The sequence below is a fragment of the Sphingobium sp. YBL2 genome, assembly GCF_000943805.1.
GTDB lineage: Bacteria > Pseudomonadota > Alphaproteobacteria > Sphingomonadales > Sphingomonadaceae > Sphingobium > Sphingobium fuliginis.
The window spans coordinates 1,622,178-1,736,909 of the sequence record NZ_CP010954.1 but is presented as its reverse complement, the minus strand read 5'-3'; the positions used below and the strand labels follow the sequence as shown (position 1 = coordinate 1,736,909).

The following is a 114,732-nucleotide window of genomic DNA, read 5'->3' as shown; positions in this document are numbered from 1 at the left end:
CGGGTCTGCAAGCGTCCCAGCAATTCCTCGAACAGCCAGAGCGGAATGCAATGGCGTTCCGTCGGATAGATGAAGCGGAAATTCAGCAGGTGGATGAGCAGCACTTCCCAGTGCAGTTCCATCGCGTCCAGCAGGCGTTGCCAGTCGATATGTTCATGCTGCCGCAGGATGATGTGCGCGACGTCCGCGCCGTCATAGCGGTAGCGGTCCTGGATGAAGACCTTCGAGAGGATGAATTCGGTCGGCGGCGTGATCCGAACCGTCGTGCCATAGACCTCCGCATGGGAGACATCGCGGAACCATTCCTCCGTCACGGGCAGGCTGGCGGAGGAGATGTTGTAGATGACGTCGAAGAAATTGCTGCCGCGCCAGACCTTGCCGATCCAGCGTTCATCCTCGAATTCGACGCGATGCCCCAGTGCCTTGAAATAGGCGAGGATGCGGGGCGCATCGCCGGGCTTGCAGAAGACGTCCAGATCCTTGGTCGGCCGCATGATGCCGGTATGGCATCCCAGCGCATAGGTGCCCGACAGCATGAACGGGATGCCGGATTCCACCAGATGCGCAAGGCTTTCGGCGTAGAATTCGGCAGCCTCCGGCGGGGGATCGAAGGTGACGGGGTACTGGCTCATCACCCTGGGGAACGGACAAGCGGGCGCTTCCGTTCCCCTGCCGGGCAGAAGCCTATCGCATCGTCGGGATGACGAAGCTCTGGTCGATCACCGCGCCGCCGTCGGGCCAGCGCTGTGTGATCTTCTTGGTGCGGGTGTAGAAGCGCACGCCGTCCATGCCGTACTGGTCGAGATCGCCGAAGCCCGAACGCTTCCAGCCGCCGAAGCTGTGATAGGCGACCGGCACCGGGATCGGCACGTTGATGCCGACCATGCCGACTTCGACATCGGCGGCGAACTTGCGGGCATAGTCGCCGTTGCGGGTGAAGATGGCGACGCCATTGCCATATTGATGCTTCGACGGATAGCTGAGCGCCTCCTCGAAGGTCTGGGCGCGCAGGATCTGGAGCACCGGGCCGAAAATCTCGTCCTGATAACTTTTCATCTGCGGCGTCACCCGGTCGATCAGCGTCGGGGCGAGGTAGAAGCCCTCCTCATAGCCCTGGAGCGAGAAGCCGCGCCCGTCGACCACGATCTCCGCGCCCTCATCGGCGGCCATCTGGATATAGCTTTCGACGCGAGCTTTATGCACGCCGGTCACCAGCGGGCCATATTGCGCGTCGGGATCGGTGGGGATGCCGGGGCGCAGCGTTTCGATGGCGTCGATCAGCTTGGCGCGGAAGGTTTCCGCCGTGGCCTCGCCCACCGGCACGACCACCGGCAGCGCCATGCAGCGTTCGCCCGCCGAACCATAGGCCGCGCCGACGATGTCGGCCACTGCCTGATCCATGTCGGCGTCGGGCAGGATGATGCCGTGATTCTTGGCCCCGCCCATCGCCTGGACGCGCTTGCCGTTCTGCGCGCCGCGGGCATAGACGTAATTGGCGATGTCGGACGATCCGACGAAGCTGACCGCCTTGATGGCCGGGTGGTCGAGAATGGCGTCGACCATCTCCTTGTCGCCATGGACGACGTTCAGGATGCCGGCGGGCATGCCTGCCTCTATGGCGAGTTCAGCGAGGCGCACCGGGACGGAGGGGTCGCGTTCCGAGGGCTTGAGGATGAAGGCGTTGCCGCAGGCGATGGCCATGGCGCTCATCCAGAGGGGGATCATCGCGGGGAAGTTGAAGGGGGTGATGCCAGCGGCGATGCCCAGCGGCTGGCGCATGGAATAGACGTCGATGCCCGGACCCGCGCCCTGGGTGTATTCGCCCTTCAGCAGATGGGGGATGCCGCAGGCGAATTCGACGACTTCCAGGCCGCGCTGGATGTCGCCCCTGGCATCAGCGACGACCTTGCCATGTTCGGAGGAGAGCAGGACGGCCAGTTCGTCCATATTCTGTTCGATCAGTTCCTTGAAGCGGAACATGACGCGGGCGCGGCGCTGCGGGTTGGTGGCGGCCCATTCGGGCTGGGCGGCGAGGGCGGAATCCACCGCCTTCTGGAGATGGGCGGCGGTGGCGAGTTCGACCTGCGCCTGGACCGCGCCGGTGGCGGGGTTCAGCACGTCGGACAGGCGGGCGCCGGCGAGCGGGGCGGATTGTCCATGAATGAAATGAGTAATTGAACGCATTTTTCCGGTTTCCTCTCCTGCCGGTGGATGGCTTTGGTATAGACGGGTCAGCTTTGCAGATATACGGGTATGTGGACACATTGGTTGTGCGGATTTGCCAATGCTGAATTCCGACGAACTGCGCCTGTTCCTGGCCGTGATGCGGGAGGGCAACATGCTGGCCGCCGCGCGCCGGGTCGGGGTGGATCATAGCACGGTCGCCCGGCGCCTGACCAATATGGAGGCGACGCTGGGCGCGCGGCTGTTCGACCGCAGCCCGCGCGGGGTGACGCCCACGCCCGCCGCCTTCGCGCTGGTTTCCCATGCCGAGCGGATCGAGAGCGAGCTGCTCGCCGCGATGAGCAGCGTCGCGGGGCGCGACCGGGAGGTGGAGGGGACGGTGCGGCTCGCCACGCCGGAGGCCTTTGCCAGCCATCTGATCGCGCCGCGCGTGGCCGAGTTGCGGGAGCGCCATCCGCGCCTGACGCTGGAGCTTGCGTCCGAAAGCAAGGCGGCCAGCCTGTCGCGGCGGGAGGCGGAGATCGCCGTGATGCTGAAACCGCCACCCAAGGGACGGTTCGTGACCCGCAAGCTGGCCGATTACCGCCTGGGCCTCTATGCGTCGAAAGCCTATCTGGCGCGGGAGGGGGTGCCGACGGGGCGGGGCGACCTGAGCCGTCATGTCTTCGTTTCCTATATCGAGGAACTGGCCGGGTTCGCGGAGATGATCGCGCTGGACCAGCTGTTGCCCGGCGCGGCCATCGTCTTCCGCGCCAGTTCCAGCGCCGCGCAGCATGCGGCGGTGGCGGCGGGGATGGGGCTGGGCGTGCTGCATGTCTTCGCGGCGGCGGAGGACGAGCGGCTGGTGCAGTTGTTTCCGGAGTCGATGCCGGAGTCGATGCCGGAGTCGATGGAGGTGTGGCGCAGCTATTGGCTGGTGATGCATGCCGATCTGCAGAGGCTGCCCAGGGTGCGGGCGGCGGCGGATTTTCTGGAGGAGGTGACGCGGGGGATGCGGGAGCGCTTATAGGGGCGCGGGCCGATCCCCCACCGCCGCCTTCCGCGGGAGATCGGGCGTTCAGGCCGCCATCTTCACGGGGATGGCGGGATCGGCCAGCTTTGTCCGGTCGACCGCGACGCCCTTCAGGATCAGGGTGCGGGCGCCCATGAAATCCCTGGGGCTGTTGATGGCGTCGACCGCGATCACCCGGCCCCCGCGCAGATAGAGGGCGGTGAACGGACCGTTTTCCGGATCGCCGCGCACGACCATGTCGTCGGCATCCCGGTTGAGGCCGGCGGATTGCAGCCTGATGTCATACTGGTCGGACCAGAAGGTCGGCAGCGCGCGATATTCGGCCGGCGCCCCCAATATGGTGTCGGCGGCGGTGGCGGCGGAATCCATCGCATGCTGCACGGATTCGAGCCGCCAGAGCCCGCCCGCATGGGGATTGGGGTGCCGCGCGCAGTCGCCTATCGCCAATATGCCTTCCGCCGAGGTCCGGCAATATCCGTCCACCAGCACGCCGCCGTCGCAGGCGATGCCCGCCTGTTCCGCGAGCGCCGTTTCCGCATCGATGCCGATGCCGACGATGGCGATGTCGACGGGGATTTCCCCGCCCGAGGCCAGGCGGATGGCAGAGACGCGATCCGCGCCGGAAAAGCCCGCAATCCGTTCGCCCAGGCGCAGGTCGACGCCCCGGCGGCGATGCTGCCGTTCGAAGAAATCGGAGAGCAGGGGGGAGGTGACGCGCTGGAGGACGCGGGGCTGCGCCTCCACGACGACGACTTCATGCCCCATTTCGCGCGCCGCCGCCGCGACCTCCAGCCCGACATAGCCCGCGCCGACGAGGCCGACCCGGCCGCCGCCGCGAAGCCCCGCCCGAATGGCGTCCACATCCGCGACGGTGCGCAGATGATGGATGCCCGGCAGGCCGGAACCGGGGCAGCGCAGGGTGCGCGCCCTGCCGCCCGTCGCCAGCACGCACCATCCGAAGCGGATCGTCCGGCCATTGTCCAGTTCGGCGCGCCGCCCGGCGGGATCGAGCGAACGGACCCTGCATCCCAGTTCGAACCGGACCCGCTGTTCGTCCCAATAACCGCTGTCCCGCAGCAGCAGCCGGTCGATCTGCATGGCGCCGACCAGATAGGCCTTGGAGAGGGGAGGGCGGTCATAGGGCAGGCAGTCCTCTTCGCCCGCCACGGCGATGCTGCCGGCAAAGCCCTTCTGCCGCAGCGCAATGGCCAGATGCGCGCCCGCATGGCCGCCGCCGACGATGAGGACGTCCGTTTGCTCGTTCAATGCGATTCTCCTCCCCTGTGCGCGGTCGCCGGGCGACGATCCGGCGCGTTTCCGGGCCGTCGCGGGCGCGCCGCCGCCGCGCCGCGCGAACGGATTGCCGGGCGGCGAGGGGCAACGGCCTGTTTCCCATCGACATTGCGGATCGTTCGGGCCGGCGACAGCCCATGCCGATGCTTCGAAGCTGGGCCAAAATCGTCGCGGCAACTATCCCCTGAGCGCAGGCCTTGCCCTGATCGCGCGGTCTTTTCGGGCGGCAGGCTTGACCCGGCCCTGTAATAAGAGTGTCATCGCGAAAGGGACGAGGCTGTAACGACATCCAGCCATGACGGCCTGCAAAGGGCGGTCGTCCGCGCTTCCGGCACGCTGCGTTCCGGATCGCGGGACCGCCATGTCCGGCGCGTCATTTTCCGGATGTCGATGCAGCCGAGGGAGGGCCGTGTCGATGATCCGTCGCCGGGGTGGGCAGCGTCCACCGGAGCGAGGCAGGCGTTTCAAGCCGGGTCGGGGACCGGGCCAGGGAGGACGAGCATGTTGACGCAAATGGCTGCGCCGAGCCGCTTCTGGAATGGCGAGGCGCTTCCGCTGGTTCAGTGGAACAGGTTCAGCAGCACCGACGCGGGCGATGTCGAGGCGCATATGAGCCGGATGTTCTGCCCCCACAGGCTGGACGTGCAGGGCGGGCGGCCGCCGATCGATTTCCGCCACAATCAGGCGCAGCTCAAGGCGCTGACCTTCAACGCGCAGGATTATGGCAATCCCTTCGGGCGGATTTCCATCGACGTGCCGCAGATGGGGCAGATCTATCTGGTGCAATTCTCGCTGACGGGCACGTCCTTCATCACCCATGACAGGGACAGTTTCAGCCTGGCGCCCGGCGAGATGTGCGTGCTGGCCCCGGATTCGCATTTCCGCCAGACGTTCGAGGCGGGCTACAAGCATTTCACCATCAAGATACCCAAGGCCGATCTGGAGCAGGTGCTGGCGAGCGAACTGGGGTTCCGGCCGGACGATCTGGTCTTTTCGACCCGGCCGGTGCCGCTGGTGGGGGCGGCGCAGGCCTTTGCCCATCTGGTCCGTACTATCTGCGACGACATCGATTACGGGCTGACGGGCTATACCCATCCCCGCGCGAGCGGCGCGGTGGAGGATACGCTGAAGCGCCTGCTGCTGGCGGCGGTGCCGCACAATCATTCCGAACTGTTCGACAGCGCGCCATCCGGGCCCGCGCCCTATTATGTGCGGCGCGTCGAGGATTTCGTGCGGGGCCATGCGTGCGAGGCGATCTCCCTGATCGACATGATCGAGATTTCCGGGGTCAGCGCGCGGTCGCTGCATGCGGGGTTCCGGCGGTTTCGCGGGGTGACGCCGATGGTCTACCTCAAAAATGTGCGGCTGGACCTGGCGCGCAAGATGCTGCTGGGCGGCGTGGAGGAGGGGCATAGCGTGACCGATGTCGCGCTGGCCTGCGGGTTCAGCCATCTGAGCAAATTCGCGCGTGACTATGCGGAGCGGTTCGGGGAGCGGCCCTCGGCTACGTTGCGGCAGTTGAAGGGGTGAGGGGCGGGCGCGTGTCGGTTCTGTTCCGGTGGGATTGAGGTACGGCCTGCTCCTGCGAAGGCACTCGAACGAGACGAGTGGCTCGTGAGAGTCCAGTTCCAGCGGCGGGACTGGGTTCCTTCCTTCGCAGGAGCAGGGTGGAGGTTTGACTCAAGCGCTGCACCGACCATCAGGGCGCGATATGCACCGCGCCGTCGATGATCTCCACCGCGTAGGTCTTGAGCGCGATGGAGCAGGGGGCCGCGCAGGCCGCGCCGGTCCTGATGTCGAAGCTGCCGAGGTGGAAGGGGCAGACGATCCTGCCATCCTCTATCTCGCCTTCCGCCAGCGAGGCTTCGCCATGGGTGCAGAGGTCGTCGGTGGCGAACACCTCCCCGTCCAGCAGATAGACGGCGATGCCGTGGCCGCCGTCCAGTTCGACGCGATGCACTTCGTCTTCGCTGAGATCGTCGATTGCGCAGAGGCGGATCATGGGGCGAACGCCTTCTTGATCGCCCAGGGGGGCGTCGCCACGCCCTGCACGCGCAGGTCCAGCTTCACGGACGTGAATTTCCATTCTTCTTCCTCATATATCGTCAGGCTGTCGTACCAGCCGCCCAGCCAGCGGTCCTCCGGGCCGGAGTCCCCGGCCATGGTGGACAGTTCCCAAAGATACCAGCGGCAGCGCGCCGAGCGGGCGTCTTCCATAAATTCGACATGGGGGGCGACCATATAGTGGATCGACCACAGCACCTGTTCGGCGGCGATGCGGGCGAGGCCCCGGGCAATGGCGGCGGCGCCGTGGAAGGTGGCGAAGCCCTCCGCCGACCAGACCGCGTCCGCGTGGAACAGCGGTCGCATGATCGCCGGATCGTTCCTTCGGTCCGCGCCGTGGGCGTAGCGCGCCACGAGACCTTCCATCTCCTGGCGCGCTTCGATGCGGAACAGCCGTTCCTCCATGGGCAGGGAGGCCATATTCAGGCGGCCATCGGGCGCAGCCCGCGCCATGTCTCCTGCCCGCCATGGACGGCGACGAAGCGCGCCTCCTCGAACGCATAGGGGACGCCGGGGGAGCCGGAATATAGTTCGATATGCGGGGCGACCTCGGCCAGCGAGAGGGCGAGATTGTAGAGGGCGTGGTGGCTTTCCGGCAGCGCGCCCAGCGGGAAGCGGTCGACCTCCGCCAGCGCGTCCGGCAGGCGGGGCAGCATGCGGTCGTAGAAAGCGCGCAGTTCCGCCGCGCTCGATGCCTGCCGCTTGCGCTGGCGCTGGTCGGCGGTGGGCAGGTTCCAGTCGAGGCAAAGGGAGAGGTCTTCGAAGCCGGTGGGCAAAGTGGGTTGCGTCATGGTCTTTTCCCCCTCACGCATTGACATATCGGTCGACCACGGCGGCGCTGTGGCGGATGAGGATTTCGTCGTCCTGGAGATTCTGGACGAGCTTGGCGCGGGACTGCATCGCCCTTTGCGTGTCCTCCATGGTGGCGGTGTCCTCCAGCCAGGCGTTGCGCTGAAGCGTCATCGCATGTTCGATGGCCCAGCGTTCGGCGTTGGTCTTTGGCGGGCGGACATAATAGCGGCCCTCCCAGAGCGTGCGGTTATGGGCGATGGGCCAGAATTGGTGGGTGAACCAGATGCCCTCCGACACATGGATCAGCGTGTTGGGGAAGAGGACGCTGAGTTCGAAGGCGAAATCGTCGCGCTTGTCCGGGTTGATCGCGGGGGGCAGCATGGTTTCGGCGCGCTGGGTGACGAGCGAGGCGCCGGCGATGCTATTGGCGATGCCCGCGACCGGGGTGGGTTTTGCGCCCAGCGTCAGGCAGACGGCGCAGCTGCGGTGCGGGCCCATCAGCTTCACATTTTGCAGCCCGGTGGAGAAGGTGTTGGGGAAGGAGCCGGCATGGATGGTGTCGACATGATAGGCCTCCGCAAAGGCGTCGTGCGCGACCTTCCAATTGCATTCCAGTTCGGTGTGGTAGGTGAACTGGTAGCTGAGTTCGGCAAAGGGGAAGCCCGCGAAATGCGCGGCATAGTCGCCCAGAAAATCGGTCAGGCTGTTGTCCGGATTTTCGGCCAGGTTGACGAAGATGAAGCCTTCCCAGACATCGGTGTGGATCGGGGTGAGGCCGTTCCGCTGCCTGTCGAAACATGGGTAGAAGCGTTCTTCGCTCGGCACATGTTTCAGCGCGCCGTCCGCGCCATAGACCCAGCCGTGGAAACGGCAGGTGACGATGGCCGCCTTGCTGCGGCCGAAGGTTTCCGGGCCGGTTTCGGTGACGACGGTGTTGCCGCGATGCGCGCAGACATTGTGATGGGCGCGCACGACATCGTCCTTGCCGCGCATCAGGATGACCGACGTGTCGGCGGCGGCGAGGCGCTTGACCTTGTAATCGCCCCTGTCGGGGATTTCGTCGACGCGGCCGACGCAGAGCCAGACCTTCCTGAATATCTTCTCCCGTTCCCGTTCATACCAGTCCGGGTCGATATAGGGTTCGATGGAGATGGGCCCCGATCCCAGTTCGGGATGTTCGTGTAACCAGCGATGCGCGTCGTTCATCATCCTGTCCTTGCCGTTGCATCGGTTGTCGTTGCGGCTTCCGAATGCGTGAAATCGGCATGGATGATGTCGGCGCGCGCCATGCCCCGCTAGCCCGATCCGGTGCGCCTTAGCCTGGGGGCGCATCAAAGGCGCGGGGGGACGGAAGCGGTGCGGAAGGGCTTTTTCGCGGTTCCTCACTCCGTCGCGCTCAGATGATGAACTTCGCGGGATCAGGCTAGCGCGGCTGGCCGATCTGGGTTCGATTATGGCGGTACCAGAAAAACAAAATGCCAATCGAGACGGGGAGTCAAATATGGAAGATGAAAGCTGCAAACCCATATCGTCCGGCCGCGCGGCCCGGCGTCTGCAATCGGGTTCGGTGCGCGCGCTGGTCGCCGGGCTGGCGCTGGCGTCCGGAGCGCCCGTTCTGGCGCAGCAGGCGCCGGAAGACCCGGCTGCGAGCCAGAATAGCGGTATCGCGGAAATCACCGTCACCGCTCGTCGCCGCGCGGAGTCGCTCCAGGACACGCCGATCTCCATCTCGGCGGTGACTTCGGAAGGTCTGGCGCAGCGGGGGATCGATAACGTCACGCAGATCGGAGACTTCACCCCGAACGTGAAGTTCAACAGTTCGGTGCCGGTATCGGCCAGCAACGCCACGGCGGCGATTTTCATTCGCGGCATCGGGCAGAATGACTATCAGCTTTCCGCCGATCCGGGCGTGGGACTGTATCTGGACGGCGTCTATATTTCGCGGGGGGTCGGCAATGTGCTCGACGTCCTCAATGTCGAGCGGATCGAAGTGCTGCGCGGGCCGCAGGGGACTTTGTTCGGCCGCAACACCATTGGCGGCGCGGTGAGCGTCGTCACGAAGAAGCCCGCCGACGATCTGGGGGCCAGCCTGGAGCTGACGACCGGCAGCTACAACCGGGTGCAGATCAAGGGTTCCATCGACGTGCCGCTGGCCGAGGGGGTCTATACCAGCCTTTCGGGCTTTTATCATATGCGCGACGGCTATGTGAAAGGCACGGTGCCGCTGGCGCCGGATCTGGGCGACACCAATACGATGGCGGGGCGTTTCGCGCTGCGGCTGGAGCCGACGAGCAAGCTTTCCATCAACATCGCCGTCGACGGCACGCGGTCGCGGGAGGAAACCGCGCCCAACGTCATGCTGGCGGTCGATGAGAACGCGCCGGCGGCACAGGTGTGGAACGGCCTTTATTCGGGCGCGGCGGGCATCTGCACCGACCTGCCCAACCCGGCCCGGCTGTCCGACACGCGCTGTTACAACAGCCAGTGGGCGCAGGCGCCCTATCGCCATGGCGGGACGTTCCGGGCGGTGTCGAGCGTCTTCGACAATTTCGGGAAGCGGCGTTACCAGTCGGCGTCGGACCTCAATATCTGGGGCGTTTCCGGTACGGTGGAATGGCGGCTGGGCGATAATGTGACGGCCAAGTCCATCACCGCCTACCGCAAGGTGACGGGTTTCTGGACCCGCGATTCCGATCATAGCCCGGCCAGCATCGTCCAGACCAAGAGCGACTGGAAGCAGGATCAGTTTTCGGAAGAACTGCAACTGATCGGCGATGCGCTCGACAGCCGTTTGAACTGGGTTGTCGGCGGCTATTATTCGAAGGAAAGCGGCAATCACCAGGATCTGGTCAACATTGTCGACGCCGTCTTCATGAGCGGTGCGATCCTCGATGGACGGAGCCTTGCCGCCTTCGGTCAGGCGACGTTCGAGATCGTCCATAATCTCAGCCTGACCGGCGGCATACGCTGGACCGAGGACAAGAAGACATTCGACAATGGCAATCAATATGTCGTGGCGGCGGGATTCCTGACGGGGCAGCCCTTCAATCCCGACGGGTCGGGGTTGCAGGACGGCGATCCGCTGATGGGCCCGCCGGGACGGACGACGATCAAGGACCGCGCCTGGACGCCGATGGCCAGCCTTTCCTATCGCTGGTCGCCCGAATTCCTGACCTACGCATCCTATTCGCAGGGGTTCAAGGGCGGCGGCTTCACCCAGCGCGTCTTCCCGCCCTTCGCCAATATTCCGTCCTTCCGGCCGGAGACCAGCACCACCTATGAAGTCGGCTTCAAGTCCGACCTCTTCGACCGGCGGCTGCGGGTGAATGGCGCGGCCTTCGTCAACGATTATGACGATCTGCAGATCACGGTGAACGACCCGCGTCTGGGTTTCGCGCCGATCATCCAGAATGCGGCGAAGGCGCGCATCAAGGGGCTGGAGCTGGAAGTGCAGGCCCGGCCGACCGAGGCGCTGAAGCTGGAGGCGGGGCTCGGCTATCTGGACGCGAAATATCGGCAGGTGGACATTCGAGCGCTCAACAGCGGCGTGACCAGGGATTCCCATTTGCAGAATGCGCCCAAATGGACGCTGAGCGCGGGGGCTTCCTACGACATTCGGGTCGACGGCGTGGGCCGGTTCACGCCGCGGGTCGATTGGTCCTACCGGTCGACGGTCTATAATGACGCGGTGAACAGCCCGCTGCTGATCCAGAAGGGCTATCATCTGGTGAACGCCTCCATCGGCTATAGCGACGAACCGGAAAGCTGGCTGATCACGCTGGGCGTCAAGAATCTGACCAAGGAAGTCTATCTGGGTTCGGGCTTCGTGGATTCCTTCGGCGGGATCACGGAGGGGGCGTTCGGGAGGCCCCGCGAATGGTTCCTGAGCGCGCGCCGGACCTTCTGACAATCATGCGGGTGCCGGTTTTTCCGGCGCCCGCCCTGGCGGGCGAGGACGGCATGGCGGAAATATGGGAACGCAGGGTCGAGCGGCTGGAGGCGTTGCGCGACATCGATGCGCTGATCGTCGACCTTTCGCGGGCCTTCGATGCAGGGCCTTCGGCGGAGATGCTGCGGCCGCTTTTCACCGAGGATGCGGTCTTCCGGGTCGACCGATATGGGGTGTTGTCGGGCGGGGACGCCATCGCTGAGGGTGTGGCGGGCAATGCGGAGCAGGGGTTCAGATGGACCCTGCATTATCTGGTTTCGCCCAAGGTGACGCTCGATCCCGCTTATGAGCGGGCGGACGTGGAATTCATGCTGTGGGAGGTTGCGACCTCAGCCAGCGGGCGGGCCTATTGGATCGGCGGGCGCTATGTCGCGGACGTGCGGAAGATGGCGGGCGGCTGGCGGTTCGGTGCGCTGGAACTGCGGGCCGATCTGATCTCCCACTATCCCGATGGGTGGCGGGACAAGCCAGAGGCTTTGGGAGATGCGTGATGTTGGAGCATGTCCTGTCAGGAAAGAGGAGGGCTTCGACAGGCTCAGCCCGAACGGGGGCGGGTCGGCACGCTGTTGCCCAGGGTCCTGTGGCGAAGAAGCGACAGAGTTTACGGGAAATATCGGAGAGTAGGATGACCACGACATGCACGGCGGAAGACTTGCGCCATATCAACCGAAGCGTCGATGATATTCGCGAAGAACTGGGCGTCGATCCGGTATCGGTGCGGGCGATCAGCGATCCGGCCATTTACGAGCTGGAGCGGGAGAAGATCTTCCGCAAGACCTGGCTGAAGGTCGCGACAAGTTGGGAGCTGCCCCATGTCGGGGACTATAAGGTCAAGGAACTGCCGGTGGCGGACGCATCCGTGCTGATCGTGCGGGGCAAGGATGGGCGGATCAGGGCCTTCCACAATGTCTGCACCCATCGCGGGAACAAGGTCGTTCCGAGCAGCGGTTTCGAGACTTTCGGGCGGTCGCGCGCCAATGTCGTCACCTGCCGCTTCCATGGCTGGGTGTTTTCGACCGACGGGCCGCTGCGTTCCGTGCCGATGAAGGAGAAGTTCGGCAAGCTGGATACCGCCTGTCTTGGCCTGCGCGAAATCCATTGCGACAGTTGGGAAGGTTTCGTCTTCATCCATTTCGATGCGGAACCGGCGCAGACGCTGACCGACTATCTGGGTGACTTCGGCCGGTTGTTCGGCGGCTATCCCTATGCGGAATCGACCACCGCCTTCCGCTATTCGACCGTGCTGAACTGCAACTGGAAGGTCGCCCATTATGCCTTCAGCGAAGGCTATCATGTGCCGACCATCCATGCCGGATCGCTGCCGGGCTTCAAGGGGGTGGAACATGGCGATTTCAAGCTGATGGGGCCGCATGCCTCCTCCACCATCTATGGGGCGGGGATGGACACCGCGCCCTCGACGCTGGCCTTCGCATCGATGCTGAGCACGACCGAGCGCCACCGCCCGCGGCCCGACCAGTTGCCGCCCGCGATCAACCCGGAGCGGCGGGCGGATTTCCAGTTCGAGCTGCCCAACCTCTTTCCCAATTTCATCATCCATCTGGCGTCGGGCTGCGGCTATCCGGGCATGTCCTTCTTCACGCATCAATTCTGGCCGCTCGACCATGGGCGGACGCTGTGGGAGGGGATCAACTATTTCCGGCCCGCCCAGAATGCGGCGGAACAGGTGGCGCAGCAGCATGTGAACGCGCTGCACCGGAACGCCTGGCTGGAGGATACCGCCACCATGGAGGACACTTTCGCCGGCATCATGTCCGGATCGATCGACGCGATGCAGTTGATGGATCAGGAATTTCTGATCCGCCACGCGGCGCGCACGCTCGACACCTATCTCGCGGCCTGAGGATTTTAGCATGACCGACCCGATACTCCCCGCGCCCTTTGCCGATCTGGCGCCGCTGGCCGCCCATTGGGCGCGGCCCAGCGAGAATGAGCGCAGCGAGATACGCTGGAGCGCCAGCGCCGCCGATTTCAGGGCGCTGTATGAGGCGATGATGCCGCGTCTGGACGCAATATTGCGGCTGTTGTCGGAGCATCCCGCCAGCGGCATGCCGGAGGATGTCCATAATCTCTTCCTGCTCGCCTGCGCCTTTGCCGAGGCGTCGCCGCATCATGAGCTTTATGGGGGCAGCAGCGCCGTTCCCTTCAGCTTCGATGCGCGGCGCTTCGTGCGCATGGATGGCGATGCCGCGCTCTGAGCGGTCCCATAGCAACAAAGGGTAGTTCCAATGTCTGACGTGCGTTCGCATATCGAGGTTCATGACTATAGCGGCGGGATCGTCGGGCCGGGCATCGCGCCGGCCGGGACCGTTCGCGACGGCGGCACCATTCGCACCGGCACGCCGCCGGGCTGCTGGGGGCCGATGATCACGCCGAAATTCCAGGGCGGGCATGAAGTCACCCGCCCCGTGCTGGTCGAAGGGGCGGAGGTCGGGGACGCCATCGCCATCACGCTGAAGACCGTGCGGGTGACGTCGCTCGCCACCTCTTCGGGCGTGATGGAATTTGTCGAGGGGCGCTATGTGGGCGATCCCTTCGTCGCGAAGCTGTGCCCGAGCTGCGGCACGACCGCGCCGTCCAGCCATATCGAAGGCATTGGGGACGAGGCGGTGCGCTGCGACAATTGCGGGGCGGAGGTGAATGCGTTCCGCTTTTCCAACGGCTATGTCATCGTGCTGGACCGGGAAAACAATGTGTCGCTGACCGTGAGCAAGGATGTCGCGGAACGGATCGCCGGGGATGCGCGGAATATTGCGGCCATTCCGGACGGGGCGGACCAGCATTCGATCCTGGCGCTGGCGCGGGCGGATATTGCGGGCCTGGCGAGCCGCATGCGGCCTTTTCTGGGCAATATCGGCACGATGCCGTCCCGCGACCTGCCGGATTCGCATAATGCGGGGGATTTCGGGTCGTTCCTGATCGATGCGCCCCATGGCTACAGCTTCACGCAGGAGGAGTTGGACCGGCACAAGACCGATGGGCATATGGACACCAATTCGGTGCGGGAGGGCGCGATCCTCATCTGCCCGGTCAAGGTGCCCGGCGGCGGCGTCTATATGGGCGACATGCATGCGCAGCAGGGCAATGGCGAGATTGCCGGCCATGCCACCGACGTGTCGGGCGTGGTCGAGCTGGAAGTGAAGGTGATCAAGGGGCTGAAGCTGGACGGCCCGATCCTGTTGCAGCATCGCGACGATCTGCCCTTCCTGGCGCAGCCGATGAGCCGGGAGGAGCGCGCGGCGGTCGGGCGGCTGGCCGAGCGCCATGGGCAGAAGGTGATAGAGGACAATGCGCCGATCACCTTCATCGGTTCGGGGCCGACGCTGAACGACGCGACCAGGAACGGGCTGACCCGCGCCGCCGAGGTGACGGGATTGCCCTATGACGAGATCCTCAACCGGGCGACCATCGCGGGATCGATCGAGATCAGCCGGTTGCCCGGCGTGGTGCGCGTCACCTTCCTCTGCCCCACGCCGATCCTGGAGCGCATGGGCGTGGCGGAGCTGGTCCGCCAGCAATATGGCGCGCAGGCGTGATCGCCATGAGCGGGGCGAAAATGCCGGGATCGGTCGTCATCGGCCGCGATGTCGTGGACCGCATGCTGCATCTGGAGACCGGCCGGACCGACGAGGCGCTGAACGCGCGGTTCGGCATCAGCTATAATAGCTGGCGCAAGATCATCGCGGGGCGGCCGGTCCGGTCGTCCATGGCCGCCCGGCTGGTGCGGCGCGTCGAGAGCATCGAGCCGGGTGTCTGATACCTTGCCGGTATGAAATCGAACCGAAACGGCATTTTCCCTTGCCGCTCGGCCTTTCTATCTGTTCCGGACTGCAACGGAGAATTCATGGCGTCCTCCATCACCATCGATAGCGTCGAGGCCTTCATACTCGACGTGCCGACCATCCGGCCGCATGTGCTGTCGGTCGCGACGATGCGGTCGCAGGCGATGGTCATCGTCCGGCTGGTCTGTTCCGACGGGGTGGAAGGGATAGGCGAGGGAACGACCATCGGCGGCCTCAGCTATGGCGCGGAAAGTCCGGAGGGCATCAAGCTGGCCGTCGACACCTATTTCGCGCCGGTCCTGACCGGGGCGGACGCGACGCGCCCGGCCGCGATCATGGCCCGGCTGCGCAGGGAGATCGCCGCCAATCATTTCGCCAGGAATGCGGTGGAGACGGCGCTGCTCGACGCGCAGGGCAAGCGGCTGGGCGTGCCGGTCAGCGAATTGCTGGGCGGGCGGGTGCGCGACCGCTTGCCGGTGCTCTGGACGCTGGCGAGCGGCGATACGGCGCGCGACATAGAGGAGGCGGAGGCGATGCTGGCGTCGCGCCGCCACGACGCCTTCAAGCTCAAGATCGGGAAGCGCCCGCTGGAGGCCGATGTCGCGCATGCGGCGGCGATCAAGAAGGCGCTGGGCGACCGGGCCAGCGTGCGGGTCGACGTGAACCAGGCGTGGAGCGAGGTGACGGCCAAGCGCGGGCTGGCGATGCTGGCCGATGCGGGCGTCGACCTGGTGGAGCAGCCGATCAGGGCGAGCAGCCTTTCGGGCATGGCGCGGCTGACCGCGATGGGCCGCCTGGCGGTGATGGCGGACGAGGCGCTGTACGGGCCGGAGACGGGCTTTGCCTATGCCGCCGCCGGGGCCGCCGACGTGTTCGCGATCAAGATCGCACAGGCCGGGGGGCTGACGGCCGCCAGGGGGCTGGCGGCCATTGCCGAAGCGGCGGGGGTGGCGCTCTATGGCGGCACCATGCTGGAGGGGGGCGTGGGGACGGTCGCGTCGGCGCAGTTGTTCGCGACCTTCGCCGATCTCGCCTTCGGGACGGAGTTGTTCGGGCCGCTGCTGCTGACCGAGGAGGTGCTGGCGCAGCCGCTGGACTATTCGGACTTCAGCCTTGCCGTGCCGGACGGGCCGGGCCTTGGCATCGCGCTGAACCCCGACGCGGTCGTCGCCTTCCGCCGCGACGCGCCCGCGCGCACCACCGTCCTTCTTTCCGGACAGGCGAAGGGATAGGCCGATGCTGTTTCACGTCACCATGGATGTCCATGTTCCGCACGGTTGCGACCCGGCGCGCTTCGAGCAGTTGAAGGCGGCGGAAAAGGCGCGTTTCCAGCAGTTGCAGCGCGACGGGACATGGCGGCACATCTGGCGGGTGGTGGGCCGGTACAGCAATGTCAGCATCTTCGATGTGGAGGACAATGCGCAGCTCCACGACCTGCTGACCAGCCTGCCGCTCTATCCCTTCATGGAGGTGAAGGTGACGGCGCTGTGCCGCCATCCTTCCTCGCTCCACGACGATGATCGCTGATATTCAAACTTCCGGAGAGGTGAACATGACCGAAGATTTCGTGAACGGCGCAGCGGTCCAGGCCCTGCTCGACCGGGCCAGCGGCCTCGATGCCGAAGGCGGCGACAGGCGGCTGAAGGCCATCGTCCGCGAGCTGGCCGAAGCGGTGATGAGGACCATCGTCCGCCATGATGTGAGCGAAAGCGAATTCTGGGCCGCGATCCAGTATTTCCAGGAAGGCGCCGCCGAATTCGGCCTGATCGTGCCGGGCGTGGGGCTGGAGCATTTCATGGACCTGCTGATGGACGCCCGGGATGCCGAGGCGGGCAGGACCGGGGGGACGCCGCGCACCATCGAAGGGCCGCTCTATGTCGCGGGCGCGCCGCTGGTGGAGGGGGACGTCAACCTGAGCGACGATCCCGACGATACCGGCACGCTGTACATGAGCGGCGTGATCAGGGGGCCCGGGGGGGAGCCTGTCGAGGGTGCGATCCTGCACGTCTGGCACGCCAATTCGCAGGGCTGGTATTCGCATTTCGACCCGACCGGCGAGCAGACGCCCTTCAACAACCGCCGCCGCATCCGGATCGGCGGCGACGGGCGCTACAGCTTCCATTCGAAGATGCCCAACGGCTATAGCGTGCCGCCCGGCGGGGCCACCGACCGGCTGATGCGGGCGCTGGGCCGCCATGGCAACCGCCCGGCCCATGTGCATTTCTTCGTCGAGGCGCCCGGCTATCGCACGCTGACGACGCAGATCAACTTCGGGGACGATCCGTTCGCGGCGGACGATTTCGCCTTCGCCACGCGGGAAGGCCTGCTGCCCGTGCCGAACCGGCAGGGCGATGCCGCCACCATCGTCTTCGATTTCGAGCTGCAGAAGGCCGGCGCTTCCACCGAGGAGGGTTTTTCGTTACGGGCCCGCGCAGCGGTTTGAGCAAGAGGCTTTTCCATGCAGAAGATTGTCGATAGTCCGAGGCGCGCGCTGGAAGGCCTGTTGTTCGACGGCATGACGATCATGTCGGGCGGATTCGGGCTTTCGGGCAATCCCGAAAGCCTGATCCCCGAGATCCGGGCATCGGGCGTGAAGGACCTCACCATCATCTCCAACAATGCGGGGGCCGACGGGTTCGGGCTGTGGATGCTGCTGGAGAGCCGCCAGGTGCGCAAGATGATCTCCTCCTATGTGGGGGAGAACAAGCTGTTCGAGAGCCAGTATCTTTCGGGAGAACTGGAGCTGGAGCTGAACCCCCAAGGCACGCTGGCCGAGCGCATCCGGGCGGGCGGCGCGGGCATCCCGGCCTTCTACACCAAGACGGGCGTGGGCACGATGGTGGCGGAGGGCAAGCCGGTCGAGACCTTCGAGGGGGAGGAATATGTGCGGGAGAGCTGGCTGCGCGCCGACCTTTCCATCATCAAGGCGTGGCGCGCGGACCCCGCGGGCAACCTGATGTTCCGCAAGACGGCGCGCAACTTCAACCCGAACATGGCGACGGCCGGCAGGGTCACGGTGGCGGAGGTGGAGGAGATCGTGCCCGAGGGCAGTTTCGACCCCGACTGCATCCATACGCCCGGCATCTATGTCGACCGCATCGTGCTGAGCACCATCAACGAGAAGCGGATCGAGAAGCTGACGACGCGTCCGCGTGAGACCGGGGGCGCGCGCGAGACCGTGGGAGGGGCGGCCTGATGCCCTGGACCCGCGACGAGATGGCGGCCCGCGCCGCGAAGGAACTGCGCGACGGTTATTATGTGAACCTGGGCATCGGCATTCCGACGCTGGTGGCGAACCATGTGCCCCGGGGGGTGAACGTCACGCTGCAGAGCGAGAACGGCATGCTGGGCATCGGCCCCTTTCCCCATGAGGGGGAGGCGGACCCGGACCTGATCAACGCCGGCAAGCAGACGATCACCGCGCTGCCGACCAGCAGCTTCTTCTCCTCCGCGGACAGTTTCGCGATGATCCGGGGCGGGCATATCGACATGGCCGTACTGGGCGCGATGGAGGTGGCGGCGAACGGCGACCTCGCCAACTGGACCATCCCCGGCAAGATGGTGAAGGGCATGGGCGGCGCGATGGACCTGGTCGCGGGCGTCAAGCGCGTGGTCGTGGTGATGGACCACAGGTCGAAGGACGGCAGCCCGAAGATATTGGAGCGCTGCACCCTGCCGCTGACCGGCAGGGGGGTGGTCGACCTGATCGTCACCGATCTGGGCGTGATCGCGGTGGACCGCAGGGCAGGCGGGCTGAGGCTGGTCGAAACGGCGCCGGGCGTCACCGTGCAGGAGATCGCGGCGGGCACCGGCGCGCCGATCGACATCGCCGGCGCGGCCGCCGCCGCATGAGCGAGGCCTTCCTCTGCGATGCGGCGCGCACCCCCATCGGCCGCTATGGCGGAAGCCTGGCGGGCGTCCGCGCCGACGATCTCGCCGCCATCCCGTTGCGCGCGCTGATCGGGCGGAGCGGCGTCGATCCCGCCGCCGTCGACGACGTGATCCTGGGCTGCGCCAACCAGGCGGGGGAGGACAACCGCAATGTCGCGCGCATGGCCGCGCTGCTCGCGGGGTTGCCCGACAGCGTCGGCGGATCGACCGTCAACCGGCTCTGCGCGTCCGGACTGGACGCCGTGGGCTCCGCCGCGCGGGCCATCAGCGCGGGCGACGCCGAACTGATGATCGCGGGCGGGGTGGAGAGCATGAGCCGCGCCCCCTTCGTCATGCCCAAGCCCGAGAGCGCCTATTCGCGCAGCAATGCGATCCATGACACCACCATCGGCTGGCGCTTCGTCAATCCCCGGATGAAGGCGCTCTACGGCGTCGATTCCATGCCTGAGACGGGCGAGAATGTGGCGGCCGACTTCGGCATATCGCGCGCCGATCAGGACGCCTTCGCCCTGCGCAGCCAGCAGGCGGCCGCCGCTGCGCAGGCATCGGGCTATTTCGCCGAGGAGATCGTGCCGGTCGTCGTCGCGGACCGCAAGGGTCGCGAAACCGTAGTCGACGCGGACGAACATCCCCGCCCGGACACGACGATGGGGATGCTGGCGGCGCTGAAGCCGGTGGTGCGGCCGGACGGCACGGTGACGGCGGGCAATGCATCGGGAGTCAATGACGGCGCGGCGGCGATGATCGTCGCCAGCGAGGCGGCGGCGAAGACCCATGGACTGACGCCCCGCGCCCGCATCCTGGGCATGGCGAGCGCCGGCGTGCCGCCGCGCGTCATGGGCATCGGGCCGGTGCCGGCCACGCAGAAGCTGATGGCGCGGCTGGGCCTGTCCATCGACCGGTTCGACGCCGTCGAACTGAACGAGGCATTCGCCAGCCAGAGCCTGGCGGTGTTGCGCGGGCTGGGCCTTGCCGACGACGACCCGCGCGTCAACGCCCATGGCGGGGCGATCGCCCTGGGCCATCCGCTGGGCATGTCGGGCGCGCGCATCGCGATGACGCTGGTGCATCGTCTGGAACGGACGGGCGGCAGGCTTGGCCTAGCGACGCTGTGCATCGGCGTCGGCCAGGGGCTGGCGCTGGCGGTGGAGCGGGTCTGATGGAGAAGCGGTTCGTCACGACCGGCGACGGATGCCGCATCGCATGGCGGATGGACGGACCGGAGGATGCGCCCGTCCTGCTGCTGTCCAATTCGCTGGGCACCGGGCTGGAGATGTGGACGCCGCAGATGGCGGCGTGGACGCGGGCCTTCCGCGTGCTGCGCTACGACCAGCGCGGCCATGGCGCGTCGGATGCGCCGGCGGGCGGCTATTCCATCGACCGGCTGGGGCGGGACGCGATCGAGCTGCTCGATGCTTTGCGGATCGACGCGGTGGATTTTTGCGGCCTGTCGCTGGGCGGGATGGTCGGGCAATGGCTGGGCATAAGGGAGCAGCGCAGGCTGCGGCGGCTGGTGCTGGCCAACACGTCGAGCTTCATGGGGCCGCCCGCCGCCTGGGACGCGCGGATCGCGCTGGTGCGCGAGCGGGGCATGGCGCCGTTGGCGGAGGCTTCGGTCGAGCGCTGGTTCACCGCGGCCTTCGCCGCGCGCGGCGGGGACGCCATCGCGCCCGTCGCCGCGATGCTGCAGGCGACCGATCCGCAGGGCTATGCCGGCTGCTGCGCGGCGATCCGCGACATGGACATGCGGCGGACGGTGGCGCTGATCGAGGCGCCGACGCTCGTGATCGGGGGCACGAAGGACCCGGCCACCCCGCCGCCGCACAGCGAGGCGCTGGGCCGGTCGATAGCGGGGGCGCGGCTGACGATGCTGGAGGCGGCGCATCTCGCCAATGTCGAGCAGCCCCAGGCCTTTGCAGAGGCGGTGACGGCGTTTCTTGGCTGAGCCGAAGTCCGTCCTGCCTGGACGGCGTCCTGCTTCACCGAGGGGTCGGTCCTAACGACGGGTCAGGCGGCGGCGGTTCTTGCCCACGGCCTTGCGATAATGGGCGGTGGAAGCGTGCATGACCGAAAGCGGCGTCGTGCCGAGCGCGCCGGTCATCGCCTTCCACTGCAGCAGGGCGGCGGCTTCGATCTTCTCCGCCACCATCTTCTGCGCCTCCAGCGCCGCCGCCGGATTGCCGGCCAGCAGCCGGGGCAGGCGAAGGCCGATCACCATCGCCGCCTCCAGGCCGAGGCTCCAATAGCCCAGCGCCACGCTCATCGGGTCCACCTGCCGCATGTCGATTGTCTCCATTGCCTTCCGGCGATGACGCCCGAGTCCTTAAAGTCGATCCCCGCGATAGCGCAATGGTGCGCGCTGTCACCCTTCTTCCGCCGGGCGGCGGCCGGTTCCTGATCCATGTAAGGCGGTTTTCGAGGAACCCGCCTCCGATCCCATGGGTTTTCCGGGCAAGCTTCGATGCGCGGGCATTGCGGCATCACAGGACGGGAGAGTGAAGAAATCGTGGCGACATCGTTCGAAGACAGGGTGGCGCGGGGCGCATGGGGCGCCGCCGAGGGCCGCGGTCCGGAATATCTGGCTCTCGCCTTTCGGGAGTTCTTCAGGAATCCGATGGCGGTCGGCTCCGCCTTTCCCGCTTCGCGCTATCTGGTCGAGCGCATGCTGTCCCCCATCGACTGGGGCCGGATGGATTGCGTGGTCGAATATGGGCCGGGCACGGGCATTTTCACCCGCGCGCTGCTGGACCGGCTGCCGGGCCATGCGCGGTTGCTGGCCATCGACACCAGCGCGGGCTTCATCGATCATCTGCGCGAGGCGACGCCCGACAGGCGGCTGATCGCCGTTACCGGTTCCGCCGATGCCGTGCGCGCCATCATGGCCGATCATGGGCTGGACGAGGCGGATTGCATCCTGTCGGGCCTGCCCTTCTCCACTCTGGCGCCGGACCGGGCGGAGCGGCTGATGGAGGCGAGCGCGCGGGCGCTGGCGCCGGATGGACGGTTCCTTGCCTATCAGATGCGGAAGGCCGTGCACCCCCTGCTGGAGCGGCGGTTCGAGACGGTCGGGACGGGTTTCGAATGGCGCAATGTGCCGCCATGCCATCTTTACTGGGCGGCGCGTCCGTTCAGGGGATAACGGGCGGGACACCCGCCTGCGGGAGAGGGGGAATTCCGGCCCCCTCCCGCCATTTCGTCCTTTTGCGGCGGGGACTTCAGTTGCCGGTGGGGGCCAGACCGGCGATCAGGTCCAGCACCTGGCGCGCATGGTCCTTCCGGCAGATGAGCAGGTCCGGCAGATAGACGTCCTCCCGGTTGTAGATGAGCGGCGATCCGTCGAGGCGGCTGCAATGGAGGCCATGGGCGAGGGCGACGGCGACCGGGGCGCAGCTGTCCCATTCATATTGGCCGCCCGAATGGAGATAGATGTCGGCCTGTCCCAGGATCACCGCCATCGCCTTTGCGCCCGCGCTGCCCATGGGGACGAGTTCGGCGTCCAGCCTTTCCGCGACGGCGACCGCTTCGGCGGCGGGGCGGGTGCGGCTGATCACCATGCGCAGCTTTTCCGGTGCGGGCGGAATGGGGCGGGGCTGGTCGGTGCGCAGCACGATGCCGCCGTCGAGGCCGGGCAGCGCCACCGCGCCCACCGTCGCCGCGCCGTCCACCGACAGGCCGACATGCACCGCCCAGTCGGCGCGTTCCTCCCCATATTCGCGCGTGCCGTCGACCGGATCGACGATCCAGACGCGCGACTTGCCGAGGCGGGAGCCGTCGCACTTCATCTCCTCCGACAGCAGGCCGTCCTCCGGGCGCTGTTCGCGCAGGGCATGGACCAGGAACTGGTTGGCGGTCTGGTCGCCCGCCTTGCCCAGCGCCCCGGCGCTGAACAGGCCGCTGTCGCGCACCGTGAGCAGCAGGCGCCCCGCAATGTCGGCCAGATGGGCGGCGAGATCGGCGTCGGTCATGCTCATGGGATCAGCCTCGCGATGATGGCTTCGGCCGCTTCTTCGGCGGTCATGGCGGTGGTGTCGATCCGGATTTCCGGATTTTCGGGCGCTTCATAGGGGCTGTCGATGCCAGTGAAATTCTTGAGCTCGCCGGACCGCGCCTTGCGGTAGAGGCCCTTGACGTCGCGCGCCTCCGCATCGGCGAGGGGGGTGTCGATATGCACTTCGATGAACTCGCCCGGCTTCATCATCTGGCGCACCATCTCGCGTTCAGCGCGGAAGGGCGAGATGAAGGCGGTGATGACGATCAGGCCGGCGTCGGTCATGAGCTTCGCCACCTCGCCCACGCGGCGGATATTCTCCACCCGGTCGGCGTCGGTGAAGCCCAGATCCTTGTTCAGCCCATGGCGGACATTGTCGCCGTCGAGCAGGAAGGTGTGGCGGTTCATCCGCGCCAGCTTCTTTTCGACAAGGTTGGCGATGGTCGACTTGCCCGCCCCCGAAAGCCCGGTGAACCACAGCACGGCGGGCTTCTGGTTTTTGAGGCCCGCGTGGAATTCGCGGGTGACGTCGGTCGCCTGCCAATGGACGTTCTGCGCGCGGCGAAGCGAGAAGTGCAGCATGCCTGCCGCCACGGTGGCGTTGGTGATCTTGTCGATCAGGATGAAGCCGCCCAAGGTCCGGTTCGTCTCATAGGGTTCGAACACGATCTGGCGGTCGGTGGACAGGTTGGCGACGCCGATGGCGTTCAGCTCCAGCGTCTTGGCCGCCAGATGCTCCATCGTGTTGACGTTGACCTGATATTTGGGCTGCTGGATCGTGGCGGTGACGGTCTGCGTGCCGATCTTCAGCCAATAGGGGCGGCCGGGCAGCATTTCCTCATCCGCCATCCAGACGATGGTCGCCTCGAACTGGTCGGCGGCCTGGGGCGGGTTGTCGGACGCCGCGATCACGTCGCCGCGCGAGCAGTCGACCTCATCTGTGAAGCAGAGCGTGACGGACTGGCCGGCGACGGCTTCGTCAAGGTCGCTATCCAGCGTCACGATGCGGCTGACGGTGCTGGTCTTGCCCGACGGCAGGACGCGGATGGCGTCGCCCTTGCGTATCGTGCCGGTGGCGATCTGGCCGGAAAAGCCGCGGAAGTCGAGATTGGGGCGGTTGACCCACTGCACCGCCATGCGGAACGGCTTGAGCTGGTCGGAGACCTGATCGACCTCGACCGTTTCCAGATGCTCGATCAGCGCGGGCCCCTTGTACCAGGGGGTGTTTGCCGACGGGCCGGTGATATTGTCGCCCTTGAAGCCGGAAATGGGCATGGCCGTGAAGGCCTTGATGCCGATGCTATGGGCGAAATCGGTATAATCCTTGACGATGCCGTCATAGACCGCCTGGTCATAGTCGACCAGGTCCATCTTGTTGATGGCGAGGACGATGTTCCTGATGCCAATGAGGTGCGCCAGATAGCTGTGGCGGCGGGTCTGCGTCAGCACGCCCTTGCGCGCGTCGATCAGGATGACGGCAAGGTCGGCGGTGGACGCGCCGGTCACCATGTTGCGGGTGTACTGCTCATGGCCGGGCGTGTCGGCGACGATGAACTTGCGCTTTTCGGTGGCGAAGAAGCGATAGGCGACGTCGATGGTGATGCCCTGTTCCCGCTCTGCGGCGAGGCCGTCGACGAGGAGAGCGAAGTCGATCTCCTGCCCCTGGGTGCCGACGCGCTTGCTGTCCGCTTCGAGGGCGGCGAGCTGATCCTCGAAGATCATCTTGCTGTCGTAGAGCAGGCGGCCGATCAGCGTCGACTTGCCGTCGTCCACCGACCCGCAGGTGATGAAGCGCAGCATCGTCTTGTGCTGGTGCACCTCCAGATACTGGTCGATGTCCTCCGCGATGAGGGCGTCGGTCTTGTAGATGGGGTCGTCGAGCGTGTCGGTCATGTCATCTGTCCCGTCATGCCAGCGGAGGCTGGCATCTGGTTGATCTGGGTCGAAGGGTCGGTCTGCGAGAGGGTCTGCCATGGGGCCTGAGATCCCAGCGTTCGCTGGGATGACGGCTTGGGGTGGCGGCTCGTCAAAAATACCCCTCCTGCTTCTTCTTCTCCATGCCCGCGCCGCCTGCGTCCTTGTCGATGGCGCGGCCCTGCCGTTCCGATGTGGTGGTGAGCAGCGTTTCCTGGATGACCTCCGGCAAGGTCTTCGCCTCGCTCTCGACCGCGCCGGTCAGCGGGTAGCAGCCCAGCGTGCGGAAGCGGATCGAGCGCATCACCGGCTCCTCGCCCGGTTTCAGCGGGAAGCGTTCGTCATCGACCATCAGCAGCATGCCGTCGCGCTCCACCGTCGGGCGTTCCTCCGCGAAATAGAGCGGCACGATGGGGACGTCGTTCAGGTGGATATATTGCCAGATGTCCAGCTCGGTCCAGTTGCTGATCGGGAAGACGCGGATGCTCTCGCCCTTGTTCTTGCGGGCGTTGTAGAGGTTCCACAGTTCCGGCCGCTGGTTCTTGGGGTCCCAGCCGTGCGAGGCGGTGCGGAAGGAGAAGATGCGTTCCTTCGCCCGGCTCTTTTCCTCGTCGCGGCGGGCGCCGCCGAAGGCCGCGTCGAAGCCGTAGAGGTTGAGCGCCTGCTTCAGCCCCTCCGTCTTCCACATGTCGGTGTGCAGCGGGCCGTGGTCGAACGGGTTGATGCCGCGTTCCTGCGCTTCGGGATTTTGATAGACGAGCAGTTCCATGCCCGATTCCCGCGCCATGCGGTCGCGCAGCTCGTACATCGCCCTGAATTTCCAGGTGGTGTCGACGTGCAGCAGCGGGAAGGGCGGCGGCGAGGGGTAGAAGGCCTTGCGCGCCAGATGCAGCATCACGGCCGAGTCCTTGCCCACGCTGTACAGCATCACCGGCTTTTCGGCCTCCGCCACCACTTCGCGCAGGATATGGATGCTTTCCGCCTCCAGACGCTCCAAATGCGTCAGCCTTTTCGAATCGATCATGTTCACCGCCTTGTTTCGTGACAGCCTGATGGCAGAAGTGGCGAAGCTCTGGACCTCCCATATGGGAGGATATACATATTAGCCATGCGACTGGACGACGGCGGATTATTGGCGGCTCTCCATGAGGGTATGTTCGAGCAACCCCTTTGGCACGGGTTCCTCGACAGGCTGCGCGCGCGGTCGGGGGCCGCCTATGCCAGCCTGGCCTTCCGCCCGGTGGATGAGGAGCGGATCGTCGAACTCTATGCCGGGCCGCCGACGCCGCTGCATCTCGACCGGCTGTTCAACCAGAAATATGGGCGCGATCCATTGCCCTACCGGCGGATGCGGGAGGCGCGGGTCTATACGCTGGACGAACTGCTCGACCCCGGCGACAGGGTGCAGCAAGGCTATCGCGCCGAATTTCTGGAGCCGCTGGGCATCACCAACATGCGTTCGGTCCGCGTCACCGAGCCGAGCGGCATGGACGCCTGGCTGAGCTGCGCGGGGGGGCGGGAAGTGGGGTCGGGCGTCGGCGCGCTGCTGACCGCGCTGGTGCCGCATCTGCGCATCGCGCTGCGCAGCTTCGTCGCCTTCGAGCGGGAGAAGTTCCGTTCCTCGGTCAATTCGGAGGCGTTCGGGCGGCTCAATTTCGGCTGGCTGACGCTGGACGCCCAGTGCCGCATCGTCGACATGACGCCGCATCTGGAGCAGCTTTTCCAGCGGTCGCGGCTGTTGCGCCGGGGGCGTTATGACCGGCTGACGCCGGCTTCCCCGGCGGTCGACCGGGAACTGACCGCCTTGGTCAAGAGCTTCGCGGCGGATCGGGATGCGCGGCCGAGGGCGATCAACCTGAGCCGCGATCCGTTGATGGACATGCTGGTGCGGCCGATCCAGGACCGGTCGCTGTCCGCCCAGTCGGCGCCCGTCGCCATCGCCTATATCAGCGGGGACCGCTGGTCGCAGGCGGACCGGTGCGACCAGCTGGTCGACCTGTTCGGCCTGTCGCCCAGCGAGGCGCGGCTGGCCTGGGCCATCGCGCAGGGCATGTCGATCAGCGAGGCGGCCGCCGATCTGGGGCTGACGGTGGAGACGGCGCGGAATTATTCGAAGAAGATCTACGCCAAGACGGGGGCGCGGGGGCAGGCGGAACTGGTGCGCTATATTCTGACGAGCGTGCTGGCCCTGGCCTGAATTTGTTCGGCTTTGGCTGGCGGTTGCCATTGAGCGGTCCGTGCTCCTGCCTTCGCGGGAGCATGGAATCCGCTTTATTGGCGGGTTTCGCGAATCTTCTTCCGGTCGCAGGGGATAAAATGACAGGGGGCGTTCTTGTCGTCCGGATTGGCGGGCTTGCGCTGCCAGGGGGGCGTCCAGCCCGGCGGCGCGGAGCCGCAATACCAGGGGTTCGGCATGGCGGCGGCGGGCGCATGGACTGTCGTCAGCGGGATGACGGCCAGCAGGGCCAGCGCGCTAGACCGCATGGCTGAAGCGCTTTTCCGCCGGTTCCAGCCAGGCGTCGAAGCAGGCGGCGATGCTGCGCGCATAGGGCAGCGCGTCCCGTGTCAGCGCCACCCGGCCCTCGCTGACGCGGACAAGGCCCAGTTCCTCGAAGCGGCTGAAATCGGGCATGGGATGGGCGGTGCCGACATGCGCCTCGCCCTGGCAGAGCAGGGCCTCGATGATGCGGCCGCGGCGGCGGTCCTCCGGCGTGCGGAGCGTGCCGCGCGTGGCGGATAATCGGCCCGCATCGGCCAGCGCGCGCCAGGGACCGGCCTGTTTCTCATTCTGGACGATGAGGTCGGGGAATTGGCTGATCGCGCTGGCGCCCAGACCCAGCAATATCTCCGCCGGGTCGTCGGTGAAGCCCTGGAAATTGCGGCGCAGTCGGCCTTCGCGGGCGGCGCGGGCCATGCCGTCTTCGGGCAGGGCGAAATGGTCGAAGCCGATGGCGGCATAACCAGCGCCGGTCAGCGTCCCATGGCCCTGCGCCGCCATGGCGAAGCGGGCGGCGAGATCGGGCAGGTCGCTGGCGTCGATGCGGCGCTGGCGGGGCAGCAGCCGGGGCATATGGGCATAGCCGAACAGGGCGATGCGGGCGGGCCGCAGGGCGATGGCGGCCTCCAGCGTGGCGGCGAGGTCATCCGGCGTCTGGCCGGGCAGGCCGTACATCAGGTCGAAACCCGTCGCGATGCCGGCGGCGCGAAGCCGGTCGACGGCGCGCTCCACCATGTCGAGCGGCTGGATGCGGCCGATCCGCGCCTGGACATGCGGGGTGAAGGTCTGGACGCCGAGGTTCGCCCGGTCGACGCCCATGGCGGCCATGGTCGCGATCCATGGCCCATCGAGGCGGCGGGGATCGAGTTCGACCGACAGTTCGGCATGATGCGCATCGAAGCAGAGCAGCAGTTGCTGGAGCAGCCGGACGAAATCGACCAGCGGCAGGCTGTTGGGGCTGCCGCCGCCGAAGGCGATGCGCTGCACCCGGCCCTTGCCGTTCAGCCGGGCGGCGACGGTCGCAATCTCCCGCTCCAGCGATTCGACATAGGCGGTGAGGCGCTGGACGCGGTTCGCCGCGCCCGTGTTGCAGCCGCAATACCAGCATATGTCGTGGCAATAGGGGATGTGGACGTAGAGGGAGAGCGGGTCGTTCCTTTCCACCCCGTCCAGCCGGGCGGCAAGCTCCGCCGCGCCGACATCGCCGTTGAACTGCGCGGCGGTGGGATAGCTGGTGTAGCGCGGCACGGGCCGGGCGAGCAGGTCGGGATGGTAGGTCCACATCATTTCCACTCAGGAACGCGCCGAATATCTGCCAAAAGCCACGGATTTCCGCAGCATTCGGCTTGTTGCCGCGCTCTGTTCGCCAGCGCAGGGGATTTCGCGGCACGATGCGCGATGAACATGGCGATAGCTCCGTCGAAGAGATGTCTGACGCTTCAGCTGGTGTCGGTCACAAGCGTTGAAAGCCATGTAGCCGAATGATCGCCAGCGCGTCTTGATGTGCCTCAAAATCAACGGCGATACTCTGGGAAGCCTTCGTTTATGGATGGTGCGCGGCGGTCGGCATCACGCAGGGCAGGGACGTAGGTCCTACCTGACTATCGATCGGCGAATTCCACGGCAAAGGTGGACGGTGAAGTTGCGGCGCATGATCTGGAAAAAAAAGGGCGGAACGGCCATCGCCGTCCCGCCCGATCCGCCGGGGGCATTGGAGGGGTAGGGCGGCGTGCAGTCCGCCCCGCCCCCGGAAGGGTGGCGTCAATATTTCACGCGGACGCTCGCACCGTAGAACTTGTCATCGATGCGGATGTCGTGCGGGAAGGCCGGCGAGTCGAAATAGCTGTAATATTTGCCGCCGTTCACATTCACGCCGTCCACCGTCACGGTGATGTTCGGCGTCACGTCATAGCCGACCGAGAAGTCGAGGCGGCCATTGGATTTGACCTTGTTGAACTGGCTGTCGTAATCCGGGCTGGTAAGGGTGCCGGCGCCGAACAGCGACTCGTTGTAACCCGAGCGCCATGTATAGACGACGCGCGCGGTGATGCCGTACTTCTCGTAGAGCGCACCGGCGGTGTAGCTATATTTGGAGACGCCGAGCAGTTCCTTGCCTTCCAGCGGATCGCCGGGGGTCGTCACCTCGCTGTCAGCGAGGGTGAAGGTGCCCATCACGCCCAGGCCATCGAAACCTTCCGGCAGGAAGTCGAAGAAGGCCTGGCCCGCGACTTCGATGCCCTTGAGCTTGGAGGACCCGAGGTTGCGCGGTTGGGTGATCAGGTAGGTCTGGCCGTTGATGACCTGCACCGAGTTGGAGGGCGCGACGCGATCCTTCAGCTTGCGGTAATAGCCGGCGACCGAGACATAGCTTGACCGGCCGAAATAATATTCGGCGGTGACGTCGAAATTGTCGGACATCTGCGCCTTGAGGTCCGGGTTGCCGCCCGAACCGGCCAGCCTGACGTTCGGGTTGCCACCGGGAGCCGCCAGCGACAGGCCGGGGTTGAGGTCGCCAAAGGTCGGCCGCGCGACGGTCTTGGCGTAGCTCGCGCGGAACTGCAGGTTCGGCGTGGCGCGGAAGCGGATGCTGGCGTTCGGAAGGGCGTAGAAGTCACGGGTGCCCCGGCTGATCGGATTGAACAGGTCGGTATTGTTCGGACCCGCGCCGATCACGCGCGAGGTGCCGTCCAGCGTGCGCTTGGTGTCGACCAGGCGAACGCCGACCAGGCCGTCGATCAACGAGGACCCGCCGAGGTCGATCTGATACTTGCCCTGAATGTAGGCCGCCCAGGTCTTCTCGGCCGCTTCATAGTTGCGCGTGGGGTCCCAGGCGGGATCGCCGGCGGGGGCGCCATAGAGTGCGCGCAGGTCATCCGTGTTGCTGAGCAGATAGTCCGGGTTCGGCGTGTACCAGTGGGCCCCGTTGTTGATGTACGGGATCGAGTCCGGCGAAAGCACCATGAAGTCCGACGGCAGGCCCACCGAGGAGACCAGCGTGGCGCGGTTCGCCCCAGGGAAGTTCGGACCGCCCGCAACCGCGCGGAACGTTCCGGTGCGGTCGGAATAGCGCAGGCCGACCTGGAACTGGCGCAGGAAATTGCTTTCGATGTCGAAGGCCGAGTCGAGCTTGAACGCATATTGGCGGCTGTTCGACTTGCTCAGATCCTGGAACAGCGAGTTCGCGAAGACGAAGCCGTCGGGATTGCCGAGCGGATCGCCCTGCATGACGGTGGTGCCGTGGCCGCCGTCATTGACGATGATGTCCACCGACGCGCCATGCTTGGCGGTGTCGACGATGATCGTGCGGTTCGCGTTCTTCGACTGGATGTAGCTGCCGTCGAAGACCAGATGCACCGTGTCGCTGTCCCATTTGAGACCGCCGCCGAACACATATTGGTCGGTGCGCTGCTTCTTCGCCTGGGTGCTGGTGAGCACGTCCACGCCGTTGAACGTGGCCGACTTGCCAATGCAAAGATTTTCGATCCGGTTATTGGGATTGTCTGCATCGGTCGTCGGAAAGCCTCCGGCATCGACCAGCCCGGAAAAGCAATCATTGCCTGCGACCGCATTGGTGATCGAACTGCCCGCAAACAGGTCCGAGAAGATGAAGTTCGTCGCGAAGGTCGAGCGATAGCCGGTGTAGAGGCCATCGAGATAGAATTGCAGTTCCGGCGTGATCTGCCACTGGAAGGCGGCGTTGACCTGCGGGCGGGTGTTGTGGCCGGTATCGGTCAGGCCGCCGACGCAGGTGGGCAGGACGATGTTCGCGGCGCCCGCCGGGCCATGGTTGCTCGACCGCGGATCGCAGTTGAAGGAGATCGGGCGGCTGAAATTGTTGCGCCCATAGGAAACGTCGACCAGCAGGCCCATTTCGCCGTCGCCCGCATCCCAGCGGTTCGAGACGAGAAGACCGCCGGTATAGCTGGTCTCGCCGGAAATGTCGCCGCGATAGACGCGGCCGTTGGCGGCGACCGTGAAGCCCTTGCTGAAATTGAAGGGCTTCTGCAGCTTCATGTCGATGACGCCCGCGACGCCGCCTTCGATCAGATTGGCGGAGTTCGACTTGTAGACGTCGATGCCGCCGATCGCTTCGGCGGGCAGGTCCTGGAACGAGAAGCCACGGCCGACGCCGGTGAAGATCTCCCGCCCGTCCAGCGTGGTCAATATGTCCCCGATGCCGCGAATGATCGGATTCTGGATTTCGTTGTTGAAGCCGTTCTGCACCTGCACGCCCGCGATGCGCTGAAGCGCGGAGGCGACCGAGGTGTCGGGCAGCTTGCCGATGTCCTCCGCCACGATCGAGTCGACGACGAGGTCGGAATTCCTCTTCACATTGCGCGCGGCTTCAAGGCTGGCGCGTTGGCCGGTGACGATGATGTCGGCGCTATCGTCGGCCGGCGCGGCCGCGTCCTGCGCATGGGCCGGTATGCCGGCGAAGATCGCCAGTGCGGAAGACGTCCAGATAAGTGAGCGGGCGATACGGTTCATGGTCCTCCCCTTCGAACAGCAGCTCGGCCCTGTGTTGGGCCTTGGTGGGGCTCATAACCCTCGCGGTCTGATCGGACAAGACATATTTGTAGGATAAATAGGTTGCCTGTATGAAAAGCCGATGGTAGCGGCATCCTTAACATTCCCGAGAGATGCTGCTTTGCGTGGCGAGCGGCCGAATCGGGTAAAATGGATGGGAGGCGAACATTTCTTCTGCTGATGAGGGCAAGATCGAACCGGCCCTGAAGCTGCGCTCCCGCGCATGGTTCGATGATCCCAGCCATCCTGACATGACGGCGCTCTATCTGGAGCGCTATCTGAACTACGGCCTCTCGATCGAGGAGATGCAGTCGGGCCGACCGATCATCGGCATCGCCCAGTCGGGCAGCGATCTGGTGCCGTGCAACCGCCATCATCTGGTCCTTGCGGAACGGATCAAGGCGGGCATCCGGGACGCGGGCGGCATTCCCATCGAATTTCCCAGCCATCCGCTGCAGGAAACCGGCAAGCGGCCGACGGCGGGCCTTGACCGCAACCTGGCCTATATCAGCCTGGTCGAGCTGCTCTACGGCTATCCGCTGGACGGCGTGGTGCTGACCATCGGCTGCGACAAGACCACGCCCTCCGCGCTGATGGCGGCGGCGACGGTGAACATTCCCGCGATCGCGCTGTCGGTCGGTCCGATGCTCAACGGCTGGCATGAGGGGAAGCGCACCGGCGCAGGCACCATCATCTGGAAAGCGCGCGAGATGCTGGCGAAGGGGGAGCTGGACTATCAGGGCTTCCTGAAGCTGGTCGCTTCGGGTTCGCCATCGACCGGCTATTGCAACACCATGGGCACGGCGACGACGATGAACTCGCTGGCCGAAGCGCTGGGCATGTCGCTGCCCGGATCGGCGGCGATCCCCGCGCCCTATCGCGACCGGCAGGAATGCGCCTGGGAGACTGGGCGCGCCATTGTCGAGATGGTGAAGGCCGACCGCAAGCCCTCCGACATCCTCACCCGCCCGGCTTTCCTGAATGCGATCCGGGTGAATTCGGCCATTGGCGGGTCGACCAACGCGCCGATCCACCTCAACGCCATCGCCCGCCATGTCGGCGTCGAACTGACGCTGGAGGATTGGGAGGAGCAGGGGGCGGACGTGCCGCTGCTGGTCAATCTCCAGCCTGCCGGCGAATATCTGGGCGAGGATTATTACCGGGCGGGCGGCGTGCCCGCCGTGATGGGCGAATTGTTCAAGGCGGGCCTGATCGACGGCGAGGCGCTCACCGCCAATGGCCTCACCGTCGCGGAGAATCTGGCGGGCGCGAAAATCCATGACGAGGATGTGATCCGGCCGTTCGGGCGCCCGCTGAAGCAGGCGGCCGGGCTCACCGTACTCAGCGGCAATCTGTTCGAGGGCGCCGTGATGAAGCTGTCGGTGATCTCCGAGGAGTTCCGCAGCCGCTATCTCTCCGATCCCGAGCATCCCGACAGGTTCGAGGGTCGGGTGGTCGTGTTCGACGGGCCGGAGGATTATCACCGGCGCATCGACGATCCGGACCTTGGCATTGACGAAAATTGCATTCTCGTCATTCGCGGCGCAGGACCGGTCGGCTATCCGGGCGGTGCCGAAGTGGTGAACATGCGCCCGCCCACAGCGCTGATCCGCGCCGGAATCCACGCCTTGCCCTGCATCGGCGACGGGCGGCAGTCCGGCACGTCGGGCAGCCCCTCCATCCTCAACGCCTCGCCGGAGGCGGCGGTCGGCGGGGGCCTCGCGCTGCTGCGCACGGGGGACCGGGTGCGCATCGACCTCAAGAACCGCAGCGCGGACATGCTGGTCGATGATGCGGAGATCGCCCGCCGGCGGGAGGAGCTTGCGGAGATCGAACGCGCCGTCACGCCCGAATCGCAGACGCCCTGGCAGGAAATCCAGCGCAGCCTGGTGGGCCAGTTCGCGACCGGCGCGATCCTGGAAGGTTCCGAAAAATATCAGCGCATCGCCCAGACGCGCGGATTGCCGAGAGACAGCCACTGATGGATCACGTGCGCGTCATCGCCCGCGACCGCGTGGATATTCTGGGCGAGGGGCTGTTCTGGTCGGTCCGCGACGGCGCGCTGCTGTGGACCGATATATTGGGCAAGCGGATCAACCGCCTGACGCCCGCCACCGGGCAGGTCGAGAGCTGGGAAGCGCCGGACGTCGTCGGCTGGATCATCGGGCGGGCCAGCGGCGGCTTCGTGGCCGGGATCGGCCGTTCGGTCGCCAGCGTGTCGCTCGATCCCTTTTCCTGCGAGACGCTGGCGACGATCCCCGGCGCGCCGGAGGCCAACCGCGTCAACGACGCCGCCGCCGATGCGCAGGGCCGCCTCTGGCTGGGCACCATGCCTTTTTCCTGCGACGTGCCGACAGGGGCGTTCCATCGTTTCGCGAAGGGTTCGTTCACTCCCGCTGACGCCGCGCCCTATACGATTCCCAACGGTCCTGCGATCGATCCCGAGGGGCGCTTCCTGCTGCACACCGACAGCGCGATGGGCGTGATCTTCCGCTATCCGCTGGAGGATGGCCTGCTTGGCAGGCGCGAACCGTTCATCAGCTTCGAGGCGGGCTGGGGCGCGCCGGACGGGATGACCTTCGATGCCGAGGGGTATCTCTGGGTCGCGTGCTGGGGCGCTTCCTGTGTCACCCGTTTCGCGCCGGACGGCACGCCGGTCCGCCGCATCGCGCTGCCCGCGAGCCAGATCAGCAATTGCGTGTTCGGCGGCCCGGACCTCGACCGGATCTATGTCACGAGCGCCGCCGATGGCGTCGAGGAAGCGCAGGGCGGCGGGCTGTTCGAGATCGATCCGGGTTGCCGCGGGCTGGCCCCATTCCTGTATCAAGACTGAAGTTTCGAGAGGAGAGACGATGCTGAGGACCATGACCGCCGTCGCCCTGCTGGGCGCGGTGTCGACTTCCGCTTTGGCGGCCGAGGCCCGGCGCGAGACCTTCGGCCGGATGCCGGACGGCACGGCGGTGGAGGCGGTGACGCTCACCAACGCCAAGGGCATGTCGGTGCGCGTGATGACGCTGGGCGCGTCGATCCAGTCGGTGATGATGCCGGGCCGCGACGGCAAGGCCGTGGACATCGCGGTCGGCTATGACAGCCTGGAAGGCTATGCGAAGGACGGCCAGTTCTTCGGCGCGACGGTGGGCCGGGTCGCCAACCGCATCGCCAAGGGCCGATTCAGCTTCGACGGCAAGGCCTATGCAGTGCCCGTCAACAACGGCCCCAATTCGTTGCATGGCGGGACGAAGGGCTTCGACAAAGTCGTCTGGACCATCCGCGAGGTGAAGCAGGGCCGGAAATCCGGCGGATCGGCCAGTGTCACCATGCGTTATGTCAGCCCCGACGGCGATCAGGGCTATCCCGGCACGCTGACCACCGACGCGACCTACACGCTGGATGAGCAGAATGGCCTGACGATCAGCTATACCGCGACCACGGACAAGCCGACCGTGGTGAATATCTCCAATCATGCCTATTGGAACCTCGCAGGGCCGGGCCGCACGGCGATGGACCATGTGCTGACCATTCCGGCGGATCGCTTCACGCCCACCGACGCTACCTCCATTCCGCTCGGCCAGCACCGCAGCGTCGCGGGCACCGTGTTCGATTTCCGCCAGCCCACCCCGGTCGGCGCGCGCGTGCGCGAAGGCGGCGACGAGCAGATCCGCTACGGGCGCGGTTATGACCATAATTGGGTGATCGGAAACGCCGTCACCAAAGACCAGCATCTGATGGCCCGCGTCACCGAACCGGCGTCCGGCCGCGGCTTCGAACTCTGGTCGAACCAGCCGGGCCTGCAATTTTATTCGGGCAATTTCATGGACGGCACGATCGTCGGCAAGGGCGGGCAGATCTACCGCGAGGGCGACTCGCTGGTGTTCGAGCCGCAGCTTTTCCCGGATAGCCCGAACCAGCCGCAATTCCCGTCGGTCCGCCTCGATCCGGGCAAGACCTACCGGAATGTCATGACCTACAAATTCTTCGTCGCACAATAAGAGGGGACTGTTCGTGAAAGCTCTCACCACCTGCCTGCTGGCCTCCGTCGCCGCGCTGACCGCCATGCCCGCCGATGCGCGCCCGCAATGGACGCCTGTGGAGGCCAAGGCGTGGTATGCCAAGCAGCCCTGGCTGGTCGGTTCCAACTATGCGCCCGCCAACGCCATCAACCAGCTTGAGATGTGGCAGGCGGAGACATGGGACCCGGCGCGCATCGATCACGAACTGAGCCTTGCGGAGGGCATCGGCATGAACACGATGCGCGTGTTCCTGCACGATCAGCTCTGGCAGCAGGATGCCGAGGGTTTCAGGAAGCGCATCGACCAGTTTCTGACGATCGCGGCGAAGCACAGGATCAAGCCGCTGTTCGTGCTGTTCGACAGTTGCTGGGACCCCAATCCGGTGCTGGGGCCGCAGCGCCCGCCCATCCCCGGCGTCCATAATTCCGGCTGGGTCCAGAGCCCCGGCCTGCCCGCGCTGCGCGACCCCGCGCAGGAACCGCGCCTGAAGGCCTATGTGCAGGGCGTCGTCGGCGCCTTCGCCAAGGACGACCGCGTGCTCGGCTGGGATCTGTGGAACGAGCCCGACAATGGCGCCGACCAGTATAAGGGCCAGGAAGGCAAGCAGCCCCTGGTCCTGGCCCTGCTCACCAAAGTCTATGGCTGGGTGCGCGACGTGGACCCGACGCAGCCGCTCACCTCGGGCGTGTGGCAGCATGACGACTGGAAGACCGAAAGCGCGCTGACGCCGATGGAGAAGCTGCAACTCAGCCAGTCGGACGTTATCTCCTTCCACGACTATAACTGGCCGGAGAAATTCCAGGACCGCGTGAACCAGCTCAAGGTCTATGGCCGCCCGATCCTGTGCACCGAATATATGGCGCGGGGCAACGGTTCGACCTTCGACGGATCGCTGCCGATCGGCAAGCGCGAGAATGTGGCGATGATGAACTGGGGTTTCGTCGACGGCAGGACGCAGACCCGCCTGCCCTGGGATAGCTGGAAAAAACCCTATACCCAGGATGAGCCGACCATCTGGTTCCATGAGGTCTTCCGCAACGACGGCACGCCCTATCGCCAGGCCGAAACCGACCTGATACGTTCGCTGGCCAAGGCGCCCAAGGGCGTGGTGCCCGCGAAGAAATAAGCCGGTCAGCCGGTTCGAGGAGAGAGCTGCATGCGCACCGTCCCGCTATTGGCCGCTCTCTGCGGCCTTGCGCTGTCCGTTCCCGCCCATGCCGCGTCGGTGTGGGCAGGAGCATGGGGCTATGCTCCGGCCGACAGCGACGCCCGCGAGCCCGAACAGCCGCCCGGCACCTATCGGTACCGGGTAAGGCTGACGCAGGCCGGCGACGCCTTGCAGCTCAGTTTCAGCAATGCGGAAGGGGACAGGCCGCTGGCGATCGCGACGGTCGGCATTGCCGATCCTTCGGCCGCCACCGGCACGGAGATCGGCGCCAATCCGCTCCGTCCGCTCACTTTCTCAGGCCAGTCGGGGATCGCGCTGCCTGAGGGACATACGGTCGTCAGCGATCCGCTGGCCGCGCCGTTCCGTGTCGGGCAGGACGTGATCGTCAGCGTCACCTTCACGACGCCGACGCGGCCGGCGCGCACCAATCTGGGGCTGGAGATGGCGTTCGCGCCCGCCGGGGCCGAGCCGCTATTCACGCCGATCAAGGTGCGATCCTATCTCTCGCTCGCGTCGGTGCGGGCAAAGCGGGCGCCCTGCACCGTGGTCGCCTTCGGGGATTCGATCACCGACGGCTTCCTTGGCCTTTCGCCGCAGACCCGCGGCTGGCCGGGCCGTCTGGCCGAGCGTCTGGCGGCGCTGCCCTCTGCCCGGCGCTGCGGCGTCGTCAACATGGGCATCAGCGGCAACCGCGTGCTGCGCCGGGGCCGGGCGACGTCCGCGCTCGACCGCTTCTGGCGCGACGTGGCGAGCGTGCCCAACGTCACCCATGTGATCTTCCTGGAGGGCATAAACGACATCGGCGCGGGCAAGGACAGCGGTCCGGAGGCGACGGCGCCCGACCAGCTCGTCCAGGGCTATCGCCAGTTCGTGGCGAGGGCCCATGCGCTGGGGATCAGGGTGATCGGCGGGACCATGACGCCCGCGCTCCATGCGGGCTATATGTCGCCCGCCAAGGAGCGGACGCGGCAGGCGGTGAACGCCGCGATCCGGACCGGGGCGATTTTCGACGATGTCGTCGATTTCGACGCGGCGGTGCGCGATCCGGTCTCGCCCGCCGACCTGCGGCCCGACTATGATCCGGGCGACCACCTCCACCCCAATGACGCGGGTCTGCGCGCCATGGGGGATGCAGTGGATCTTTCGGCGCTCCGCCCGGCAAACTGATCCGGGCGGAGAATCCGCAGCTTCTTCACGGCTTTGGGGCTGCCACAGCTTCGCCCGCGCGCGAGGGCACAGGGAAGATCGGCATCCCGTCCCTGCTCCATTCCATGCGCTGCACGCGGGGGGAGCGGGCGGCGGTGCATTTCCGGTCCGCCCCGTCATTGGCGTGATAGACGATCCATGTCTGCCTGCCGCCATCGGTCGTGAAGAAGCCGTTATGGCCGGTCGCATAGACATTGTTCTGCGGCGCCTTGGCCAGCACCGGGCGCGGCGCCTTGGTCCAGCTTGCCGGGTTCATGGGATCGCTGCCGGGCCGGGCGTGAAGCAGGCCGAGCGCATAATCGTCCGACCAGCAGGCGCTGGCCGAATAGGTGAGGAACAGGTCGCCCTTGGGGCCGGGCAGAAATTCCGGGCCTTCCAATATCTGCCGCCCGCCCTGACGCTCGAACGGCTGGTCGGGGCGCGCGATCACCGTTTCGCCGGGGCCGAGCGTCCATGCATTGGTCATCGGCGCGATGGCGAGCACGCTGTCCGGCCCGTCATAGGCCGAATAGACGAAATAGCGCTGGCCGCCATGCTCGAACACCGTGCCGTCCAGCCCGGTTATGCGCGTGTTGACGCGCCCGCGATCGATCCATTCGCCTTTCAGCGGATCGGCGTTGGCATTCTCCAGCACGAAGACGCCGCGATGGGCGTCGTCATCATGCCCGGCCTCCGCGGCGGTGTAATAGACATACCATTTGCCGTCGAGCCGGTGCAGTTCCGGCGCCCAGATCGAGATCGCATTGGGGCCGCTGGCGGGCGGGGTCCAGATCACATGCTCGGGCGCGTCGGCCAGTTTCGCGAGATCGTCGGTCTGGCGGATGGCGATGCGGTCGCCCTTGGTGCCGAGGAAATAGAAGGTCGCGCCATGATGGACGATCCACGGGTCAGGCCCGCTCGATAGCAGCGGATTGGCGAGCGTCGGGGCGGCCTGCTGCGTGCTGGCGGTGGCGCAGCCGCCAAGCGCCAGCAGGGCGGCCAGAGTCAGGGGAGCCAGAGTCAGGGGAGCGAAGGCGCGGATCATGAGCGGCCCTCCAGTCCGGCCCAGCCTTGCGCGAAGGCGCGGGCGCTGGCGGCGATCTCTTCCGTGGTGGCGCCTATGCGGTACAGCGCCGATCCCAGCCCGAAACCGTCCGCGCCTGCCTGACGCCAGGGTTCCATATTGGTGGGGGTGATGCCGCCGACCACCAGCAGCGGCACCTCTTTGGGCAGCACCGCCCGCTGCGCCTTGACCACGGCGGGGGTCGCCGCCTCCGCCGGGAACAGCTTGAGCCCGCTCGCGCCCGCCGCCAGCGCGGCAAAGGCTTCGCTGGGCGTGAAATAGCCGGGCAGCGAGACCATGCCGCGCTTGGCGGTTTCGGCAATGACGGCGATGTCGGTGTTGGGCGAAACCACCATCGCGCCGCCCGCATCCTGCACCTGCGCCACCTGATCGACGGTCAGCACCGTGCCCGCGCCGACGATGGCGGCATCCCCGACGCGGCGCGCCAGCCTTTCGATGCTGAGCAGCGGATCGGGCGAATTGAGCGGAACCTCTATCAGGCGGAAGCCCGCCTCGACCAGCGCGTCGGCGGCGGCCTCCACCTCATCGGGGCGGATGCCGCGCAGGATGGCGACCAGTGGGAGTTGCGAGAAGGCGTCGGAAAAATCGATCATGCTTTGATGTCCCAGATGCGGGTGATGCCGGCGACGAAGGAAGCGTGGCTGTCGACGACGACAGCCTGTCCTCCGGCGATGGCGATGGCGGCGGAATAAAGTCGCGCAAGCAGGCCGTCAGCCAGCAGATGGACCTGCTGCCCCGGCTGCGTGATCCGTGCCCGGCAGTCGCTGCCGATCAGCAGGCCGCTGACATAGGCGGCCGCCGCGCCGGGCGCGCGTCTGCCCAGCACCGCCGCGGCGCGCACGCCGAAAAGGGCGGAAAGCAGGTCCCGGTCGGCGCTGGCTTCGACGCCCTTGCGGAAATCCGCATCCGCGTCGACCTCGCCGGTCATTTCGCTGCCGATCAGCGCATGACCCTTGAGCAGCGCGAACATCTCGCCGGTCATGGCGGTGATGAAGTCGGCAAGCGCGCCGTCCTTCATGAGCGCCCATTTGGCATGGGTGCCCGGCTGGCACAGCAGCGCGTCGCCGGGGGCCAGCCCCGCCGCAACCGCGCCCAGAAGCTGCACTTCCTCGCCGCGCATGACGTCCTGCCGCTCGTCGCCGTCGCGGCAGACGCCCGGCACGATCGCGACGCCCTCTTCGGGCGAGACAAGGCGCGCCGCAAGGTCCGCGAGCGAGGCAGGAGCCAGCACATAGCCTGCATCATGCCATCCCCGGTTGGAGCCGACCATGCCCGCGAGTAGCATCGGCAGCCCGCCATGGCGCTCGCGCAGCCCCGCCACGGCGGCGGGAAAGCCGCCCGGCGGAACCGAGAGGATGCCCATATCGTCGCGCTCGGTCGCGACGACCTCGCCGCCCTCGATCAGATAGGCGCGGCGGTTGGTCGTGCCCCAATCGACCGCGATGAACGCCGCGCCGCTCACCAGAACACCGCGTAAAGGACGCAGAGCACCAGAATCACCGCGATCGCTCCTGCATTGAACCCGGTCGAGGTGGCGTAGCGCACGTCGCCGGTCGCTATGCTGTCCTTGTCGCGCCGCGCCGGGGTGACGAGGGAGACGGCGACCGCCAGCGCCAGCGCCGCGAGGAAGACCAGGCCCATGCGGTCGAGGAAGGGGACGCCCGGCGCCCAGAGCTTGAAGCCCCAGGACAGCGCCACCGATGCCACCGCCGCCGTGATCGCGCCCGGCTCGTTGGCGCGCCGCCAGAACAGGCCGAGCAGGAAGATCACGGTGATGCCCGGCGTGAAGAAGCCGGTGAATTCCTGGATGAACTGGAACGCCTGTTCGCTGGAGCCCACCAGTGGCCGGGCGGTGAGGATGGCGATGAGGATCGCGATCGCGGCGGCGACGCGGCCCACCAGCACCAGATGGCGTTCCCGCCTTTCGCCGGGTTCCTCCATCCTGCGGAACTTTGCCCAGACGTCGAGGGTGAAGATGGTGGCGATCGAATTGATCTTCGACGCGGTGGACGCGATGATCGCCGCCACCAGCGCCGCGAAGACGAGGCCGAGCAGGCCCGGCGGCAGCAGCCGCATCATCGTCGGATAGGCTTCGTCCGGCTTGGCGAGGTCGGGCGCCAGGACGACGGCGGCGATGCCCGGCAGCACGATGATGATCGGCATGATGAGCTTCAGGAAGGCCGCGAACAGCATGCCGCGCTGCGCCTCGTCCACCGATTTCGCCGCCAGGGCGCGCTGGATGATATATTGGTTGAAGCCCCAATAGCTGAGGTTCGCGATCCACATGCCGCCGACCAGCACCGAAAGGCCGGGCAGGTCCATATAATGCGGGTCGCCTTTCTGGAGGATCATGTGGAAATGGTCGGGCGCGCGTTCGACCAGGCGCGAGAAACCGGCGATGACGCCTGCGCCCCCGCCGATCTCCCCCAGTGTCAGCACGGCGATGACGAGGCCGCCCAGAACCAGCAGCGTCACCTGCACGATGTCGGTCAGCGCCACCGCCTTCAGCCCGCCGCGAAGCTGGTAGAGCAAGGCGAAGACGCCGAGCGCGACCAGCGCCACGTCCTGGTTGACGCCCGCCACCTTCATCACCGCGACCGATCCGAGCCAGATGATGCTGGTCAGGTTCACGAAGACGTAGAGGACCAGCCAGAATATCGCCATCAGCGTCCGGATGCCGTTGCCGTAGCGCCGTTCCAGGAATTGCGGCATGGTGTAGATCTCGTTGCGCAGGAAGATCGGCAGGAAGAATTTGCCGACGATCAGCAGCGTCGCCGCCGCCATCCATTCATAGGAAGCGATGGCGAGGCCGATGGCATAGCCCGAACCGGACATGCCGACGATCTGCTCCGCCGAGATGTTCGCCGCTATCAGCGAGGCGCCGATGGCCCACCAGGGCAGGTTCTTCGACGCCAGGAAATAGTCGGTCGAATTTTTCGGCCCGGCCCCCGCCTTGTCGCGGCTGACCCATTGCGCGAGGCCGAATATGCCGATTGCGTAGATCACGACCACGCTGATGTCGATCGTCGCCAGTCCCATCTCGTCTCCCCAATCTTCCAGCAACGGACGTGCCGGTCGCATGGCCGCGAATCGCGTGATCCGGGCCTGCCGATCTGCTTCTTCATAAAACACATATTTATAATATCAATCTTGACAATATTTCGATGGAGAGGTCTATCTTCCGCCGAACAATCAAGGGAGACGGAAATTGGCTCGGGGCAAATCGCTTTTCGCGCTTGCTGCGGCATCGGCCGCCATCACGCTTTCATTCATGCAAATTCCCGCCGCAGCCCAGTCGAAACCGGTGCGCGCCGAGGTCGTGCCCGGCGCGCCTGAGACGCCCTATGTCGATCCGGACAAGGCCTATCTCTTCGCCCACATGACCAAGGAGCGCTATGGCGTGCTCTATTATTCGGTCAGCCGGGACGGGCTGCACTGGGAGCAGATCAACGGCGGCAGGCCGGTGTCGGAGGATTATCACGGCCACGCCTCGATCGCGCGCGGGGGCGACGGGCGCTATTATCTGGTCGGCAACAAGAGCGACGAAGACCCCTATATCCGCTTCTGGGTCTCCGACGATCTGGTCGGTTGGAAACCCTATGGCACCTATCGTCCCGACCTGTCGAACATCCCCGGCCTGCCGCACGCCATGCAGCGGATCGGCGCGCCCAAGCTGTTCTTCGACAAGCCGTCGGGACAGTTCCTTCTGACGTGGCACACCGCCACCGTCCCCGGCGTTCCCGAAGACCCGGAGCGTTATTGGGCGAGCCAGCGCACGCTCTACGTCCTCTCGCCCGATCTCAAGCGCTTCGCGAAGCCGCCGCGCCGCCTGTTCGACTGGGACATGGCGACGATCGACACCTTCATCCGGCCGGAGGCCGATGGCAGCGCCTATTGCGCTATCGTGAAGGATGAGCGCTATCCCAGCTACAACTGGACCACCGGCAAGACGGTGCGCATCTCCTGCGCCAAGGACCTGCTTGGTCCCTATCCGCCGCCGGGACCGCCGGTCAGCCCCAATTTCCGCGAAGCGCCGACCGTCATCCGCGCGCCGAACGGCGAGGATTGGCTGATGTACTATGAGCAATATGCGGGAACGAGCTATGGCCTGTCCAAGGCGCCGCGCCTGACGGGCCCCTGGTTCCAGGTCTCGGGCAATTCGGGCGTGCCGGAATGGAACCGTTATGAGATGCCCGCCGGACTGCGCCACGGCTCCATGGTCGAGATCAGCAAGGAGCAATATGATAGGCTGGTGAAGGCGTTTCCGAACCGCAGGTGAGAGGCGCCCGTGCTCGTGCCGCGCTCGCCTGCGGCACGATCCGGCCCATAGAGGTGCGCAAAGGGGCGTCCAATGCCTGTCGGAATTATCATATGAATTGACTTATCATATGAAAGGACCTTGCCTGGGCTGGAGCGGGCATTAACATGGATTGCCATGGCATCGGAGCGGGTAAGGACAAGGACAGCGTCTTGGCAGAGGCATCTCATCTCATCGTGGACGAACCGGCAGCGCAGCTTGGCCGCAATCTGACCTATGGCCTGCTCGACAGCATCGGCCGCGCCATCGTTACCGGCCGGTTCGACGATGTCGTCTTCCCCACCGAGGGGGAACTTGCCAAGCAGCATGGCGTCAGCCGCTCCGTCACGCGGGAAGCGGTCAAGATGCTCACCGCCAAGGGCCTGCTGAGCGCCCGCCCGCGCCAGGGCACGACCGTGCAGCCGACCTCCTCATGGAATCTGTTCGATACCGACGTGCTGCGCTGGATGCTGGAACGCCAGCTTTCGGTGAACCTGCTGCGCCAGTTCAACGAGCTGCGCGTGGCGGTGGAGCCGGAGGCGGCCGCCCTGGCCGCACGAGTCGCGGGAGAGGACGATGTCAAGCGCATCGACGATGGCCTGCAGCGTATGCAGGCGGCGGAAAACGGGCTGGATGACCCGCTGGAAGCGGATATCGCTTTTCACGTCGCCGTGCTCCGCGCGTCGAAAAACCCCTTCTACATCCAGTTGCGGGATGTGGTGAGTACCGCGTTGCGCACCTCGATCCGCTTCACCAATCGTATCAAGGGCCGCACCGCCGACGTCGTCGAGCATGCCAAGGTGCGCGATGCCATCGTCCTGCACGATCCCGACGGGGCGCGGATCGCCATGCGGCGGATCATTGGCGATGTGCTCCTCCTTATCGAGGACCGGCTGCCCTAGACCAGCGCCAATGGCCGGCCAGGCATTCAGCCTGCATCCTGTCCAGACAAGAGGATTTACCGTGGAGCCTGTCCGATTGGGTCTCGTGGGCATCGGCAAGATCGCCAGGGACCAGCATCTGCCCGCCATCGCCGCCGACCGCCGCTTCCGCCTTGCCGCCACTGCCAGTCGTCAGGGCCGCGTGGAGGGGATCGACGGCTATCATGACATTGAGGATATGATCGGAGCCAGCCGACTGGACGCGGTTTCACTCTGCACGCCGCCGGATGGGCGCTACGCACAGGCGCTGACCGCCCTGGAAGCCGGGCTGCATGTCATGCTGGAAAAGCCGCCGACGGTGACGCTTTCGCATATCGCGGCACTGACGCAGGCCGCGCGCGCGGCAGGCGTGACGCTCTTTGCAACCTGGCACTCGCGCGAGGCGGCGGGTGTGGCTCCAGCGCGCGCGTGGCTTGCCGATAAACGCATTCTCGCCGTCCGGATCGACTGGCGCGAAGACATCCGCCGCTGGCATCCGGATCAGGAATGGATCCTCGGTTCGGGGGGCTTTGGCGTATTCGACCCCGGCATCAACGCCCTGTCGATTGCGACCGAGATCCTGCCGCACGAACTGCTGCTTGAGCAGGCCAGCCTGGATGTGCCGGCAGGACGCATGTCTCCCATCGCCGCCGAGCTCAGGATGCGCTGCGGCGATGCCGCAGTGCACGCAATATTCGACTTTCTCGAAACCGGCCCGCAGATTTGGTCCATAGAAGTCGATACCGACGCCGGCACCCTGCGCCTCGCCATGGGCGGCAGCATATTGCAACTTCCCGGCGAACCGGAGAGCATTGCGGCGGACCGGGAATATGCACGCCTCTACGCCCGGTTCGCGGAGTTGATCGCAGCGGGGCAAAGCGATGTGGATATAAGGCCGCTACGGCTTGTCTCCGACGCCTTCCTGATTGCGGAGCGGCGGATCACCGAAGCCTTCGCATTCTAATGGCTGCCTATCTATCGGGATTATCGTAAAGAGGTCTCTCGCATTTGGGGGGTGTGGTCTGGATAGCTGCCCCTGCGGACCTGAAGATCAAAAACGGTTCCTTGTATGGCGGAGATGGGTCGATTTAGGTCGCGTCAACCATCGGCTGTGGGACGATGCAGCGCAGGTCGCCGGCATGCCGGCGGGGGCCGGGGCTCGGGCGGGAGACCGGATCGCGCTCATGCTGCCGAGCGGACTCGACTTCATGCGCGCCTGGGCGGGTATAGGCCGGCTGGGGAATGCGGGCGGGACAGCGACCGCCTGCGTTGGCGATGTCACGGCCGATGACTTCGGCGAGCGCTTCGTCCGCACGGCTCTCGAGACGTTCGGTGGGCTCGACATCATCGTCAGCAATGCCGGCTACACGCGCGACGGCGTCATCCAGAAGCAGACGGACGAGCAGTTCCAGGCAATGCTCGACGTGCACGTTTCGGCCCCGTTTCGCATCCTGCGCGCAGCTGCGGAGCCTCTGCGAACGATGGCCCGAAAAGAAGCCGCCGAAGGCCGCGAGGTTATCCGCAAGGTCGTCAACATATCATCCATGGCCGGCACCCACGGCAATGCCGGACAGATCAACTACTCCGCGGCCAAATCCACCCTGCTGGGCATGACCAAGACTCTGTCCAAGGAATGGGGGCGCCTGAAAGTCTGCGTGAATTGCGTGGCCTTCGGCATCATCGACACGCGGTTGACGCAGCCCATTTCGGGGTCGGAGGCATCCATCCCGATCGGGGGGCAGCCCCTGCACACCGGTATTCCTTCCGCGGTACGGGACGCCCTGCTGGACAGCGTGCCGTTGGGACGGGCGGGAACGGCGCGGGAGGCCGCTGACAGCATCTACCTGCTGTGCGTTCCCGAGAGTGATTACATCAGCGGACAGGTCCTGGTCGTTTCAGGTGGTCTCAGCTTGTAGAAATGCCTTGCATTTGCCTGATCCGGAGACCGGAATCTGTTCGGTGACGGGAGGCATGGCTGCTGTCGGTCCACAGCGAATGCGTTGTCGCCGGATGCATGTCTGGCGTTCGACGCCATGCCTGAACCTTGGCCGAAATGGCGGGCCGAGAGAGATCGGCCGACATGATCGACAGCATCGTCGTCCGGGCCATCACTGCGCCGTCGGCATAAGAAGGGACGCGAGCGACCGAGGCATTGAGGCAGGTCAAATTGCTGGTTGCGCGGGATCAATGCCGGGCCCGTTCGGGCGCGGCAGAAGGGCGGCACCGACAAACAGGGATGGAGATCAAGGACATGACCATCAAGACGATCCTGCTGGGGGCGGCTGCCGGCTGCGCCGTTCTGGCCGCGCCGGCGCAGGCGGCGCAGGGCGATGTGCTGGTGCGGCTGCGCGGCATCATGGTCGCGCCCAACGAGAAGAGCGGGAGCGTGCTGCCCGCCTTTCCGGGCGAGAAGGTGAAGGTCGACAACAGCGTGATGCCGGAAGTGGACGTCACCTATATGGCGACCGACCATATCGGTTTCGAGCTGATCGCCGCGACCACCAAGCATAGCGCGAGCGGGCGGACCGGCACGACCGGGGGCATCGGCAGGCTTGCGTCGACCTGGGTCCTGCCGCCGACGCTGACCGCGCAATATCATTTCCTGCCCGAAGGGAAGATCCGGCCCTATGTCGGGGCGGGGGTGAATTATACGCTCTTCTATAATGAGAAGGCGTCGAATGCGCTGGAGGGCGCGGTGGGCGCGACCAAGGTGCATATGTCCGACAGCTTCGGCTGGGCGGGGCAGGTCGGCGTCGACATCGACCTTAACGAGCGGGTGTTCCTGAATCTGGACGTCAAATATATCGACATCGATACGACGGCGCGGCTGTCGACTGCTGCTGCCGGGGTGCAGAGGGTGAAGCTGGAGCTTGATCCCTTTGTCTTCGGCGTGGGTGTGGGAATGAAGTTCTGATGGGAAGGGGTGGCGGCTTTTGGCCAATTCAAGACATTCCCCTCCCGTAAACGGGAGGGGTTAGGGGTGGGCGCGAGCGTAACGAGCTTCCAGCTTAGCCGTTGAAAATTCACGCTGATGTCGCGCCAGCCCACCCCCTAGCCCCCTCCCGCCTGCGGGAGGGGGAATGTCCTGATTCCACCCACTTTCGCCTTTTAGGGAAAATTACGGATAGGTTGCGGCGCGCGGCGGCGGCATGGATCGGCGCATGGATATGCGATTTGATCTGGCGCAAAAGGCGCAGGACGATGGGGCCTTCGTCATGGCGGCGACGCCGCCGGCCAAGGGCTGCGGTGGGCAATATTGCGACCGGTGCGAGGTGCGCGATCAGGCGATCTGCGCTGATCTCGACGAAAAGCAGCGCGTGGCGCTGAACCGGATCGGGCGGCGGGTGTCGTTGCAGGCCGGGCAGACCGTGATGTGGGAAGGCGACAGTTCGACGCTGGTCGCCAACGTGATCGAGGGGACGCTGAAGCTGTCCACCTCCACCGGCGACGGGCGCGAGCAGATCGTCGGCGTCGTCTATGCATCGGATTTCATCGGCCGCCCCTTCGGCGCGCGTACGCCGCACAGCGTCACGGCGCTGACCGATGCGCGGCTGTGCCTTTATCCGCGGGGGGCGTTCGACGGCTTTGCGCGGGAACATCCGGCGCTGGAGCACCGGCTGTTGCAGCGGACGCTGGACGATCTGGACCGGACGCGGGCGTGGATGCTGCTGCTGGGGCGGAAGAATGCGCGGGAGAAGGTGGCGACCCTGCTGCTGGACATGCACAGGCGGTTGCGGGCGGACCGGGCCGGGGTGATCGAACTGCCTTTGTCGCGGCAGCAGATCGCGGACGTGCTGGGGCTGACCATCGAGACGGTGTCGCGCCAGATCGGCGATCTGAAGCGGATGGGCGTGATCGCGCTCGCCGGGCGGCGCGGGGTGCGGATCGTGGATGCCGGGCGGCTGGAGGGGATGGCTGAGGGGGAGTGAGGGGTGGTTGGCCCCTTGCAGACGTTTTCTCCCCTCCCGTAAACGGGAGGGGCCGGGGGTGGGCCGCCGCGTTAGCGGCGTTCTTCCCTCACCGATAGCGCAGAGGCTCGCTTCGCTCGCGCCCACCCCCTAGCCCCCTCCCGCTTGCGGGAGGGGGAATTGCTTTCCACCCCCATACGGACATTCCCCTACATACCTGGGGCGCGGGCTTTGACAGAGGTCAATGCATAAGGGCGGCTCCCGGACGAAGGACGCCGCAAAGCCTTTGACGGGGAAATCCTATGGAGCAACTGGTTTGGAAGACGGGCGGCTGGTTCGCGCTCGCGACGCTGGCCTTTCTGGCGGCGCTGGCGGCGGCGGACTTCGGCTTTGCCGTGCATATGGGGATCGTGTGCGCGGCCGCGCTGGCCGTCGCCGTGCTGACGATGCGGCATGCCGATTATGAGGCGATCACCCGCGGGCTGCTGAAGATGCCCGCATCCCAGGGGAAATATGACGACGACCCGATCCGCTGGGGCGTGATCGCGACCGTCTTCTGGGGGCTGGCTGGCTTCCTGGCGGGGTTGTACATCGCGCTTCAACTGGCCTTTCCGGCGCTCAACCTGGGGATCGAATATACCAGTTTCGGGCGGCTGCGGCCGCTGCATACCTCCGCCGTCATCTTCGCCTTCGGGGGCAATGCGCTGATCGCCACCAGCTTCTACGTGGTGCAGCGGACATGCCGGGCGCGGCTGGCCTTTCCGGCGCTCGCCCGGTTCGTCTTCTGGGGCTATCAGCTTTTCATCGTGCTGGCGGCGACCGGCTATCTGCTGGGCATCACCGAAGGCAAGGAATATGCCGAGCCCGAATGGTATGTCGACCTGTGGCTGACCATCGTCTGGGTCGCCTATCTGGTCGTGTTCGGCGGGACGATCCTGCGCCGCAGCGAGCCGCATATCTATGTGGCGAACTGGTTTTACCTGAGCTTCATCCTGACGATCGCGATGCTGCACATCGTCAACAATCTTTCCATGCCGGTGAGCTGGCTCGGGTCCAAGAGCTACAGCGCTTTCGCGGGCGTGCAGGATGCGCTGACCCAATGGTGGTACGGGCATAATGCGGTTGGTTTCTTCCTGACCGCCGGTTTCCTGGCCATGATGTATTATTTCGTGCCCAAGCAGGCGGAGCGGCCGGTCTATAGTTACAGGCTTTCCATCATTCACTTCTGGTCGCTGATCTTCCTCTATATCTGGGCGGGTCCGCACCATCTTCATTATACCGCGCTGCCCGACTGGGCGCAGACTTTGGGCATGGTCTTTTCGGTCATGTTGTGGATGCCGAGCTGGGGCGGGATGATCAACGGGCTGATGACGCTGAACGGGGCATGGGACCGCATCCGCACCGATCCGATCATCCGCATGATGGTGATGGCGCTGGCCTTTTACGGCATGTCGACCTTCGAAGGTCCGATGATGTCGGTGAAGGCGGTCAACAGTCTATCCCACTATACCGACTGGACCATCGGCCATGTGCATAGTGGTGCGCTGGGGTGGAATGGACTGATCACTTTCGCCTGCCTCTATTATCTGACGCCACGACTATGGAAGCGGGAGCGGCTGTACAGTCTTCGGCTGGTGAACTGGCACTTCTGGCTGGCGACCGTCGGTATCGTCCTCTACGCGGCGTCGATGTGGGTCGCGGGCATCATGCAGGGGTTGATGTGGCGCGAATATGGCAGCGACGGTTATCTTGTCTATGCCTTCTCCGAAGTGGTGAGCGCCATGTTCCCCTTGTACCTGATCCGGGCGGCGGGAGGTCTTCTGTACCTGAGCGGCGCGATCGTCATGGCCTGGAACATCGGCAAGACCATCGCGGGCAGCCCGTTGCGTGTGGAAAAGCCGATGAACGATGCGGCCTATGATGTGGAGGCCGACCGGCCATTGGTGCCCGCGGCGACCTGAAACCCCTCTCCGTTCGGGCTGGGCCTTCAAGAAGAAGAAAAGCCCTTCGACAGGCTCAGGGCGAACGGAGGTTTTCCTTTGAGGAACCGGATAATGACTGCACCATCCAAGGGTAAATTCTTCGACCATGGCAGGCTGGAGCGGAATGTTTCGCTGCTGGGCATCGCAGCCCTGATTACAGTCGCCATCGGCGGCATTGTAGAGATCGCGCCGCTCTTCTGGATCGACAATACGATCGAGAAAGTGGAGGGCGTGCGGCCCTATACGCCGCTGGAGCTGGCGGGGCGGAACATCTACATCCGCGAGGGCTGCTATAATTGTCATAGCCAGATGATCCGTCCCTTCCGGGACGAGACGGAACGCTACGGCCATTACAGCCTGGCGGCAGAGAGCATGTACGATCATCCCTTCCAGTGGGGATCGAAGCGCACCGGGCCGGATCTGGCGCGGGTGGGCGGCCGCTATTCGGACGAGTGGCATGTCCAGCATCTGAAGGACCCCCGCGCCGTGGTGCCGGAATCGATCATGCCGGGCTATGCCTTCCTGGCGGAGCGGGAATTGAAGCTGCCCGACATGCGCAAGGACCTGACGGCGCTCAATGATGTCGGCGTTCCCTATACGAAGGACGACATCGACAGGGCGAATGACGACCTGAAGGCGCAGGCCGATCCGGATGCGGACAGCAGCGACCTTCTGAAACGCTATCCCAAGGCGCAGGCGCGCGATTTCGACGGCGATCCGGCCAAGCTGACGGAGATGGACGCGCTGGTCGCCTATCTCCAGATGCTGGGCACGCTGGTCGATGTGGAGAGCGCGAAACCGCAGGAGGTCGACAGATGAGCTACGACGCCTTGCGGCATTTTGCCGATAGCTGGGGGCTGGTGTTCATGGGGGTGCTCTATGTGGCCCTCATCGGCTGGCATTTCCTGCCCCATGGGCGGCAGCGCAGCGCACAGGCCGCGCTCGCCATTTTCGACGATCAGACGGAGGCCGGGCATGGCTGACGACAAGCGCATCGATCCCGCCACCGGGACGGAGATCAAGCATCATGAATGGGACGGCATCCAGGAACTGGACACGCCGCTGCCGCGCTGGTGGCTGTGGACCTTCTATGCGACGATCATATTCGCTATCGGTTATATGATCGCCTATCCGGCTATCCCGATGATCGACCGGGCGACCGGCGGCATGCTGGGCTGGTCTAGCCGGGGGGCGCTGGACAAGGAATTGGCGGCGCGGGAAAGGCAGATTGCGCCGATCCGCCGGGCGATTGCGGAGACGCCGGTCACGGCGCTGCCGGGGCGGCCGGAACTGATGCAGCAGGCGGTCGAGGGCGGGCGCGCGGCTTTCCGGGTGCATTGCGTCCAGTGCCATGGGTCGGGGGCGGCGGGGTCCACGGGCTATCCCAACCTCAATGACGACGACTGGCTGTGGGGCGGCGATCTGGCGACGATCGAGAAGACGATCACCGATGGCGTCCGCAATCCCGATCATGATGCGACCCGCCAGTCGCTGATGCCGGCCTTCGGCAAGGACCAGTTGCTGACGGCGGCGCAGGTGGACGATGTGGTGGCGCATGTCCGGGCGATCAGCGGGCAGGACAGGCCAAGCGCGGCTTCGCGGCGCGGGGACAAGGTCTTTGCCGATAATTGCGCGGTCTGCCATGGCCCGGCGGGCAAGGGCAACCGGGAGCTGGGCGCGCCCAATCTGACCGATGCGATCTGGCTTTACGGGGGCGATGCGGGGACCATCCATGAGACCGTCTGGAACAGCCGCCATGGCGTGATGCCGCGCTGGGACGACAAGCTGGACAAGGCGACCATCCGGATGCTGGCGGCCTATGTGCACAGCCTGGGCGGGGGTGAGGTGGCCCCTCCCGCTGGTGCGGGGGCAGGTCGATAAGCCATGTTCATGTCCGGCTCCGCCTCGCTCTATGAGAAGCGCAAGGGCGTCTATCCCAAGGCGGTGGACGGCTTCTACCGCCGCCTGAAATGGGCGATCATGGCGGTGACGCTGACCATCTACTGGGGGACGCCCTGGCTGCGCTGGGACCGGGGGCCTTATGCGCCCGATCAGGCGGTGTTGGTCGATCTGGCCCATCGGCGTTTCTACATGTTCTCCATCGAGATCTGGCCGCAGGAATTTTATTATGTCGCGGGCCTGCTGATCATGGCGGGGATCGGGCTGTTCCTCGTCACGTCGGCGGTGGGGCGGGCCTGGTGCGGCTATGCCTGTCCGCAGACGGTTTGGACCGACCTCTACCAGCATGTCGAGCGGTTCGTGGACGGCGACCGCAATGCGCAGTTGCGGCTCGCCAAGGCGCCATGGGGGGCGGTGAAGATCGCCCGGCGGCTTTTCAAATGGTCGGTCTGGCTGGGGATCGCCTTCGTCACCGGAGGCGCGTGGATATTCTATTTCGCGGACGCCCCGACGCTGCAACGGGAGTTCTGGAGCGGGACCGCCGCGTGGCAAGCCTATGCGACGACTTTCGTGCTGACCGCGACGACCTTCGTGCTGGGCGGGTTCATGCGGGAGCAGGTGTGCATCTATATGTGCCCCTGGCCGCGCATCCAGACCGCGATGCTGGACGAGAAGTCGCTGGTCGTCACCTACAAGCATTGGCGCGGGGAGAAGCGCGGGAGCCTGAAGAAGGCCCAGGCGCATCCGGGCGCGTTTGGCGACTGCGTGGATTGCAACCAGTGCGTCGCGGTCTGCCCGACCGGCATCGACATTCGCGAAGGGCCGCAGATCGGCTGCATCACCTGCGCGCTCTGCATCGACGCCTGCGACAAGGTGATGGCGCAGGTCGGGCGGCCGCGCGGCCTGATCGATTATTGCACGCAGGACGATGCGGAGGCGGAGCAGAAGGGCGCGGCGCCGCGACCGGTGCTGAAGACGCTGCTGCGGCCCCGCACCATCGCCTATTTCGCGGTCTGGGCGGGGATCGGCGCGGCCATGCTGTTCGCGCTGGGCGCGCGCGAGCGGCTGGAGGTCAGCGCGCAGCAGGACCGCAATCCGATCTTCGTGCGCCTGTCCGACGGCGCGATCCGCAACGCCTATACAGTCAAGCTGCGCAATATGCAGGCGCGGCCCCGGCCGATGGAGGTGGGCCTCACCGGCCTGCCCGGCGGCCGGATGTGGACGGATGCGGGGTCGCGGGAGACCGCCGCCGCGACGGTGCGGACGACCGTGCCGGCCGACAGCGTGGCGAAGCTGCGCATCTTCCTGACGCTGCCGTCCGGCGGCCCGGTGCGGCAGGATTTCCGCTTCACCGTGCGCGCTTTGGATCACGAGGGCGGCAGCGCCAGCGAACCCGCCCGATTTGAAAGGCCCTGAAGCATGACCCCTGCTCCATCCCCCATCCGCCGCTTCACCGGCTGGCATATGACGGCGATATTGGTGGCGTTCTTCGCCGTGGTGATCGCGGTCAACATGCTGATGGCGACCGTTGCGGTGCGGTCCTTCGGCGGCACGGTCGTCGAAAACAGCTATGTCGCCAGCCAGAAATTCAACGGCTGGCTGGCGCAGGCGCGGGCGCAGAAGCGGCTGGGGTGGCGGGACGCGGTGACGCTGGATGCGGGGCGGCATGTCGGCTTGGCCCTTGCCGACGCCAAGGGCGCGCCAGTGGCGGGCGGCCAGGTGACGGCGGTGGCGCAGCATCCGCTGGGGCGGACGCCCGACCTGTCGCTGGTCTTTCGCGAGACCGCGCCGGGCGTCTATGCCAGCGACCGGGCGTTGCCGGAGGGGCGGTGGCAGATCCGCTTCGACCTGCGCCTGACCGGGCGCGAGGAGCATCTGTTGAGGGAGGTCGACTGATGGCCACGAAGGCGCTGATCCCCGATCCGGTGGCGGAAGAGACGGTCGAAAGCCTGTTCGCCGTCCCCGGCATCCATTGCGTCGGCTGTATCGCCAAGATCGAGGAGGGCCTGCCGCGCCAGCCCGGCATCCTGTCGGCGCGGGTCAATATGGGCGCGAAGCGCGTCGCCGTCCGCCACGATCCGGCGCTGACCCCGCCCGACCTGCGCGCCGCCATCGCCGCTTTGGGATTCGAGGCGGAGCCGCTGGCCGATGCGGGGCTGGATGTCGCGGCGGCCGAAAGCCGGCGGCTGACGCGGGCGCTGGTGGTGGCGGGCTTCGCGGCGATGAACATCATGCTGCTGTCGGTGTCTGTCTGGTCCGGGGCGGCGGGGGCTACGCGGGAGATGTTCCACTGGCTCTCCGCCCTGATCGCCCTGCCGACGGTCGCCTATGCGGGCCAGCCCTTTTTCCGTTCGGCCTGGGCGGCGCTGCGGCAGGGGCGGACCAATATGGACGTGCCGATCAGCATCGGCGTGCTGCTGACCACCGTAATGAGTCTTTATGAGACCGTCACCGGTGGGGCGCATGCCTGGTTCGACGGGGCGGTGATGCTGCTGTTCTTCCTGCTGGCGGGGCGTTCGCTCGACAGCATGATGCGCGGGCGGGCGCGGGCGGGCGTGGCGGCGCTGCTGAAGCAGACCGCGCCCGGCACGCTGGTGCTGGAGGCGGACGGGAGCAGTCGGTGGACGCGGGCCGACGCGCTGCGCCCCGGCATGACGATATTGGTGGCGGCGGGCGAAAGGCTGGCCGCCGACGGGCGTGTCGTGGAGGGCGAAAGCGGGCTCGACATCGCCTTTCTGACCGGGGAAAGCGCCCCGGTGCGGGTGCATCCCGGCGACGATGTGCAGGCGGGCTCGCTCAATATCGACGGGCCGATCCGGGTTGAGGTGACGGCGGCGGGGCCGACACCGTCATCGCCGACATCGCCCGGCTGATGGAGGAGGCGGGGCAGGGCAAGTCGCGCTATGTGCGCCTCGCGGACCGGGCGGCGCGGCTCTATGCGCCCTGCGTCCATCTGCTGGCGGCGCTGTCCTTCGCTGGGTGGATGATCGCGGGGGCGGGCGTGCATCACGCCTTGCTGATCGCGGTCGCCGTGCTGCTGATCACCTGCCCCTGCGCGCTGGGGCTGGCGGTGCCTGCGGCGCAGATCGTCGCCTGCGGCGCGCTGATGCGGCGGGGCGTGCTGGTGAAGGACGGGTCGGCGCTGGAACGGCTGGCAGAGGTCAGCGAGGCGGTGTTCGACAAGACCGGCACGCTGACGCTGGGCCGTCCGGTGCCGCAGGGCTTGCGCCGTCTGTGGCGCGACGACCGGTCGATCCTGCTGTCCCTGTCGCGGGCGTCTCGCCATCCGCTGAGCGTCGCCTTGCGGCAGGCGCTGGAGGCGCGGGGGGTGACGCCCGCCGCGCTCGACAATGTACGCGAAGTGGCGGGGGAGGGCGTGTTCGCGGACTATGAAGGCGTGGCCGTGTCGCTGGCGCGTCCGCGCAGCCTGATCAACCTGTTCGGGCTGGCGGCGGAATATCGGCGCGGGGATCAGGCCTTGCTGCTGGGCTTCACCGACGCGTTGCGGCCCGATGCGGCGGAAACGCTGGACGTGCTGCGCGGCATGGGGATGAAGATATTGATCGCCAGCGGCGACCGGCCCGAAGCGCTGGAGGAGATTGCCCGCGAAACCCGCACTACCGCCATCGGCCATCTGCGCCCCGCCGACAAGCTGGCGCTGATCGACCGGCTGAAGGCCAGGGGCGAGAAGGTGCTGATGATCGGGGACGGGCTGAACGACGGCCCGGCGCTGGCGGCGGGTCATGCCAGCATGGCGCCCGCCTCCGCCAGCGATGCGAGCCAGCTTACCGCCGACGCCGTGTTCTTGGGCGACAGGCTGGCGCCGGTGGCGCTGACCGTGCATGCGGCGCGGCGGACGGTCGCGGTGGTGAAGCAGAATTTCGCGCTGGCGATCGGCTATAATGTGCTGGCGGTGCCGCTGGCCATAGCGGGGAAGGTGACGCCGCTGGTCGCGGCGGTTGCCATGTCGACATCCTCGCTGATCGTCATCGCCAATGCCCTGCGCCTGAAAGGAGTCGTGAAATGACCGGTCTCAGCCTGTTGATTCCGATTGCGCTTGGGCTGGGGCTGTTGGGCTTGGCGGCCTTTTTCTGGGCGCTGGGCAATGGCCAGTTCGAGGATACGGATGGGGCAGCGGTGCGCATCCTGATTGACGAGGATTGATGGCAGGCGGATTTTCGCCCCTTTTGGGTGGATTGGGTGGATGGTCTGACTGGATAATCGCAATTAATAAGGCAGATTGCCTTAACATGGGCTGTTTATAAGTCGGATTGCATGCCATGATTTCCCTATCATGGCGCACATGACGAACCCGCCCCCCTTCATCGATTTCGCCCCCGCCATCCGGCCGCAGTCGCCGCTCCGCCAGGCCATCACCGCCGCCTATCGCCGCGATGAAGCAGAGTGCTTGGCGCCCCTGCTGGAAGCCGCCGCGCTGCCCGACGCCATGCGGCAGGGGGTGCGCGACATGGCGCGCAGGCTGGTGACGACGCTGCGCGCCAATGGCAAGGGCAGTGGGGTCGAGGCGCTGGTGCAGGAATATTCGCTCTCCAGCCAGGAGGGCGTGGCGCTGATGTGCCTGGCCGAAGCGCTGCTGCGCATTCCCGACGATGCGACCCGCGACGCGCTGATCCGCGACAAGATCGCTGACGGCGACTGGGGCGGGCATCTGGGTGGCGGCAAGTCGCTGTTCGTCAATGCGGCGACCTGGGGGCTGGTGGTGACGGGCAAGCTGGTCGGCAGCGTGGACGACCGGGGCTTAGGCGCGGCGCTGACCCGGCTGATGGCGCGGCTGGGCGAGCCGGTGATCCGGCGCGGCGTCGACCTCGCCATGCGGATGATGGGCGAGCAGTTCGTGACCGGCGAGACCATCGGGGAAGCGCTGAAGCGGGCGCGGACGGAAGAGGCGAAAGGCTTCCAGTACAGCTATGACATGCTGGGGGAGGCGGCGGCGACGGCGGCGGACGCGGCCCGCTATCTGGAGGATTATCGGCAGGCGATCCACGCCATCGGCCGGGCGTCGGACGGGCGCGGCGTCTATGCCGGGCCGGGCATCTCGATCAAGCTGTCGGCGCTGCATCCGCGTTATAGCCGCGCCCAGGCGGAGCGGGTCATGGGGGAATTGCTGCCCCGGGTGAAGGAGCTGGCGCTGCTCGCGAAAAGCTATGACATCGGCCTCAACATCGATGCGGAGGAGGCGGATCGGCTGGAATTGTCGCTCGACCTGCTGGAGAGTCTGGCCCTCGATCCGGATTTGGCGGGGTGGAATGGGCTGGGCTTCGTGGTGCAGGCCTATGGCAAGCGCTGTCCCTTCGTCATTGACTGGATCGTCGATCTGGCCCAGCGCGCCGGGCGGCGGATCATGGTGCGGCTGGTCAAGGGCGCCTATTGGGACGCGGAGATCAAGCGGGCGCAGGTCGATGGGATGGCGGACTTCCCGGTCTATACGCGGAAGGTGCATACGGACGTCGCCTATATCGCCTGCGCGAAGAAGTTGCTGGCGGCGCGGGACCGGGTGTTCCCGCAATTCGCGACGCATAATGCGCAGACGCTGGCGACGGTCCATCATCTGGCGGGGCCGGGTTTCACGCTGGGCGACTATGAGTTTCAGTGCCTGCACGGCATGGGCGAGCCGCTGTACGAGCAGGTGGTGGGGAAGGGGAATCTGGACCGTCCCTGCCGCATCTATGCGCCGGTCGGCACGCATGAGACGCTGCTCGCCTATCTGGTGCGGCGGCTGCTGGAAAATGGCGCGAACAGTTCCTTCGTGCACCGTATTGCCGATCCGGCGGTGCCGGTGGAGGAGATGATCGCGGACCCGGTCGAGCAGGTGCTGGCGATGCCGCATCCGGGCGCGCGGCATGCGGAGATCGCGCTGCCGTCCGGACTGTATCCGGATCGGCGCAATTCGGACGGGATCGACCTGAGCGACGAGAATGCGCTGGCGATGCTGGCGCAGGCGCTGGCCGAAAGCGCGCAAATCAATTGGACGGCGGCGCCGCAGGGCGAGGAAGGCACGGCGCGGCTGGTGCTGAACCCCGCCAATCGGCGCGATGTCGTGGGGACGGTGTTCGAGGCGTGTGCGGACCATGCGCGGGCGGCGGTCATGCGCGCTGACGAAAGCGAATGGGCGCAGGTGCCGGTGGCCGAACGCGCCGCGATGCTGGAGCGGGCCGCCGACGCGATGCAGGCGCGCATGCCTATCCTGTTGGGGCTGATCGTGCGGGAAGCGGGCAAGTCGCTGCCCAACGCCATAGCCGAAGTGCGGGAGGCGATCGATTTCCTGCGCTATTATGCGGCGCAGGCGCGGGCGGCCTTCGGCGCGGCGCAGACCGCCTTGGGGCCGGTCGTGTGCATTTCGCCCTGGAATTTCCCGCTGGCGATCTTCACCGGGCAGGTCGCGGCGGCTTTGGTCGCGGGCAATGCGGTGCTGGCCAAGCCTGCCGAGGAGACCCCGCTGATCGCGGCGGAGGCGGTGCGGCTGCTGTATGAGGCTGGGGTGCCGGGCGATGCGTTGCAGCTTGTGCCCGGCGCGGGCGAGATCGGCGCGGCGCTGGTGGCGGCGCCGCAGACCGCCGGGGTGCTGTTCACTGGATCGACCGAGGTGGCGCGGCTGATCCAGCGGCAATTGGCCGCCCGCCTCTCCGCTTCGGGCAGGCCCATTCCGCTGATCGCGGAGACGGGCGGGCAGAATGCGATGATCGTCGACAGCTCCGCGTTGGCGGAGCAGGTGGTGGCGGATGTCATCGCCTCCGCCTTCGACAGCGCGGGGCAGCGCTGTTCGGCGCTGCGCATCCTCTGCCTGCAGGAGGATGTGGCGGACCGGACGCTGGCGATGCTGAAGGGGGCGCTCAGGGAATTGCAGATCGGGCGGACCGACCGGCTGGCGGTCGACATCGGGCCGGTCATCACGGACGAGGCGAAGGAAGGGATAGAACGGCATATAGAGGCGATGCGGGCGCTGGGCTGCGCGGTGGAGCAGCAGCCGCTGCCGCAGGAAACCGCGCATGGCAGCTTCGTGCCGCCGACGATCATCGAGATCGACGACATCGCGCAATTGCGGCGCGAGGTGTTCGGGCCGGTGCTGCACGTCATCCGTTTCCCTCGCACCGGGTTGAACGCGCTGGTCGATGCGATCAACGCGACCGGCTATGGCCTGACCTTCGGCCTGCATACGCGGCTGGACGATACCGTCGCGCAGGTGACGGGGCGGGTGAAGGCGGGCAATCTTTATGTGAACCGCAATGTGATCGGCGCCATTGTGGGCGTACAGCCCTTTGGCGGGCGGGGCCTGTCGGGCACCGGGCCGAAGGCGGGCGGGCCGCTTTATCTGGGGCGGCTGGTGGCGGTGCCGCCAGTCTTTGCCGAGCGGGCCGGTTCGCTCCGGTCGCCGCTCAGCGATTTTGCCGACTGGCTGGCGGCGAAGGGCGAGGCGGAGGCTTCGGCCATGGCGCGGCGCTGTGGCGATGCGTCGGCGCTGGGCGTTGAGATGACCCTGCCGGGGCCGGTGGGGGAGCGCAACCTCTATGCGCTGCATCCGCGAGGACTGATCGGGATGCGGCCCGCGACGCGGCAGGGGTTGTTGCAGCAGATGGCGGCGGTGCTGGCGACGGGCAATCGCGGGGTGCTGCGGGACATGGAACTGCCGCTGGGGTTGCCCGCGCCTATTGCGGCGCATTTCACATCGCAGGCGGATGGGCTGCTTAGGGCGGTGCTGGTGGAGGGCGATGCCGCGCGGATCGGTGCGGCGGTTCGGGACGTGGCCGGCATGCCGGGGCCGGTCGTCAGCGTCCATGCGGCGGGGGCGGATGGGGGATATCCGCTGGACTGGCTGCTGGAGGAGGTGTCGACCTCCATCAACACGACCGCTGCGGGGGGTAATGCCAGCCTGATGATGATTGGGTGAGCAGCTAAAGCGCGCCTTCGCAGGAGCAGATCACGCTCAGCTTTTCTTCAGCAAGCCCGTCACGACCGGCGCGATCTTGCCGACGATGATGTTCACCCCGGCCGGATTGGGATGGATGGAATCGGCCTGCATCAGCCTGGGATTCCCGATCACGCCGTCGAGGAAGAAGGGGTAGAGCGGCAGGCCGTAATCCTTCGCCAGCCGGGGATAGATGGCGTCGAACTTCGCGCCATAATCCTTGCCCATATTGGGCGCGGCCATCATGCCGGTGAGCAGCACGGGGATCTGCCGCTGCCTGAGCTGGTCCAATATGGCGCGCAGATTCTTCTCGCTGTCCTCCGGCGGGAGGCCGCGCAGCATGTCGTTGCCGCCCAGGTCGAGCAGCAGCAGGTCGGGCTTGCGCGGCAGGCCGTCGAGCGTGAAGGCGAGACGCTGCATGCCGCCCAGAGAGGTTTCGCCCGAAACCCCGGCATTGCGGACCTGAACCGCCAGCCCCTTCGCCTTCAGCGCCTGTTCGAGGCGGAAGGGGAAGCTTTCATTCTGCGCCACGCCATAGCCGGCATAGAGGCTGTCCCCGAAGGCGAGGACCAGCTTGCCGTCGGCCATCGGGGCAGCGGCGTTCCGGACCTCGGCCGTCGGCGCGGCGCTATTGTCGGCGGCGGGTTCGCCCGAACAGGCGGTGAGCAATTGCACAATCGCCATGGCGCCCACATATATCGACCATCTTCCCGCCTTCATGGGGTTCCTTTCGCTGATGCACGGCTCGTCCTCCCTTGCCCATATTGCGATTGAAGCGCGCAATGTCACCCTTTCGCTTGGCACGCGCGAGGCGCCGACGCTGATTTTGAAGGGCGTCGACCTTTCCATTCCCAGGGGCGAGAGTCTGGCGATCCTCGGGCCGTCGGGATCGGGCAAGTCGTCATTGATGGCGATATTGTCGGGGCTGGAGCGCGCCAGCGGCGGCGAAGTGCGGGTCGCCGGGATCGATTATGGGCCGCTGGACGAAGACGCTCTGGCGCGGGCGAGGCGCGGGCGCGTGGGCATCGTGTTGCAGAGCTTCCACCTGCTGCCCACCATGACGGCGGTGGAGAATGTCGCCGTGCCGCTGGAACTGGCGGGCTTCGGGGATGCCTTCGCGCGCGCGGCGGGCGAACTGGAGGCGGTGGGACTTGGGCACCGGCTGCACCATTATCCGGCCCAGCTTTCGGGCGGCGAGCAGCAGCGCGTGGCCATCGCCCGCGCCGTCGCGCCGGGGCCGGACATCATCTTCGCGGACGAGCCGACGGGCAATCTGGACGGCGCGACCAGCGGGGCGATCGTCGAACTGCTGTTCGCCCGGCGGGAAGCGAATGGCGCGACATTGGTGATCATCACCCATGACCCCGGACTGGCGGAGCGGTGCGACCGCGTCGTGGAGATGCGCGATGGGCTGATTGTCGCGGACCGGAGGCTGTGACGGGGCCCGAAACCGCGCTGGGCTGGCGCGGCTGCTGGCGGATCGCCCAACGCGACCTGCATCGCGGCTTCCGGGGGTTGCGGCTGCTGTTCATCTGCCTGTTCCTGGGCGTGGCGACGCTGGCGACCATCGGCGGGCTGACCGCCGCGATCACCGGCGAGATTGCGAGCAAGGGGCAGGTGTTGCTGGGCGGCGACGTCGAGGTGGCGATGTCCCAGCGCGAGGCCGGCGCGGCGGAGAAGGCGGCCTTCCGGCGCGAGGGCGTGCTGAGCGAGACGATCAGACTGCGGGCCATGGCGCAGCGGGTGGGGGAGGGCGCCGGACCCTCCGCCGTGCTGACCGAACTCAAGGGCGTGGACGGGGCCTATCCGCTTTATGGCGCGCTGGTGCTGAAAGGCGGGCGGGGCGGGCCGATGCGCGCCGACGAGCTGGTCATCGGACAGGCGCTGGCGGACCGGCTGGACGTGAAGCCGGGCGATGGCCTGCGCTATGGCGCGGCGACCTTCCGCATCCGCGACATCATCGTGGAGGAGCCGGACCGGGTGGGGGAGGGCTTCACCCTGGGGCCGGTCGCGCTCACCTCCATAGAGGGCATCAGGCGCAGCGGCCTGATCCAGCCGGGCAGCCTGTATGAGAGCAAATATCGCATCCGCCTGAGTGCGGGCGGGGATGCCGGGGCGGCGGGCGAGCGGCTGAAGCGCGCCTTCCCGTCCGCCGGGTTCGAGATCAAGAACCGCGACGGCGCGGCGCCGGGGACCAGCCGTTTCCTGGAGCGGATGGGGCAATTCCTGTCGCTGATCGGCCTCGCGGCGCTCGCCATCGCGGGAATCGGGGTCAGCAACGGGGTCGCGTCCTATCTGGCGGTCAAGCGCAACGGCATTGCGACGCTGAAGATATTGGGCGCTTCCTCCGCCGACATCGCCCGCATCTATCTGATGCAGATCGGCGCGGTGGCCGTGCTGGCCATTGGCTGCGGGCTGGCGGCGGGGGTCGTGCTGCCGCTGGGGCTGGTGACGGCGATGCGGGACATATTGCCGGTGCAGCCCGGTTTCGCCATCGCGCCCTGGCCGCTCGTCACCAGCGCGCTTTACGGACTGCTGATCGCCTTCATCTTCACCGTGCCGCCACTGGCGCGGGCACGGACCCTGCCCGCCGCTGCCCTGTTCCGCGAAACGGTGGACCGGCGGCGCGGGGTCGATCGGCTGAGCATGATCGCGGTGGGCGCGGCGGGGGCGGCCGCCGTGGCGCTGGCGCTGGGCACGGCGCGGGAGCCCTGGTTCGCGGCGGCGATGCTGGGCGCGGTCGCGGCCATGCTGGCGCTGCTGACCGGCATCGGCCTATTGGTCCGGCGCGTCGCCCGTCGACTGCCCGCGCCGCGTCGTCCGCTTGCCCGGCTGGCGGTCGCCAATCTCCATCGGCCCGGCGCGCAGACGTCGGCGCTGGTGGTGGCGCTGGGGCTGGGCCTGACGCTGTTTGTGACGCTGGCGGCGATCCAATCGAGCCTCAGCGCCGAAATCCGCAACACCGTGCCCCGCACCGCGCCGGACCAGTTCGTGCTGGACATCCCCATCGCCGCCAGGGACAGGTTCCTTGCGCTGGTCGGCAGGGAGGCGCCGGGGGCCAAGGTCAATATGGTGCCGACCCTGCGCGGGACGATCGTCGCCTATGGCGGGCAGCGGGTGGCGGACCTCAAGGAACTGCCCGAGGGCGCCTGGTTCCTGCGCGGTGAGCGGGGCGTCACCTATAGCGAGGCGCTGCCCGAGGGGTCGGAACTGGTCGAGGGGCAATGGTGGCCCCGCGACTATGCCGGGCCGCCGCTCGTCTCGCTCGACCGCGAGGCGGCGGAGGTGATGGGCGTCGGCATCGGCGACATGCTCACCGTGTCCGTGCTGGGGCGCGAGATCGAGGCGCGCATCGCCTCCCTGCGGCAGGTCAATTGGGAGACGATGGGTTTCAACTACATCATGGTCTTCTCCCCCAACACGCTGCGCAGCGCGCCGCACAGCCTGTCGGCGACGATCACGATGAAGGGCGCGTCGGAAGGGGCGATGACACGCGCGCTGCTGGCGGCCTTCCCCTCCGTCTCGATCATCGCCGTGGGCGAGGTGGTGGCGCAGGTCACGGTGCTGCTGGGGCAGATGTCCACGGCCATCGTGCTGGCGGGATCGGTCGCGATCCTGGCGGGGATCGCGGTGCTGATCGGGGCGATTGCGGCGTCGCGCCAGGCGCGGGCCTATGACAGTGTGATCCTGAAGACGCTGGGCGCGACCCGCTGGCAGATATTGGGCGCGCAGGGCATTGAATATGCGCTGCTGGCCGGTGTGCTGGCGCTGGTGGCGCTTGGCCTTGGCCTTGGCGCGGGCTGGTTCGTGATCGTGCGGATATTCGATTTCCACTGGGCGCCGGACTGGCTGCTCGTACTCTCGACCCTGGGCGCGGGGGCGGTGCTTACACTGGGGATCGGGCTGTTGGGGTCGATCCCGCTGATGTCGGTGCGGCCGGCCCGCGCCTTGCGGGCGTTGTAGGGAGCGGCCCTGTCGCGCAGGGAAGCGGCCGCTACTGCGCGAACAACCGTTTCGGCAGCACGACATGCACGCCCTTGTTGCGGTCGACGAGCCATCGCCCGCAACGCTGCCTCGCCCAGAAAGTCGATCATGTTGCGAAGCGCCTTGCGCGTGGCGTGGCTGTCCATATTACCACGATGGATGGCGGGCGGCGAGGAATCGAACCTGCCGCGTGCGGTCGGCCGCGCCACGCCCATGCTGCCGAAGAAGGGCGCTAACGGTATTTCGATGCCGAGGTTGAAAAGCCCCACCATCCGGTCGCGGTCCAGCGGCACGATCCGGATTCGGGAACAGGGGAAGTTGTCCGTCAGGAAGCGCCCGCTATAGCGGAAGATGTGATGGCGAGCGGGCGGCTCAATTGCCGTTCGTCACCATGGGGGCGCTGAACGGCGCTAATGTCCGGGTGGGGCTGGAGGATTCGCTGTTCGCAGGGAAGGGGAATTGGCGACATCCAATGCGGAGCAGGTCGCGCTGATCCGGTCCATCCTCGAACTTCTGTCGCTGGAGGTCGCGACGGCGGAGGAGACCCGCGCCATCCTTGACCTCAAGGGCGCCGACAATGTCGCCTTCTAGGCACGGGCCGGCGGGCAAGAGGATGAGGCAAGGACCGCTTGCGCGTTCAGGCAGGCGCCGTCCGGGAATCTACGGATAGGAATGAAGGGCCGGTGAGAGGAACTTCCGGGGGATCGCCACTGAGGCGAACCATCTGGAAGGGATCGGCCATCGTGAAAGCCTTGATCTATGGAGGACCGGGCGAGAAGAGCCTGGGCGAAAGGGCCAAGCCGCAGATCGCGGAGGGCGGCGACGCGATCGTCCGCGTGACGCACACCACCATCTGCGGCACCGATCTTCATATCCTGAAGGGCGATGTGCCGGGTTGCGCGCCCGGCCGCATATTGGGGCATGAAGGCGTCGGGGTGATCGATTCCGTCGGGCCTGCCGTCACCAACTTCACGCCCGGCGACCATGTCCTCATTTCCTGCATCACTGCCTGCGGACGGTGCGACTATTGCCGGCGCGGCATCTATTCCCATTGCAGGACCGGCGGCTGGCTGCTGGGCAACGAGATCGACGGGACGCAGGCGGAATATGTCCGCATACCCCATGCCGACACCAGCCTCTATCCCATTCCGGCGGGGATGGACGAGGAAGCGCTGGTGATGGTGAGCGACATCCTGCCGACCGGCTTCGAATGCGGCGTGCTCAACGGCAAGGTCGCGCCCGGAAGCAGCGTCGCGATCGTGGGCGCGGGGCCGATCGGGCTGGCGGTGCTGCTGACCGCGCAATTCTATACTCCGGCGCAGATCATCATGATCGACATGGACGCCAACCGGCTGGCCGTGGCCCGGCGGTTCGGCGCCACATGCACCATCGACAGCCGGTCCGAAGACCCGGTGGAGATCGTCAGGGGCCTGACGGACGGACAGGGCGTCGACGCAGCCATAGAGGCCGTCGGCGTCCCTGCCACATTCGAGCTTTGCCAGGACCTTGTCGCGCCGGGCGGGGTGATCGCCAATATCGGCGTGCATGGCAGGAAGGCAGACCTGCATCTCGAACGGCTCTGGTCGCATAATATCACGGTGACGACCCGGCTGGTGGACACGGTGACCACGCCGATGCTGCTGAAGACGGTGGCTGCGGAGAAGATCGACGCCGGGCAGCTCGTCACCCACCGCTTTTCGCTGGACGCCATATTGGACGCCTATGACGTTTTCGGGCGGGCGGCGAAGACCCAGGCCTTGAAGGTCCTGATCACGCCCTGAGCCGGTCGAAGGCGGCAACCGGCTTTCCGCCTGAAGGGATGCGGCGATAAAGATCCGGCGCGCGCGATCTTGCGTCCGGTTCACCGCGGCGCGCTCCAGAATGGCGGCGCGAAGCGGGTTTTCGATGAGGGAGAAACAAGATGTCGATGGTGGATCGGGTCAGGCAATCGCTGGATGTCGTCTTTCTGGCGACGCTGTCGTTCGGACTGGTGATCGCGATTTGCGCGATCATCCTGGCCAAGCTGCCGGGCTGAGGGGGGTGAGGGCGCGGCTTGTGGCGGGACGGCGGTCACGCCTTGCTGTGGTCCAGCGCCGCCATCAGGTGGACCGACAGGTCCTGGATCGTGAACGGCTTGGCCAGCAGCGGCACGCCCTCCTTCGCGGCGGAGGCCGCCGCGGCGCTGTAGCCCGTCATCAGCATCGTGCCCAGATGCGGCCAGTGCTTCCTGATCCGCAGCGCCAGCTCCATGCCGCCGACCTCGCCCGGCATGATCATGTCGGAAAGGATCAGGGAGAAATCGTCCGCTCGCTCCAGCCGGCGCAGCGCCGCGTCGCCATTGTCGACCCGCTCCATCTCATAGCCCAGCGTCGTCAGCATGCCGCCCACCGTGTCGGCCACCGTGTCGTCATCCTCCACCAGCAGGATGCGCTGCCTGCCGGAGGCGCCGACGGGTTCGGCCGGCCTGTCGCTTTCCCGGGGCGCGAGCAGGGATCGCGGCAGCAGCAGGGTGATGGTCGTCCCCCTACCGACGATGCTGTCGACCAGCACCTCCCCGCCCGACGCCCGCGCGAAGCCGTAGACCTGGCTGAGGCCAAGCCCCGTGCCCTGACCGACCGCCTTGGTCGTGTAGAAGGGTTCGAAGATCTTGTTGACCAGTTCCGGCGCGATGCCGGCGCCGCTGTCCGTCACCGCGATCTGCACCCGGTCGGGCAGGTCGCCATGGACCGGGCGGTTCGCGCCTTCGATGACGATGGTGCCGCCCTTCTGCATGGCGTCCCGGGCGTTGAGGGCGATGTTGAGGATCGCCACCTCCAGTTCCGACGCATCCACCTCCACCGGCCAGAGGTCCGCGGGAAGGTGCATGGTCACCCCTATGCTTTCGCCCAGCGATCGTTCGAGCAGCGCATCCATGCCCCTGATCCGCTCCCGCAGGTCGACGACCTCCGGGTTGAGCGGGGTGCGGCGGGAGAAGGCGAGCAGTTGCCGCGTCAGTTTCGCGCCCCGGTCCAGCGCCTGGCGTATCCCGGCGCGCAGCTTCTCCAGCCTGGCCGCGTCCTGGGTGCGTTCCATGAGGTCGAGACCGCCGGAAGCGACCATCAGCAGATTGTTGAAATCATGCGCGACGCCGCCGGTCAACTGGCCCATCGCCTCCATCTTCTGCGACTGGCGCAGCGCCTCTTCGGCCTGCTGGCGGCTGGCGATTTCCGCCTGGAGAGCCTGGTGCGCGCGGCGCAGCGAGGAATAGGAGGCGGCGAGCATCACGATCAGCACCGCCGCCGCGATGACGATGACGGCGATGCCCAGATAGCGGGTCAGGCGGCGCGACAGGCTGTCCATGGTGGATTGGAGATAGACGGAGCCGAGCCGCGTGCCGCCCTGCTTCACCGGGACGGTGACGGCGAGCGCGGCGGGCGGCGCGTCCCGGCTGGCCTCCTCCGCCCGCTTGGGCAGCCGGGCGGGAGGGCGCGCGAAGCCGGCGGCGAAGGCGCCCTTGCCGTCATAGGCGGCGACCGCGACGATCTGGGGATCGGCCTTCAGCGCGTTCAGATATTCCTGGAGCGCGACATCGTCCTCGAACGCCAGCGGGGCGGCGATCCCATTGGCCAGAACCTGCGCCTGGACGGTCGTCTGCCGCAGCTTTTCGACGCGGCCGAGCTGTTCGAGCTGGATGGCGGCGGCCAGCCCCGCGGCCAGCAGCAGGAAGGCGATCAGGACGGCGGAAAGGGGCGTCGCCATCTGTCCGACGACTTTGCCCAGGCTGAGCCGGCTTGGGGTCGCTTGCTTCATTTCCGGTTCACCGCGATGGCAAGGCCCAGCAATTTGGAACTGATCTTGAGGCCGTTGGCCCGGGCCGCGCCGTCATCGATCTGGAACCGCACCCGGCCGCTCTGCCGCACGAATTCGATCATCGCGCCGCTGGGCCCCGCGCTCTTGTCCGCGACCGTCAGCACCGGCTGCCCCTCTGTCGTCGCGAAGGGCGCATAGCCGGGATCGGTCGAGTGTCCGGCGAACAGGATGTGGCAGCCGGTCGGGCCCGCTTCGCCGCCAGCACGCCGCACCACCACCGGCCGACCGACCATCTTCTGGCCTCGCACCACCTCGTTGAGCAGGGTGCCGAACGGGTCCTCTCCGACGACGCAGATGACGAAATTCCTTTCCGTCCCGGAAAATGCCGCCGGGGGCCATTCCACGAAGGGCGCGAACTTGAACAGGAAATTCGCCTGGATTGCGCGTTCCAGCGTCGTCGGCGAATTGGCCGGCACCGGCGCCGGAACGACGATCGCGGCCGCCGCGAGACAGGACAGGGCGGCCCATCGCCGGCGTCGTGCCCGCCTGCCGCGCGGTGAAGGGTTCAGATCGTCCATTTGAGCGCCACGAACACGCTGCGGCGGAGCGGCGTCGCCTGCGAAGCGGGAAGCTCACGGTGGCGGCGGTGCAGCAGGTTGAAGCCCGATACCGACAGTTCGGCGCGCTCATCGAATTGCCAGCCCAGTCTTGCCCCCAGCTCCACATAGCCCGGCACATGGGGGTCGGGCAGGGCGGACACATAGCGCAGGTCGAAATCGACATTGACCTCCGGCCCGATGTCCATGGAGGAGCGCAGCGTCGCGCGGTGTTTGGGATCGTTGCCGACCTGCGACACGCCGAGCAGGGGCACCGAGTCCGGCTTGAAGCGGAACTTCTGGATCAGCAGGCTGTAGCCGGGCTTGAGCCGCCACCAGCTTGCCAGACGGATGTCGGCCCAGGCGTCGAAGCCATAGCTGTCGCCCTTTATCCCATTGCCCCAGCGCAGCGGCAGCAGCCCCTCCGGCGCCGGCTCCACCGTCCGCAGGTCGTCATAGACATTGTAGAAGGCCGAGACCGAAAGCGACGCGCGGGGCGAGAGCATCAGCCGCGTGCCCAGTTCGAAGGCGGTCAGCTTTTCGGAGCGGAAGCTTGGAAGGGCGGTCAGGAAGACGGTGCCTTCGATGGATTCGACCACATCCTCGTCGAAGGGGGTGGGGGAACGCACCGCGCGGGAGACCGCGCCCCAGACCAGGGTCCCGGGGTCGGGCTTCCAGGACAGGCGAACGCTGGGGAGAAAGGTGAGGTCCATGTAGCTGCGCTGCTCCAGCTTGGCCCCGACCGTGCCCGTGATGGACGGCGTCAGGGCGATGCTGTCCTGCGCGAACAGATTGCCGACGAAAAGGTTTCGCCGCTCGGGCACGAAGTCCAGGCCGGGAATGTCGCGGATCACATAGCGGCCGAGGCGCGCCCCGCCGCCCCAGACGATGCTGTGGTTGCGCCCCAGGGTGAAGCTGTGCTGCCCCTCCACATCGAAGGTGTCGAGCGCGAAGCGGCCGCCGTCATCCTCGATCTTGCGGGCGGTGTGGTCGTAATAGGCCTGGAGCTGAAGCGTCGCGCCGGACGCCGCGCCATGGCGCCAGCGGGCAAGCAGGTCGTAGCCGTGCAGGCTCTCGTCGGGCGCGGTCCCCCGCGAGCGGGAGCCGTAATAGCCGTCCCCCTGCACCATCAGCGCGTCGGCGGGGGTCGCGTTCCAGTCGAAGCGGAAGCCGCCCTGGGTCCGGCGGTTGCCGTCGTCCGCGTTCGACGCGCTTTCGAAATTCTCATGGCGCTTCACGAACAGGCGATAGCTGGCGTTGCCGCCGGCATGGCCGCCATAGCGCAGCCCCAGATCATAGGTGCTGTTGCCGACCACGCCGGTGCCGTACAGGCCCTGTGTCGCCCCTGCGTCGCGGGTGATGATGTTGATCACGCCATTGACGGCGTTCGATCCCCAGAGCGTGGCGCCGGGGCCGGAGATCACCTCTATGCGGTCGACATCCTCCGGCAATATGTCCTGCATGTCCCAATAGACGCCGGAATAAAGCGGCGAATAGACGCTGCGCCCGTCGATCAGCACGAGCAGCTTGTTGGAGAAATTCTGAGCGGCGTCGTTGCCGCCAAGCCCGCGGGCGGCGACGACCGTATCGTTGGGGCCGCCGCGCATGACCTGCAGATTGGGGGCGAGCCGGAGAATGCCGGGCAGCGTCAGCGTGCCTGAACGGACGATGTCGTCATGGGTGATGACATAGATGGATGCCGGGGAGTCGGCCAGCGAAGCCGCCGACCGGGTGACGGACGTGACGTCCAGCTTCGACAGCGCGGCGATCGGCATGTCGCGCAGTTCTTCGATGCTCTGCGCCTGGGCGGCCGTACCGTATAGGGACAGAAGGCCCACGGCCACTCCGCCGAACGCCGCGCCGCCAAAAGCCCATGCCATTTTCGTTCATCCCCCTGCGCTGCCCATTGCGCTTGCCCCCGGCGCGAGGATCGCCCGCGCATCGTGGAGTCGTTACGCAGCCGCGTCAGAAAAGTTCCACGCCAACCTCCGCAATTCCATGCATAATGTGCCTGAAACCCACGGTCGGACGCCGGCAGCCGCACGCCGCCTTCACAGGGCCGCAAGGCTCTTGGCCAGATCGATCTGCTTGAAGGGCTTGGTCAACCGTGGCAGTTCCGCCGAAATTCCGGCATTTTCGGCATAGCCGGAAATCAGCAGCGCCCTGATCTCCGGCTTCAGCGCCCTCGCCTGCTCGATCAGGTCGGTGCCGGTCGTGCCGGGCATCAGATGGTCGGTGACCAGCACGTCGATGCCCGGCTCTGCCTTCATGATCGCGAGCGCATGTTCGGCGGAGCTGGCCTCCAGCACGTCATATCCCAGTTCGCGCAGCATGTGCACGGTGCTGGCGCGCACCAGTTCCTCATCATCCACCACCAGCGCCATGCCATGGTCCAGCTTGACCGGGGCGATGTCCGGCCCGGCGGCTTCCTTCCCGGCCTCGATCTCGCTGGTCGGCAGCCAGAGGCTGATCGTCGTGCCATGGCCCACGGCGCTTTCGATGGTGAGGCCGCCGCCCAGCTGCGCGGCCAGGCCATGCACCATCGACAGGCCAAGGCCGGTCCCCTGACCCACGCCCTTGGTCGTGAAGAAGGGCTCTATCGCCTTTTCTGCGGTCTGCTGGTCCATGCCGATGCCGGTGTCGGCCACCGACAGCCTGACATATCGCCCCTCCCGCAGATGCAGCCGGTTGTCGGCCGCCATGCTGTCGCAGTTCACGCCGATGCGAAGCTGCCCGCCGTCCGGCATCGCGTCGCGCGCATTCACCGCCAGGTTCAGCAACGCCATTTCGATCTGGTTGGCGTCGGCATGAGCGGCGGGCAGGTCGTCCGCCACCGCCAGTTCGACCTGCACGCGCGGGCCCGACGTGCTGACGATCAGGTCGCGCATGTCCCGCACCAATCCCCCAATGTCGATGGCGGTGGGCTGCAGCGGTTGCCGCCGCGCGAAGGCAAGCAGCCTTTGCACCAGCATCTTCGCCCGGTCGGCCGATTGCAGGGCGCCTTCGATCAGTCGCCGTTCCCGATCGGTGCCCAGGCCGCGGCGATGGAGCAGGTCGAGGCTGCCGACGATCGGCGTCAGCAGGTTGTTGAAATCATGGGCGACGCCGCCGGTCAACTGGCCCATGGATTCCAGCTTCTGCGACTGGCGCAGCGCCTCCTGCGCCAGTTCCAGTTCATGCGAGCGCTGCTGCACTCGCTCCTCCAGCGTTTCGTTGAGCGCGCGCAGGCGCTCCTCGCTCTGGCGAAGCGCTGCCTCCATGCGGCGGCGTTCGGTGATGTCGTTGAACAGCACGGCGATCTGGGGCGCCCTGGGGTCGCCCACGCGAAAGGCATAGACGTCGTACCAATAGCCGCCCAGCGCATCGGCCGCGTCCTCGAAGCGGACGGCCTCGCCGGTGCAGGCGACCTGGCCGTAAATGTCGAACCAATGCTGTTCATGCTCCGGCACGAGCGAGCGCATCCGCTTTCCCACCGCATCGCTGAGCCCGGTATGGCGCGCAAAGGCGGGATTGGTCTCTATGAAGAGATAGTCGACCGGCTTCCCCGCTTCGTCGAAGATCATCTCTATGATGCAGAAGCCCGCCTCGATCGAATCGAACAGGGTGCGATATTTCTCCGCGCCGCGATGCAGTTCCTCCAGCCTCGCGCGGGCGTCATATTGCCGCCGGCGGCCGCGCAGCGCCGAACGGGCAAGGCTGATCAGCGTGGTGGGGTGGAAGGGCCGCTCCAGGAAATTGACGTTGCCCAGCATCTCCAGATAGCGCGACGCCGATGGGTTGCGCTCCAGCCCGCCGCCGCGGCGGGTCAACAGGATGAAGGGGAAGTCCGACCATTCCGGCTGATCCTGCAACCAACCGACCAGCGGGTGCAGGTCGCGATTGTGCAGCGCCTCCTCCGTCACCAGCGCGAAGCCGGCGCCATGGTCGATGCCGTTCAGCAGGGCGGGAAGATCCCGGCAGATCTGCGACCGCAATCCCGCCTCGGCCAGCATCGATGCCGCGATCTCCGCATCGCGCCCGACGGGAGCGAGGATCAGCGCCCGTTCGGAAAGATGCGGTATCACGCCTTCTTGTCTTCGAGCAGCGCCGGCGGGCTGCCGACGAAATGCGGAACCCCGCGCAGCACGCCCTGGAAGCCCACCAGCGGTTTGCCCAGGCGAATGCCGTAAGATCCGATGCGGAATTCGCGGATCGTGTCCTCATGCGATCCGGTCCGCTTCTTGATGATCGACATGGCGCGGCGCACCCGGCCCAGCGCTTCGAAATAGCGCAGCAGGATGACCGTGTCGGCCAGATAGGTGACATCGACCGGCGTCTTCATGTCGCCCACCAGCCCATGCTGCGCGACCGTCAGGAAGGTGGTGGCCCCCTGCCGGTTCAGATATTGCAGCAGCTCATGCATGTGCAGGACCAGCGCATTTTCTTCCGGCATGGCGGACTGATAGCCGTTCAGGCTGTCGATGACGACGGTCCTCACGCCATGCCGTTCCACGCAGTTGCGCACCCGCTGGGCAAATTCGCCGGGGGACAGTTCGGCCGCGTCCACCTGCTCGACGATCAGGTCGCCGCTCCCGGCCATGGCCTGCATGTCGATGCCAAGGCCCAGGGCGCGTTTGAAGAGCAGGCCCATCTCCTCGTCGAAGACGAACATCGCCGCCTTTTCCCCGCGCCGGATCGCCGCCGTGACGAAGGTGAGGGCGAGCAGGGATTTGCCGGTGCCCGCCGGGCCGAGGACGAGCACGCTGGAGCCCCGCTCGATCCCGCCGCCCAGCAGGGCGTCGAGTTCGCCGGAATCGCTTTTCAGCACGTCGCGAACGAAGCTGGTCTTGTGTTCGGCCGACACCAGCCGGGGAAAGACACGGACGCCGCCCTTCTCGATGACGAAATCGTGGAAGCCGCCGCGAAAATGCCGGCCGCGATATTTGATGATGCGCATCCGGCGGCGCTCCGGGCCGTAGCCGGGCGACAGTTCCTCCAGCCGGATGACGCCATGGGCGACGCTGTGCACGGTCTTGTCCGCCACCTCCGCCGTCAGGTCGTCCAGCATCAGCACCGTCGCATTCTGTTTCGAGAAGAAGTGCTTGAGCGCCAGTATCTGGCGGCGGTAGCGCAGCGAGCTTTGCGCCAGCAGGCGGATTTCCGACAGGCTGTCCAGCACCACCCGGTCCGGCCGGACCCGCTCGAACGCATCGAAGATGCGGCGGGTGGTCTCGCCCAGTTCCAGGTCGGACGAATAGAGCAGGCTTTGCTGCTGCTGCTCGTCCAGCAGGCTTTCGGGCGGCACCAGTTCGAACAGGTCCACCCCCTCCAGCGTCCAGCCATGCGATGCCGCGCTCTCGCGCATCTCGTCCTCGGTTTCGGACAGGGTGATGTAGAGGCAGCGTTCGCCGCGCCGGGCGCCCTCGATCAGGAACTGCATCGCGATGGTGGTCTTGCCCGTGCCCGGACTGCCTTCCAGCAGGAAGACCCGGCCGCGGGTCAGCCCGCCGGAGAGAATGTCGTCAAGGCCATCCACCCCCGCCAGGGCCTGTTCGGTCGAATAGGTCTCCACGTCATCTCCTTTCAGGGCAGGAGCATCGGCGATTACCATGGGAAGCGGCCGCCCTGAATGCGTCGCAGATTGATTTCGATCAAGTCAGGCCTATCCGATGCGCGTCACGAGCCGGACGCGCCGCTTTCCCTGTCGTCGATCTGTTGCCGCGCCTCCGACGCTGCCCTGATGAGTTCGTTCGCCGTCTCTTCCGCGGCATCCGGCGTCATGCTGATGGCGACCCCGTCCGGGCCGTCGAGCATCACCTGTCCTTCCTCTGCATAGGCCTTGCCGGATTCATCGAAAACGCCGTCTCGGGGCATGGACCATCCTCTTCCGTTCATGTGGGAAGGACGCTCCGCAGGCGGATGCGGTTCCCTCAGCCGCCGATGAACAGGTAGGATGGGTCGTAATCGCACAGCCGCCGCAGCGCGGCGAGATCGGAGATGGTGACCCTGCCGCGCTGGACCTGGAGCAGTTCCCGTTCCCGGAGTTCCCGCAACATGCGATTGATGTGCACCGACGTCATGCCGCACGCCTCGCCCAGATCGGCCTGGGTCAGCGGCAGCGCGAACCGGCTGCCGTCGCTCAGCCCCACGGCGCGCAGCTTCGCCTCGATCTCGCAGAAGAAATGCGCGATCCGCGCGACGGCGTCGAGCCGGCCGAGGCGGAATATCCATTCCCGGTGCATGGCGGCGTCCAGCAGCGTGCTGAACCACAGCAGCTTCGTCAGATTGGGCCGCTGGGCCAGCAGGCCGTCCAGCGCCTCATGCGGGACCATGGCGATCTTGGAAGCGCTGAGGGTCGCGACATCATGGTCCAGCCGCCCCAGCGGATAGCCGTGGAGGTCGACGAAATCGCCGGGGACGTGGACGGCGACGAGCTGGCGTAGGCCGTTGCGGTCGTCCATGTAGCGGCAGATGAACCCTTCCATCAGGTAAGTGCTGCATGCGATCGGTTCGCCCGCATGGGCGAGCAGCTGGCGCGCATGGGTCTTGCGGACTTGGCTGACGCTGGCCTCCAGCGCCGCGAGATCCTGATCCGACAATTGCTCGCGGCGACGATTGCGGAGGAAGTCGGCAAAGATCATCGGCAGCATGTCTCCCCAGGGCATGGAGGCCCGGCCAATGGCTTATCAGCAGGGCCTGCCGGCGGCCAGCCTCTTCTCTCCGGCCTTTGGTCCCATGGCCCGGCCGGGATGAGGCGGGACGGCGGCAGCGAAGCGAAGTCCGCTTCCGTCTCACCTATTCTGCGGCGCGGTCATCGTCTCATCCAGCAGGCGGGGGACGACGGCGGCGAGTTCGCGCGCCAGGAAACCGATCCTGCCGATCTCTTCCGACAGCGCCCGTCCCGCCGCCCCGTGCAGCCAGCAGCCCCAGGCCGCGGCGCGGAACGGATCGGCCCCACGCGCCAGCAGGCCGCCGATGATGCCCGCCAGAACATCGCCCGATCCCGCCGTGGCCAGGCCTACGCAGCCCCCGTCGAAGCGGAGCAGCCGGCCGGACGGATCGGCCAATATGCTTTCCTGCCCCTTGAGCAGGATGACCGACCGGAAGCGGCCGGCCATGTCGGCTGCGACGCCTTCGGGATCGGCGGCGACGGCGGCTTCATCCATCCCCGCGAAGATCGCCATCTCCCCGCGATGGGGCGTCATGATCACGCGGCCCTCATGGCTGGCGATGACGGCGGCCAGGTCGCGGGCGGAGGTCAGCGCCGCCGCATCCAGCACGACGCCAAGGCCCTGGCGCGGGGACGCGAGCAGGCGCGCCACCAGCGTGTCGGTGCGGTCGCTGACGCTCATCCCCGGTCCCAGGACCATGGCGTCGCATCGTCCGACATGGTCCTCCAGCATGGCCACGGCCTGGGCGGCGATCTCGCCATTGCGGTCGGACGGCAGCGCCAGCATCGACGCCTCGGGCACCAGCACGCCCAGCGCGGTCGCGACCGACTGGACCGTCGCCAGCTGCACCTTGCCGGCCCCCGCCCTGAGCGCTGCCTCCCCCGTCAGGCGCAGGGCGCCGGGGACGAATTCGGCGCCGCCGATCACAACCACGCGGCCGCGCTCATTCTTGTCCGATGCGTCCGCGAGCCCCGGCAGCGGATGGTCGTACAGCCAGCGGCGATCGATCCGTGGCGGGCTCATCCGCGCGCTCCCGCAATGGCGTCGGGCGCCTTGGTGACGGGCGTGCGGTCCTCCTCCATCGGCGCGGTGACATTGTAGCGCTGAAGGACCAGCCGGCCGTCGCGGCCCGCATCCGCCTCCAGCCGATAATCGGTCACGGCGCAGTTCGCGACGTCACCCTTCGCGTCGATGGCGAGAATCTCGGTTTCCGTGAGGCTCTCCAATATATAGCGCATGCACAGCACCACGACCTGATGGCTGAAGATCATCACCCGCCGCCCGGCATAGTGGAGCGAGATGGTGTCCATCACCGACCGCAGGCGAAGGATGACGTCGCACCAGCTCTCTCCGCCGGGCGGGCGATGATAGAATTTTCCCAGCAGGCGGCGGAATTCGGCCTGGTCGGGGAAGATGTTGCGGATGCCGCCGGTGGTGAGGCCGTCCAATATGCCGAACTCCTTTTCGCGAAGCCGCTCGTCGAAGCAGATCGGCTCCTCCCCCGCCGCGCCGCCATGGTCGCGGAAGAGCCGGGCGGTCTGGCAGGCGCGCAAATAGGGGGAGGACAGCAGCACATCCGGACGGCAATCCTCTGGCTGGCGCGCGAACCAGCGGCCGAGCGAAGCGGCCTGTTCCCGCCCCAGATCGCTCAGCGGCACGTCGGCATCGCGGATGGACAGGGCGATGCGGTCGGCCGCCGCTTCATGAGCGGCGTCCCGCGCAACATTGCCAGCGCTCTGGCCATGGCGCGCGATGATCAATTGGGCGGGCCAGCGGATCGTCATCTGACTTCTTCTCCTTCCCTTCTTCCCTGCATTGGAGGGACAACGCCCGGGCGGCGGATCGGCTTCATCCCGCCGCGCGGGCGGACCCTTCGCGCCCGCCATTCGTATAGTCCGTTCCATAATCGGGAGATGATGATCATGAGCGATGCGCATAAGCTGAAGGAACATCTGTGGGATCGCATGTCGGACAGCCCCTTCATGATGCTGGGCCTGACCGGCAGCGGGCAGCATAGCGAGCCGCTGACCGTCCAGTTGGACAAGGACCAGGTGGATACGCTGTGGTTCTTCGTGGGCAAGGACAACCGTCTGGCCGGCGGCGGCGCGGCGATGGGCCAGTTCGTTTCCAAGGGGCACGATTTCTTCGCCTGTTTCGCCGGTCGCGCGCGCATCGACAATGATCCGGCGATGATCGACAAGCTGTGGTCGACGACGGTCGAAGCGTGGTTTCCGGGCGGCAGGTCGGACCCCAATCTGGCCCTGCTGCGCTTCGACATCGACGAGGCGGAGTTGTGGGAGGCGGACGTGTCGCTGACCGGAAAGCTCAAGATGCTGTTCGGCGGCAGGATACGCCCGAGCGAGGAGGGCAGCCACGCCAGGGTCGAGACGACGGCGAAGTGACCTGGCGATCCGGCGGCGAGCCGCCGGATCGAAACGGGCGTGCGTTTCGCGGCGGTCCTGTGTAGGAGGCGGTCGGGGGGGCGGATGCCGGTCCGCCCGCATGGTCTTTTCGCAAGGATGGCGGTGCCGATGGAACACAGGTCCGTGGATGCGGTGCTGCTCGACATGGACGGCACGATCCTGAACTCCATCAAGGTGGCGGAACGGGTCTGGGGCGAATGGGCGCTGCGCCATGGACTGGATGTCGACGCTTTCCTGCCGACCGTCCATGGCGTGCAGTCGGTGGAGACGATCGGGCGGCTGGGCCTGCCCGGCGTCGATCCGGTGGCGGAGGCGGCGCTCGTCACCCAGGCGGAGATCGATACGGTCGACGGGATCGAGGCGATCGAGGGCGCGGCGGCGTTTCTCGCGGCGCTGGCCGATTGCCGCTGGGCCGTCGTCACCTCAGCCCCGCGGCAGCTTGCGCTGCGCCGCATCCAGGCCGCTGGGCTGCCCGTTCCGCCGCTGCTGATCGCGGCGGAGGATGTGGAACGCGGCAAGCCCGCCCCGGACTGCTTCCATCTGGCCGCCGAGCGTCTGGGAACGACGGCGGACCGCTGTCTGGTGATCGAGGATTCGGTGGCGGGGATCATGGCGGCGGAGCGTGCGGGCGCAAGCATCCTGGTCGTCACCGCGACCCATCACCGGCCGATGGAGACCCCGCATCCCGCCATTGTCGACTATCGCGGCCTTGGCGCGGCTCCTGCCACCGGCGGGTCCGTCCGCATCGGACCCATTGGCTGAGGCCAGGAGGACGCTGCGTCAGATCGGACGACGCGCCATCGTCTTCCTTCGCTCAGGGCAGGGTCTGGCCGGTGCGGTCGGCCCAGAGTCGCCACCAATAGGCGATCTGCCCAGCCCGGAAATCGGGGGCGACGGCGGTCCTGCGGTCGATCAGCAGCGGGCCGCGATGAGGGCCTTCATATTCCGTCCAGCGCGGCAGAGCCCTGTTGCCCGACCCAAGGCCGTTGGGGTCGCCGTCCTTGATGAAATGCGCCCAATAATCCTGCATCATCGCGGCCAGACGCGCATTTTCGGCGCCCTGCGACGCCTTGGCCGCGCCCAGCGTATAGCCGAAATCGGCGCAATGCGGCGCGCCCGCCGCCTTGCCGCGCTCGGCGGGCGGGACATAGGCGAAATGATAGGACCAGCTTGGCTGCCAGCGCCCCGCGAGAGCCGCCGTCGCGGTCGCCGCCGCGGTGAAGATGAAGTCGGTCTGCACCTGCCGCAGCAGTTCCGCCGGGGGCAGCCTGCCCTGCGGATCATAGACCTTCCGCACCGCCGCCATGTCGATGCCGAAGCGGTCCTTCAGCACCCTTTCGTCAAAGCCCATCAGGCCGAAGATGCTCGCTTCATTGCTGGTGGAGCCGGCGATATAGGGGACGCGGGCGATATGCCCCCTGGCGAAGGCGATGGCGGTTTCCTCCGGGATCATCTCGCCGTCGACCACCGCGCCGAAATTGGGGGGGCCGGGATCGGCCGCCATGACTGCCGCCGGATCGAGCCTGCGCAGGGCGGCGATGGCCTCTTTGCCCTCGCCGGTCACGCCCGCGCGCGCGGCGAAGGCGACCCCCTCCCGCTCCGCCTGCGCCTGCGGACGGGTCGCATTGTTGATGCCGCCGCCGCTATGCGCGCTGGCGCGGGCGAACAGGCCGCGCGATTGGGGCGAGGCGACCAGCGCGTTGATGCTGGAGCCGCCCGCCGAGCAGCCCATGATCGTGACCTTGTCCGGATCGCCGCCGAAGCGCGCGATATTGTCGCGCACCCAGTTCAGACCGGCGACCTGGTCCATCAGCCAGTAATTGCCGGTCGGCGCCCCCGGCTGCTCCGCGCGCAGGCCGGGGTGCGAGAAGAAGCCGAGCCGCCCCAGCCGATAGTTGAGCGACACCACCAATATGCCGCGCCGGTTATAGATCCGGGCGGCATCGTCGAACAGTTCCGCGCCGGAACCCACGAAGAAGGCGCCGCCATGGATCAGCACCAGAACCGGCATCCTGCCGTCGAACGAGGGGGTGGCGACATTGATCGACAGGCAGTCCTCGCTTTGCGGAGCGCCGCGTTCATGGGTGGTCTCGGGCTGCGGGCAGATCGGGCCGAAGCGGGAGGCGTCGCGAGGGGTGGTCCAGGGGGCGGCCGGGTGCGGCGGCGTCCAGCGATGGTCGCCGCCGGTCGTCCGGGCGAAGGGGATGCCCTTGAAGACGCCGCCTTCGCCCTGCGCCACGCCGCGCACGGGTCCGGATGCGGTCGCCACCACCGGACCTGCCGGAGCCGCCGCGACCAGGCTGCCGCCGACCAGCGAAAGGCAGGCGGCGCCCGCCAGAAATGCTGCTGCCTTCACCCCATCTCTCCCCATGAAGGGCGGGCGGCGTCCCTTCGGTGCGCCGCCCGCCCCGTGATCAGAATTTGAACCGGACGCCGGCGGTGAACGCCCGTCCCACCGTGTCATAGGTGGAGATGATCGTCGGCAGGTTCACGCCCGGAATATCGGCGGCCACCAGCGGCGGATCGCGGTCGAACAGATTGTTGATCGTGATGAACGGTTCCAGGCTGCCGCCCCAACCCTCGATCTTCTGGCTGATGGTGAGGTCGGTGTACCAGACCGAAGGCGCCTTCGCCCCGGAATAATTGTTGTTCGGTTCGCGCGATCCGACCTTCACCGGACCGGTATATTGTTCGGAGACGAAGATGGTGAGCCCGCCGTCGCTGACATAGTTGAGGTTCAGCGTGCCGCGCCATTTCGGCCGGGCGATGGGACCATTGTTGATGCCGTAGCCCGCGGAGTCATAGGCGGGCACCGCCGCGCTCTGCCGCGTCACATATTTGTCGAGCCAGCTCACATAGGCGCGGGCGCTGAAATTGCCGTTGCCAAGGCGCGTCGCATAGCTGGCGTCGATGTCGACGCCCGCCGTTTCCAGCCTGGCGATATTGGCGGCCGCGATGCGGACCAGGCTGGGGAAGGCGGTCGGGCTTGGCCGGGTGATCAGCGCGCATTCGGGCGCAGAGGCATTGGCGACGCAGTTCTGCACGATCCGCGTGGTGTCGAGCGTGCCGATGGCGCCGTCGATCTTCAGGTTGAAATAGTCTGCCGACAGGCTGAAGCCGGGCAGGAAGCGCGGCGTCAGCACGAAACCGAAGGTTCTGGTCTTCGCCTTTTCCGGATCGAGCAGGCGGTTGCCGCCCGACACGGTGGAGACGTTCCCGCTCTGGCCCGACACCGGATCGGTCAGCAGCCCGATGCCGCTCTGGTCGCCCGCGAACAGGTCGAACAAGGTGGGCGCGCGGATGTCGCGGGAGATGGTGCCGCGCAGCAATATGTCCTGTACCGGCTTCCAGGTGAGGCCGACCTTCCACGTTTCGACCTGGCCCGACGTGCTGTAGTCGGTGATGCGGCCCGCGCCGTTCAGTTCCAGCGAGTTGAGGAACGGCATGTCCCTGACGATCGGCAGGTTGATTTCACCGAAGGCTTCCTTGACCGTCACGCTGCCCTGCGCCTGGCCCACATTGGTCAGCCAGTAGAAGAGGGAGGTCGAGGACACGCCGCGCAGGCCGGCGAAATATTCGCTGCGTTCAGCGGCGGTGTCGAGCCGCGAGGGGTCGCTGTTGCTGGTGAGGTCCAGCGACTGCTTGCGCCATTCGCCGCCGACCACGATGTCTACCGGACCGCCCGGCAGTTCGAAGGGCGAACCCTGGAACTGCAGCGCGGCGGCGTCATGCTTGATCCGCGCGTCATAGGACATGGTGCCGGTCGCATAATCATAGCCCGGCTGGTTGGTATAGGCGTCGCCGGTCAGGAAGATGTTGAGCGGCTGGCATCCGGCGAAGCGCGCCCGGATGACGGGATCGGCGCTCAGCGTCGGGCGGCAGACGATATTGCCGTTGGTGTCGCGCACGGCGTCCAGCGCGGCATAGGCCTTCTGATAGTCATAGAGGCCATGCTGGTCGACGCTGTGCCTGGAACTGCCATGGGTATAGTTGACCGACCATTTCCAGCCGTCGCCCAGATTGCCTTCGAGGCCCGCCGTCGCCATCCAGAAATCGGTGCGTTCCTGGGTGAAGGGCTTTTTCGCGCTGTCGCCCGAATATTTGCCGATGTTGAACTGCTGGCCGGGGGTCAGCGCCGCCTCGATCCGGGCGGGGATGAAGGGGTTGCCCTGGAAGACGGGGGCGTTCTGCGTACCGACCCAGGCATTGGACTGGCTGATATAGCTGAGTTCGCTGCGGGTGAAATTGCCCTGCACGAAGACATTGATGTCGTCCGTCACATCGTAGCTGAACCGGCCGAAGGTCTGGTAGGTGCGCAGCGGCGCGACCGCATGGACGTCCGACGGGATGACGAAGCCGTCGCCGCCGATGTTGAACGCCGCCGTTCCGGTCGGCGTGCCGTTGTCGAAGGGCCGGATCGTGCCGTCGCCGTTGATCTGGTAATTGGCGAAGGGGCCGTCCAGTATCTTGCCGTTGTCGCTGGCGAAGATCAGGTGGATATTGTCCTGAAGGATGCGTGGATTGGCGTTGGAGCCCGGCGCCGCTGTGCTGCCCGGAACGCTGCCGACATAGACGTAATTGGCGTTGCCGCCCTTGCGGTCGGACCGCAGCATGCCGTCATTATTATAATATTCGCCCGACAGAAGCAGATGGCCGCGCCCGCCGAACAGGTCCATGCCGCCGGCCAGGCTGATGCGCTGATTGCCATTGTCCCCGCGCTGCGACACGCCGGCCTGGACGCTGCCGGTGAGGCCGGTGAACTTGCGGTTGAGGACGAAGTTGACGACGCCCGCCACGGCGTCCGACCCATAAGCGGCCGATGCGCCCGCCGTCACGATGTCGACGCGCTGGAGCAGGGCGTTGGGGATGACATTGGTGTCGACCGTGCCCTGATAGGTGGTGGGCGGCACGCGCATGCCGTCGAACAGGATCAGCGTGCGGTTGCCGCCGACGCCGCGCAGGTTGAGGACATTGCCATGGCTGGCGCTGTTGGCGAAGTTGTGGGAACTGCGCGAGGGGCTGGAGCTGTTCTGGAACTGCGGCAGCTTGTTGAGCGCATCGGGCACGTTGGTGGGCGTCGCCTTGACCAGATCCTCCGTCGTGGCGACCGTCACGGGGGTGGGCGCGGTATAGCCGTCGCGCACGATGCGCGATCCGGTGACGATGATGTCGCTGGCGCCGGCGTCCGTGCCGGCGTCGGCCGGGTCTTCCGACCGGAGCTGGGCGCCGTCGACCTGGGGAGCGGTCTGCGCCATGGCCGGAGCGACAAGTGCCAGCAAGCTCACACCGACGCATGTGGCGGACGCAACGGACAGCTTCATCCCAAGTCTCCTCTCGCTGGAAGGGTTTGTTATTCAAATATATACTGTGATGCATAATTCGCTAGAAGCATAAAAAGTGCATGTCAATGCATTTTTCGCAAGCGGTTGCGCCGGGTGTCCGCCGCCATGCGGGCGGCGTCGTTGCGGCGTGACAGGGCAGGGCGTTTCGCCGGTGCATCGCAGGATCGGCTTGAAGGGCAGCCGCAACGGCTTCGTCGCGGCCACCCCTCTCATCTGGGGGCCGCGTTGTGTCTCTATCGCTCGGACGCGCTTTTCATCGCCGGTTCGACCGCGCTCCCGCTGTGGGCCGTTGCGACGAAATCAGGCGCCCAGGAGCGCCAGCGCATCGATCTGCCGCCGGGAAAAGCCTCTTTCGTAAAGGGCGGGCATGTGCCGTTCGGCAATCTGCCGCGTGCGGCCGGTCTCGCACAGGAAATCGCGCAGGGGCAGAAGATCGGCGGGCGGCGTGCGGGCGGTCCGGGGCGCGCCGATGATCGCGTTCAGCGCATGGGAAAGGCGCGCGCGCAGCGGTCCGGCGGGCGCCGGATCACCGCAGCCGCAATCGGCCACCGCGATCAGGGCAGCCTTCACATCGTGCCATTCTGCGGGGCTGAGCTCGGGCGGGGCGATATTCAGCATGGTCGTCCTCCTCTTGCGCAGGGTGAAGGGACGCGGCCCAAGGGCCGCGTCCGCTCCTGCTTTCGTTATGCCGCGTCCACCAGGACGATCTCGCTGTCCTCGATCGCGGTGACGCGGATCACGTCCATGTCGCTGATCGCCGCGCCGTCGCGGGCGTTGACGCGCACGTCGTCGATCCGGATCGCGCCGGTCGCCGGCACCAGATAGGCCTTGCGGTCGCGGCCGATCGGATATTCCGCGCTCTCCCCGGCCTTCAGCGTCGCCGCCACCACCCGCGCATCGGTGCGGATCGGCAGGGCGTCATTGTCATTGTCGTAGCCGGAGGCAAGGGTGACGAACTGACCGGCGCGGTCGCCCTTGGGGAAGGGCCGGGCGCCCCAGCTTGGCGCTTCGCCGTCGCGGGTGGGCAGAATCCAGATCTGGAAGATCCGGGTCGTCACATCCTCCAGATTATATTCCGAATGGCGGATGCCGGTGCCCGCGCTCATCACCTGGACGTCGCCGGCCTCTGTCCGGCCCTTGTTGCCCAGGCTGTCCTGATGCGTGATCGCGCCTTCGCGGACATAGGTGATGATTTCCATGTCGCGGTGCGGGTGCGGCGGAAAGCCCGTCTGGGGCGCGATGGTGTCGTCGTTCCAGACGCGCAGATTGCCCCAGTGCATGCGGGCGGGATCGTGATAGCCGGCGAAGGAAAAATGATGCTTGGCATCGAGCCAGCCGTGATTGGCGCCGCCGAGGCTGTCGAAGGGACGCAGTTCGATCATGTCTTGTCTCCTCATCGGGCGGGGGCCGGAAATGGCCTTGCCCTGTTGAACATCTCTTTACAGGCGTGCGGCTTTCCCGTTCAGTGGGATAAATTGCATCGAACCGTTCGAGGAAATGGAACAGTGAACAATCCGGGCATGCCGACCTTCGACCAGCTCCGCATCTTCCTGACGATCGTGGACAGCGGCAGTTTCGCGGCGGCGGGGCGCAGGCTGAACCGCGCCGTGTCCGTCATCAGCTATGGCATCGCCAATCTGGAGGCGCAGCTTGGCCTGATGCTGTTCGACCGGGAGGGGACGCGCAAACCGCAACTCACCGTCGCCGGCCGCGCCCTGCTGGCGGAGGCGCGCAGCATCGCCGACGGCGTCGACGGCCTGCGCGCGAAGGTGAAGGGGCTGCTCGACGGGCTGGAGGCGGAGGTCGACCTGGCGGTCGACGTGATGCTGCCGTCGGAGCGCCTGGGCCGCGTGCTGCGCGCCTTCGCCCGCGAATTCCCGACGGTCCAGCTTCGCCTGCATGCCGAGGCGCTGGGCGCGATCACCGCCATGGTGCTGGACCGCGCGGCGGTGGTCGGCATATCCGGGCCGTTGTCCGCAGGGGTCGAGGGGATCGAGAGCCGGACGGCGGGAGCAGTGGCGATGGTGCCGGTCGCCGCGCCCGATCATCCGCTGGGACGGATGGAGGCCATCGCGCCGGGCGCGGGGCGCGACCATATACAGCTGGTGCTGACGGACCGTTCGCGATTTACGGAGGGGCGGGATTATTCGGTGCGCAGCCCCAAGACCTGGCGCCTTGCCGACCTCAGCGCCAAGCATGCGCTGCTGCGGGAAGGCATCGGATGGGGCAATATGCCGCTGCCGATGATCGAGCCGGATCTGGTCGCGGGGACGTTGGTGCGGCTCGCCATGCCCGACCATGACGGGGGCATGTACCGTTTCTCCGCCATCTGGCGGCGCGACACGCCGCCGGGGCCGGCAGCCTCCTGGCTGCTCGATCAGTTCGTGGCGCTGGGCGCGCTGGACCGGGATGTGGAGGGCATGGGCGACATCTGATCAGGCGGGCGCCTTGGCGTCCGGGTGCAGGGCGCAGGCGGCGGTGCCGAAGAGGACCAGCGCGCCCGAGAGGATCAGCGGCGCGACGAGACCGGCGCGATTGACCAGCAAGGCCCCGATGGCCGCGCCCAGCAGGATGGCGGCGACGCCGCCGATGCGGCGGCCGCGATTGGGGCTGCTGCCGCCCGCCAGCGCCGAATCCGCCGCCAGCCCGGTGAGCGTGAGGGTGAGAACCGTGGTGGTGAGGTCCGGCACCTTGAGCTGGCGGACGGTCGCGTTGCGGAAGCCCATGGCAAGGCCGGTCAGCGCGATGATCGCATAGAGCGCGCTGCCGGGCGACTGGCTGGCGATGTCGAAGCCGGTGGCGACGCCCGCCGCGATCCAGAGCAGCACAGCCTCTACCAGTGCGGCCACCATCAGCCAGCGGCGCAGCGGCAGCCCGACATGATGCCTGCCCACGCGCCCCGCCACCAGCGCCCCGATCAGGAAGGCGGCGATGGCGGCCAGATAGGAGAGCGCGTGGAACCCCGGCGTACCCACGGCGGCGAAGCCCAGGAAGACGATATTGCCGGTCATATTGGCGGTGAACACCTTGCCCAGGCCCAGCACGCTGATCGCGTCGACCAGGCCTGTGGTGACGGAGAGCAGGAGGAGCAGCCAGGGCAGCGGCGCGGCGGGGCCGTTGGGAGCGGTCATGATGTCCTCGAATCGCTTGGCTGTTAAAGGGGGCTGGGCGCGTTTATCCGGTCGGCAGGCGAAATCACACTGCCCAGCAGCCGCAGCCGAGCGCGCCCCAGAAGCTCTGGACATCGGCGGCGGGAACCGATGCGCCCAGCGCCGCTGCATGGTCATGACCGTGGACGGCGCAGGCGGAATGGCAACCGCAGGCCGACGCCATCTTCCTGGCCGTCGCATCCTTCCGGTAATGGCCGCCGAAGGTCGCGACCGGCGACCAGTCGGGCATCGCTTTGGGCGCGGCCGGGGCAAGCGGGCCATAATCGCCCTCGCCATAGACGATCCTGCCGCCCAGCACGGTCAGCACCGACCGCAGATGGGCGATCTCATCCTCCGGCACGGTGAAATAATCGTCGGACAGCAGCGCCAGGTCGGCCAGTTGCCCGGCCTTGATCTGCCCCTTCTTGCCGACTTCATTGGAAAACCATGTGTTCTTCTCCGTCCACAGCCGTAACGCCGTCTCGCGGTCCAGCCGGTTGCACACCGGATAAAGCGCCAGCCCGCCGACCGTCTTCGACGTCACCAGCCAGGACAGCGACACCCAGGGATTGTAGCTGGCGACGCGGGTCGCGTCGGTGCCCGCGCCGACCGGCAGGCCCGCCGCCATCATGCGCTTGATCGGCGGCGTGGCCTCTGCGGCTTTCGCGCCGTAGCGGTCCACGAAATATTCGCCCTGGAACGCCATGCGGTGCTGCACGGCGATGCCGCCGCCCAGCGCCGCGATCCGGTCTATATTGCGGTCGCTGATCGTTTCGGCATGGTCGAAGAACCAGTTGAGGCCCTGCAGCGGAATATCCCTGTTCACCTTCTCGAACACGTCGAGCGCGCGGCCGATGGTCTGGTCGTAGGTGGCGTGCAGGCGCCAGGGCCAGCGGCGTTCGGCCAGCAGGCGGATGACAGGTTCCAGATCGCCTTCCATTTCCGGCGGCATGTCCGGGCGGGCGACGCGGAAATCCTCGAAATCCGCGGCCGAATAGACCAGCATCTCGCCCGCGCCGTTGTGGCGGTAGCTGTCGTCGCCGTCGCCGGGCCTGATCTTCGTCGACCAGTTGGCGAAGTCCCTGAGCTCCTCCTTCGGTTTCTGGGTGAAGAGATTATAGGCGATGCGCAGGGTGAGATCGCCGTCCCTGTGCAGCTTCTCCACGATCTCATAATCGTCGGGATAGTTTTGCGAGCCGCCGCCTGCGTCTATCACGCTGGTGACGCCCAGCGAATTCAGTTCCCGCATGAAATGCCGGGTCGAATTGAGCTGATATTCGGGCGGCAGCTTCGGGCCCTTCGCCAGCGTCGCGTAGAGGATGGTCGCATTGGGCTGCGCCAGCAAAAGGCCGGTCGGATTGCCCTGCGCGTCGCGGACGATCTCGCCGCCCGGCGGGTTGGGCGTATCCTTCGCATAGCCCACCGCCCGCAGCGCCGCCGCGTTCAGCAACGCGCGGTCATAGAGATGGAGGATGAAGACCGGCGTGTCGGGCGCCGCGGCGTTGATCTCTTCAAGGGTCGGCAGGCGCTTTTCCGCGAACTGATGCTCGGTGAAGCCGCCGACGACGCGCACCCATTGCGGCGGCGGCGTGATTTCCGCCTGGCGCTTCAGCATCGCCATGGCGTCGGCCAATGTCGGAACGCCTTCCCAGCGCAATTCCATATTATAGTTGAGGCCGCCCCGGATGACATGGATGTGGCTGTCGATCAGGCCGGGGATGAGGCGGCGGCCCCCGGCGTCGATGACCTGCGCGTCGGGGGAGGCGGCGGCGCGGACTTCGCCTTCGCCGGCGACGGACAGGAATGTGCCGTCGCGGATCGCCACGGCCTGCGCTACCGGATTTTCCCGGTCCAGCGTCGTGACCCTGGCATTGATGATGATGACGTCCCTGGCGGTCATGGCGAAGCTTTCCGTGGCGGTGAACAGGGTGGTGGCGCCGGCGCCGGCAAGCGCCCGGCGGCGGGTGATCACTGCTCCTGCTCCGGCTTTGGCGGCAGGGCGGCGGCGCTTTGTTGCGCGGGGGTGAAAGGCTTGCCGCGCAACAGGCTGCCGGCGACCGGCACGACCCGTTCGCCGGCGAGGATGCCTGCCAGCCCGACCAGCGCGATGACCGGCGGGGCTGAGGAACGGACCCCGAGCAGGCTGTAGACGATGCCGACCAGCAGCCCGGCGCCCAGCGAGAATATATAGGCTTTCATGGGTCCGTTCCTTCGCTGCGTCAGGCCTTGATGAACGCCAGAATGTCGGCGTTGAGGACATCGGCGTTCACCGTCAGCATGCCGTGCGAATAGCCCTCATAGATTTTCAGCGTGGCGTTGGGCAGGATTTCGGCCTGGAGCAGGCCTGCATTCCTGTAGGGCACGACCTGATCGTCGTCGCCGTGCAGGACGAGCGTGGGGACGGTGATCGCCTTCAGATCGTCGGTCTGGTCGGTTTCGGAAAAGGCCTTGATCCCTTCATAATGGGCGAGCGCGCTGCCCATCATCCCCTGCCGCCACCAATTGTCGACGACGGCGGGCTTCACCTCCGCCCCTTCGCGGTTGAAGCCGTAGAAGGGGCCGGCCGCAACCTCATGGAAGAATTGCGCGCGGTTGGCGGCAAGGCCCGCGCGCAGCCCGTCGAACACATCGATCGGCAGGCCGCCGGGATAGCGGTCCGTCTTCACCATGATCGGCGGCACGGCGCTGACCAGCACCGCCCTGGCGACGCGCCCTTCGGGCAGGCCGTGGCGGGCGACATAGGCGGCCACTTCGCCGCCGCCGGTCGAATGGCCGATGTGGATGGCGTCGCGCAGATCGAGATGCCGGGCCACGGCGGCCGCGTCGGCGGCATAATGGGCCATGTCATGGCCGAAATCGACCTGTTGCGAGCGGCCATGGCCACGCCGGTCATGGGCGATGACGCGATAGCCCCGGGCAAGGAAGAACAGCATCTGCGTGTCCCAGTCGTCGGCGGAAAGCGGCCAGCCATGATGGAACATGATCGGCTGGGCATCCTTGCTGCCCCAATCCTTGTAGAAGATGTCGACGCCGTCCGGGGTGGTGACGAAATTGCTCATCGGGAAATCCTTTCATCGCTCTGGCTTGGGGGTGCGGGAGAAGGGGCAGCCGGGCCAAAGGGGCGGCCCGGCTGTGGGGAAGGGGGGATCAGTGGCCGCCTTCGGAGGCGCCGAACATGGTGCTGGCATAAGTGATGCCCAGTCCATAGGCGCCGCCCCACTGGCGGGCGATGCCGGTGGTAAGCGCATAGGTTTCGGCGCGCGCCCAGTCGCGTTGCAGTTCGAGCAGATATTGCAGCGCCGTGATCGGGCGCGCGCCCGCCTGGATCATGCGTTCCACGGCGCGGTCATGGGCTTCCTCGGAAATGTCGCCGCTGGCGTCGGTGATGACATAGACCTCGAAACCCTGTTCGAGCGCGGAGAGCACCGGGCCGACGATGCAGACGCTGGTCCACAGTCCGGCGATGACCAGGCGGTCCTTGCCGATGCGGTTCACCTCCCCGATCACGGCGGCGTCTTCCCAACTGTTCATGCTGGTGCGGTCGATCATCGGCTGGTCGCCAAAGGCGTCGGCGATCTCGCTGAACATCGGGCCGGAAAAGCTCTTCTCCGCAACGGTGGTGAGGATGGTGGGGACGTGGAATCCGGCCGCGGCATTGGAGACCAGGGCGGCATTGTTGCGCAATATTTCGGGCGCGATCGACTTGGTGGCGAAGGCCATCTGCGACTGGAAGTCGATCAGGATCAGGGCGTGGTCGTCGGGGGACAGCAGCGCATCGGCGGGGGTGGGAATGGCGGTGATCGACATGGCGGGTCTCCTTCCTTGAAAGTGCAGGGGCCCGTCGTTCGGGCTGATGTCGGTCTACTTTCCCTCGCTTCTGCGAAACAGGCGTATAAAATCTACCTATTCGTTCCAAATTCTAGAAAAGCCTAAGCGGCCGGCTGGTCCAATGGAGCATAATCGATATTGCACCTTCATTGTAGCAGGACGGTTACGGATCGTCGCGCCGGCCCTGTCTCCTGCAAGATGGCCATCGCCATTGCGACGAAAATATCCTATATGTTCCGCATCTGACCTTATAAGCGGCCTCCATGTCCGACCTTCACAACATGTCACAGCCCGCGGGCGCCCTTGGTTCCCCGGCACGCGCCGCCTCCGGACCGACGCTGGTGGAGCGTGCCTATGAGCATCTTCTCTCCATGCTGATGACGGTGAAGATCGCGCCGGGGGAACGCATTCCCATCGACACCGTCGCGCGCCAGCTCGGCATCTCGCAGACGCCGATTCGCGAGGCGCTGAGCCAGCTGGAAGCGGAGAAGCTGGTCTACAAGACCACCAATGTCGGCTACCGCGCCAGCCCGCAGATGACGCCGGAGGAGGTGCACGACCTTTATACGCTGCGCCTGCTGATCGAACCCTATGCCGCCGCCCGGGCAGCCGAGCAGATCGACGATGAGACGCTTTCCGTCCTGCAGTCGATCCAGGCCGACATGGACGCCGTGGTCGAGCGCGACGAGCAGGCCTATGCCCGTTTTGCGGAAGCGGATGCGCAGCTCCACCGGCTGATCGCGAAGGGCAGCGGGAACCGCCTGATCGAGGAGACGATCGAGCGGCTGCACGCGCATCTCCAGATATTCCGATCGCTCTACCAGAACAGCGCCCAGCCCAATGCGCCCGAAGTGGCCGCGCGGGAGCATCAGGCGATCATCGCCGCCCTGCTGGCGCATGATCCCGTCGCGGCCGAGCAGTCGGTGCGCGACCATCTCACCTGTTCGCAACAGCGGATGGACCGGGCGAACGGCACGTCTCGACGCTGATCGCGCAACCCCCGGATGGGGGAGGCATCACGTGTTGGCCGAACGTTCAACGACGTGGGAAAGCCCCTTGACGGGCCCGCGGCAACCACCTACCACGGTCGCACAGGATCATATAGGATATGAAATAGATCCTGGAGAGGATGGGTAATGCGGTCAGCCATGAAAGCCGGTTTTTCACTTGTCAGCCTGACGGTTGCGATGCTTGCCGGACTTCCGGCGGCGGCGCTGGCCGAAACCAGGGTGCTGCGCGACTTCACGCTGATCGACGGCACCGGCAAGGCGCCGGCGGCGAACCAGGCGCTGGTCATGACGGATGGGCGGATCGACTGGGTCGGGCCGTCCGCGAAGCTGAAGGCGCCGGCCGGGGCGAAGGTCGAAAGGCTGAAGGGCAAATATCTGATGCCCGGCCTGATCGACAGCCATGTCCATCTGGGGCTGGTCGACGGCATCACCCAGGACCTGCAATATCAGACGGCTGAGAATATCGAGAAGCAGCTTCGCATCTACGCCGCCTATGGCGTCACCACCGTCCAGACGCTGGGGACGGAGAAGGACCTGATCTTCCCGATCCAGCAGAGGCGCAAGGGGCCCACGGCGATGTCACGGGTCTATACCGTCGGGCAGGGCGTGGTCTTCAAGGGCAGCTATGGCGGCGTCCCCGGCCTCGACCAGTCGGTCGCCACGGCGGAAGAGGCGCGGGCGATGGTGGACAAGGAGGCGTCGAAGGGCGCAGACCTCATCAAGCTGTGGGTCGACGACGAATTCGGCATGCTGGAGGAACGCATGCCGCCCCGGATCAGCAGCGCCGTGATCGACCAGGCGCACAAGGACGGGAAGAAGACCGTCGCCCACATCTTCTATTATTCCAACGCCGCCGAACTGACGCGGGAAGGGGTGGACGCCTTCGCCCATTCCGTGCGCGACCGCGCCGTGGACGACGCGCTGCTCGGCCAGATGAAGGCGAAGGGCGTGTGGCAGATGGCCGCGACGCTGAGCCGGGAGGCGTCCTTCACTTACAGGACGCTGCCCTTCCTGGACGATCCCTTCTTCGCGCGGGGGGTGACGCCCGCCGTGCTGAAGGAACTGGCCAGTCCGGAGCGGGCGGCGAAGCTGGGCGCGGCGCCCAATTTCCCCAAATATGCGCCGACGCTGCAATATGCGATGGACAATTTCGCGCGGGAGGCGAAGGCGGGCATCCGCTACGGCATGGGCACGGACAGCGGCCCGACGGCGCGCTTCCCCGGCTATTTCGCGCATTGGGAACTGGAACTGATGGTGAAGGCCGGGGTGACGCCGATGCAGGCGATCACAGCCGCGACCAGCGCCAATGCGGAGTTCATGGGCGCCAGGGACATCGGCACCGTCGCGCCGGGCAAATGGGCCGACCTGCTGGTGCTGGACCGCGATCCCACGGCGGACATCCGCAACACCCGCGCCATCGACGCCGTCTATATCGCCGGCAACAAGGTGCCGACCATCTGGCAGACCTGCACCGGCCGCGCGGCCGATGCCTGCGGGCCCCGCCCGTGACCGGCGAGGCAAGCGTCGCAGAACCGCGCGACGCGGCCGCCGGAGCCGGGGCGGCGCGCCCGACGCGGGCGCGCCATGTCGTGCTCTGGCTGACGGTGCTCGCCTATCTCATCACCTATATGGATCGCGTCGTGATCGCCACGGCGGCCCCGGTGATCGAGAAGGAATATGGCTTCTCGCCGGTGACGATGGGCTGGATCTTCGCGTCCTTCTCCATCGCCTATGCGCTGTTCCAGATTCCGGGGGGCTGGCTGGGCGACCGGTTCGGGCCGCGCCGGGCGCTGACCGGCGTGGTGCTCTGGTGGTCGACCTTCACCGCCGCGACGGCGCTGACCTGGTCGGCCGGGTCGATGATGGTGTGCCGCTTCCTCTTCGGCATGGGGGAGGCGGGGGCCTTTCCCATCGCCACCCGGTCGCTCTCGCGCTGGATGCTGCCGTCGGAACGGGGCTGGGCGCAGGGCCTCACCCATGCGGGGGCGCGGCTGGGCGGGGCGGTGACGCCGGTGTTCGTCGCGCTGCTCATCGTCCAGTTCGGCTGGCGCATGCCCTTCATGGCCTTCGCGCTGGTCGGCATCGGCTGGGCGGCCCTGTGGTTCTTCTACTATCGCGACACGCCGCGCGAGCATCCTTCGGTCAACAGCGCCGAACTGGCGATGATCGAGGGCGCGCTGGGCGCGGGCCGGGCGCGGGTGAGCGTGCCATGGCGGCACCTGCTGGCCAATTCGCAGCTATGGGTGCTGTCGGCCATGTATTTCTGCTACGCCTATTGCATCAACATCTTCCTGACCTGGTTCCCCAAATATCTGCACGATGCGCGCGGGTTCGACATCGCCATGATGGGCCTGTTCGCCAGCCTGCCGCTGATGGCGGGCGTGGTGGGCGACCTGATGGGCGGATGGGCGTCCGACCTGTTGGTGAAGCGCGGCGCGGGGCTGAAGATGGCGCGCCGCTCGGTCGCGGTGGTCGGCTTCCTGACGGCCGCAGCGATGATCCCGCTGGCGGCCGCCATGGACGGGCATGTGGCGAGCATCCTCTGCTTCTGCATCGCGCTGTTCGGGCTGGAGTTGACGGTCGGCGTATCCTGGGCGGTGACGCTCGACATTGGCGGCGAATATGCGGGCTCGGTATCGGCGGTCATGAACACGCTCGGCAACAGCGGCGCGGCGGTCGCGGCGGCGGTCACCGGCTATATCGTCAGCATGAGCGGCTGGTTCGCCGCCTTCGCGGTCCTCTCCGTCCTCTGCCTGATCGCGGCGGCGCTGTTCCTGCGCATCGACGCCTCGCGCAAGCTGCGTGACGGGCAGGGGGCCGAGGCGTGATGCCATCGCCGGAAATCATCCGCAGCGCCCCGGCGCTTCGGTTCGGACATCGCGCGCATGGCGCGCACGACAGGAGGTTGTTTAGGTGAAGACTTGGATATTCGCTGTGGGCATCGGCGCGGTCATCGCCGGCACGGCGGTCGCCGCCCCCGTGCCGAAGGGAAATGCCGCGCATGGGCAACAGCTTTTCGCGCGCTGCGCCGCGTGCCACAAGGTCGGGCCGAACCCGGCGCGCTCCATGGGGCCTTCGCTGAACGGCGTCGTCGGCCGCGTGGCGGGCAGTCAAGGCGGCTATGGCTATTCGCCCGCGATGAAGGCGTCGGGCATCAGATGGGACGAGGCCAGCATCGACAAGCTGCTGCAAGGTCCGTCGAAGCTGGTTCCGGGCACCAAGATGATCTTCCCCGGCATGGCCGCCGCGCAGGATCGCGCCGACATCATCGCCTATCTGAAACAATATGGCGCGGATGGTGGCAAGAAGTGAGCGACCTCCCTCCCGCCTTCGGCGCGCTGCGCCTGCCCCGCTCCGTCCTGTTCGGACGCGGGCAGCGCCACGCGCTCGGCTCCGCCGCCGGCAAGCTGGGCAAGCGCGCCCTGCTCTGCACCGACGAACGGCAGGCCGCCCAGCCTGAATTCCACGCCATGGTCGCGGACCTCCAGGCCCATGGGCTGGAGGTCCGGGTCTTCGACCGGACGATCCCCGACCTGCCGATCGGATCGATCAACGCCTGTGTCGAGGAGATGCGCGGCTTCGCCCCCAATCTGGTGGTCGGCATCGGCGGCGGCAGTTCGATGGACATGGCCAAGGTCGTCGCCGTGCTGCTGACCCATGGCGGCGACATCCGGTCCTATTATGGCGAATTCGCCGTGCCCGGCCCGGTCATGCCGCTGATCGCCATGCCGACGACGGCGGGCACCGGATCGGAAGTGACGCCGGTCGCGGTGGTGTCCGACGACGAGCGCGGGGTGAAGGTCGGCATCGCCAGCCCGCATCTGATCCCGCTGGTGGCGATCTGCGATCCGGAACTGACCGCCACCTGCCCGCCCGCCCTGACCGCCTGTTCGGGCGCCGATGCGCTGACCCATGCGGTGGAGGCCTATACGACGCTGGCGCGCCCCGCCGACCCGATGCTGACGCAGGATCATGTGTTCGTGGGCAAGAACCTGCTGTCGGATCATTTCGCGCGGCTGGCGGTCGACAACATCTTCCGCTTCCTGGAGCGGGCCTATCGCGACGGCAGCGACATGGAGGCGCGCGAAGGGCTGATGCTGGCGGCGCTGGCGGCGGGCTGCGCCTTCGGCACGGCGGGCACGGCCGCGGCGCACGCGCTGCAATATCCGGTCGGCAACCTGACGCACACCGCGCATGGCGACGGGGTGGCGACGCTGCTGCCCTATGTCATGCAGTTCAACCGGCCCTTCTGCGCCCCCGCCTTCGCCGAACTGGCGCGGACGGTGGGGCTGTCCGATGCGGCGGAAGAGGACATGTCGCAGGCGTTCATCGATGCGGTCGCGGACCTGCTTGGCCGCGTCAACATTCCACCCTCGCTCGCGGCGCTGGGGCTGAAGGCCGACCAGCAGGACTTCGTGGCGGAAAACGCCCTGAACGCCGCCCGGCTGGTCAAGAACAATCCCCGTCCCCTCGATCTCCCGGCTATGCAGAGCATCACCCGCGCCGCCTTTTCCGGCGAGCGGGCGGCGCTCAAGTCCGCCTGACTTCTCGAACAAGGTTTCCCATGACGACGCAAAGCTATAGCTGCACGACGACCGACGGCCATGCCGGTCCCTTCGCCATCCCGACCGACCTGCTGATCGGGGAAGCATGGGTGCCCGCCGCCAGCGGTAAGCGCATCGACATCCTCAATCCCGCGACGGAGGCGGTGTTGACCTCCGTCGCGGACGCAAGCCCGGCTGAGGGCATCGCCGCTGTCGACGCCGCCGCCGCCGCAGCGGCGGACTGGGCCGCGACCCCGCCGCGCAAGCGCGCCGACATATTGCTCGCCTGCTTCCATGCGATGATGGCGGAGCAGGAATGGCTGGCGCAGCTCATATCGCTGGAAAATGGCAAGGCGCTGCCCGACGCGCGGGGGGAGGTGGCCTATGCGGCCGAATTCTTCCGCTGGTATGCGGAGGAAGCGGTGCGCATCAACGGGGAGCTGGCCGTCTCGCCCTCCGGCGGGAACCGCATCATGGTGCAATATCAGCCCATCGGCATCGCCCTGCTGATCACGCCCTGGAACTTCCCGGCGGCGATGGCGACGCGCAAGATCGCCCCGGCGCTGGCGGCGGGATGCACCTGCATCCTGAAACCGGCCGAGGAAACGCCGCTGACGGCGCTCGCCGTGGCGGAGATCATGCGCCGGGCGGGCGTGCCCGCGGGCGTGGTCAATGTCGTCAACAGCAGCGATCCGGGCCCGCTGTGCAGCGGCATCCTGCACGACCCGCGCGTGCGCAAGCTGTCCTTCACCGGATCGACCGAGGTCGGCCGCATCCTGCTGCGCCAGGCGGCGGACCAGGTCATCAGCTCCTCCATGGAACTGGGCGGCAACGCGCCCTTCCTGGTGCTGGACGATGCCGACATCGAAGAGGCGATCGAGGGTGCGATGGTCGCCAAGATGCGCAATGCGGGGGAAGCGTGCACGGCGGCCAACCGCTTCTATGTCCAGCGCGGCATCCATGACGCCTTCGTCGCGAAGCTGGCAGAGCGCATGGGCGCGATGAAGATGGGCCCCGGCCTGGAGAGCGCGACCCAGTGCGGCGCGATGATCAACCGGCAGGCGATCGACAAGATCGAGCATCTGGTGGCGGATGCCGTGGCGCGCGGCGCGGAGGTCAGGCTGGGCGGCCGGACGCCGGAGGGTGCGGGCTTCTTCTACCCGCCCTCGGTGATCGCGAACGTCCAGCCGGGGTCGGAGATATTGACGACGGAAGTGTTCGGCCCGGTCGCGGCGGTGATCCCGTTCGACGATCCGGCGGAGGCGGTGGCGCTGGCCAATGCGACCGAATATGGCCTGGCCGCCTATGTCTATACCGCCGACCTCAAGCGGGGGCTGCAACTGGCCGAGCGGATCGAGGCCGGCATGGTGGCGGTCAATCGCGGCCTGGTGTCGGACGCCGCAGCGCCCTTCGGCGGCGTCAAGCAGAGCGGTCTCGGGCGGGAGGGCGGACATCACGGCCTGCTCGAATATTGCGAGGCGAAATATATCGCGGTGAGCTGGTAAGCCGCAGCCGGTCGACGGCACGGAAAAGAGAGAGGGAAGGGGCCGAAAGCGCGATGTTCAAGATGACCCGACGCAGGCTGTTGGGCGGGACGGTCGCCGTCGCCGCAAGCATCGGCACGGCCCCGATGCGGCGCGCCATGGCGCAGGATCTGCCCGGCGGGCCGGACACCGAATGGCGCCATTATGCCGCCGACCAGGCCAATACGCGCTATTCGCCGCTCGACCAGATCAACGCCGATAATTTCAGCGATCTTCAGGTGGCCTGGAGCTTCAAGACGGACATATTGGGGGCGCGCAAGGAATATCAGTTCGAACCGACGCCGCTGCTGGTCAAGGGGCGGCTGTTCCTGACCGCCGGGTCGCGCCGCGACTGCGTCTGCATCGACGCGGCGACGGGCGAACTGCTCTGGATGTTCCGCAAGGACGAGGGGCAGCGCGCGCTCAATTCCCCGCGCCAGCTTTCGGGCCATGGTTGCTCCTATTGGACCGACGGCAAGCAGGAGCGCATCCTGTTCGTAACCATCGGCTATCAGCTCGTCTCGCTGGATGCGGCGACCGGCATCCCCGATCCGGCCTTTGGCGTGAACGGCGTGGTCGACCTCAAGAAGGATTTCGATCAGGAGATCGATCCGGAAACCGCCGATGTCGGGCTGCACGCGACGCCGCTCGTCGCCCGCGACACGGTGGTGGTGGGCGCGGCGCATACGGCGGGCGACGTGCCGGCGGTGCGCAAGAATGTGAAGGGCTATGTGCGCGGCTTCGACGTGCGCACCGGCAAGCGCAAGTGGATATTCCACACCATCCCGAAAAAGGGCGAATATGGCTATGACAGCTGGCTGAACGGCGACGCCGACGAAGCCGGCAATGGCGGCGTCTGGGCGGAAATGTCCGCCGACGAGGAACTGGGGCTGGTCTATGTGCCGGTGGAGCTGCCCACCGGCGACGAGATGGGCATGTTCCGGCGCGGCAACGCCCTGTTCGGGGAGTCGCTGGTCGCGCTGGACCTGGAGACGGGCGTGCGGCGCTGGCATTATCAGCTCGTCCATCATGGCCTGTGGGACCGGGACATCCCCTGCGCGCCGATCCTGTGCGACATTCCGGTGAACGGCAGGACGGTGAAGGCGCTGGCGCAGCCGACCAAGCAGTGCTTCCTCTATGTGCTGGACCGCACCAACGGCCAGCCGATCTGGCCCATTGTCGAGCGGCCGGTGGAGGCAGGCGACGTGCCGGGCGAATGGTATGCCAAGACCCAGCCATTCCCGACCAAGCCCCCCGCCTATGACGTGCAGGGCGTCGGCATCGACGACCTCATCGACTTCACGCCGGAACTGCGCGCGCAGGCGGTGGAACTGGTGAAGCAGTACAAGATCGGGCCGCTCTACACGCCGCCCGTGGTCAGCAAGCCCGGCCGCTGGGGCACCATATCCGCGCCCGGCATCCAGGGCGGGACCAACTGGCCGGGCGGCTGCTACGATCCGGAAAGCCATACCGTCTTCGTCTATTCGAAGACCCAGCCCTCCGTGATCGGCATCATCCCGAACGAAGACCCCAGCGTCTCCGAATTTCCGCATGTGCACGGCATTGCCGGGTCCGAAGTGCGACCGCAGGTGGCGATGGGCGCGGCGGCGCCGACGCCCTTCATGCGGCCCCCGGCGGCGAAGCCCGGTTCGGGGCCGCCGCCCGGTTTCCTGACCGTGCAGGGCCTGCCGCTGCTCAAGCCCCCCTATGGCCGCATCACCGCCATCGACCTTGGCAAGGGCGACCTCAAATGGCAGGTCGCCCATGGCGAGACGCCGGACAATGTCCGCAACCACCCGGCGCTCAAGGGCCTGAAGATTCCCCGCACCGGCCGGGCAGGCAATCTGGGGCCTCTGTGCACCAAGAGCCTGGTGATCTGCGGCGAGGCGGGCTTCTACACCAATGAATATGGCATCCGGGGCGCGATGCTGCGCGCCTATGACAAGGCCACGGGCGAGGAGAAGGGCGCGGTCTACATGCCCGCGCCGCAGAGCGGATCGCCCATGACCTATATGCTGAACAACCGCCAATATATCGTCGTCGCCATTGGCGGCGGCAATTACAGCGCCGAACTGGTGGCGTTCCGACTTCCAGGAATGGCTTGATGGCAGGAGTGGCTCGATGGGCAAGGTGACGCGGGGATATTGGCTGGCGGGCGCGCTGCTGTTTGCGGGCGGCGCGGTCGTGACGCGCGCGCAGGCGCCCGAGCGCCATGTCTGGACCGGGGTCTATACGAAGGATCAGGCCGAGCGCGGCAAGGCCGCCTATGCGGAGAATTGCGCGGCCTGCCATGGCGAAACGCTGGCCGGGATCGACGTCGCGCCCGCTCTGGTCGGGCCGACCTTCCTCAACAACTGGAACAACACGTCCGCCGGCGATCTGTTCGCGCGCATCCAGACGACCATGCCGCTCAACGCGCCGGGCAGCCTGGGCGGGCGGAAGGTCGCGGACATCGAAGCCTATATGTTCGAAGCCAACGGCTTTCCCGCCGGCGACCTAGCGCTGCCGCCCAATGCGGCGCTGATGCCCAATGTCAGGATCGTGGCGCAAAGGCCCGAACCGGCCAAGCCCGCGCCGGAATGCAAATGCGGTAAATGAGGGCCGGGCGGCGTCCCGCCGCCCGCCTCCCCATCAGGCGCCGGTCCAGTCCGGCACTTTCTTCGTGCGCGCCAGGAAATCGGACACGCCCCGCTGGAAATCGGCGCTGCCATAGACTTCCGCAATCAGATCCTCGACATCGGGCAAAGCCCCGAAGGCCATGCGCCGGATCGTCTCCTTCGTCGCGCGGGTGGTGAGCGGCGCATTTTCGGCGGCCCGCCGCGCCAGCGCGTCGGCTTCCGCATCCAGCGTCTCCCGCTCCACGATCCGCAGCAGGAAACCGCTGGCGAGCAGCTCCTCCGCCGTCAGCATCTCGCCCAGCAGCACCATGCGCTTCGCCCGTTGCACGCCGACCGCCGCGCCGATCCGAGCGACGCTGGCGGCGGAGAGGCAGTTGCCTATGGTGCGGCCAATGGGAGAGCCGAAGCGCGCATCGCGGGTCGCGATCCGGAAATCGCAGGCGGAGGAGATGTTGATGCCGCCGCCCACGGCCCAACCCTCCACGACCGCGATGGTGGTGCAGGGTATGGCGTCGACCGCGCCCATGCATTCGTCGATGTCGCGCTCATAATCGACGCCCTGCCGGCCGGTCGTATAATCCGCGAATTTGGAAATGTCGGTGCCGGATATGAACGCCTTTCCCCCGACGCCGCGGAACACCGCGACGCGGATGGAGGGGTCGGCCGCTATGTCCCGCGCCGCGTCGCGCAGGTCGTGCCACATCGCGCCGGTCAGCGCATTGTGGGCGGCGGGATTGTCGAAGCGGATATGGGCCTGATTGCCCCGCTTCTCGTAAATGAGGCGCGCCTCGCTCATTTCGCGGCTTCCCGCTGCGGGGCGAGCAGGCCCTTTTCCACCAGTTCCTGCCGGATCAGGTCGCTATGTTCGTTGAGCAGCGGCGGGGGCAGGCGGACCTCCTGGGGCGTGCCCCGCATCTTCACCGGGAAGCCCAGCGCCTTGAATTCGCCCTCCACCGGATGGGGCACCTGCATCACCATCTCCCGCGCGACGGCCTGTTCGCTGGTCACCGCCTCGCCATAGTCGAGGATCGGCGCGGCGGGAACGCCCGCCGCCAGCAGGGCGTCGATCCATTCCTGCCGCGTGCGGGTGAGGAAGGTGGGCGCTAGATCATCGATCAGCGCGAGCCGGTTGACGACGCGGGCGGCGTTGCTGGAATAGCGCGGATCGTCCTGAAGCTCCGGACGCCCGAGGACGTCGAGGAAGGTCAGCCACAGTCCCTGATTGGCCGCCCCGATGACGAACCAGCCGTCCGACGCCTGCATCGCCTGATAGGGGGCGGACATGCGGTTCGCCGAACCGATGGGCGTGGGCGACTTGCCCGTGCCCCAAAGCTCCGTCGTCTCCCAGATCGAAAGGCCCAGCGCCGCTTCCAGCAGGGAGGCGTCGATATATTGGCCCTGCCCGCTCTTTTCCCGGCCGATAATGGCGGAGAGGATGGCATAGGCCGAGAAAAGACCGGCGCCCAGATCGGCCACGGCGATGCTGTTCTTCGCCGGTTCCATGCCGGGAAAGCCGTTGGAGCTTAAGATCCCCGACATGGCCTGCGCGATCAGGTCGAAACCGGGGCGCTGCGCCCATGGGCCGGTCTGGCCGAAGCCGGAAATGCTGGCGTAGACGAGGCGCGGATTGATCTTCGCCAGCGTGTCATAGTCGATGCCCAGCCGCGCCGCGACGCCGGGGCGGGCATTTTCCACCAGCACGTCGGCGCTCTTCACCAGCGCATAGAGCACTTCGCGATCGGCATCGTCCTTCAGGTTGAGGGCGATGCTGCGCTTGTTGCGGTTGAGCGCGAGGAAACCGGGGCTGTCATCCCCCTTCAGGCGGAAGCCCATCGAATGCCGGGTCGAATCGCCCGTGACCGGCGGTTCGATCTTGATGACGTCGGCGCCCATGTCGCCCAGCAGCATGCAGCAGAACGGGCCTGCCATGACCTGCGAAATGTCGAGTACCCTGATGCCCGCCAATGGCAGCGTCGCCATATTCCTTCTCCCTTATGCGCCATATGGGGGCGCCGATTTTCGGTCACAGATCATATTGTATATGATTTGACCCTCTGCTAGCATTCCCCTGACAAAAGAACAACCGGGCTTGTCGACCAAAGGTCAAACCCGCCTTCAGGAGAGGCATGTCGTTGAAAATCACATCTTCGTTCCGCCGGTCCATCGCACTGGCTTCCCTGATTTCCGTTGCCGCCGGCGCTTTGCACGGCGCAGCCACGGCGGCGCCGTCGGCAGATGCCGACTGGGCCGCCTATGGCCGCGATCCCGGCGGCGCGCGCCATTCGCCCCTCAGGCAGATCACGACCGCCAATGTGGGCACGCTGCGGCAGGCCTGGGTATATCATATGCGCCCGCCCGGCGTGACCGCCGATGCGGGACCGATGCCGGACGGCATGCGCGCCAAGTTCGCCACCGGATTCTCAGCGTCGGAGGCGACGCCGCTGGTGGTCGACGGCGTCATGTATCTCGCCACGCCCTATAATCGCGTCGTCGCGCTGGATGCCGCCACGGGGAAGGAACGCTGGGCCTATACGCTCGCGAACAAGGACCAGCCCTCGACTCGCGGCGTCGCCTATTGGCCCGGAGCCAGGGGGAAGGGCGCGCGCATCTTCTTCGGCACCCGGTCCGGCAAGCTGATCGCGCTCGATGCCGCGACCGGCCAGCCTGCCGCCGCTTTCGGGGAGGCGGGAATCGTCAACATGAAGACGCCCGAGGTGATGAACGGCCTGCGCGCCGCGCCGCTGGGCATGAGCAGCCCGCCCGCCATCTACAAGGACCTGGTCATCACCGGATCGCGGGTGCAGGAGATGCCGGTCAAGGGCGCGGCGGGCGATGTGCGCGCCTGGGACGCGCGCACGGGCAAGCTGGTCTGGACCTTCCACACCATCCCGCAGGCGGGGGAGAAGGGCGCGGACAGTTGGGAGGGCGACAGCGCGAAGGCGCGATCGGGCACCAATGTCTGGACCTTCGTGCAGGTCGATGAAAAGCGCGGCATCGCCTATCTGCCGGTCGGCGCGCCGACCTTCGACCGCTGGGGCGCTGACCGAAAGGGCGCCAATCTCTATTCCAACTCGGTGGTCGCGGTGGACGCGGCGACCGGCAAATATCTCTGGCATTTCCAGACCGTGCATCACGACATCTGGGACCTCGACCTGCCGACGCTGACGCTGGTCGACATCAGGCGCGGCGGGCGGGTCACGCCCGCGCTGGTGGCGATGAACAAGACGGCGATCATGTTCATCCTTGACCGCGTGACCGGCAAGCCGCTGTTCGACGTGCGCGAAGTGCCGGTGCCGACCGAGACCGACGTGCCGGGCGAGCAGCCCTGGCCGACCCAGCCCATGCCGGTCGCGCCGCCGCCGCTCACCCGCCTGTCCTATAATGCCGAGGACATATTGGACGTCACGCCGGAGCTGAAGGCCCGGTGCGAGGCGCTGGTCAAGAAGCTGAACATCACCCCCAGCAAGCCGTTCCAGCCGCTGCGCGCCGACAGCGCGATCAATTTCTTTCCCGGCAGCCTGGGAGGCGTGGACTGGGGCGGGGGCGCGTTCGACCCCGATCTGGGCCTCTACGTCATCAACCTCAACGAACTCGCCAGCCCCCAGCAGTTGGAGCAGCAGCCCGACGGAAGCTGGGGCATGAAGGGCGGCTACGCCTATTTCGCGGACATGGAAACCGGCTTCCCCTGTCACAAGCCGCCATGGGGCGAGCTGGTGGCCGTAGATGTCGCCAAGGGCACGGTGGCGTGGCGCCGGCCCTTGGGCGACACCGGCCATCCCGCGCTCAAGGATGCGGGGATCACCAGCGCGGGCGGGCCGTTCACGACATCGGGCGGGCTGACCTTCATCGGCGCGACCAAGGACCAGCGCTTCCGCGCGTTCGAAACGAAGACGGGCAAGCTGCTCTGGACGGCGGAACTGCCCGGTTCCAGCTACGGAACGCCGATGACCTATGCCGTGGGGAAACGGCAGATGGTCGCCGTCGTGGCGACAGGGGGCTTCGCCTTTTCACCGGCCACCAGCGACGAGGTGGTGGCCTATGCGCTTCCTTGAGGACATGACATGCGTAAAGTCGGACTGATGATCATGGCCCTGACCCTGCCCCTGATCGGGGCGGGGGCATTGGCCCAGCAGGCGCCTGCGACCGTAGCCGTGCCGCCGCCGCCGCCCGGCCCTGGCCTGGACCTGATCAACGAACGCTGCGGTTTCTGCCACACGACCGGGCAGGTTTTCCAGAAGCGGCGGAGCGAGGCGGAATGGGCGGCGACCGTGCAGGGCATGGCGGACCGCGGGGCCGAGGTCTCGCCGGAGGAGGTCAAGACGATCACGGCCTATCTGGCGAAAAATTATGCCCCCGCGCCCGGTGCCGGGCCGGGCGCGGGCGGCCGTTAAACGCGGTTCGGCTCAAGCGGGCGGCGCGTCGCCGCCCGCTGCCCTTCATTGACCCCCGGCGTAGAGCGGCAGCATTCCCTTCACCTTGCTGCGCAGGCGATAGATGCTGGTGCTGCCGGTGATATAGACCGTGTGCCCATCCTCCGCGAAGGCCAGATTGGCCGCGGTTTCCGGCAGCCTGATCTGCCCCAGCACCTTGCCCTGCGGCGTGACGATGCGGATGCCGCCCGGGCCCGTCATCCAGATATTGCCGGCCGTGTCGACCTTCAGCCCGTCCGGCCCGCCGCGACCGCCGGGGAAGCGGATCAGCTCGCGCGGCGCGGACAGGCTGCCGTCCGGGCGCACATCATAGGCGCGGATATACATTTCGGGGCCGTAATTGCCGACATAGAGGGTCTTGAAATCGGGGGAGAAACCGATGCCATTGGGCAGCGTCATGTCGGTGATGACCGGCGTCAGCCTGCCGTCGGCATAGCGGAACACGGCGTTGAAGGGCAGTTCCTTGGCCGGGTCCTTGTCCATGCCGTTGAACAGGCCGAAGGGCGGATCGGTGAACCAGAGCGCGCCGCTCTTGTCGTAGACGAGGTCGTTGGGGCTGTTCAGCCGCTTGCCCTGATATTCCGACAGGAAGGGTTGCAGGCTGCCGTCCTTGCCGACCCTGACGATGCGGCGAGCGCCCATCTGCGTCATCAGCACCGTGCCGTCGGGGGCGGGGGCCATGCCGTTGGAGCCGATGCTGGCGCCCGCCGGGGGATTGGGCAGGCCGCCTGAATTGGCCACCAGTTCCTCCACCTTTCCATCCGGGCTGACGGCCCGCATCCTGTCCCCGGTGACGTCGGAGAACCAGAGCCGGCCCTCATGCCATAGCGGCCCCTCCGTAAAGCCGAAGCCGGTCGCCACCCGCTCGATCGGCGTGCCCGGCGCTATGATCGCGTCGAGCGCCGGGTCCAGCCGCTCGAAGGATGGCGCGGCGGCCGGTGCGGCGGGTTCCTGCGCCAGCAATGGCGCGGTCAGGGGGCAGAGCGCAGCGGCAAGCAGGGCGGCGCGAAGGCGGGATGACATGGCTTTGGTTCCTTCTTGGATGATCGAAAGGAGGGACGCGGGAGGATCGGCGCGATGTTACCGCCGCGGTTGGATGCGCGCTTCGGCTTCGGCGCGGTAGCGGGCCTTCGCCGCCAGATCGCGCGCCACGCCGATCACCATCAGTTCGAGCGGCTGCGCCCCCGTCTGGCGGATCGCCCGCGCCTCGCCAAGGTCGACGGGCACGGCGTCGCCCGCGCTGATCGGTGCGGTTTCCCCGTCCAGCGTTACTTCGCCCGTGCCGGAGATCACATAATAGACCTCGCTCATATCCGCCTGCACCCGGCGGCCGAGCGCCGCATTTGCGGGCAGCAGGACATGATCGACATAGGACCAGGGCGTCGAAAAGACCGCCGGTCCCAGCGCGCGGCGAAAGAGGACGCCGCCGGTCGCATCGGGCAAGGCAGCCGCCGCCGGCTTCAGGAGGGCGCGGTCCAGCCGCATGCTGATGAACTGCGGCACGGGATCGAGCGTCGCATCGGTGCGCGGGTCGCCCAGATCGAAATTGTCATAGCTCTTGGTCATGCCGACATTGATGTTCAGCCATTGCAGCGGCCTGTCGGTCGGATTGTAGATGCCATGGGCATGCCCCTTGCGGTCGGGCACGCCGGCAGGCCCGGCCAGGCGCGAGGTGCGGCCGTCGATGGTGAACTCCGCCTCGCCGTCGAGGATGATGAACATCTCCTCGCAATCATTGTGGAAATGCTGGCCGATGCCGCTTTTCGGCGCGATCGTCCCGCGATGGACGAAGATGAGGTTGGTGCTGAGCGCATTGGTGCCGAGCAGCGGCCCGAACTTCATCGATCCCGCACCGCCATGGACGCCGTTCGCACCCCGCATTTTGTCCGGATCGCTGTGGCCGATGCGTTGCGCCAGCGGCGGCGCGCCCTGCGCCATGGCCGTTCCGCCAAAGGCCATCAGCGCTGCGACCAGCGCCATGCGCGGCGTGCCCATGCCCATCTTCCCCTCTCCAATGCTTGCTCTTGCCTGCTTATGCCGACATACATCATCTTATCACGAATCATATAGTATATTGTTTGGCGCAGAAGCCAAGCGGGAGGGATGGTTATGAATGGAGCCGCGCGGTCCAGGGTCAGGCTGGGCCTGATCTTCCTGTTGTTCATCATCAGTGCGATCGCTTTTCTCGACCGCACCAACATCTCCGTCGCGGGGGTGGAGATGCGGAAGGAATATGCCATCGACCAGGTGCAGCTGGGCTGGGTCTTCAGCGCCTTCCTGATCGGCTATGCGCTGTTCCAGGTGCCGGCGGGCTGGCTCGCCGCGCGCTACGGTCCCCGCATCGTGCTGACCGGCGCGCTGCTCTGGTGGGGCGTGTTCACCGCGGCGACGGCGCTCATCCATCCGGAGGGCAGCGCCGCGCTGCTGCTGCTGGCGCTGACCCGCTTCGCGCTCGGCATCGGCGAGTCGGTCGTCTATCCGTGCGGCAACCAGTTCCTGTCGCGCTGGATACCGGCGCAGGAGCGCGGCAAGGCGAACGGGTGGATCTTCGCCGGGGTGGGCGCCGGGTCCGGCATCACGCCGCCGCTGATCACCGCGATCATCCTGTGGGGCGGCTGGAGGGCATCCTTCTATGCCTGCGCGGCAATGGGCCTTGCCGCCGCCGCCGTCTGGTTCTGGCTCGCGCGGGACCGGCCGCAGGAGCACCCGTCGGTGAACGCAGCCGAACTCGCGCATATCGAGGCGGGCCTGCCCCCGGCCAAAACGGCGTCGGCCGGACCCATTCCCTGGGGCGCCATATTTTCCAGCCGCAATGTCTGGGGCTTGTTCGTCAGCTATTTCGCCTTCGGCTATGTGATCTGGATCTTCTTCAGCTGGTTCTTCATCTATCTTGCCGAAGCGCGGCATCTGGATGTCAAATCCAGCGCCGTCTTCTCCATGCTGCCCTTCCTGTGCATGACCTTCGGCTGCCTGCTGGGCGGGGTCATCAACGACCGGGTGTCGGCGCGCTACGGCCTTTATTGGGGACGCTCCGGGCTGGGCGTGCTCTCCTTCGTGCTGACCGGCCTGTTCCTCGCCAGCGGATCGATGGTGGACAATGCGCCGCTCGCGGTGCTGATCCTGGCCGGGGGGGCAGGGGCGATCTACCTCTCGCAAAGCTCCTTCTGGTCGGTGACGGCGGACATAGCGGGCCCGCATAGCGGCGTCGTGTCCGGCTTCATGAACATGGGGTGCCAGATCGGCGGGGCGCTGACCTCCACCCTGACGCCGATGATCGCCGCGCAATTCGGCTGGACCGCCGCCTTCATCGCGGGGGCCGCCGTGGTGCTGGCGGGCGTGCTCGCCTGGGTGATCGTGGACCCGAACCGGCTGCTGGAGCAGCCGGCCGGGGAAGGCGCCCGGACGCCTATTGGCGGCGCGACAGCCTGACGGTGAAGGGCTTGCGCCCTTCCATGTCGAAGAAGGTGGTGCCGAACGGCGTGCGGCGGACATGGATCGCCGCCCCGACGGGCGGCGGCGGCGCGACGGTCGTCGTGTCGTAGGCGGTGCCGTCCTCCAGCTCCAGCCGGTGATAGCCGTGCCGCAACGGGATCGCCGCCTTCAAGCGGCTGTCGAAATCCGTGCGGCTCTTGAGGGCGTCGCGACGGTCCTGATAGCTGTTGATCGCAGCCGCCGATGCCGCGGCGGGCGGCGCGGGGACGGGAATCGGGCGGCTGTCCTGCGCGGCCCGGCCAGACCGGCGATCGTAGCAGGCCAGGCGTTCCGACGGGTCGTCCAGACGCGCGCAGCCATCTTCCTGCGCCAGCGCGACACATTGCGGAAACAACGCAATCCCGCCGATCACGGCCAGTTTCCAGATGTGTTTCACGCCCTTCTCCTCTTTTCATGTCATAATTTGTTTGACTAATGCTCTAACATCATATCCTATATGATCAAATGCAAGACGCAAAAGTCTGCTCTAGGGGAGGATTGATGGCAATCATAAAGGCCGCATTCTATCTGTGTTCGCCCGCCCTGCTCATCCTGGGGGCGTCGGCCCAGACATCTGCGCCGGCACCGTCTGCGCCGCCCGCCCGCCCGCCCATGGAAAATGCCTGGTCGCCCAAGCGGACGCCGCCGCGCGCCTATGACGCGCCCAATCGTCCCTGGTGGAAGCTCGCCGACATCCTTGCCGCGCACAAGGGCCAGAAAAGCTGGACGCACGCCATCGTCCGCAACCGCGATCTGGAGGCGGACTGGCACCAGATGGCGGCCGGGCAGCGCACCGAACCGCTGATGTATGCCGACAATGCGACCGCCCTCATCGTTTGGGGCGGGCAGCTTCGGGTCAGCATCAAGGGGCAGGAACCCTTCGTCGCGGTCAAGGGCGGAGAGGTCTATATTCCCTTCCGCCTGCCTTTCACCCTGGAAAGCGTGGGCGACGAGCCGGCGCTGTGGCTGGAGGTGCACGGCGCGGGCGACGTGCCGCTCTATCCCGCCGCGACCAGGCCGGACAAGCCCAGGGACGTGCCGGGCTTCACCTATGTGAAGGCCGCGTTGATGGGCGGCGACGGGCATTATGGCGCCGCCGACCGGCCTTATCTCGATTATTACAAGGATGTGGTGACCGGCGGGCAAAGAGCAGGCGCCTTCATTGCCGGCGATCATCTGTTCGTGAACAATATTCGCGGAAAGGGCATCAAGACTCCGCCGACCAGCGATCTTGGCCATTTCCACTTCGGCTATGATGAATTCTGGTTCATCATGGAAGGCAATGTCGATTACCAGATCGAAGGCGTGCCGTTCTTCACCGCGTCGCCCGGCGACGTCGTGACCGCAGCCCAGGGCCGGTGGCATCGCGCCAGCTTCGGCGGGCAGCCGGGGCAGATGGCCACGCGCGTCGCGATCAACCCTTATCCCCGCGGCTTGCACAGCTTCCAGCCGCACTGAACCGCGCCCCTCGGGGCCATCGCCAAATACCCCGGAATCCGGAGACTTTCAGCCTCCGGACAGCCATAAACTCGCATAAAAATCCTATAGTATATGATAATGAGGGAGAGAGCCATGTTGGGAGAATATCTGCCTGCACGATTGAACAGTTCGCTGATCGCGATCGCGGCGGTGATGGTGGCCGGCCAGCCCGTGCTGGCCCAGGACAATGCGACGATCGCGCCGCCGCCCCAGAACAGCCAGTCGGTAACGGACAGCGACATCGTCGTCACCGGTTCCGCCATCCGGGGCGTGGCGCCTGTCGGGTCCAACCTGATTTCGGTGGGCCAGGATACGATCGAGAAGACCGCGCCCGTCAACGTGTCGCAACTCGTCAACACCGTGCCGTCCATTTCCACGGCCGGTTCGGTCGCGCAGGGCGAGAATGCCTATTCCTATTATTCGCCGCAGATCCACAGCCTTGCGGGATCGTCGTCCAACACCACGCTGGTGATCCTGGACGGCCTGCGCCTGCCCGGCGGCGGCACGCAGTTCGCCCAGACCGACCCCAACATCATCCCGGTCAGCGCGATCCAGCGGGTCGAGGTGCTGGCCGACGGCGCGTCGTCCGTCTACGGGTCGGACGCGGTCGCGGGCGTGGTCAACTTCATCACCCGGCGGACCTTCGACGGGTTCGAGGCGAATGCGCAGGCGGGCTTTGCCGACAGCTATCACAATACCAACTTCAACTTCATCTGGGGCAAGAAGTGGGACACGGGCGGCGTCTATGTCGCGGGCTCCTATTCCGACCAGTCGGAACTGAAGAACAGTGACCGCCGCTTTTCCAGTCTGGGCGATTATCGTCCGGTCGGCGGCACCAACACCAACAGCTATCAGTGCAGCCCCGCGACGATCATCGCGCCGGGGGTCAGCGGCGTCTTCCTTTCGCCCGGCGCGACGACGACAGTTCCCAATATTCAGGCGAACGCGCCCTGCAACAATTCGGTCTACGCCAATCTTCTGCCTTCGCAGTTCCGCGCGAATGCGATGATCAAGGTCACGAACGATTTTTCGGACAAGTTCACAGTCACCGCGATGATGAACTATAACCGCCAGGAAACGCATAATGCGTCCGGACCCGGCGGCCTGACCAACGCCACCGTATTCGGTCCCGGATCGGGCCGGGGCGGCCAGATCAACCCCTTCTACCAGGCGCCCGCGGGCGCGCCCGGCGCCACGCAGCAGACGGTCACATGGCTCGCCCTGCTGCCCGACGCGGATTATGGCGAACAGGAATCGCAGTCTGATTCGATCTATTCGACCGCCGTCGCGGAATATCATGTCAATGACGACTGGACGCTGACCTTCAGCGACGCCTTCGGCTGGAACCGCTCGGCGCTCAACACCGTCAACGGCTTCTGTTCCGCCTGCGCCCTGCTGGCGCTGAACGGCACCGCGCAGTTGAGCGGCAGCACCACGGCGACCGACATTCCGGGCCAGAACGTCATCGCGCTCAACCTGCCGCTGACGGCGGCGAACGCGCTGGACGTCTGGCGGCCCTTCGACGGCACCAACCGGACTTCCGAAGCGGTCATCCGCTCGCTCTATCGCAACAATAGCGAGAATACGAACTACAACACGTTCAACCAGATGAAGCTGGACCTGAACGGATCGCTGTTCAGTCTTCCCGCGGGCAAGCTCAAGATCGCGGTCGGCGGCGAATATCTCTGGTATGAACAGACGCAGAAGATCACTGGCTCCAACAATACCGGCCCGACCACGACCGGTTCGAACTTCCGCGTCTATAACTACAAGCGCGACGTGAAGTCGCTTTACGCCGAACTCTATATTCCGGTCGTTTCACCGGATATGGGCATTCCGCTGGTGCACAGTTTCGACCTCAGCATCTCCGGCCGCTACGACAGCTATAGCGACGTGGGATCGACCACCAATCCGAAGTTCGCCGCGAACTGGGAGCCGGTGGAGGGCGTCAAGCTGCGCGGCAACTATTCCCGCGCCTTCGTGGCGCCGCCGACCGCGGTGATCGGCGATCCGACGCAGGGCTATCTCTACGCATCCGGCAGCGTCGGCGTGAACGGCACGCAGATCGCCGTGCCCATCGCCAACTATCCCGATGTGGCGAACATCCCCGGCGTGCAGTGCAATGCGACCACCTGCACCATCGGCACGCCGGCGATCCAGGGCATGCGGCGCCAGCTGGGCGGCGGCTTTTCCAACATGACCCCGCAAAAGGGCCGCAGCTGGTCGGCGGGCATCGACCTAGCGCCGCGCTTCCTGCCCGGCTTCACCGCCGCCTTCACCTATTTCCACAACAAGTTCATCGGCGGCGTTTCCTCCCCCAGCCCCAGCGCCATCGTGAACTCGGCGGGGCTGCGCAACCTGCTGACCATCTGTCCGCAGACCTGTTCGCAGGCGCAGATCGACGAGTTCGCCAATATCGCCAATGGCGCGACGGTGTCGGGCGCGATCCCGCCGCAGGTCTATTTCCTGATCGACCAGAGCAGCCGCAATGCGCTCAACCTGACGGTGGAGGGGATCGACGGGCAGTTCAACTATCGCACGGAGATCGGTGAACTGGGCAGCTTCGTGATCGGCACGGGCTTCACCTACTTCACGAAGTTCCGGCAGAATTTCGGCGGCGGCACGGACTTCAGCATCCTCAACACTTCCGGTTACAACACCACCTTCCCGTCGGTGCGGTTCAAGAACCGCGCACAACTGGGCTGGGCCAAGGATGGACTGTCCGCCGATCTGTTCTGGAACCATACGGGTTCCTACCGCAACTGGATCAGCACGACGGTGGAACCGATCATCGTCAATTCGATCGGCAACCCGATCGGCGGCGGCGACAAGGTCAAGGCCAACGATACGTTCGACCTGCACCTGCAATATGAATTCCAGGGTGAAAGCTTCGCCCGGGGATGGCAGATCTATGTCGACGCCCAGAACATCTTCGACAAGAACCCGCCCTTCTACAACGGCAACACCAACGGCATATTGGGCGGCGCATGGGGCTATAACGGCTTCGTGTCGAACCCGATCGGGCGCATGGTTTCGGTGGGCCTGCGCATCCGCATGTAATCCCTTCGCCGGGTCGCACGGAAAGGGCTCCGGAGCATGCATGCTCCGGAGCCCTTTTCACGTCGGAGGATGGCGGTTCAGGAAAAGGGCGTGGCGAATTCCAGGCGGATGCCCCCGGGAATGAAGACCAGGAAGTGCCGGGTGGCCGATCCGGCGCGGATCGGGCCGGGCGGGGCGTCGACCACCACCTCCGGATGGGCGCGCACCTTCTCCCACGCGGTGTCCAGCGCTGCATCGTCGGCCACCGCGAGCGAGAGATGGTGCAGCCCGATATTGGCCCGCCGGTCGAAGGCCCGGGCGCTCAGCGGATCGGCGGCGCGCCAGAGGGTGAGGAGGATCGCGCCGTCCGACAGGAAGATGGAGGGATAATCGGGAACGCCACCCACCTCGTCGAAGCCGAGCACGCCGCAGAAGAAGGCCCGCGCCTGGTCGAGATCGGGCACCGTCAGCCCGACATGATGGACGCCGCGCGTGAGTTTGTCTTTCATGATTTCTATCCTTCCAGTTCGGCAATGCGTGCGCGAAGCCGGTCGAGCTCGTCCACCAGGGGCGCGGTGAGGCGCTCGATCTCCTTCCGCGTGAAGCGCGGGGTGATATGTTGCGGACAGTTCCAGTCGAAGCCCACGACATCGATCAGGAAGGCGCGCTCAGGTTCGGCGCCATAGCCGGGCGTCATCAGCGCCGCGATGGTCGCCGGATCGTCGCTGCCATGGGCATGGCCGATCAGCTTCAGGCGGCGGCGGTTGGGATAGTCCATCAGGAACAGGGACACCCGGTCGTCGGCGGCGAGGTTCGCGGCCGAAAGATATTGGCGGTTGCCCCGATAATCGGCAAAGCCGATCCGGTTGTCCCCGATCCGCCGCAGGAAGCCGGCCGGGCCGCCGCGATGCTGAACGTAAGGCCAGCCATCCTCGCTGACGCTGGCCATGTAGAAGCTGTCGCGGGCGGCGATGAAGTCCGCCTCCCGGTCTGTGAGCATGTCGGCCGCGCCCGCATTCGCCTCCATGCGCGCATAGGAAGCGCGCGAACCGGCGGCTTCCTGCATGGCGCGTGCGCCGTTGCCGAACATGGTGTGGAGATAGACCTGTGCCATGCCGGACAAGCTAAGCCATTGCACGCTGCATGATAATGGCCGATGATTGGCTTTCACTGTTTCAGTTCGGGGAATAATGGATCGCTTCGATGCCCTGTCCGCCTTCGTCGCGGTGGCCGACCAGCGCGGCTTCGCCGCCGCAGCGCGCAAGCTGGGCATGTCCCCGCCCGCCGTCACCCGCGCCGTCGCCGCGCTGGAGCGGCATCTGGGCGTGACGCTGTTCCACCGCTCCACCCGCGCGGTGTCGCTGACGGACGAAGGTGCGGCCTTTCTGGACCGGGCGCGGCGGATCATGTCCGACCTGCGGGAGGCCGAGCAGATCGTCATGGGCGGCCGGTCGGCGCCGCGCGGCCAGCTTTACGTGACCGCTCCGGTGATGTTCGGGCGACTGCATGTGCTGCCTGCCATCGGCGCGCTGCTGGCGGCTCATGACGGGCTGAGCGCGCGCATGATGCTGATCGACCGCAATGTCCGCATCGTCGAGGAAGGGATCGACGTGGCCGTGCGGATCGGGCCGCTGGCCGACAGCGCGCTGCGGGTGATGAGCATCGGATCGGTGCGGCAGACCATCGTGGCCAGCCCCGCCTATCTGGCTGCGCATGGCGTTCCGGCGACGCCGGCCGATCTGGCCGGCCATCGCTGCATCGTCGGCAGCGGCATCAGGATCGGCGCCGCCTGGCGTTTCGGCGGGAAGGCGGAAAGCACGGTCGAGGTCGCTCCCCGCCTGACCGTCAATACGATCGACGGCACGATCGCGGCGGCCGAGGCAGGGGTGGGAGTGGCCAATGTCCTGAGCTACCAGGCGGCGGAGGCGGTCGCGGCCGGGCGGCTCGTCCGGCTGCTGGAGGACCACGCGCCGCCGCCCGTGCCGGTCAGCCTGCTCTACGACGCGGGGCGCGCGGCAATGCCCGCTGTGCGGCTGTTCCTGGAGGCGATGCGCGAGCGGGCGCGGCAGGGGGCGTGGGACTGATGGCGGGAAACGCCTGACCGGAATCGCTCCTGCCGCGCCCGGCTTGGGGTGTTTTGCATCGATACGGTGATCGCGCGCGCCGCCACCACGCATTCAAAAAGGATCGCCGCCGATCCCCGCGATCAGGGGCAGGGATCGGGCAGTTCGCGATGGATCACTTCGATGGCGGCCAGCGCATCTGCATCCAGGCGGACGTCGACGCTGGCGAGGTCCATCTTGAGCTGCTCCAGCGATGTGGCGCCGATGATCGTCGACGTGACGAAGGGCCGGCTGTTGACGAAGGCCAGCGCCAGTTGCGCCGGGGGCAGGCCATGGGCCTGCGCGACGGCGACATAGCGCGCGCTGGCGGTCGGCTGTCCGGGCAGGTCGTACCGCACGAACTGGCGGCTCACGTCCCTGCGCGAACCCGCGGGAATGCGGCCGCCCAGATATTTTCCCGTCAGATTGCCGCCGGCCAGAGGGGAATAGGCGAGCAGCGACACCTG

The 114,732-nt window shown here is 66.5% G+C and carries 102 protein-coding genes and 2 pseudogenes (2 of these 104 running past the window's edge); 59 read left to right on the top strand and 45 right to left on the bottom strand.

Going from position 1 to position 114,732, the window contains the following annotated elements:
• Both TZ53_RS08040 and TZ53_RS08035 read right to left on the bottom strand, forming a co-directional pair.
• Positions 1-632, bottom strand: partial view of a nucleotidyltransferase family protein gene (locus tag TZ53_RS08040; protein WP_044660983.1) — the 5' portion only. 142 nt of this gene lie to the left of the window's left edge; 632 of the gene's 774 nt are visible here — the first part of the coding sequence; it begins with the start codon at positions 630-632; its stop codon lies off the left edge, out of view.
• Between the two features lie 52 nt (positions 633-684).
• Entirely contained in the window at positions 685-2,184 is a 1,500-nt protein-coding gene (locus tag TZ53_RS08035; protein ID WP_044660982.1) for a CoA-acylating methylmalonate-semialdehyde dehydrogenase, read from the bottom strand.
• A 100-nt stretch (positions 2,185-2,284) separates the two neighbouring features.
• On the opposite strand from TZ53_RS08035, the gene TZ53_RS08030 reads away from it, so the two are divergent.
• The gene (locus TZ53_RS08030; RefSeq protein ID WP_044660981.1) at positions 2,285-3,193 is read left to right on the top strand and encodes a LysR family transcriptional regulator; all 909 of its coding nucleotides are present in this window, start codon (positions 2,285-2,287) and stop codon (positions 3,191-3,193) included.
• Positions 3,194-3,241: 48 nt separating this feature from the next.
• Here the strand turns inward: TZ53_RS08030 and TZ53_RS08025 are convergent, their stop codons facing one another.
• The gene (locus tag TZ53_RS08025; RefSeq protein ID WP_025548480.1) at positions 3,242-4,462 is read right to left on the bottom strand and encodes an NAD(P)/FAD-dependent oxidoreductase; all 1,221 of its coding nucleotides are present in this window, start codon (positions 4,460-4,462) and stop codon (positions 3,242-3,244) included.
• Positions 4,463-4,990: 528 nt separating this feature from the next.
• Here TZ53_RS08025 and TZ53_RS08020 point away from each other — a divergent pair.
• Positions 4,991-6,019, top strand: coding sequence for an AraC family transcriptional regulator (locus TZ53_RS08020; RefSeq protein WP_044660980.1), 1,029 nt, complete (start codon positions 4,991-4,993; stop codon positions 6,017-6,019).
• A gap of 169 nt (positions 6,020-6,188) precedes the next feature.
• On the opposite strand, the gene TZ53_RS08015 is transcribed toward TZ53_RS08020, so the two are convergent.
• The 4 genes from TZ53_RS08015 to TZ53_RS08000 are packed head-to-tail and all read right to left on the bottom strand — an operon-like array spanning position 6,189 to position 8,554.
• Positions 6,189-6,491, bottom strand: coding sequence for a non-heme iron oxygenase ferredoxin subunit (locus TZ53_RS08015; protein ID WP_044660979.1), 303 nt, complete (start codon positions 6,489-6,491; stop codon positions 6,189-6,191).
• Positions 6,488-6,973, bottom strand: coding sequence for a nuclear transport factor 2 family protein (locus TZ53_RS08010; protein WP_157846849.1), 486 nt, complete (start codon positions 6,971-6,973; stop codon positions 6,488-6,490). Before TZ53_RS08010 ends, TZ53_RS08015 begins: the two co-directional genes overlap by 4 nt.
• 2 nt (positions 6,974-6,975) lie before the next feature.
• The gene (locus TZ53_RS08005; protein WP_025548487.1) at positions 6,976-7,344 is read right to left on the bottom strand and encodes a hypothetical protein; all 369 of its coding nucleotides are present in this window, start codon (positions 7,342-7,344) and stop codon (positions 6,976-6,978) included.
• 13 nt (positions 7,345-7,357) lie between these two features.
• Positions 7,358-8,554, bottom strand: coding sequence for an aromatic ring-hydroxylating oxygenase subunit alpha (locus TZ53_RS08000; RefSeq protein WP_226870203.1), 1,197 nt, complete (start codon positions 8,552-8,554; stop codon positions 7,358-7,360).
• Between the two features lie 292 nt (positions 8,555-8,846).
• Here TZ53_RS08000 and TZ53_RS07995 point away from each other — a divergent pair, with 292 nt between their 5' ends.
• From TZ53_RS07995 to pcaD, 13 genes are all read left to right on the top strand, one after another.
• Positions 8,847-11,252 (top strand): TonB-dependent receptor, encoded by a 2,406-nt coding sequence (locus TZ53_RS07995; protein ID WP_044660978.1) that lies wholly within the window; start codon positions 8,847-8,849, stop codon positions 11,250-11,252.
• A gap of 5 nt (positions 11,253-11,257) precedes the next feature.
• On the top strand, positions 11,258-11,785 hold the full coding sequence (locus tag TZ53_RS07990) for a nuclear transport factor 2 family protein (protein WP_238320148.1): 528 nt from the start codon (positions 11,258-11,260) through the stop codon (positions 11,783-11,785).
• 134 nt (positions 11,786-11,919) lie between these two features.
• Positions 11,920-13,155 (top strand): aromatic ring-hydroxylating oxygenase subunit alpha, encoded by a 1,236-nt coding sequence (locus tag TZ53_RS07985; RefSeq protein WP_025548492.1) that lies wholly within the window; start codon positions 11,920-11,922, stop codon positions 13,153-13,155.
• A gap of 10 nt (positions 13,156-13,165) precedes the next feature.
• A complete protein-coding gene (locus TZ53_RS07980; RefSeq protein WP_025548494.1) occupies positions 13,166-13,510 on the top strand; it encodes a hypothetical protein in 345 nt (114 codons plus the stop codon).
• Positions 13,511-13,540: 30 nt separating this feature from the next.
• Positions 13,541-14,848 (top strand): acetamidase/formamidase family protein, encoded by a 1,308-nt coding sequence (locus tag TZ53_RS07975; protein ID WP_044660977.1) that lies wholly within the window; start codon positions 13,541-13,543, stop codon positions 14,846-14,848.
• 5 nt (positions 14,849-14,853) lie between these two features.
• The gene (locus tag TZ53_RS07970) at positions 14,854-15,069 is read left to right on the top strand and encodes a hypothetical protein (RefSeq protein ID WP_025548496.1); all 216 of its coding nucleotides are present in this window, start codon (positions 14,854-14,856) and stop codon (positions 15,067-15,069) included.
• An 87-nt stretch (positions 15,070-15,156) separates the two neighbouring features.
• Complete coding sequence (locus TZ53_RS07965; RefSeq protein WP_025548498.1) at positions 15,157-16,326, top strand: muconate/chloromuconate family cycloisomerase; 1,170 nt, start codon at positions 15,157-15,159, stop codon at positions 16,324-16,326.
• 4 nt (positions 16,327-16,330) lie between these two features.
• Positions 16,331-16,621 carry a muconolactone Delta-isomerase gene (gene catC / locus TZ53_RS07960; protein ID WP_025548499.1) on the top strand — a complete coding sequence of 97 codons (291 nt, stop codon included), beginning with the start codon at positions 16,331-16,333 and terminating at the stop codon, positions 16,619-16,621.
• 25 nt (positions 16,622-16,646) lie between these two features.
• Positions 16,647-17,537, top strand: coding sequence for a dioxygenase family protein (locus TZ53_RS07955; protein WP_025548501.1), 891 nt, complete (start codon positions 16,647-16,649; stop codon positions 17,535-17,537).
• A 15-nt stretch (positions 17,538-17,552) separates the two neighbouring features.
• Positions 17,553-18,290, top strand: a complete 738-nt coding sequence (locus TZ53_RS07950) for a CoA transferase subunit A (protein ID WP_044660976.1) — start codon at positions 17,553-17,555, stop codon at positions 18,288-18,290.
• Positions 18,290-18,946, top strand: coding sequence for a 3-oxoacid CoA-transferase subunit B (locus TZ53_RS07945; protein WP_025548504.1), 657 nt, complete (start codon positions 18,290-18,292; stop codon positions 18,944-18,946). The genes TZ53_RS07950 and TZ53_RS07945 overlap by 1 nt, the downstream gene beginning before the upstream one ends.
• Entirely contained in the window at positions 18,943-20,145 is a 1,203-nt protein-coding gene (gene pcaF / locus TZ53_RS07940) for a 3-oxoadipyl-CoA thiolase (RefSeq protein WP_044660975.1), read from the top strand. The genes TZ53_RS07945 and pcaF overlap by 4 nt, the downstream gene beginning before the upstream one ends.
• Positions 20,145-20,930: a 3-oxoadipate enol-lactonase gene (gene pcaD, locus TZ53_RS07935; RefSeq protein WP_172668308.1), complete on the top strand. Its 786-nt coding sequence runs from the start codon at positions 20,145-20,147 to the stop codon at positions 20,928-20,930. Before pcaF ends, pcaD begins: the two co-directional genes overlap by 1 nt.
• A gap of 51 nt (positions 20,931-20,981) precedes the next feature.
• Here pcaD and TZ53_RS07930 read toward each other — a convergent pair whose 3' ends face one another.
• On the bottom strand, positions 20,982-21,281 hold the full coding sequence (locus TZ53_RS07930) for a hypothetical protein (RefSeq protein ID WP_157009792.1): 300 nt from the start codon (positions 21,279-21,281) through the stop codon (positions 20,982-20,984).
• Positions 21,282-21,491: 210 nt separating this feature from the next.
• Here TZ53_RS07930 and TZ53_RS07925 point away from each other — a divergent pair, with 210 nt between their 5' ends.
• Positions 21,492-22,124, top strand: a complete 633-nt coding sequence (locus TZ53_RS07925) for a class I SAM-dependent methyltransferase (protein WP_025548508.1) — start codon at positions 21,492-21,494, stop codon at positions 22,122-22,124.
• 76 nt (positions 22,125-22,200) lie between these two features.
• Here TZ53_RS07925 and TZ53_RS07920 read toward each other — a convergent pair whose 3' ends face one another.
• The 3 genes from TZ53_RS07920 to cysD form a co-directional block, all read right to left on the bottom strand.
• Positions 22,201-22,950: a 3'(2'),5'-bisphosphate nucleotidase CysQ gene (locus TZ53_RS07920; RefSeq protein ID WP_044660974.1), complete on the bottom strand. Its 750-nt coding sequence runs from the start codon at positions 22,948-22,950 to the stop codon at positions 22,201-22,203.
• Between the two features lie 2 nt (positions 22,951-22,952).
• Positions 22,953-24,866 carry a sulfate adenylyltransferase subunit CysN gene (gene cysN / locus TZ53_RS07915; protein WP_044660973.1) on the bottom strand — a complete coding sequence of 638 codons (1,914 nt, stop codon included), beginning with the start codon at positions 24,864-24,866 and terminating at the stop codon, positions 22,953-22,955.
• 133 nt (positions 24,867-24,999) lie between these two features.
• A complete protein-coding gene (gene cysD / locus TZ53_RS07910; protein WP_025548510.1) occupies positions 25,000-25,911 on the bottom strand; it encodes a sulfate adenylyltransferase subunit CysD in 912 nt (303 codons plus the stop codon).
• Between the two features lie 84 nt (positions 25,912-25,995).
• On the opposite strand from cysD, the gene TZ53_RS07905 reads away from it, so the two are divergent.
• Positions 25,996-27,084, top strand: a complete 1,089-nt coding sequence (locus TZ53_RS07905; RefSeq protein WP_025548512.1) for a helix-turn-helix transcriptional regulator — start codon at positions 25,996-25,998, stop codon at positions 27,082-27,084.
• Positions 27,085-27,158: 74 nt separating this feature from the next.
• Here TZ53_RS07905 and TZ53_RS07900 read toward each other — a convergent pair whose 3' ends face one another.
• From TZ53_RS07900 to TZ53_RS07890, 3 genes are all read right to left on the bottom strand, one after another.
• Positions 27,159-27,371, bottom strand: a complete 213-nt coding sequence (locus tag TZ53_RS07900; protein WP_025548513.1) for a hypothetical protein — start codon at positions 27,369-27,371, stop codon at positions 27,159-27,161.
• On the bottom strand, positions 27,361-28,668 hold the full coding sequence (hemN, locus tag TZ53_RS07895; RefSeq protein ID WP_044662942.1) for an oxygen-independent coproporphyrinogen III oxidase: 1,308 nt from the start codon (positions 28,666-28,668) through the stop codon (positions 27,361-27,363). Before hemN ends, TZ53_RS07900 begins: the two co-directional genes overlap by 11 nt.
• 477 nt (positions 28,669-29,145) lie before the next feature.
• Entirely contained in the window at positions 29,146-31,872 is a 2,727-nt protein-coding gene (locus tag TZ53_RS07890) for a TonB-dependent receptor (RefSeq protein WP_044660972.1), read from the bottom strand.
• A gap of 290 nt (positions 31,873-32,162) precedes the next feature.
• Between TZ53_RS07890 and TZ53_RS07885 the strand changes: the two genes are divergently transcribed.
• The 5 genes from TZ53_RS07885 (at position 32,163) to TZ53_RS07865 (ending at position 38,256) form a co-directional block, all read left to right on the top strand.
• A complete protein-coding gene (locus TZ53_RS07885) occupies positions 32,163-33,893 on the top strand; it encodes an IlvD/Edd family dehydratase (RefSeq protein WP_238320147.1) in 1,731 nt (576 codons plus the stop codon).
• Entirely contained in the window at positions 33,893-34,744 is an 852-nt protein-coding gene (locus tag TZ53_RS07880) for an SMP-30/gluconolactonase/LRE family protein (protein WP_044660970.1), read from the top strand. The genes TZ53_RS07885 and TZ53_RS07880 overlap by 1 nt, the downstream gene beginning before the upstream one ends.
• Before the next feature lie 19 nt (positions 34,745-34,763).
• On the top strand, positions 34,764-35,900 hold the full coding sequence (locus tag TZ53_RS07875) for an aldose epimerase family protein (protein WP_044660969.1): 1,137 nt from the start codon (positions 34,764-34,766) through the stop codon (positions 35,898-35,900).
• Positions 35,901-35,964: 64 nt separating this feature from the next.
• Positions 35,965-37,047 (top strand): cellulase family glycosylhydrolase, encoded by a 1,083-nt coding sequence (locus tag TZ53_RS07870; RefSeq protein WP_044662941.1) that lies wholly within the window; start codon positions 35,965-35,967, stop codon positions 37,045-37,047.
• Positions 37,048-37,077: 30 nt separating this feature from the next.
• Positions 37,078-38,256 (top strand): SGNH/GDSL hydrolase family protein, encoded by a 1,179-nt coding sequence (locus TZ53_RS07865; RefSeq protein WP_044660968.1) that lies wholly within the window; start codon positions 37,078-37,080, stop codon positions 38,254-38,256.
• A gap of 25 nt (positions 38,257-38,281) precedes the next feature.
• On the opposite strand, the gene TZ53_RS07860 is transcribed toward TZ53_RS07865, so the two are convergent.
• Genes TZ53_RS07860 through TZ53_RS07845 form a run of 4 tightly spaced genes read right to left on the bottom strand, consistent with a single transcriptional unit; the run spans position 38,282 to position 42,397 of the window.
• Complete coding sequence (locus TZ53_RS07860) at positions 38,282-39,319, bottom strand: glycoside hydrolase family 43 protein (protein WP_044660967.1); 1,038 nt, start codon at positions 39,317-39,319, stop codon at positions 38,282-38,284.
• A complete protein-coding gene (locus tag TZ53_RS07855; RefSeq protein WP_044660966.1) occupies positions 39,316-39,951 on the bottom strand; it encodes a 2-dehydro-3-deoxy-6-phosphogalactonate aldolase in 636 nt (211 codons plus the stop codon). Before TZ53_RS07855 ends, TZ53_RS07860 begins: the two co-directional genes overlap by 4 nt.
• Positions 39,948-40,820 (bottom strand): 2-dehydro-3-deoxygalactonokinase, encoded by an 873-nt coding sequence (locus TZ53_RS07850; RefSeq protein ID WP_238320146.1) that lies wholly within the window; start codon positions 40,818-40,820, stop codon positions 39,948-39,950. Before TZ53_RS07850 ends, TZ53_RS07855 begins: the two co-directional genes overlap by 4 nt.
• Positions 40,817-42,397, bottom strand: coding sequence for a sodium:solute symporter family transporter (locus tag TZ53_RS07845; RefSeq protein WP_044662939.1), 1,581 nt, complete (start codon positions 42,395-42,397; stop codon positions 40,817-40,819). Before TZ53_RS07845 ends, TZ53_RS07850 begins: the two co-directional genes overlap by 4 nt.
• Before the next feature lie 232 nt (positions 42,398-42,629).
• On the opposite strand from TZ53_RS07845, the gene TZ53_RS07840 reads away from it, so the two are divergent.
• The 15 genes and pseudogenes from TZ53_RS07840 (at position 42,630) to putA (ending at position 60,270) form a co-directional block, all read left to right on the top strand.
• Entirely contained in the window at positions 42,630-43,637 is a 1,008-nt protein-coding gene (locus TZ53_RS07840) for a family 43 glycosylhydrolase (RefSeq protein WP_044662938.1), read from the top strand.
• Between the two features lie 191 nt (positions 43,638-43,828).
• On the top strand, positions 43,829-44,557 hold the full coding sequence (locus tag TZ53_RS07835; RefSeq protein WP_226870331.1) for a FadR/GntR family transcriptional regulator: 729 nt from the start codon (positions 43,829-43,831) through the stop codon (positions 44,555-44,557).
• Positions 44,558-44,567: 10 nt separating this feature from the next.
• Complete coding sequence (locus TZ53_RS07830) at positions 44,568-45,539, top strand: Gfo/Idh/MocA family protein (RefSeq protein ID WP_044660965.1); 972 nt, start codon at positions 44,568-44,570, stop codon at positions 45,537-45,539.
• A 175-nt stretch (positions 45,540-45,714) separates the two neighbouring features.
• Positions 45,715-46,491: an SDR family NAD(P)-dependent oxidoreductase gene (locus tag TZ53_RS07825; RefSeq protein WP_044660964.1), complete on the top strand. Its 777-nt coding sequence runs from the start codon at positions 45,715-45,717 to the stop codon at positions 46,489-46,491.
• 335 nt (positions 46,492-46,826) lie between these two features.
• Complete coding sequence (locus TZ53_RS07820; RefSeq protein WP_044662937.1) at positions 46,827-47,489, top strand: OmpW/AlkL family protein; 663 nt, start codon at positions 46,827-46,829, stop codon at positions 47,487-47,489.
• A 247-nt stretch (positions 47,490-47,736) separates the two neighbouring features.
• The gene (locus TZ53_RS07815) at positions 47,737-48,504 is read left to right on the top strand and encodes a Crp/Fnr family transcriptional regulator (RefSeq protein ID WP_044660963.1); all 768 of its coding nucleotides are present in this window, start codon (positions 47,737-47,739) and stop codon (positions 48,502-48,504) included.
• A 281-nt stretch (positions 48,505-48,785) separates the two neighbouring features.
• Positions 48,786-50,444 carry a cytochrome-c oxidase, cbb3-type subunit I gene (ccoN, locus tag TZ53_RS07810; protein WP_044660962.1) on the top strand — a complete coding sequence of 553 codons (1,659 nt, stop codon included), beginning with the start codon at positions 48,786-48,788 and terminating at the stop codon, positions 50,442-50,444.
• 93 nt (positions 50,445-50,537) lie between these two features.
• Positions 50,538-51,284 carry a cytochrome-c oxidase, cbb3-type subunit II gene (ccoO, locus tag TZ53_RS07805; protein WP_044660961.1) on the top strand — a complete coding sequence of 249 codons (747 nt, stop codon included), beginning with the start codon at positions 50,538-50,540 and terminating at the stop codon, positions 51,282-51,284.
• Complete coding sequence (locus TZ53_RS07800; protein WP_044660960.1) at positions 51,281-51,448, top strand: cbb3-type cytochrome c oxidase subunit 3; 168 nt, start codon at positions 51,281-51,283, stop codon at positions 51,446-51,448. Before ccoO ends, TZ53_RS07800 begins: the two co-directional genes overlap by 4 nt.
• A complete protein-coding gene (ccoP, locus tag TZ53_RS07795; RefSeq protein ID WP_044660959.1) occupies positions 51,441-52,346 on the top strand; it encodes a cytochrome-c oxidase, cbb3-type subunit III in 906 nt (301 codons plus the stop codon). Before TZ53_RS07800 ends, ccoP begins: the two co-directional genes overlap by 8 nt.
• Positions 52,347-52,349: 3 nt before the next feature.
• Positions 52,350-53,780: a cytochrome c oxidase accessory protein CcoG gene (gene ccoG / locus TZ53_RS07790; RefSeq protein ID WP_044660958.1), complete on the top strand. Its 1,431-nt coding sequence runs from the start codon at positions 52,350-52,352 to the stop codon at positions 53,778-53,780.
• Positions 53,781-53,783: 3 nt separating this feature from the next.
• A complete protein-coding gene (locus TZ53_RS07785) occupies positions 53,784-54,260 on the top strand; it encodes a FixH family protein (RefSeq protein WP_044660957.1) in 477 nt (158 codons plus the stop codon).
• Positions 54,260-56,391 (top strand): annotated as a pseudogene (locus TZ53_RS25640) (cation-translocating P-type ATPase). The gene TZ53_RS07785 and the pseudogene TZ53_RS25640 overlap by 1 nt, the downstream one beginning before the upstream one ends.
• The gene (gene ccoS / locus TZ53_RS07770) at positions 56,388-56,528 is read left to right on the top strand and encodes a cbb3-type cytochrome oxidase assembly protein CcoS (protein ID WP_007688161.1); all 141 of its coding nucleotides are present in this window, start codon (positions 56,388-56,390) and stop codon (positions 56,526-56,528) included. Before TZ53_RS25640 ends, ccoS begins: the two are co-directional and overlap by 4 nt.
• Before the next feature lie 139 nt (positions 56,529-56,667).
• Positions 56,668-60,270: a trifunctional transcriptional regulator/proline dehydrogenase/L-glutamate gamma-semialdehyde dehydrogenase gene (gene putA / locus TZ53_RS07765; RefSeq protein WP_044662936.1), complete on the top strand. Its 3,603-nt coding sequence runs from the start codon at positions 56,668-56,670 to the stop codon at positions 60,268-60,270.
• Between the two features lie 36 nt (positions 60,271-60,306).
• Here putA and TZ53_RS07760 read toward each other — a convergent pair whose 3' ends face one another.
• Positions 60,307-61,008 (bottom strand): arylesterase, encoded by a 702-nt coding sequence (locus tag TZ53_RS07760; RefSeq protein ID WP_044660954.1) that lies wholly within the window; start codon positions 61,006-61,008, stop codon positions 60,307-60,309.
• Between TZ53_RS07760 and TZ53_RS07755 the strand changes: the two genes are divergently transcribed.
• The 5 genes and pseudogenes from TZ53_RS07755 (at position 61,007) to TZ53_RS07740 (ending at position 66,053) form a co-directional block, all read left to right on the top strand.
• On the top strand, positions 61,007-61,726 hold the full coding sequence (locus TZ53_RS07755; RefSeq protein WP_099186658.1) for an ABC transporter ATP-binding protein: 720 nt from the start codon (positions 61,007-61,009) through the stop codon (positions 61,724-61,726). The two genes, TZ53_RS07760 and TZ53_RS07755, sit on opposite strands and share 2 nt — an antisense overlap.
• The gene (locus TZ53_RS07750; protein ID WP_044660953.1) at positions 61,723-64,251 is read left to right on the top strand and encodes an ABC transporter permease; all 2,529 of its coding nucleotides are present in this window, start codon (positions 61,723-61,725) and stop codon (positions 64,249-64,251) included. The genes TZ53_RS07755 and TZ53_RS07750 overlap by 4 nt, the downstream gene beginning before the upstream one ends.
• Before the next feature lie 129 nt (positions 64,252-64,380).
• On the top strand, positions 64,381-64,617 hold the full coding sequence (locus tag TZ53_RS07745; protein WP_157009791.1) for a hypothetical protein: 237 nt from the start codon (positions 64,381-64,383) through the stop codon (positions 64,615-64,617).
• 46 nt (positions 64,618-64,663) lie between these two features.
• Positions 64,664-64,863, top strand: a pseudogene (locus tag TZ53_RS26025) (3-keto-5-aminohexanoate cleavage protein).
• A 152-nt stretch (positions 64,864-65,015) separates the two neighbouring features.
• On the top strand, positions 65,016-66,053 hold the full coding sequence (locus TZ53_RS07740) for a zinc-dependent alcohol dehydrogenase family protein (RefSeq protein WP_044660951.1): 1,038 nt from the start codon (positions 65,016-65,018) through the stop codon (positions 66,051-66,053).
• A gap of 289 nt (positions 66,054-66,342) precedes the next feature.
• On the opposite strand, the gene TZ53_RS07735 is transcribed toward TZ53_RS07740, so the two are convergent.
• The 9 genes from TZ53_RS07735 to TZ53_RS07695 all read right to left on the bottom strand — a co-directional run bounded on the left by TZ53_RS07735 (position 66,343) and on the right by TZ53_RS07695 (position 77,091).
• Positions 66,343-68,061 carry an ATP-binding protein gene (locus tag TZ53_RS07735; protein WP_044660950.1) on the bottom strand — a complete coding sequence of 573 codons (1,719 nt, stop codon included), beginning with the start codon at positions 68,059-68,061 and terminating at the stop codon, positions 66,343-66,345.
• Entirely contained in the window at positions 68,058-68,639 is a 582-nt protein-coding gene (locus tag TZ53_RS07730) for a YfiR family protein (protein WP_044660949.1), read from the bottom strand. Before TZ53_RS07730 ends, TZ53_RS07735 begins: the two co-directional genes overlap by 4 nt.
• Positions 68,627-70,537 (bottom strand): TonB-dependent receptor plug domain-containing protein, encoded by a 1,911-nt coding sequence (locus TZ53_RS07725; protein ID WP_025548730.1) that lies wholly within the window; start codon positions 70,535-70,537, stop codon positions 68,627-68,629. Before TZ53_RS07725 ends, TZ53_RS07730 begins: the two co-directional genes overlap by 13 nt.
• A gap of 171 nt (positions 70,538-70,708) precedes the next feature.
• Positions 70,709-72,721, bottom strand: coding sequence for a hybrid sensor histidine kinase/response regulator (locus tag TZ53_RS07720; RefSeq protein WP_044660948.1), 2,013 nt, complete (start codon positions 72,719-72,721; stop codon positions 70,709-70,711).
• Positions 72,718-74,208: an ATPase domain-containing protein gene (locus tag TZ53_RS07715; protein WP_044660947.1), complete on the bottom strand. Its 1,491-nt coding sequence runs from the start codon at positions 74,206-74,208 to the stop codon at positions 72,718-72,720. Before TZ53_RS07715 ends, TZ53_RS07720 begins: the two co-directional genes overlap by 4 nt.
• A gap of 104 nt (positions 74,209-74,312) precedes the next feature.
• Entirely contained in the window at positions 74,313-74,510 is a 198-nt protein-coding gene (locus TZ53_RS07710; protein WP_044660946.1) for a hypothetical protein, read from the bottom strand.
• A 56-nt stretch (positions 74,511-74,566) separates the two neighbouring features.
• A complete protein-coding gene (locus TZ53_RS07705; protein ID WP_025548724.1) occupies positions 74,567-75,277 on the bottom strand; it encodes a Crp/Fnr family transcriptional regulator in 711 nt (236 codons plus the stop codon).
• 150 nt (positions 75,278-75,427) lie between these two features.
• Positions 75,428-76,330 (bottom strand): NAD(P)H-hydrate dehydratase, encoded by a 903-nt coding sequence (locus TZ53_RS07700; protein WP_052628169.1) that lies wholly within the window; start codon positions 76,328-76,330, stop codon positions 75,428-75,430.
• Positions 76,327-77,091 (bottom strand): histidine phosphatase family protein, encoded by a 765-nt coding sequence (locus TZ53_RS07695; protein ID WP_044660945.1) that lies wholly within the window; start codon positions 77,089-77,091, stop codon positions 76,327-76,329. The genes TZ53_RS07700 and TZ53_RS07695 overlap by 4 nt, the downstream gene beginning before the upstream one ends.
• Positions 77,092-77,229: 138 nt before the next feature.
• Here TZ53_RS07695 and TZ53_RS07690 point away from each other — a divergent pair, with 138 nt between their 5' ends.
• Together TZ53_RS07690 and TZ53_RS07685 are read left to right on the top strand one after the other, a co-directional pair.
• Positions 77,230-77,709 (top strand): pyridoxamine 5'-phosphate oxidase family protein, encoded by a 480-nt coding sequence (locus TZ53_RS07690; RefSeq protein WP_025548719.1) that lies wholly within the window; start codon positions 77,230-77,232, stop codon positions 77,707-77,709.
• A 129-nt stretch (positions 77,710-77,838) separates the two neighbouring features.
• A complete protein-coding gene (locus tag TZ53_RS07685; RefSeq protein ID WP_238320145.1) occupies positions 77,839-78,492 on the top strand; it encodes an HAD-IA family hydrolase in 654 nt (217 codons plus the stop codon).
• Between the two features lie 52 nt (positions 78,493-78,544).
• Here the strand turns inward: TZ53_RS07685 and TZ53_RS07680 are convergent, their stop codons facing one another.
• The 4 genes from TZ53_RS07680 to TZ53_RS07665 form a co-directional block, all read right to left on the bottom strand.
• Complete coding sequence (locus TZ53_RS07680) at positions 78,545-80,086, bottom strand: carboxylesterase/lipase family protein (RefSeq protein WP_084694351.1); 1,542 nt, start codon at positions 80,084-80,086, stop codon at positions 78,545-78,547.
• A gap of 58 nt (positions 80,087-80,144) precedes the next feature.
• The gene (locus TZ53_RS07675) at positions 80,145-83,051 is read right to left on the bottom strand and encodes a TonB-dependent receptor domain-containing protein (RefSeq protein WP_044660942.1); all 2,907 of its coding nucleotides are present in this window, start codon (positions 83,049-83,051) and stop codon (positions 80,145-80,147) included.
• Positions 83,052-83,372: 321 nt separating this feature from the next.
• A complete protein-coding gene (locus tag TZ53_RS07670) occupies positions 83,373-83,690 on the bottom strand; it encodes a hypothetical protein (RefSeq protein WP_044660941.1) in 318 nt (105 codons plus the stop codon).
• A gap of 65 nt (positions 83,691-83,755) precedes the next feature.
• Positions 83,756-84,454, bottom strand: coding sequence for a pirin family protein (locus TZ53_RS07665; RefSeq protein ID WP_025548712.1), 699 nt, complete (start codon positions 84,452-84,454; stop codon positions 83,756-83,758).
• 123 nt (positions 84,455-84,577) lie between these two features.
• Between TZ53_RS07665 and TZ53_RS07660 the strand changes: the two genes are divergently transcribed.
• Positions 84,578-85,507, top strand: a complete 930-nt coding sequence (locus tag TZ53_RS07660; RefSeq protein WP_044660940.1) for a LysR family transcriptional regulator — start codon at positions 84,578-84,580, stop codon at positions 85,505-85,507.
• Here TZ53_RS07660 and TZ53_RS07655 read toward each other — a convergent pair whose 3' ends face one another.
• The 5 genes from TZ53_RS07655 to TZ53_RS07635 all read right to left on the bottom strand — a co-directional run bounded on the left by TZ53_RS07655 (position 85,508) and on the right by TZ53_RS07635 (position 90,028).
• Positions 85,508-86,203, bottom strand: a complete 696-nt coding sequence (locus tag TZ53_RS07655) for a YoaK family protein (protein WP_044660939.1) — start codon at positions 86,201-86,203, stop codon at positions 85,508-85,510.
• A gap of 64 nt (positions 86,204-86,267) precedes the next feature.
• A complete protein-coding gene (locus TZ53_RS07650) occupies positions 86,268-88,193 on the bottom strand; it encodes an amidohydrolase (protein WP_044660938.1) in 1,926 nt (641 codons plus the stop codon).
• The gene (locus tag TZ53_RS07645; protein ID WP_044660937.1) at positions 88,190-88,420 is read right to left on the bottom strand and encodes a DUF1427 family protein; all 231 of its coding nucleotides are present in this window, start codon (positions 88,418-88,420) and stop codon (positions 88,190-88,192) included. The genes TZ53_RS07650 and TZ53_RS07645 overlap by 4 nt, the downstream gene beginning before the upstream one ends.
• 20 nt (positions 88,421-88,440) lie before the next feature.
• Positions 88,441-89,280, bottom strand: coding sequence for an alpha/beta fold hydrolase (locus tag TZ53_RS07640; protein WP_044660936.1), 840 nt, complete (start codon positions 89,278-89,280; stop codon positions 88,441-88,443).
• Positions 89,281-89,368: 88 nt separating this feature from the next.
• Positions 89,369-90,028: a hydrolase gene (locus tag TZ53_RS07635; protein WP_044660935.1), complete on the bottom strand. Its 660-nt coding sequence runs from the start codon at positions 90,026-90,028 to the stop codon at positions 89,369-89,371.
• Between the two features lie 302 nt (positions 90,029-90,330).
• On the opposite strand from TZ53_RS07635, the gene TZ53_RS07630 reads away from it, so the two are divergent.
• The 8 genes from TZ53_RS07630 (at position 90,331) to TZ53_RS07595 (ending at position 99,724) form a co-directional block, all read left to right on the top strand.
• Entirely contained in the window at positions 90,331-91,038 is a 708-nt protein-coding gene (locus tag TZ53_RS07630; RefSeq protein ID WP_044662933.1) for a GntR family transcriptional regulator, read from the top strand.
• Positions 91,039-91,197: 159 nt separating this feature from the next.
• Positions 91,198-92,568, top strand: a complete 1,371-nt coding sequence (locus TZ53_RS07625; protein WP_025548704.1) for an amidohydrolase family protein — start codon at positions 91,198-91,200, stop codon at positions 92,566-92,568.
• The gene (locus TZ53_RS07620; RefSeq protein ID WP_025548703.1) at positions 92,565-93,887 is read left to right on the top strand and encodes an MFS transporter; all 1,323 of its coding nucleotides are present in this window, start codon (positions 92,565-92,567) and stop codon (positions 93,885-93,887) included. The genes TZ53_RS07625 and TZ53_RS07620 overlap by 4 nt, the downstream gene beginning before the upstream one ends.
• Positions 93,888-93,972: 85 nt before the next feature.
• A complete protein-coding gene (locus TZ53_RS07615) occupies positions 93,973-94,371 on the top strand; it encodes a c-type cytochrome (RefSeq protein ID WP_044660934.1) in 399 nt (132 codons plus the stop codon).
• Entirely contained in the window at positions 94,368-95,603 is a 1,236-nt protein-coding gene (locus tag TZ53_RS07610; protein ID WP_044660933.1) for an iron-containing alcohol dehydrogenase, read from the top strand. The genes TZ53_RS07615 and TZ53_RS07610 overlap by 4 nt, the downstream gene beginning before the upstream one ends.
• A gap of 20 nt (positions 95,604-95,623) precedes the next feature.
• Complete coding sequence (locus tag TZ53_RS07605; RefSeq protein ID WP_044660932.1) at positions 95,624-97,108, top strand: NAD-dependent succinate-semialdehyde dehydrogenase; 1,485 nt, start codon at positions 95,624-95,626, stop codon at positions 97,106-97,108.
• Between the two features lie 53 nt (positions 97,109-97,161).
• Complete coding sequence (locus TZ53_RS07600; RefSeq protein WP_044660931.1) at positions 97,162-99,231, top strand: outer membrane protein assembly factor BamB family protein; 2,070 nt, start codon at positions 97,162-97,164, stop codon at positions 99,229-99,231.
• A 16-nt stretch (positions 99,232-99,247) separates the two neighbouring features.
• The gene (locus TZ53_RS07595; RefSeq protein ID WP_044660930.1) at positions 99,248-99,724 is read left to right on the top strand and encodes a c-type cytochrome; all 477 of its coding nucleotides are present in this window, start codon (positions 99,248-99,250) and stop codon (positions 99,722-99,724) included.
• Between the two features lie 33 nt (positions 99,725-99,757).
• Here the strand turns inward: TZ53_RS07595 and TZ53_RS07590 are convergent, their stop codons facing one another.
• Together TZ53_RS07590 and TZ53_RS07585 are read right to left on the bottom strand one after the other, a co-directional pair.
• Positions 99,758-100,540 carry an enoyl-CoA hydratase gene (locus tag TZ53_RS07590; RefSeq protein WP_044660929.1) on the bottom strand — a complete coding sequence of 261 codons (783 nt, stop codon included), beginning with the start codon at positions 100,538-100,540 and terminating at the stop codon, positions 99,758-99,760.
• Complete coding sequence (locus TZ53_RS07585; RefSeq protein ID WP_044660928.1) at positions 100,537-101,724, bottom strand: CaiB/BaiF CoA transferase family protein; 1,188 nt, start codon at positions 101,722-101,724, stop codon at positions 100,537-100,539. The genes TZ53_RS07590 and TZ53_RS07585 overlap by 4 nt, the downstream gene beginning before the upstream one ends.
• A 146-nt stretch (positions 101,725-101,870) precedes the next feature.
• On the opposite strand from TZ53_RS07585, the gene TZ53_RS07580 reads away from it, so the two are divergent.
• Both TZ53_RS07580 and TZ53_RS07575 read left to right on the top strand, forming a co-directional pair.
• Entirely contained in the window at positions 101,871-103,796 is a 1,926-nt protein-coding gene (locus TZ53_RS07580) for a pyrroloquinoline quinone-dependent dehydrogenase (protein ID WP_044660927.1), read from the top strand.
• A gap of 9 nt (positions 103,797-103,805) precedes the next feature.
• Positions 103,806-104,135 carry a c-type cytochrome gene (locus TZ53_RS07575; RefSeq protein WP_044660926.1) on the top strand — a complete coding sequence of 110 codons (330 nt, stop codon included), beginning with the start codon at positions 103,806-103,808 and terminating at the stop codon, positions 104,133-104,135.
• A 45-nt stretch (positions 104,136-104,180) separates the two neighbouring features.
• Here TZ53_RS07575 and TZ53_RS07570 read toward each other — a convergent pair whose 3' ends face one another.
• Both TZ53_RS07570 and TZ53_RS07565 read right to left on the bottom strand, forming a co-directional pair.
• Complete coding sequence (locus TZ53_RS07570) at positions 104,181-105,197, bottom strand: SMP-30/gluconolactonase/LRE family protein (RefSeq protein ID WP_044660925.1); 1,017 nt, start codon at positions 105,195-105,197, stop codon at positions 104,181-104,183.
• Positions 105,198-105,254: 57 nt separating this feature from the next.
• Positions 105,255-106,175 carry a cupin domain-containing protein gene (locus TZ53_RS07565; RefSeq protein WP_044660924.1) on the bottom strand — a complete coding sequence of 307 codons (921 nt, stop codon included), beginning with the start codon at positions 106,173-106,175 and terminating at the stop codon, positions 105,255-105,257.
• A 108-nt stretch (positions 106,176-106,283) separates the two neighbouring features.
• On the opposite strand from TZ53_RS07565, the gene TZ53_RS07560 reads away from it, so the two are divergent.
• On the top strand, positions 106,284-107,603 hold the full coding sequence (locus tag TZ53_RS07560) for an MFS transporter (RefSeq protein ID WP_044660923.1): 1,320 nt from the start codon (positions 106,284-106,286) through the stop codon (positions 107,601-107,603).
• Here TZ53_RS07560 and TZ53_RS07555 read toward each other — a convergent pair.
• On the bottom strand, positions 107,581-108,042 hold the full coding sequence (locus tag TZ53_RS07555; RefSeq protein ID WP_044660922.1) for a hypothetical protein: 462 nt from the start codon (positions 108,040-108,042) through the stop codon (positions 107,581-107,583). The genes TZ53_RS07560 and TZ53_RS07555 overlap by 23 nt on opposite strands.
• A gap of 104 nt (positions 108,043-108,146) precedes the next feature.
• On the opposite strand from TZ53_RS07555, the gene TZ53_RS07550 reads away from it, so the two are divergent.
• Both TZ53_RS07550 and TZ53_RS07545 read left to right on the top strand, forming a co-directional pair.
• Positions 108,147-109,103 carry a cupin domain-containing protein gene (locus TZ53_RS07550; RefSeq protein WP_044660921.1) on the top strand — a complete coding sequence of 319 codons (957 nt, stop codon included), beginning with the start codon at positions 108,147-108,149 and terminating at the stop codon, positions 109,101-109,103.
• Between the two features lie 114 nt (positions 109,104-109,217).
• Positions 109,218-112,184 (top strand): TonB-dependent receptor domain-containing protein, encoded by a 2,967-nt coding sequence (locus tag TZ53_RS07545; RefSeq protein WP_044660920.1) that lies wholly within the window; start codon positions 109,218-109,220, stop codon positions 112,182-112,184.
• A gap of 77 nt (positions 112,185-112,261) precedes the next feature.
• Here TZ53_RS07545 and TZ53_RS07540 read toward each other — a convergent pair whose 3' ends face one another.
• On the bottom strand, positions 112,262-112,672 hold the full coding sequence (locus TZ53_RS07540; RefSeq protein WP_025550669.1) for a VOC family protein: 411 nt from the start codon (positions 112,670-112,672) through the stop codon (positions 112,262-112,264).
• Positions 112,673-112,677: 5 nt separating this feature from the next.
• Positions 112,678-113,277, bottom strand: a complete 600-nt coding sequence (locus TZ53_RS07535) for a pyridoxamine 5'-phosphate oxidase family protein (protein ID WP_044660919.1) — start codon at positions 113,275-113,277, stop codon at positions 112,678-112,680.
• Positions 113,278-113,353: 76 nt separating this feature from the next.
• Here TZ53_RS07535 and TZ53_RS07530 point away from each other — a divergent pair, with 76 nt between their 5' ends.
• Positions 113,354-114,247: a LysR family transcriptional regulator gene (locus TZ53_RS07530; protein ID WP_044660918.1), complete on the top strand. Its 894-nt coding sequence runs from the start codon at positions 113,354-113,356 to the stop codon at positions 114,245-114,247.
• Positions 114,248-114,369: 122 nt separating this feature from the next.
• On the opposite strand, the gene TZ53_RS07525 is transcribed toward TZ53_RS07530, so the two are convergent.
• Positions 114,370-114,732, bottom strand: partial view of an NADP(H)-dependent aldo-keto reductase gene (locus TZ53_RS07525; RefSeq protein ID WP_044660917.1) — the final stretch only. The gene runs 687 nt beyond the window's last position; the window shows 363 of its 1,050 coding nt (coding positions 688-1,050); its start codon lies off the right edge, out of view; the stop codon is at positions 114,370-114,372.

Bases quoted from the DNA above. Each gene is read 5' to 3' on its own strand.
- TZ53_RS08035 (WP_044660982.1), bottom strand. From the start codon at position 2,184: ATGCGTTCAATTACTCATTTCATTCATGGACAATCCGCCCCGCTCGCC.
- TZ53_RS08030 (WP_044660981.1), top strand. From the start codon at position 2,285: ATGCTGAATTCCGACGAACTGCGCCTGTTCCTGGCCGTGATGCGGGAG.
- TZ53_RS08020 (WP_044660980.1), top strand. From the start codon at position 4,991: ATGTTGACGCAAATGGCTGCGCCGAGCCGCTTCTGGAATGGCGAGGCG.
- TZ53_RS08015 (WP_044660979.1), bottom strand. From the start codon at position 6,491: ATGATCCGCCTCTGCGCAATCGACGATCTCAGCGAAGACGAAGTGCAT.
- TZ53_RS08010 (WP_157846849.1), bottom strand. From the start codon at position 6,973: ATGGCCTCCCTGCCCATGGAGGAACGGCTGTTCCGCATCGAAGCGCGC.
- TZ53_RS08005 (WP_025548487.1), bottom strand. From the start codon at position 7,344: ATGACGCAACCCACTTTGCCCACCGGCTTCGAAGACCTCTCCCTTTGC.
- TZ53_RS08000 (WP_226870203.1), bottom strand. From the start codon at position 8,554: ATGATGAACGACGCGCATCGCTGGTTACACGAACATCCCGAACTGGGA.
- TZ53_RS07995 (WP_044660978.1), top strand. From the start codon at position 8,847: ATGGAAGATGAAAGCTGCAAACCCATATCGTCCGGCCGCGCGGCCCGG.
- TZ53_RS07990 (WP_238320148.1), top strand. From the start codon at position 11,258: ATGCGGGTGCCGGTTTTTCCGGCGCCCGCCCTGGCGGGCGAGGACGGC.
- TZ53_RS07985 (WP_025548492.1), top strand. From the start codon at position 11,920: ATGACCACGACATGCACGGCGGAAGACTTGCGCCATATCAACCGAAGC.
- TZ53_RS07980 (WP_025548494.1), top strand. From the start codon at position 13,166: ATGACCGACCCGATACTCCCCGCGCCCTTTGCCGATCTGGCGCCGCTG.
- TZ53_RS07975 (WP_044660977.1), top strand. From the start codon at position 13,541: ATGTCTGACGTGCGTTCGCATATCGAGGTTCATGACTATAGCGGCGGG.
- TZ53_RS07970 (WP_025548496.1), top strand. From the start codon at position 14,854: ATGAGCGGGGCGAAAATGCCGGGATCGGTCGTCATCGGCCGCGATGTC.
- TZ53_RS07965 (WP_025548498.1), top strand. From the start codon at position 15,157: ATGGCGTCCTCCATCACCATCGATAGCGTCGAGGCCTTCATACTCGAC.
- catC (WP_025548499.1), top strand. From the start codon at position 16,331: ATGCTGTTTCACGTCACCATGGATGTCCATGTTCCGCACGGTTGCGAC.
- TZ53_RS07955 (WP_025548501.1), top strand. From the start codon at position 16,647: ATGACCGAAGATTTCGTGAACGGCGCAGCGGTCCAGGCCCTGCTCGAC.
- TZ53_RS07950 (WP_044660976.1), top strand. From the start codon at position 17,553: ATGCAGAAGATTGTCGATAGTCCGAGGCGCGCGCTGGAAGGCCTGTTG.
- TZ53_RS07945 (WP_025548504.1), top strand. From the start codon at position 18,290: ATGCCCTGGACCCGCGACGAGATGGCGGCCCGCGCCGCGAAGGAACTG.
- pcaF (WP_044660975.1), top strand. From the start codon at position 18,943: ATGAGCGAGGCCTTCCTCTGCGATGCGGCGCGCACCCCCATCGGCCGC.
- pcaD (WP_172668308.1), top strand. From the start codon at position 20,145: ATGGAGAAGCGGTTCGTCACGACCGGCGACGGATGCCGCATCGCATGG.
- TZ53_RS07930 (WP_157009792.1), bottom strand. From the start codon at position 21,281: ATGGAGACAATCGACATGCGGCAGGTGGACCCGATGAGCGTGGCGCTG.
- TZ53_RS07920 (WP_044660974.1), bottom strand. From the start codon at position 22,950: ATGACCGACGCCGATCTCGCCGCCCATCTGGCCGACATTGCGGGGCGC.
- cysN (WP_044660973.1), bottom strand. From the start codon at position 24,866: ATGACCGACACGCTCGACGACCCCATCTACAAGACCGACGCCCTCATC.
- cysD (WP_025548510.1), bottom strand. From the start codon at position 25,911: ATGATCGATTCGAAAAGGCTGACGCATTTGGAGCGTCTGGAGGCGGAA.
- TZ53_RS07905 (WP_025548512.1), top strand. From the start codon at position 25,996: ATGCGACTGGACGACGGCGGATTATTGGCGGCTCTCCATGAGGGTATG.
- TZ53_RS07900 (WP_025548513.1), bottom strand. From the start codon at position 27,371: ATGCGGTCTAGCGCGCTGGCCCTGCTGGCCGTCATCCCGCTGACGACA.
- hemN (WP_044662942.1), bottom strand. From the start codon at position 28,668: ATGTGGACCTACCATCCCGACCTGCTCGCCCGGCCCGTGCCGCGCTAC.
- TZ53_RS07890 (WP_044660972.1), bottom strand. From the start codon at position 31,872: ATGAACCGTATCGCCCGCTCACTTATCTGGACGTCTTCCGCACTGGCG.
- TZ53_RS07885 (WP_238320147.1), top strand. From the start codon at position 32,163: ATGACGGCGCTCTATCTGGAGCGCTATCTGAACTACGGCCTCTCGATC.
- TZ53_RS07880 (WP_044660970.1), top strand. From the start codon at position 33,893: ATGGATCACGTGCGCGTCATCGCCCGCGACCGCGTGGATATTCTGGGC.
- TZ53_RS07875 (WP_044660969.1), top strand. From the start codon at position 34,764: ATGCTGAGGACCATGACCGCCGTCGCCCTGCTGGGCGCGGTGTCGACT.
- TZ53_RS07870 (WP_044662941.1), top strand. From the start codon at position 35,965: ATGCCCGCCGATGCGCGCCCGCAATGGACGCCTGTGGAGGCCAAGGCG.
- TZ53_RS07865 (WP_044660968.1), top strand. From the start codon at position 37,078: ATGCGCACCGTCCCGCTATTGGCCGCTCTCTGCGGCCTTGCGCTGTCC.
- TZ53_RS07860 (WP_044660967.1), bottom strand. From the start codon at position 39,319: ATGATCCGCGCCTTCGCTCCCCTGACTCTGGCTCCCCTGACTCTGGCC.
- TZ53_RS07855 (WP_044660966.1), bottom strand. From the start codon at position 39,951: ATGATCGATTTTTCCGACGCCTTCTCGCAACTCCCACTGGTCGCCATC.
- TZ53_RS07845 (WP_044662939.1), bottom strand. From the start codon at position 42,397: ATGGGACTGGCGACGATCGACATCAGCGTGGTCGTGATCTACGCAATC.
- TZ53_RS07840 (WP_044662938.1), top strand. From the start codon at position 42,630: ATGCAAATTCCCGCCGCAGCCCAGTCGAAACCGGTGCGCGCCGAGGTC.
- TZ53_RS07830 (WP_044660965.1), top strand. From the start codon at position 44,568: ATGGCCGGCCAGGCATTCAGCCTGCATCCTGTCCAGACAAGAGGATTT.
- TZ53_RS07825 (WP_044660964.1), top strand. From the start codon at position 45,715: ATGCCGGCGGGGGCCGGGGCTCGGGCGGGAGACCGGATCGCGCTCATG.
- TZ53_RS07820 (WP_044662937.1), top strand. From the start codon at position 46,827: ATGACCATCAAGACGATCCTGCTGGGGGCGGCTGCCGGCTGCGCCGTT.
- TZ53_RS07815 (WP_044660963.1), top strand. From the start codon at position 47,737: ATGGATATGCGATTTGATCTGGCGCAAAAGGCGCAGGACGATGGGGCC.
- ccoN (WP_044660962.1), top strand. From the start codon at position 48,786: ATGGAGCAACTGGTTTGGAAGACGGGCGGCTGGTTCGCGCTCGCGACG.
- ccoO (WP_044660961.1), top strand. From the start codon at position 50,538: ATGACTGCACCATCCAAGGGTAAATTCTTCGACCATGGCAGGCTGGAG.
- TZ53_RS07800 (WP_044660960.1), top strand. From the start codon at position 51,281: ATGAGCTACGACGCCTTGCGGCATTTTGCCGATAGCTGGGGGCTGGTG.
- ccoP (WP_044660959.1), top strand. From the start codon at position 51,441: ATGGCTGACGACAAGCGCATCGATCCCGCCACCGGGACGGAGATCAAG.
- ccoG (WP_044660958.1), top strand. From the start codon at position 52,350: ATGTTCATGTCCGGCTCCGCCTCGCTCTATGAGAAGCGCAAGGGCGTC.
- TZ53_RS07785 (WP_044660957.1), top strand. From the start codon at position 53,784: ATGACCCCTGCTCCATCCCCCATCCGCCGCTTCACCGGCTGGCATATG.
- ccoS (WP_007688161.1), top strand. From the start codon at position 56,388: ATGACCGGTCTCAGCCTGTTGATTCCGATTGCGCTTGGGCTGGGGCTG.
- putA (WP_044662936.1), top strand. From the start codon at position 56,668: ATGACGAACCCGCCCCCCTTCATCGATTTCGCCCCCGCCATCCGGCCG.
- TZ53_RS07755 (WP_099186658.1), top strand. From the start codon at position 61,007: ATGGGGTTCCTTTCGCTGATGCACGGCTCGTCCTCCCTTGCCCATATT.
- TZ53_RS07760 (WP_044660954.1), bottom strand. From the start codon at position 61,008: ATGAAGGCGGGAAGATGGTCGATATATGTGGGCGCCATGGCGATTGTG.
- TZ53_RS07745 (WP_157009791.1), top strand. From the start codon at position 64,381: ATGTTGCGAAGCGCCTTGCGCGTGGCGTGGCTGTCCATATTACCACGA.
- TZ53_RS07735 (WP_044660950.1), bottom strand. From the start codon at position 68,061: ATGAAGCAAGCGACCCCAAGCCGGCTCAGCCTGGGCAAAGTCGTCGGA.
- TZ53_RS07730 (WP_044660949.1), bottom strand. From the start codon at position 68,639: ATGGACGATCTGAACCCTTCACCGCGCGGCAGGCGGGCACGACGCCGG.
- TZ53_RS07725 (WP_025548730.1), bottom strand. From the start codon at position 70,537: ATGGCATGGGCTTTTGGCGGCGCGGCGTTCGGCGGAGTGGCCGTGGGC.
- TZ53_RS07710 (WP_044660946.1), bottom strand. From the start codon at position 74,510: ATGCCCCGAGACGGCGTTTTCGATGAATCCGGCAAGGCCTATGCAGAG.
- TZ53_RS07705 (WP_025548724.1), bottom strand. From the start codon at position 75,277: ATGATCTTTGCCGACTTCCTCCGCAATCGTCGCCGCGAGCAATTGTCG.
- TZ53_RS07700 (WP_052628169.1), bottom strand. From the start codon at position 76,330: ATGAGCCCGCCACGGATCGATCGCCGCTGGCTGTACGACCATCCGCTG.
- TZ53_RS07695 (WP_044660945.1), bottom strand. From the start codon at position 77,091: ATGACGATCCGCTGGCCCGCCCAATTGATCATCGCGCGCCATGGCCAG.
- TZ53_RS07690 (WP_025548719.1), top strand. From the start codon at position 77,230: ATGAGCGATGCGCATAAGCTGAAGGAACATCTGTGGGATCGCATGTCG.
- TZ53_RS07685 (WP_238320145.1), top strand. From the start codon at position 77,839: ATGGAACACAGGTCCGTGGATGCGGTGCTGCTCGACATGGACGGCACG.
- TZ53_RS07675 (WP_044660942.1), bottom strand. From the start codon at position 83,051: ATGAAGCTGTCCGTTGCGTCCGCCACATGCGTCGGTGTGAGCTTGCTG.
- TZ53_RS07670 (WP_044660941.1), bottom strand. From the start codon at position 83,690: ATGCTGAATATCGCCCCGCCCGAGCTCAGCCCCGCAGAATGGCACGAT.
- TZ53_RS07665 (WP_025548712.1), bottom strand. From the start codon at position 84,454: ATGATCGAACTGCGTCCCTTCGACAGCCTCGGCGGCGCCAATCACGGC.
- TZ53_RS07655 (WP_044660939.1), bottom strand. From the start codon at position 86,203: ATGACCGCTCCCAACGGCCCCGCCGCGCCGCTGCCCTGGCTGCTCCTC.
- TZ53_RS07645 (WP_044660937.1), bottom strand. From the start codon at position 88,420: ATGAAAGCCTATATATTCTCGCTGGGCGCCGGGCTGCTGGTCGGCATC.
- TZ53_RS07640 (WP_044660936.1), bottom strand. From the start codon at position 89,280: ATGAGCAATTTCGTCACCACCCCGGACGGCGTCGACATCTTCTACAAG.
- TZ53_RS07635 (WP_044660935.1), bottom strand. From the start codon at position 90,028: ATGTCGATCACCGCCATTCCCACCCCCGCCGATGCGCTGCTGTCCCCC.
- TZ53_RS07630 (WP_044662933.1), top strand. From the start codon at position 90,331: ATGTCACAGCCCGCGGGCGCCCTTGGTTCCCCGGCACGCGCCGCCTCC.
- TZ53_RS07625 (WP_025548704.1), top strand. From the start codon at position 91,198: ATGAAAGCCGGTTTTTCACTTGTCAGCCTGACGGTTGCGATGCTTGCC.
- TZ53_RS07605 (WP_044660932.1), top strand. From the start codon at position 95,624: ATGACGACGCAAAGCTATAGCTGCACGACGACCGACGGCCATGCCGGT.
- TZ53_RS07600 (WP_044660931.1), top strand. From the start codon at position 97,162: ATGTTCAAGATGACCCGACGCAGGCTGTTGGGCGGGACGGTCGCCGTC.
- TZ53_RS07595 (WP_044660930.1), top strand. From the start codon at position 99,248: ATGGGCAAGGTGACGCGGGGATATTGGCTGGCGGGCGCGCTGCTGTTT.
- TZ53_RS07590 (WP_044660929.1), bottom strand. From the start codon at position 100,540: ATGAGCGAGGCGCGCCTCATTTACGAGAAGCGGGGCAATCAGGCCCAT.
- TZ53_RS07585 (WP_044660928.1), bottom strand. From the start codon at position 101,724: ATGGCGACGCTGCCATTGGCGGGCATCAGGGTACTCGACATTTCGCAG.
- TZ53_RS07580 (WP_044660927.1), top strand. From the start codon at position 101,871: ATGTCGTTGAAAATCACATCTTCGTTCCGCCGGTCCATCGCACTGGCT.
- TZ53_RS07575 (WP_044660926.1), top strand. From the start codon at position 103,806: ATGCGTAAAGTCGGACTGATGATCATGGCCCTGACCCTGCCCCTGATC.
- TZ53_RS07570 (WP_044660925.1), bottom strand. From the start codon at position 105,197: ATGTCATCCCGCCTTCGCGCCGCCCTGCTTGCCGCTGCGCTCTGCCCC.
- TZ53_RS07565 (WP_044660924.1), bottom strand. From the start codon at position 106,175: ATGGGCATGGGCACGCCGCGCATGGCGCTGGTCGCAGCGCTGATGGCC.
- TZ53_RS07560 (WP_044660923.1), top strand. From the start codon at position 106,284: ATGAATGGAGCCGCGCGGTCCAGGGTCAGGCTGGGCCTGATCTTCCTG.
- TZ53_RS07550 (WP_044660921.1), top strand. From the start codon at position 108,147: ATGGCAATCATAAAGGCCGCATTCTATCTGTGTTCGCCCGCCCTGCTC.
- TZ53_RS07545 (WP_044660920.1), top strand. From the start codon at position 109,218: ATGTTGGGAGAATATCTGCCTGCACGATTGAACAGTTCGCTGATCGCG.
- TZ53_RS07540 (WP_025550669.1), bottom strand. From the start codon at position 112,672: ATGAAAGACAAACTCACGCGCGGCGTCCATCATGTCGGGCTGACGGTG.
- TZ53_RS07535 (WP_044660919.1), bottom strand. From the start codon at position 113,277: ATGGCACAGGTCTATCTCCACACCATGTTCGGCAACGGCGCACGCGCC.
- TZ53_RS07530 (WP_044660918.1), top strand. From the start codon at position 113,354: ATGGATCGCTTCGATGCCCTGTCCGCCTTCGTCGCGGTGGCCGACCAG.